Genomic DNA, 111,692 nt, shown 5'->3' on the forward strand with positions numbered 1-111,692 from the left:
GAGACATGGACATCCTTCTGGTTTCCAAACTGCCGTCCTCGTGGTTCCAAGTTTATATGGAAATTCCAACCCAGAAAATCCCGGATGTGGTACTGGGCACCGGAGGACATCTTGTTCAATTCGCTTATAAAGCGCTGCAACTCAGTTTTCCGAGATTGATACTCTCGGAAAGCTTGCTGGTAAGTCGCTACGTCGCTCATTGGCTCTCCTCAAACGAAATCGTTTTCTCACAGCAAACGAAACTGCATATGGGCTAAGAGTTCAATGCCGATCCTTTCCTATTCTCTCCGCACCCACGGCGAAGGCCACCTGCGCTTCTCCAACGGCATTGAGCAACTGGGCAGCACAGAGACGATGCACCGTAAGGTCTATCGCCGCGCCCTGAACAAGGTGGGCGACAAGGCCTATACCCGCGTCATCCGTGCTGTCGGAAAGCAGATGGGCCTCAAGCGGGGGCAGATCATCAAATACGGCGGAGTGGGGAAGGTCCGCGCCAACTTCACGCGGCAAGACTACCAGATCGTCAGCCGAGGCACGGAAGTCCCGCTGCGCGAGTTTGCCGCCAAACAGTTCAGCTATGGTGTCAGGGCCAAGCCCTGGGGCAAGGCAACCCGCTTCACCGGCATGTTCATCCACGCAGGCCGGTGGAACAGCGGCAAGCCCGTCGCCCAAGGCCATGTGTTCCAGCGCGTCACGTCCAGTTCGCTGCCCATCGAGAAGCAGTTCGGGCCGAGCGTCCCCGAAGAGATCGTCAAGAACGAGAGTTCCGACGCCTTCCATGCGGTGGCGGATGAACTCCCGGATCGCATTGCACACGAGATCACGCAGGTGACGCGAGGTGTGGTGGCCTGACCAGGAATGCAGGGCGAAGGCCCGAGTTATCAACAGGGTCAGGCGAGTGTGGCAAAAAGGCAACGTTGGTGCAGAATGCAACACACCCCCCCCCGGTTCAGGGACCGTATCTCTACCCTGAGGCAGGGTCGGTGGCGGGCCAGCCCGAAATATGTCTAGTTTCTGAAATTCCGAAAGGCAGTTGGCATTGACCCAGGGGCAGGACAACCGGCTGGTTAATCAGCGCCAACTCGCTGAAATCTTTGGAGTTACCCGCGAGACGATCCGGAAATGGGCGGATTTGGGGATGCCAACGCGCGGCGGTGATCGTCGGGCGCGGACCTATCTGCCCTCCGAGGTGATCCGTTGGCGTGAAGAACGGGCCGAACGGGCCGCGCTTGATTCTGTTGCGATCACGGACATTGAGGAAGCCAAGCGGCGCAAGCTGGCGGCGGAAGCAGCCCTTGCGGAACTCGAACTGGCGAAGGCCCGTGACGAGGTTGCGGAAATCGAACTGATAGGTGCCGAGGTCGGCAAGGCCTTCGCGCGCTGCCGGGCGCGCTTGCTGGGGATCGGCGCCGCTGTTGTGCCGAGATTGCAGTTGGCAGTGGATGGCGTGGAGATGAAGCGCATCGTGGATGACGAGGTGCATCTGGCGCTCGGGGAATTGAGCAATGGGGCACTTGAACTCGCGTCCGGTGCAGACGAAGCGGATCAGGAGGACGATCTACCGGCAGATGGCGGCGATGTTGGCGCCGCCTCCGGTCCAGACGCTGAGTGAATGGGCTGACGAAAACCGGGTTTTGAGTTCGGAATCCTCCGCCGAGCAGGGGAAATGGCGCACATCAAGGACCGAATACCTTCGCGGCATCATGGATGCGTTGGCTGATCCGGCCGTTCAGGTCGTGTCGGTGATGAAACCGGCCCAGGTGGGATGGACGGAGGTCATCAATAACGCAGTCGGCTACTACATCGACCGGGATCCTTCTTCGATCCTGACTATCCAGCCGACTGTGAAGATGGCGGAGAACTGGTCGAAGAAGCGTCTCACGCCGATGCTGCGGGACACGCCTGTGCTGCGGGGTAAGATTAAGGACGCGAAGTCGCGTGACAGCGACAACACCATCTTGGAGAAAGGCTTTCCTGGCGGCTACCTCGCCATCGTTGGGGCGAATACGCCGAACGACCTAGCATCGCGTCCGGTGCGGATCGTCCTGGCCGATGAGGTGGACAAGTATCCGCCGAGCGCTGGGGACTTCGGTGATCCGATATCGCTGGCGTTATCGCGGCAGAACACGTTCTGGAACCGCAAGACGCTGATCGGTTCGACGCCGGGGCACGGGCAATCTTCGACTGTCTTGGCTTGGTATAAACAAGGGGACCAGCGGAAATTCCACGTTCCTTGCCCGCACTGCGACACCGAGCAGGTGATGCGCTGGGAAAGGATTGTCTGGGACAAGGACGAGACAGGGCACAAGCCGGAAACGGCCCGCTATCTTTGCGATGACTGTGGCTGCCTCTGGACCGATGCCGAACGGATGCGCGCCGTCGAGCAGGGCAGGTGGATTGCCACGGCGCCCTTCAACGGGATCGCCAGCTTTCACATCACCATCGGCCTGTCGCCGTGGGTGAGTATGGAGCAGATCGTCAGGAAGTTTCTCGCGGCTAAGGACTTCGCGCCTCGGCTGCGGCAATGGGTCAACGAGGTCAAGGGTGATCCCTGGGAGGAGCGGGGCGAAGCTTCCTCGCCCGACGAACTGGCAGCACGCGCCGAAGCCTACGACGACCAGAGCCTGCCCGAGGCGGTGCGGTTCATCACGGCAGGGGTCGATACACAGGACGACCGGCTTGAATATTCGCTGATCGGTTGGGGCGATGGAGAGGAAGCCTGGGTCATTCGGCATGAGGTGCTGACCGGCGATCCCGGTAAGCTGGCTGTCTGGTCCGAACTGGACGCGGCCTTGAAGGACACGGTTTGCGTTACGGAAGATGGTCGAAGCCTGCGGGTGCGGTCGGCCTGCGTGGATAGTGGCGGGCATTTCGGGTCGATGGTGCTTTCCTTCGCCCGAGCGCGGACCAGCCGCAAGATTTATGCCACCAAGGGTATCGGGAACGACCATCGCGGGTCCAAGCCCATCTGGGGTAAGGCGATGCTACGGACGAAAAACGCCGGAGATCGCCTCTGGGCGGTCGGGGTGGACACAGCCAAGGACGGTTTGCAGGCCCGGCTGCGGATCGTGCCTGGGGAAGAACGGACACCGAAGGCTGTCCACTTCCCGATGACGGGCTTGTCGGCTGACTATTTCCAGCAACTGACCTCGGAAATGGTGGTCACGGAATTGACCCGAGAGGGCCGGTTGCAGCGGAAATGGAAGATGAAGCCGGGCCACAAGCGCAACGAGGCGCTGGACTGCTTCATCCTGGCCGAGGCGGCGATGCTGTCTCTGCCGACGCGCCTGATGCGCACCAGTTATACGGGCGTGCCGGTGGCTGACCCCGATCCTGATGTCGCGGACGACGATCCGCAGAACGATCCGATACCGCCGGTCCCGGTGGTGAAGCAGAAACGCAACCGTCAGAGATGGGGGGGCTACAGTTGACGACCAAGACCCCCGCGACCCGCAAGTCTCGCGTCAAGAAGCCTGCCGCCCGCATGGAATACATGGGCCACGACCGCGTTGGCATCATCAACATGCGCCGGGCGGTGACGCGGGATGTGAAGCACGACGTTCTGCGGGCTGCGGATCGGGCTTTCGCCCTGGCGTTCGACTTCATGCAGAACAGTGGCTGGATTTCCGGGGCTGCGGATCAGATCATCGCCGACATGATCGGCACGGAGTTGAAGCTGAACGCCCGCCCCGATCTGGCCCGGCTTGGCTATGACGATGCCGAACGGGCTGCTTGGTGCCGTCTGGTGGAGAATGAATGGCGCCGCTGGTCCTGGACGCCGCGCGAATGCGACATCGAGGGCCGGGCTACGGTGCAAGAGATGCTGGACGGCGCGGCTCGGTATTACCTTGCCGGTGGCGAAGCCATTTCGGTGCTGGACTACATGCCCGCGTCGATGCGGCAGCGGTATGGCGCCAGGTCTGGGGTGAAGGCCCGGCTGGTCAGTCCGCACCGGCTGTCCCGCTATACCTCGCTGGTCGAGGGCTGGGACCAGGGCATCTACAACGACGAAAACGGGCGTCCCACGCATTATCGGTTCCGTGTCTGCGAAGCAGGGATTGAGCGGGATCTTGACCTGCCGGTGATGGCGGGGGCGATCCAAAGGATCATCCACACGATGGACCGGGGCACGACCCCGAACAGCCCGCGCGGCATTTCCCCGATGACCCCGGCCTTCAAGGTCATCGCACAGTCGGACCAACTGGCCGATGCGACACTGACCACGGCGCTTCTGCAAACGGCATTCGCGGCCACGATCACCAGTCCGGAACCGTCCGATGGCGCTTTTCAGGCGCTGCAAGCCGTGGCCGAACTCGATGGGGATGAAGCCTTTGAAGGTGCGCAGGAACTGGCGTCGGACCTTATGGCCGTCTGGCAGCAGCGGATCGAGAGCCTGAAATCCAAGCGCCTGTCGATTGGTGGGGACGCCAGCCAGGTCAACCACCTCGGGCCGGGCGAGAAGCTGGAACTGCACACTGCCAATGCGGGTGGGCCGCAGTATGAGGCATTTCAGCGCAATCTGCTGCGGGAAGTCGCCCGCTGCCTGGGGGTGACGGTCGAGAGCCTGACCATGGATCATTCCTCGGCCAGCTATTCATCGACCCGTATGGCGGTTGCTTCGGTCTGGCCGACGATCATCCGCCGCCGGGAACGGATCGTGGCCCCCATCGCGCAGGGCATCTACGAGGCGTGGCTGGATGAGGCCATCGCAGAGGGCCGGATCCCGTTCAAGGGCGGATACAGAGCCTTCGCGTCCAACCGGGATCTGGTCATTGACGCGGAATGGCGCGGTCCCCCGCGACCGAGCGCTGATCCTTACAAGGATGCGCTTGCGGAAAAGGTCCGGCTGGAAACAGGCAGCATGACGATCCAGGAAATCTGGGCAGAACGCGGCCTCGATTGGGAAGAAGGTCTGGACCAGATCGCCCGAGAACATGCCCGGTTTGAGGATATGGGTGTCAAATCCCCGTTCGGTCGCACCACGGGCGGCGGGGCGGGGCCGCTTGGATCGGCGGCGGAAGGCACAAGGGAGCAATCCAATGCCGGATGAAACCGCCTGCGCCCGGCTGGCGCGGCTGAGGAAGGTCCGCGAGGAACTGATCACCGGCAAGGCGGTCAGCGAAGTGGCCTTTGGTGAGGACCGCGTTCGCTACACCCGCGCCGACATGACTGCACTGGACCGTGAAATCGCGGCTGCCGAGGTGCTGTGTCAGCAAGAACAGGGTTTGCCGCAGACGCGCACCCGCTACGCCATTGGCGTGCGCGTCCGGCCCTACTGATACGAGGAAAAGCGATGGCTTGCATTCTGGACGGCTCGAAGCTCACGCTTTCGGGCTATGTCGGTGATCTTTATGAGGGCATCGACCACTTCTCCTATCCTGATGTCGTCCTTGCCTTGGCCCAAGTTGACGATGCATCCGGCCTGACCGTCCATCTTTTGTCGGACGGAGGCTATGCGTCCGAGGGCGCTGCGATCTACGCCCTTCTGGTGAGCCGCTCTGGTCGGACTGATGTCGTCGTGGAAGGAATTGCGGCATCTGCTGCGTCTCTGATCGCCATGGCGGGTGAAACCGTCAGCATGGCCGAAGGAAGCGTCATGATGATCCACGATCCTATGGGGTTCACCCAAGGAAACAGCGCGGATCATGCCAAGCAGATTGAAAGCTTGGAGGCCTTGGCCACCGCCTATGCCCGCATATACGCCGCCAAGTCCGGCAAGTCTGTTGAGGACTGCCGGGAAGTCATGAAAGCAGAGCGGTGGTATACTGCGGAGGAAGCGATTGCCGAGGGCTTCGCCGACAGTGCCGTGGAGCGTCTCTCCGCGCCGATCACCGCCTTCATGAACATCCAGCATTACGCCCACGCGCCGAAAACGCTGCGCGCGCAGGCCCGCAATTGGCTCAAGGCCAATCCACAGGCGGCACAGTCCGCCGCCCCCGGTCAAAAGGAGATCACCATGACCGACAAGACCAAGGCGGACGGCAAGCCCGCCGAACAGATCGACGTGGCAAAGGCGCAGGCCGATGCCGTCAAAGCCGACCGTGAGCGCCGCGCAGCGATCATGGCCCTGCCTGAGCGGGAAGGGCGCGATGCGCTGGCAGAATACATCTGCCAAAGCACCGACCTGACCCCTGAGGAGGCAAAGCTGATGCTGGCCGCAGCCCCGGCGCCGGATGCCCCCAAACCCGAAGCTGCCGCGCTGGCGACTGCGGGTCTGGGCGGGAAGCCCGAAGCGAAGACCCCGCTCAGCAAGACGGCGCTTTCGGATGCCGTCACCAAGTTCAACAGCAAGCGCCGCTAAGGAGGGCCTGACATGGCTGTTTTTGAGCAAAGCCGGGCCACTACGGCCCACTACATCGTGTCGGAAGCGGCCAATATCTATCGGTCGCGCGAACAAGTCATCATTGCCAGCGGCTCCGGTGTTCTGAAGGCGGGCGCAGTTCTTGGCAAGGTGACGGCATCGGGCAAGTATGCTCCTCTCGATCCTGCCGCCAGCAACGGCGCGCAGACCGCCGCTGCCATCTTGTTCGAGGGCTGCGATGCGACTTCCGAGGATGTCCGCCGCACCATCACCGCGCGCGACACCGAAGTTCATGCAGATGTCCTGAATTGGAAAGAAGGCGTGACCGACAACCAGAAAACCACTGCCATGGGCCAGCTCGCAGAGCGCGGCATCATCGGTCGCTAAAAGGAGCAAGCCAATGGCACTCGTAACTGATGTCTTCAACGCGAATGCGTGGGGAATGGTCGATTTTCAGGAGGAAGTTGTCGAGCGGATCGATCACCGGCCCGATCTTCTGGGGCGCCTGAACCTTTTCGAGCCGATCTATTCGCGCTCGAAGTATATCGCCATTGCGGATCGCAACCGCACCCTGACGCTGATTCCGACCTCGGAAACCGGCGCCCCCCCGGAAGAACTCATCCCGCAGGGCGCGAAGGTTCGGGTTTTCCCGGCTAACCGCCTCGCAAAGGGTTCGACCATCTATGCCGCCGAACTTGCCAGCACCGCGGCGCTGCCGTTTGATGTGCAGACCCGCGATGTGACGCAGGAAGTCACCGAGCGCACGGGTCAGATCCTGAACGACATGGAACTGACCTGGGAGCACATGCGCTTTGGCGCTGTGCAGGGTAAGGTTCTGGACGCGGATGGATCGGTCCTGGTGGACTGGTATCAGGAATGGGGCATCTCCCAGCCTGCGGAGATCAACTTCGCTCTGAGCACGGCCACCACGGACATTCGCAAGAAGTGCCGTGATGTGAAGCGCGCCATGATGGATGCCGCCAAGGGCATCTGGACCCCCAGCACCCGCGTTGCCGCTCTGACCGGCGACACGTTCTTCGATGATTTGGTGAACCACCCGCAGATCAAAGAAACCAAGCTGGGCACCGAAGGCGCGGCGATGCTGGAGGATATCGAAGGGTATTCGTCCATCGAAACCGAAGGCATCACCTTCATCAACTATCGCGGCACTGATGACAAATCGACCATCGCTGTCGGCACCGATAAGGCGCAGTTCTTCCCGGTCGGCGCGCGCGGCGCGTTCAAGGTCGGCTGGGCGCCTGCCGATGAGTTCAAGCCCTATTTGGGCCAACGTGGGCGGGAATATGTCGGTATGGTGCTGGCCGATCCGTCCGGTCGTGACGCATGGGACCGCGTGGAGCTTTACAGCTACCCGCTGTTCATTGCGACTCGCCCCGAGATGCTGCTGCGTGCACGAGGGCGTTGATCATGGGCGAGCGCGTAACCGAAAGCGGCTTCTACAACGGCAAGTTCGTGAAGTCGGGGCAGGGCAAGCCTGAGGTCGAAGGTAAGCCAGAAGCGAAGGCATCCGACGACAAGCACAAGGCGAAAGCCAAGGACTAAGGATCCCGACATGGCGACGTTCCAGCAAATTCAGGCGGATGCGATCCGTGCTGTCGATGCCGTCATGTCGGAAACCCTGCGACATTTCCCCCTTGCCGCAGGGAAAGCCGATGCGACCCGCACGCAATCCGATATTCGGGGCGTGCTGCGGGTCGGACGGAACAAGGAAGTCAGCGTCACGGGCGGGGCGGCGGCGAGCTGGTCTCAGCGGATCGCGGCAGGGAAAGCTGAATTGCACCTTGACCGCACTGGCCTGCCGGACGTGCGCAAGGGCGACAAGCTGCGCGCCACGGAACGTCCTGGATCACCTTGGTTCGAGGTCTTGAGCATGACGGAAAGCGCCCACGGGCGCCTGGTCTTGGATCTGGGAGCCGCTTGATGTCCCTTTGCCGTCTCGCCCTGCGCCATTGCGCTGTCAAAGCCTTGGCTGGGCAGACCATCGTCGGCGCCAACGTGGCTGACAGCGACTTCGGCGCGCTGGACCTGACCCCTGACGGCCAGCTTTTGACTGATCGGGACCGGCCTTTCGTGCTGGTCTATACCGACGAAAGCCGGACCACTGATACCGATCTGCGCAGCCTGCGCCAGAATGGCGAACTGGATTTCGTGATTGAATATGGCGTGGCCTCGGCCATGACCGAGATCGACCCTGAAACCGGCGAGTCTGTCATTGCCGGGGTGAACATCCCTGCGACGGACGCCAATTTCGAGGTTGCGCTAGACTTGATGGACCGTCAGGTGATGGCGATCCTGTCTGGCGCCGATGGCTGGGCTGAACTGTGGCGCGGTCTGATCCACGCCGTGACCAAGATCGAGCGCCGCCGCCGGGCATCGGCCGATGAAGGCCTGCGCATCGCGGCAAGGCAGACCCGCATCACCGTCAGCGCACTACCGGACCCCGCTCCGGGGCAGGCGCTGGCCCAAGGGTCAATCTGGGCGCGGTTCCTGGCTGCTGTGGATGGTGATCCGGTGGAGGACGTGGTGCGCGGGATGCTTGGCACGGCGCAGCCTGAGTGGAAATCCATTGTCGCCGGGCGCGGCATGACCGCTGGCGAAGCAAAGGCCCTTGGCTTTCCGCAGAACGCCACCATCCAAGGATACGGCATTGGCTGATCTGCCGCGCATCCTGTCTGACGTGTTCCGGCGGCTGTCCGATCTGGAACGCCGCTCGCGGGGGCAGGGGATGGAGGGGCGGGTATCGGACGCCGATCCAGCCAAGGGGCTTTACCGCGTCGAACTGGCGGATGGGTTCAAGACAGGCTGGATACCGGTCAGAAGCGCATCATCCGGCGCCCTGAAAATCCAAGCCGAGCCGACCGTGGGCCAGATGGTCATGGTCCGTTCGGAAAGTGGTGACCTGACGGACGCAGCCATCGAAGGCTCCGGCTTTGCGGGGGATCGTCCCCACGACAAGAACGGTGAACTGTTTGCCTCTCTTGGCGCGGCCAGCTTTCTGATGACCGAGGACAGTATCGTTCTGGTTGTTGGCGGATCGTCCCTGACCATCACGGCGGGCGGCATCGCCATCAGCGGCCCGGCAGTTACCCATGACGGCAAGAACATCGGCAAGACCCATACCCATGGCGGGGTGGACCGAGGCAACGGCAACACCGACGCGCCCAACTGAAAGGCACCATCATGAAAACACAAGATTACACGGTCCTGGAGGACGGCTTTATCCACGGCCTTTGGACTGAAAAAGGCGCCAAGATCGCTCTGACCACCGCGCAGGCCGGAATGTTCCTGGACCACGGGAGAGTTGCCTTGGTGGTGGAGCAACCCGAGAAGAAAGACCCGGCCAAGAAGGCCTGATCCATGCTGGACCGCGAGACGATGCGTCCCATCAGCGAATGGGAGCATGTGCTTCAATCCATCGGGATGATCCTGACGACGCCGCTACGGTCTCGAGTCATGCGGCGTGAATTCGGTTCTGAACTGTCCGACCTGATCGGGCGCCCGATGACGCCGCAGATCATCCTCGCCGTCTACGCCGCTTCCGCCTTGGCAATCGCACAGTGGGAGCCGCGCTTCGCTCTGACAGGAGTGGAAATGGGTCAACCCACGGCAGAGGGGCGGCTGTCGCTGACGGTATACGGCATTTTCCAAGGCGACCAGGTAAGCGGAAGGGTTGTTCTATGAGCCGCTATGTCGCCATCGATCTGAACCAGCTTCCGTTCCCGGAGATCATCGGCCCACTGGCCTACGAAGATATCCTCGCGCAGTTGAAGGCTGACGCGATTGCGCTGGCGCCGTCATTGGCCCCCGCCTTGGCTGTCGAGGGTGATCCGGTTCAGGCTGTCCTACAGGCTATCGCGTATCGCGCCTTGGTTCACGAGGCTCGTTTCAATGATATTGCGCGGTCGGCCTATCTCTCAACCGCGACCGGAGCCGATCTGGACAACCTCGTCGCGGAGTATGGCGTGCAGCGGATGGTGATCGAGCCTGCTGATCCGGACGCCGTTCCGCCGATCCTCGCGGTGATGGAAACGGATGCCGAACTGCGTAACCGCGCCCAAATCGCGCTTGAGTCGTTTTCGACAGCAGGCCCCCGTGGGGCCTACGAATACCATGCCCTGAGTGCAGATGCCCAAGTGCTGGATGCGGGGGTGACATCCCCGGCTCCTGGTCAGGTTCAGGTCGTTGTGCTGGGTCGTTCGGGCGTTCCCGCCAGCGCCGTGACCGATGCCGTCTCCAATGCCCTGAACGCGGAAGAAGTTCGCCCCCTTTGTGATACGGTGATCGTTCTGCCGGCCGAACTGGTCAGCTATGACGTGAACGCCGTCTTGACGTTTCAATCCGGTCCCGGTTCCGAGGCAACCCTTCTGGACGCGGCGGCGGCGGTGCAGGAATACACCGAGCGCCAGCGGAAGATCGGGGCCACGATCCATCGCAGCGCGCTGTTCGCGGCACTGCATCGCCCTGGCGTGGAAGCAGTCAGCCTGACCTCTCCGGCTGCGGACGTGACGACCACCAACCTGCAAGCGCCCTGGGCAGGCGAAATCGAAATCACGGCAGCATGATCCATGGATAGTTTGCTGCCCTACAACGCGACCGAGGCAGAGCGGGCGCTGGAAAGCGCTGGGACTGCGGCAATCGGCCTGCCCATGCCTGATGGTCTGCGCGATCCTTGGAGGGTTCCTGCGGCCCTTCTGCCGTGGTTGGCATGGTCCCGTTCTGTCGATGAATGGGACCCTTTCTGGTCTGAGGATGCGAAACGGGAAACCATCGCTGCCAGCATCGAGGTTCATCGCCGGAAGGGGACGGTTTGGGCCATGCGCCGGGCGCTGCAAGCCGCAGGGCTTGGGGATGCCGAAATCCAGGAAGGCTGGTCCGCCAGCCAGCATGATGCCGGGTTTGCCTATAACGGCACCCGTAATCATGCGCCGTCAGATCACTGGGCCGAATATCGAGTCAAGTTGTCACGGCCCATGTCCATCCGCCAGGCAGCACTGGCACGCGCGATCCTCACATCAGCCGCACCGGCACGCTGCCACCTCAAGCTGATGACCTTCGAGGAAGCATCAAATCTCTACAACAGGGCCATCACCTATGACGGCCACTTCACGCACGGGGTAGTCTAAGATGGCGAATTTGCCAGAATCTAATGAATATCCCGCCGGGATTTATCAGATCGAGACAACCGATCCTGTTCTGGGCGGTCCTCCTAGCGAAGCCACGAAAGCTGGCTTAACCAATATCCCGGCGATGCAGCTTGCGAAGCGCACGAACTGGTTGAAATTTCGGGTCGATCAGCTTTTAGCAAAGGCCATTGCTGCGACTACGGCTGTGGCGGGTCTTGTCCGCCTCTCCAATGCGGTCAACAGCACGTCGGAAACTGAGGCTGCTACTTCGAGAGCCGTCAAGACTGTCAACGACAATGCCAATACGCGTGTGCCAAGCACCAGGTCCATTGCTGCGACTGGTCTTGCAACCGGAGGCGGTGATCTGGGGGCGGATATCGGCATTGACGTGCGTATCGCCACGCAGCTGGAGGCCGAAACTGGCGTCTTGAACAACCGCGCGATGACGCCCCTTAGGGTCGCGCAATACGTATCGGCGCTTTTCAGGCGCTCCATCGGCGGGAGCGGTTACATCATTCTGCCAGGGGGGCTGATCGTCCAGTGGCTGTCCGTTGCCGTCACAGGCACTAACCTATCCGTCACCGCATCCCTGCCGACTACCTTCCCCAACGCTGCGGCAGGCGCATTATCCACACGCCGGTCGGCAACGCCGATTACAGCGAACGACGCCAGCGCGACTGACTTGGCATTGGGTCAGGTCACAGTCCGGCGCGCGGTTTCGCCCGACACTTCTGCAACATACTTCGTCGTCGCTATCGGGTGGTAAAATGAGCCTCTACATCAAGTTCAACGATGGCCGCGCCGAATTCTTCGACAGCCGCTTGATGCCGCCCCCGGAGGGTGCAGCGCCGATTTCCGCAAAGGACCACGCGGCGCTTATGGCTGCGCAAGGTTCGGGGAAGGTCATCATAGCGGATGCGCATGGCAATCCGATGATCGCCGATCAGGCATCTGTATCACCGCCTGTCCCCGACGTGGTAAGTCGGTTCCAGGCCCGCATGGCCCTGCGTAACGCAGGGCACTTCGATGCAGCCGAGGCGGCGATCCGATCCAGCGGTAATGACCTGCTGATTGAAGCGTGGGACAGCGCGGTGGAGTTCCGCCGCATGTCACCGTCGATCCTGACACTTGGGACCGCACTGGGCCTGTCGAAAGCCGATATCGACAATCTGTTCCGCGCGGCTGCGCAGATCACCGCCTGACGGCGGCTCACTCGCTCACAACACAGGAGGCACAGATGCCACTAGAGCGTTACCACGGCGTCCGCGTGACGCAGAGCGCGGACGAGCTGGTCGTCGCGCGCCCCAAATCCACGAGTGTGATGGGCATGTTGATGTCTATTCCCACCGCCGATCTGCCTGCTGGCGTGGCGTTCAACCGGCCGATTGCCATTCGCAAGGCATCTGATGCGGCGGATCTGCCTGAGTCCGTTCAGGGCGAGATCGACACGGCACTGGATAATGGCGCCAGCACGATCATCGTGGTGCTCACCGATGCCGGTGATGAGGATGCGGAGCGCACTGCCAACGCGGTCGGCAACGCCACGACCAAGACGGGCGTCCATGCCTTCAAATCGGCTGCTATGCTGGGCTTGCCGAGGCCGAAGCTGCTTGTTCTGCCGGGCTTTCGTGCCGCCTCTGAGGCGCCTGCCAATGCGGTCATCGCTGAGGCTATCGTCGTTGCGAACGATCTGCGCGCGCAGCTTTACGTTGATGGCCCCGGCACGACCATCGCGGCGGCCAAACTCGCGGTGCCTCTGATCGGGGCGCAGAAGCGGGTTTGCATCTCCGATGGACCGATCCTGAAATCCGACGATGGCGTGACCGTGGCGCACCCGTCCAGCACGGCTTTCGCCGCCGTGCAGTCCATGCTGGACCAGCAACGCAGCCCGGCCTGGGCACATACCAATGTCCTGCTGGAAGGCATCGTTGGAGTGTCGTTGCCGGTCGAATATGGAACCGAGGCCAGCGAACTGAACGAGGCCGGGGTCAACACGATCATCAACCGGGGGGACGGCTTCCGCACCTGGGGTCCGATGACCGCTGCTGTCGGCACGATCTGGGAATTCGTGAACGTGGTCCGGGTGACGGATATGGTTCACGAAAGCCTTGAGGACGCCTTCATCGCCTATATCGGGCGTCCGATGACCAAGGATAACTTGGACCTGATGTCGATGACGGGCCGGGGGCTGCTGAAACAGCTTGAGGTCGAGGGTGTGCTGCTGCCCGGTTCGCAGTTCGGCCTGTCTACCGACAACCTGCCGGAAACCGGCGTGCAGGGCATCGTCAAGTTCGCGATGGCTTTCGAGGTTCCGGCGCCGATCTATGACCTGCGTATTCAGGCACATCGCCAGATCAACGTCGCCTATACGGCCCTGTTCAATTCCGTCACCGGTCGGTTCGAAACCGACGACGCCCTGTAAGGAGGGGTCATCATGGCAAAGCTGCCAGCCTATATCCTCAAGGACTGCACGATTGTGGCGAACGACCGCAATCGTATCGGCCAGGCCAACGAGATCACCATCCCGGTGCTGGAAAAGACCACCGAGGAAATGCGCAACGCGGGCATGATCAAGCCCCGCGAGGTGTTCATGGGCTACGAGGCCACCCGCGCCAGCTTCAAGGAAACGGCCTTCGACCCGGCGATGATCGAACTGCTTGGCGTCGGCAAGAACGACAAGTTCATTGCCAGGGGCTACCTGCAATCCGAGGACGGCACGGAACATGCAGCCCGCTTCGAATTCTTCGGCGATGTGCTGAAAATGGACGCGGGAAGCTGGGAGCCTGGCGGGCGGGCCGAGACGGAATACGAGATCACTGTCCACAGCGGCACTCTGTTCGTCGACGTGAACGGGACGGAGCAGGAGATCTTTGCGTTCGATGACTTCTCGGTGCGGGTCATGGGTAGGGAGCAGATGCCCGGCCGCCGCCGTGCGCTGGGGATGATCTGATGACCGATATCGTGGAATTCCGGCTTGACTGGCCGGTCGAGTTCAAGGGCGAGAAGATCGAGGCTCTGACCTTCCGCCGCCGCAAGGCCAAGGATCTTGTGGCGATGGATGCCGTCAAGGGCGACATGGCAAAGACCATGGCGATGTATGCCAGCATGTGCGGTAAGCCCCTGCCGGTGATCGAGGACATGGACGCCGACGACTTCGAGCGGATGGTGGAAGCCACCTTGCCGCTGATGGGAAAGACGGCGGCGGCGATGGTGGAACGTCAGGCGAAGGGGCCGGTTTCGCACTGATGGTCGCCGCCTGCGGCCGGTATCTGCACCAGCCCATCAATGACGTGATGGACTGGGACACGGACCTGTTCTTCCTGATGTTCGACCAGATAAGCCCGCTCTTGAAGGGGGAGGGGAGCTAGGTCACTCGGCAGGGTGGCGGTGATGCTTATGATCGTCAGGCTTATCTGTCGCCTTGACGATCAACGCTATGACGACAGCGACGGTCAGGGCGGCGGCAGGGACGATTATGTCGAACGCAGTCATGGTTCAATCCTTCCGCAGGAAGCCTAGAATATACTGTGCAACGCCGTGAATTGCGAGTCCGATCCCGGTCCAGCCTGCAAGCGCCGTGTAGGAAGGTGATCCGGTCTCAATGACCGGCCGCAAGATCGCGATGCCGATCAGGCCGATGCTGATGGCGTTGAGGAAGTTGGCGGCAAGCTTTAGGCGCTCGTTGCGGATCAGGGGCATGTGGAGGGTTACTTCTTCTTGGCGCGGTATGCCGAGGAGCGGGGATTAGTTTCGTCCGCGTCCGCTTTCAGGAGAAGCTCTCTTATCTGGGCCTTCAACTCTTGGGATTGCGCGAAGAGGCCCTTCAATTCTTCTGCAATCGCAGCCCGCTCGTCTCCCGGCGGCAAGGTTTCCTGCCGACGAACAAGAGGCTCGATCACAGCCCAGATAGCGGCGTCCTGATCCATAAGTCGGAAGAATTCTTCTCGGAAGCTTGCTTCAGGAGCCGGGAAGGCTTTCTCAAGTGTGGCAACGATTTCTGCATTCATTGATCGACCATTTGCTTCAGCAGCAAGCTTGATCCGGTCGCGGAGACCGTCAGGAAAGCGAACCGTATACTGTTCTGCGCCTCTACCAACTGTTGCCATCAGCCTTGTCCCTCTTTTGACCGCATTACTGTAATGTTTTCTCTTGACCTGCAATCGTATGACGGTAATGTAGGGTTACGGTAACTCTATGAGCGAGGCTATGACAGAAAGGCAGTTGCAACAACCGACCAGTGTTCGCCTACCCGCAGATATGAAGCGGGATTTGCGGATCATGGCGGCGATCCACGAGCAGACGCTTAGCGATGAGATTGTCATCCGCCTGCGTCGGTCTTTGAGTGAGGAGAAACAACAAGAGGCAGCGGGGGGTGAGTTTGGCGACCAAGCCCCCGCTGCCGGGAACGAAAACGCCGCGTTCGAGCGCGGCGCTGTCTGATCACACCGGTTACAAAGGAACCGAGATGACTATCCATGAACGTAACATGAGTGGCGAAAAAATCAACGCCGTGCAGCCCTTCCTGTTTGAGGAGGAGCATTTGGTGCGGGTTGTGGACCAGGACGACAATCCGTGGTTCATCGCTAAAGACATCTGCGCCATTCTGGGCGTCGGCAATGTCAGCAAATCGCTCGAAAAGCTGGATGAAGATGAAAAGGGTGTCACTTCAAGTTATACCCTTGGCGGCAATCAGGAGGTTCTGATTGTCTCCGAAGGTGGTCTCTACACCCTGATCCTGCGTTCGCGCGGTGCAACTACCCCTGGAACCGTGCAGCATCGGTTTCGCAAGTGGGTGACGGGCGAGGTTCTGCCTGCGATCCGCAAGACTGGCTCCTACGGTGTTGCCAAGCCAGAGACGCCGAAGATCGATGAAGCGTCAGACGTGGGCATGAAGATCCGGATGGTGAACGCTTGCCGCCCGATCTTCGGCAATCAGGCTGCGGCGCAACTGTGGTTCTACCTCGACCTGCCGGACATGCCGGCGATGCACCCTGATCCCCGACAGATCAACCTATTCGACTACTCGCAGATCAAGTCAGCGGGAGACGAGGCATGAGAGAACTCTCATCCACGGATCTGAACACGGTCGTGGATGCCTTCCGCGTTATCCAGCTTCTGTCGGAAACGATCTGGCAGGCAGCAGCGGGAAGCGACCGGCTGAATGAGGCAGCAATTCGCCAAGTCGAAGAAGACGCGGCGATCATTGCGGACAGGATGAATGCCGCGATTGGCGTTCTGGACGCACAATATCCCGGACTGAAAGAACTGATTGCGCTTTCTGACAGAAGGGCGGTCAAGCGGGCCGAGGAAATGTTTCAACAGCAGGCGGCTCAACAACCTCGTCACTAAACTGAACGGCCCCCGGCGCGTGTGGAGCGCGACCGGAGGCCTAACCTCAATCTGAAAACGGGAGATCAGATCATGGCTTCTGCCAAATCTAATCGCGCGCCTGCGCAAATCAACCGCCGCCGTCTTCTTTCCGCCATCCCTGCCGTCGCCGTCCTGCCCGCCGTGGCAGCGGTTCCGGCGCTGGCTGAGACTGAAACGCCGGTGCAAGCCTTGTTCCGTCAGTGGCTGGTCTTGGACGAGGAAGAGCGCCGCGCCTGGAACGAAGGCTGGCCTGAGGAAGAGCAAGACGCCGCGACCGACCGCAAGCTGGCGGTTGAGCGGCAGATGCGGGCCGCGCCGAAGCACGACCTGACCGATGTTGCCTTGGCTCTGTTCGCCACCAGCGACTGCGGAGCGTTCAACATCGATACTGACGTGCGCCTGGAATACCGCGCGCAAGCCCGCTCGCTGATGGCGGCATAACGAAACCGGCCCTCGGGTCGTGGCAGGGGCGGGTGATCGCCCCTGTTGGTCATATTAACGGCGCGGCTTCTTTGCAGGCTTCGACTTCTCCGCCCAGAATGCATCGTATTCGCCCGAAGCGATGTCTTTGGTCGTTTGCTCAATGTCGCTGATTGCGCCTTCTATATCTGAATGCGCATCCTCAAGTCCGTCTAAAAGCTTCTGATAGCGGCTATCATCGTCGTTTTCAAAATACAGGCTGTCCAAAATGCGTTCGCACTCGGAAATCATGAATTCGATCTTGGCGAGGGTAATTCTGAGAGCGGACAGATCGGGCGGGGACGCTGGTTTTGCCTTTTTGGCAGACTCTTCATAGGAATGCGCGAGGCGAAGCGCGGCTCTTCCTTGCGACTTGACGCGAGGCAATTCTTCCCGCGCGCCGGAAAACATTGACTCCACTTGTTCACGGGTCCGAGCGTGAAAATCTTCCCCAATCAGTTCGGCGGCGAAAACCAGATGATCCGGTATAGTTCGTTTTGGCTTCGTCGGGGCCGCGCTAGGCGGCAGTTTGGCGGCAGGAAACAAATCGGCCCGGCTAGGGCCTTCACGCCTCTCGCGCTCCAAAGCCGCAGGTGATCGTCGGGGACGCTCCTCTCGCCTCGTGCGAAGCACAAGGTAGATAACGAAAACCACTAATCCGATTACGGCGAATGCTTCCATGCCTAACCGTAGGCAGTGGATGCTTGATTCGCCTAGCGGATCTTTCCGTGCCTGAAAAATTCCGTTCTATCGAGGTGCCGCATGGCTAAAGTCCTCCAGTCTCAACTGATCCTGTCCCTTGTGGACCGCGTGACGGCTCCTGCACGGGGCATTCAGGCGCAGATGGATCGTCTGAATGCGCGAACGAAGGCCGCGAACGACGAAGCCAACCGGATCGGTGGAAAGTTGGCCGTTGCCTCGGCGCAGATGGCTGGTTTCGCCCTAGCCGTTTCCCAGCCGATCAGGGCTGCGATGGACCTTGAGGACAAGATGGCCGATATCGGCAAGGTCTCCGATATGAATGCCGATGAACTCAAAGCATTTGAGGGTTCGCTGCGCCATCTTGCGCGCACAGAAATTCCGATGGCCGTAGAGGAACTGGCGGCACTCGCTGAGTCCGCTGCGGCGTCAGGCATTGCCGACCAAGATCTAGAGAAATTCACACGTCAGGTCGCAAAGTCGGCGGTCGCGTGGGGGGTGTCGGGTGATTACGCGGGGGAGTCGCTCGCCAAGATCAAGTCGGCTCTAGGCATGACGATTGATGAAACGGCGCGATATGCAGATGCCGTCAATTTCTTGGCCGATACGTCAGCATCGGAAGCCCCGGACTTGATCGAGTTTGCCCGCCGTGTAGCTGCTGATGGGAAGATCGCTGGATTTACAAACGAGCAAGTGCTGGCCTTGGGGTCAAGCATGATTGCCATGGGCGCGCAGTCCGATGTGGCTGCCACGTCGCTTCGCAATGCCCAGAAGGCGCTGACGCGCGGTCCAAGCGCCACGAAGCGTCAGGACGCAGCTTTCCGAAAGCTGGGCCTGCATGCAGATGATGTGGCGAAGGCTATGCCGACCGACGCCATGGGTCAATTTCTAGGCGTTCTTGAGCGGATCAATGCCTTGGATCAGCACGAGCGCATCGCTACCATGTCCGACCTGTTCGGCGACGAAGCCCGCGCGCTGATGCCGCTGCTGAGTGAACTGGACAAGGTTCGCGAGACGACGGCTGCCGTTGCTGACGAGACAAATTACTTGGGCAGTGTTCAGAAGGAATTCACGATCCGGTCTAAGACCGGCAGATATGCCTTGCAGCGGTTCAGAAACCAACTGCGCGATGTGGGGATCACCGTCGGCCAGTCGCTGCTGCCCGGCATGAAGGAAATCTTGGACCGGCTGGCCCCCATTATTTTGGCTGTGGGCAAGTGGACCGAAGAAAACGGCAAACTGACCGCGAAGATCATCGCTGTGACCGGCGCTGTTATGGGGCTGCGGGTGGCTTTGCTGGCGCTGCGGTTTGCCGGGCTGACTGGCAAAGCTGGTGTGCTGAACCTATTGGCAGGAGGCATGAACACCGTTGGCCGGGCAGGGTTCGCAGTTTATGACGCGGTTGCCTCTGTCGCCGCCCTCCGCCGATCCTTGCAGGCATTGGAAGCGAGGCGGGCGACCGATGTCTTTGGCAGCATCGCTGTTGGGCTTCAAAAAGTTAGCAATCCAGCGAAGCTATCAGGCATGGAGAGGCTTAGTGCCCTGTTGCGCGGTTTAGCGGGCGTGACCGGACTGACCGCCGTAGCCAAGGGTATTGGTGCTATCGGGGTCGTGATGGCGACCATCAGTGCACCGGTTTGGATCGCCGCTGCGGCGGCAGTTACTGCTGTTGGATTGGCTTGGCAGTTCTGGGATCGGATCAGTGCCATCGTCTCGGGTGTAGCGTCTGCAATAGGAGAGCGGCTTCGGCCCGAAATGGAAAGAATTCGGGAATGGATGAAACCGCTTGAGCCAGTTTTAAAATGGTTCGGCGAGACGTGGGATACTATTGCCTCGGCAGTGGGCAAAGCCGTTGAGGCGGTCAAGGGCTTCGCTGGCAGCCTATTTTCCCGTGAAATTCTGACGGACGGGGAAGTCGCTGACATCAGTGCGAGAGCCGCGCAGATAACGACCAACATCATCGCAAAGTTGGATGCCATCACCGCCGCTGTTTACGAGACCGCTGGACGCCTTCTGACCCTCGGCGGTGAGATGATCCAATCTCTCTGGGACGGCATGAAGGCGAAGCTGCCTGAACTGATCGAATGGGCCAAGTCGATCCCTGACCAACTGGAAGCAGCAATCGGCGGCACATGGATGGGTATCCTGTCGGGCGGTCGCAGCGGGCAGCCTGACTTGGGCACCTACAATCCCGCGACCGGAGCGTTCGAGCAGGCCAAAGCCATGGGTGGTCATATGCGCGCCCGCGTTCCCACGCTTGTGGGTGAGCGAGGCCCAGAGGCCATCTATCCGTCGCGTGCTGGCTGGGTGGCCCATGCGAACAAGGTCAAGGCGCTGTCAGAAATGTCACGCCGTATCCGGCCCGCGCCGATGCCGCGCCCGGTCCAGTCCGGTGGCGGGTCGCGTCCAGTCAACGTGACCTTCGGCAACATCGTCGTTCAAGGCGGAGCGAACGCAAGCGCCCGCGACATTTCCCGCGAAATCGGCCGAGAAGTGCAGGCTGAACTGCGCGGCACATTCACGGATCCTTACTGATGGCCGGTCCTGTCGTCATGTCGCTGGGCTTCTTCCAGTTCCAGGCACGGGGCTTCTCGTTCGACGGCCGCCGCCGGGATCAGGACACGGGCTGGGTCTCTACCCCCGTAGCCGGCGGCTTTGACCGCCTGCAATGGACCGGGGGCAGGGGGCGCACGGAAACTATCAGCGGCGCGCTGTTCGATGAGTTCGGCGGCGACTGGTCCCTTGAGGGGATCAAGCTGGCGGCAAAGCAGGGCCAGCCTCTCACGCTGGTCAGCCTGGGCGGTGCGCCCTTCAATGCATTCGGTGTCTTTGTGGTAGAGCGTATCTCAGAGGACCACGGCTTCATCGACCAGAACGGGCGCCCGATGAAGAACGCCTACACCATCGACTTGCGGGGCTATGAAGGGGAAATGAACCTGATGACCGCCGCAGTCGGAACCGTGCTGCAGTTGCTATGACAACCGTAGTCAGCATCGCGGGCGAAACCGTAGATCTGATCTGCCGCCGTCACTACGGCGATGAGAGCGGCTTTGCCGAGGCGGTCTATGACGCCAACCGGGGCCTCGCCGCGATGGGCGCGATCCTTCCGGCCGGGGTGGTGATCGTGCTGCCCGAGGTTGTGGCGGCTGTGCAGAGCGATCCTGTCATCCGGCTCTGGGACTGACCGATGAAGCCGCAATGTGTTGTGACCGTGAACGGCAAGGCCGTCACCGGGGATTTTCTGCGCCGTCTCTCGGAATGCGAGATCACCGATAGGGATGGGGTTTCGTCGGATGGGGTGCGGCTGCGGCTGGACGACAATCCGCCTGCTGAAATGCCGCAGCCCGGCGCACGGATCGAAGTGTCCATGGGCTATGAAGGCAACCTCATTCAAATGGGCAGCTATGTGGCCGAGGAAATCGAAGTCGAGTGCCTTCCCTATGCCATCACCATCCACGGCAAGGCAGCCGAGATGGGCGGGCCGGTCAAGGAAATGCGGCGGCGGCACTGGGATCAGGTCAGCCTTTCCGATGTGATTGCCGATATTGCCGGTGAGATCGGTGTGCAGCCGGTCGTGGATGCGGCTCTGGGCGGCTTCCACTACGACTGGCTCGGGCAGATTGCCGAAAGCAATGCGGCCTTCCTGGAGCGACTGGCCGAACGGCACGGGGCCTTATTCTCGATCAAGGGCGGGCGTCTGGTCTTTGCCAAGCGCGGGGCAGGGCAATCAGCATCGGGCAAGGCGCTGACAGGGCTGGTCATTACGCCTGCAAAGCTGGTGACGGGATCATGCCGGATCACCTTCTCCACCCGGTCTGTCTATCGTACGGTCAAGGCAAGCTGGATGGACCGGACCACGGGCCGAAAGAGAAGCGTGACAGTCCAGGGCGACAAGGACTCGGACGCGGAATTCGAGATCGGCCAGCCCTTTGCCAATCAGGATGAGGCCAAGGCCGCAGCCAAGGCAAAGGCCGGATCGCTGGGACGGAAAAAACTGGAATTCACTGCTTCCCTGCTTGGCGACCCCACAGTTCGCGCAGGAGCGCCCTGCCAGTTTTTAGGCGTCCGTCCCGGCGTGGATGGCGTGCCTCTCCTGATCGAAGAAGCCATCCACCGATACAGTAAATCTGGCGGCTACACGACCGATATCACCGGGTCGATAAAGGACTAACCTCATGGCATTGGATGAAAAACTGCTGCGGGCCGCTGGCCTGCCGACTTCGCTTATCTCATTGCTGGTCAGCATCACAAAGGCTGCCGAAAGGGCTATGGCTGCTGCAAATACAGCGTCGGTTGCCAATGGGCTGGAGCCGCAAATCGCAGCTGCTATGCAGGTGCTTAATGACCTGCAAGTGGCCCCCCGATTGGCCGAGATTACAGACCGACTTGTGGTAGTGGAGGGCAAAGCCGCGACAATACCCGCTGCCTATGATGATACCGATGTCAAAGCACGACTAGAGGCGGTTGAAGGTGCGCCAAGACTGATTTCGTTGATCAATCGCGATGGTGCGCTTGTGGCTCTGCTGTCCGATGGCACTGAAATTATTGGGCCGGAATTTGGAGAAGATGCTGAGCCTATCGATCCGCCCACGGTGATTGGGAGTATCGCGGATCGAATTTATACCATCGACCAGAGCGTTCCGGCGACCGACTTGCGCACGAAATTCGAAAACGCCACCAGCTATGTAATCAACCCCTCCATCGCACAAGCGGTCATCAACGGCTACAATCTGGAATTCAGCACGTTCGCCACGTTAGCCGAGACAACGTTTTTTGTGAGAGGTGTCAACGCTGGAGGTCAGTCCGATCCCGTAACTTTCAGATTAAGGATTAACGCTCAGGCGCCGATACTGAATTCCCCACTGCCCGACAGATCCCTCGTCGTCAGTGATGCCAATATCATGATCCTGTTGGATGATTATTTCAGTGGAGCGGCGTCCTATTCTATCAGCCCGACAGGCCAGGGCGGCTCCATTAGCGGGCGAAGCTTGTTGCTGTCCGCCGCGACCGAGCGCAGCCTGGAAATGACCATTACTGCCACCAACAGCACGGGGCAGACGGTTAGCGACACATTCTTGTTTGTCGTCGCACAACCCCAGCCCACCCTCCAAGCCACCATCACCCCCGACCCGCTGGTGGCGGGCCAGCCCTTCACCGTCAACTTCAACGCCGCCCCGGACGAAGTGACCAGCAGCGTCACCCTGACCGGCACCGGCACCACGCGCACTGGCACTGCACCGGCCAGCGGCATCGTCACCATCGGCGCGACCAAGGCGGGCTATACGGCATATAGCGCCACCTTCGAAGTCGCCCCCGCCGTCCCATCCGCCGCCAAGACCGCCGACAACAAGGTCATCCTCTCTGGCGTCACGCCGCAGTCGGATCCCTTCGGCTTCGGCATCGGCCAGCATCCGACCTATGGCGGGGCAGCTGTCACTGTGGCAAACCCTGCTGACCTTGGCGACGGTCCTGTGTGCCTGATCGCCCCTGTCATCAGCGCCGCCGGGTCGGTCCTGACCGCTCTCCCCGGCCTTTGGGGATCGCTGCACAGCACCGCGACCATCCTCGGGGAATGGTATCGAGGGGGCGTCGAAACGGACGCGACCTCGCTGACCTATAATGTCGGCCCCGCCGATGATGGCGCAGTCATGACCTATCGCGAGATCGCCACGGACGCGGAGGGGGCATCTGATCCGGTGCCCAGCAACGGTATCACTGTCTCCGCGCCACAGCCCGCCTCTTACACCTCGGCGGGCACGGGGTCGGTCTACAATACCGCGTCCCAGACCCAGCACACGATTGCTGCCGTGCCGCTGGGCGCGGCCAGTGCGGATCGCTACATCGAGCTTGACCTCAACGCCTATCTCATCACCGACGGCACCGCCGTCATCACCGGGGTCAGCATCGGGGGCGTGGCCGCGACGCAGCGGGCGGCCCAAGCCAACGGCAACGAACCCCGGCTCCGCACCGGCTTGTGGCGGGCAGCGGTCCCCAGCGGCACGACCGGCGATGTGGTCATCACCCTGGACAAGCCGTCCGCCCTGATCGCGGGGTGCCATGCTTTCAGGGCGATCCGCATGATTTCGGGCACGCCGACCTTCGGCAATATCAGCCCCGGCGCCGGGGCTGTCCTTTCCACCACGGTGGCGACCGCTCCTGGGGACCGGATCATCTTCACAATCGGGTCCAATGGCGGAGCCGCCTCGGGCGGATGGTGGGGTAGCCCTGTCGGGCATACCGAGGTGGTGGATTTTGCCGGTGCGCCGAGCAAAGGCGATGCTGTCAGGACCAACCTCTACATCGGCGTCGCGACAGTCGCGCCCGGCGATACCAGCCCCCGCACCCTGTCCGTCACCTCCCAGGGCGCAGTCCTGACCCGCGCCACCCACATCGTCCGCAAAGTCACGGAGATCGTCTGATGCCCATGTATTTTCACAGCGCGCTGCTTGATGGGGCACCCTTCCAGGTTACGCCGGGTGCCGGGATGACTGGCGGTGCTGTCTCGGTCGATGCGTGGGGGGATGAACCGGAACCCCCGCAGTCCCTGACCGTCCGGGCTGGCAAGATGGACGCCTTGCCCGTCACCCTCGCAAGCGTGACGAATGGGCTGCTGTCCGCCCGCGATGACGGAGGATCGTATCTCAACCTCAACGACCTGCCGGAAGACGTGGCCCGGATCGACGGACTGACGCCCGCTGGCGACCCGGTGGTGATGGAGGTTCTGCCCCGTCGCCAGAAGGCCGGATTTGCGGACGGACGGCACTGGATGCTGCCCATCGACAAGGCCACAGGCCGGATCAAGTTCGAACTGGGTCGCAAGGGCCGGAAGTTCTATGTGACCAAGCGTCCTCGGAACGACCCCAGCGGAAAGGGTGGCTACACCAAGCAGGACATCGCCACGGAAACCGGCTTGCCCCTGGCGACGATCACCGATGCGTGGATCATCGCCAGCACGATCTACGGTCGATCCGCCGACAAACCGTTGGAGATGGACACCGGTTTCGCGGTCTGGGGTGCTGCGACCAACAACATCAGCGGGACGAACTCGTTCAAGGGCGATCAACTGTTCTTGGAACGCGGCTACAACTATCGGGACGGCGCCTGGAGCAACGGGATGAACTACATCTCGCGCGCAGCGTCTGGGGAAGGCCCGCTGCACCCTATTCTCGTTTCGTCCTATGGCGTTGGCGCTGCCCCGGTAATCGACCGTATGGTTGCTAGTTTCCAGAACACCACCAATGCAAACTGGTTTGCGTTCCAGGATGTGGATGTCGATCTGGTGCGCTTTGTTTCACCATTCGAAGTGATCCTTAGCCATGTCGAGGCGCGTGGCCCCGTCGCTTCGGGCGCCTCGGGAACCTTCTCCTTTGAGGGAGGGGGGCATCGGACACTGTATAGATGCAAATCCATCAACGCCTCGACAGAACCGATCCCTGGTGCAACGGTCTGGTCTTCCCCGTCATCGCATGTGGTCGGCATCTATGGCTCTGCTCTTAAATCGTTGCTGGTCCTGGAAACCTTTGTAGAGCAGGCTGGCTGGCGCGACGGCTACAATCCGAATAGCGACAGCACCCAATTCCCGATGCCGCACAACCAAAAATCCCATGGTGCCTATCTGCAAAACGATTTTCATAGCGTGTCTATCCGTCGATCTATGTTCACAAGATCCTCGTCTCTGGGTGTACAGATGCGGGGCGGCGGGACGCTTGAAGACACCCTTCTGCTGGATCAGAACGTGGTGATGAACAGCCTGGGTCGGAGCAAGGTGAACGGTGTCATCGATGTTTCCGGCTCGGGCAACTATCCATTGGTCATGGGCTTGGTCGCGACCTCGGCGGCATACAAACGGTCAGCGGCGATTGAGGGAGGGTTGGATTGGGGTATCGACATGTGGGCGAGCTTCGACGGCTCGATCTTCAACTCGATCCTGATGCACCGCGCGGACCCCAACAACGCCACTGAAATTGCAGCCAAACCGCCAAGTGGCGAACCCGCATTCAAGGTCGAAACAAACGGGCACGACCGGAGCGGGCTGCGCATCCATAACTGGTACGGTCCCCAGAACAATGCTGCCCAGTTCGGCGTGTCTGCCGTGACCCTGGACGCGATCACGATCCAGCGCCACGCCGCGGCGGCCATGGGTGTATCGAGCGCGACCATCGAGCAATATTGCCTGTGGCTGCGAACGCTGACCCCGGCCCAGTTGCAGGACCGCCTGGCAGCGGTTCTGGAATATTTCCGCACCCCTTGGGGCCTGCACATCCCCAGGCGCGTCAACGCCTCAACCTGCGTGTTCAAGCCGGATCCTCGCTGCTCGGGCGTCCTGTGGGCGGAACGGGCGAACTGGTCCACCCACGATACGGCAGGGACCATCGACGGCGACAGCGCCGAACTGCGCGGGGTGGCGGTGCGCTTCGGCGAGTTGACGGTCAGCATGGCGGCGGTAGACGGACAGGGCGGATCACTGGAACTGTCGTCGGGCAAGCTGACAACGGCGAGTCTGTCCAACCTAAGCCAGGTCAAGACGATCCTCGCGGGGCAAATCTGGATCGGCGCGCAGACCGCTGTCGGCAGCTATATCGCTGAAAGCGGGCGGATCGCCTGGACCGGCGGCGCGTCGGGTCACAACCTGACGGTGGACGGCCAGTATCCCGAAGTGCTTCTCGGGCCGAACCATACCATCGCCTCGGGCAAGGTTCTGGACATCCGCTGTGGCGCCCAGGGCGCCGTCGGATGGGACGGCACGGGGACCGCGACCCTGACCATCGCCAGCGGCGGCACGCTGCGGCTGCGGAATTATGCAGGCGCCTATGGCGCGCGGATGTCCAAATTGGAGCGGTTCCGGTCGGGCGCCTTGGGTGACGGCGAGACCGATCCCTCCGTCACCGTGTCGCTGGTCCTGGCGGCTGGATCAATTGTCGAGGTGGACACGACTGGCCTGACTGCGGGCACTTATGATCTGACCGGGTCGGGCATCACTGTCACGAACAACGGGGCATCCCTGCCCGCAGGGGTGACGGTCACAGGCGGCAAGCTGGTGCTGACCGTCAGCTAACGCGGCGGCGCCTTCGCATCAGCGCGAGGGCGCCGATCCCCAGTGGCAAGAGGGCCGCAGTGGCGGGCAAGGGAACAGGGGCGGGGTCCGCGACGACCGTGAAATAAGAGTATTCGTAGTCATAGCCGTAGCTGTATCGGCCGTCATCGGAATACATCGGGAAAGGGAGCGAAGTGGACCAAAGTTCGACCATTAATGTTGACCCGGTTTCGACGCCGCCAGCTACCTGCCACTTGTCGTCCCAGGAAAAGAGGAACTTGGTCGGGTCGATGTAATTGGTTTTGGTGCAGTCCCAGACGCCGAACTGGCAAACCGGCGTGCGGCCGCCGTTCCCGTAATAAGGATCGTCTTCGACGGGCTGGTCAGGGTGAACCATGGTCGCGACAAAATGGATCACCTCACCGACAGGTATTGCGCCAAACAGATAGCTTTTCATGCCGGGCAGCATGTCGTCGGCGGCGAAATCCCCCGTGACAGTTGTGTCGGGATCGCCGGTGGTTTCGTGAAAGGCGCTTGTGAACGCAGTGCCTTCATATCGCAACCACAGGTCATAGCTGACAGTCGTCGCCGCCTCTGCCGCCGACCCCACCCCGACCACCACGGCAGCCGCCGCGCACAATGCCCTGATACCCAATGCAACCTCCTAAATCGCGAATCATCACCGTCGCGTGACCATCGGATCATCGCAGCGCGCTTGAGTCTCGGGGAAAGCGCGGGTGCCGCTGCAACGTGTGGGTGAAAACCGATCCGGAACAGGATGCTGCACCAGGTCGCGTGATCGTCGGCAGGAAGTGTCGCGACAGGCCGAGGTGTGTAGGGGCACTGGTAACAAACACCCGTCGCGACATGGAGACGTTAACCAATGCTGCGGTGCGGCGTCTCGGTGAAACTGTGTGTGACAGTTCCCGCACCGGCTGATTTGACCGGTCAATCAAGCAAATAGCAGGAAAAGATTTATGCAGGATGATCCGAACTGCGGGTGCGCGAATGGACCCGGTTGAAGTCGCCGAGAAGCTGGCAAACGGCAGCGTCGTCACGGTTCTGGCCTTCGCGGTCGTCGCCCTGTCTATTGTCGCCATCGTCCTGTTTCGTCGCATCAACCAACTGCACGATCAGCGTGTGCAGGACATGCGCGAGATGGGTGCCGAGGCCCGGAAGCTGCTGGAACAGACCAACCTTGCTCTCGGCGCGCTGGCGGAGCCGGTGCGAGAGGCGGTGCGCGAGATGAGGGGGCGGAAATGATGGGTCTCATCCGTCAACTGCTCGGGTGCAGCCGCCGCGCCGCGCAGGCCGACGAACTCAAGCGGCAGCACCAGGAAGAATTTCAGAAGGGGGAGCGGCAAGTCCGGGCGAAGGTGATCGTCCTGGAGCGGCTCGTCGCCGAATTGCAGAAGGACACCACCGCATGGCACAGGTAATCGGCGCGCTCGCCATCATCAACACCATCGGCTACCTGGCCGTGATCTGGGCTTTCCGGGCCAGCTTCCGGGAACTGAAATCGGCGACATGGTGGTTTGCGATGGGCTTCGCGATCCTGGCGGGGGCGATTATCGCGCGGGGCCTGTGGTGGGACGTGTCCATGCCCTTGCTGCGGCTCTGGGCACCCGAAGCGGCTGCGTGGTGGACAGAGCATGTCGGCCGCTACATCAACATCCTGTTCAGCCTGATGAAGATGGCGGCGTTCTACTGCGCCCTGAAATGCCGCCAGATGCTGATCCCGGAAGATGAGCGGCATCTGTGGCCCCTCTGGAAAGCCTGGCTGCACCCCACGAAGATCAGGCTGCTGCCGTGGCGCTGACCCATTGGCAGGTGTCCTGCTGGATCAATAGGGCGCTCTGCGGCCGACGCGGTATGCCCCTGTGCGCCAGGGTCTATGCCCGCCCTCCGAGCCTGTGGCGCACGGCATTCCTGCGGCTGATGGGGCTGGCGTTCCGCGACCCCGGACACTGCGAAAGCGTCTGGCGCAGGTGGCGGGCGTTGCAGGTCTATGAGCCTCGGCCAGTGACCGGTAGGACAGGCCCATCGGCAGGGTATTAGGGCAGCAGCCCGAACAGTCCCGTCGCGACAGGCCGGGCGATGAACCACCCCGCAGCCGCCCAACTGGCTGCGAGGAATGCGGCTGCGATGATCGGTTTCAAAATCGGTATCAGGTTTGTCAGCAAGTTGATGAGTTTATTGGACAGAAGTCACCATCAGACTCGCACCTGATCCCTAATATTTGGTTAGCAGACTGCCATCACGCGCAGGATGCTCGCACGACGCTGATAAACAACCGGGCGGCTCAACTCGTTAACCAATCACACACGCCGCCCGGCTGTTGAGGGGTATCAAATCTACTCTGACGTGCGCGTCATCTTGTCCTTTTGGACAGCCATTCGCCCGCCCTGACCGGCGGGCTTTTTCGTGGAGCCATCATGCAACGGATCGTCCTGCATCACACAGCAGGGGGGTTGAAACCCACTGCCTTCGACAAACAGCACTACCACCGGCTGGTGGACGGCGACGGAGAAGTCCAGGCTGGCCTGCACCCTATCAGCGCCAACGCGCCCGGCAGGCAACTTACGGCGGGCCGCTATGCCGCCCATACGCGCGGCCTGAACACAGGCAGCATCGGCGTCAGCATGGCCTGCATGGCGAATGCCCAATGGCACGATCCCCGCGCCTGCAAAGCATTCCCGACACCTGTTCAGGTGGAGGCGATGATTGCCGAGGTCGCCCGCCTCTGCCGGGCCTACAGCATCCCCGTGGACCGGCGCACGGTCCTGTCTCACGCGGAGGTCCAGACAACGCTTGGCATCGCCCAGGCGGGGAAATGGGATTTCGACTACGACCCCTTCGGCATCCTGGACAGCCGCGATCCGGTCAGGATCGGGGACATGCTGCGCGACCGGATCAGCGCGGCCCTCGGCGATGTGGAGCCGCAGGCCCCGCGCGGGCCGATGCCGGTCATCCGCCGGGGCAGCAAGGGCGAGGCAGTTGCCATGGCACAGCGCGCGCTCGGCTTGGCGGCTGACGGCATCTTCGGCCCCGCCACAGAGACGGCGGTGGTCGCATTCCAACGGAAACACGAACTGCTGCCGGATGGGATCGTCGGAAGGGCGACATGGGCGGCACTTAACCTGGAGAACTGACATGCAGACCATCATCACCGCCGCGACTCCCCACCTGCTCGAAATCCTCGGGCTGATCCTGACCGCCATCATCGGCTGGGCAGCGTCCAAGGCCCGCCAGAAATGGGGTCTGGATATCGAGGCCAAGCACCGGGATGCGCTGCACGAGGCGCTGATGACGGCGGCGCGGCTGGCAATCGGCCGGAACCTGACCGGACAGGCAGCTATCTCGCTGATCCTCGACTACGCCAAGCGAAGCGTGCCGGATGCTCTGGACAAACTCAGCCCGCCCGCCGTGGTCATTGAGAACTTGGCGCAGTCCAAGTTGGAAAAGGCAGCAGTCGAGGCAGGCAAGGCGATTGGCAAGGCGATCAAGGCTGGCCGATGATGCTGACCATCACACCCGAGCGCATGTCCGAGGCGCTCATGAAATGGCACTTAGGGCCCGGAAGCACCGGCAACGCGCTTGTGCTGCATCGCTTCACCGGCGAGGATACTGGCTCTCACCACAGCCATCCCTTCGACTGCCGCAGCTATATCTTGCACGGGGGGTATGACGAGGAGGTGCTGCATCCTGACGGGCGGGTTGAATTGCGGCAGCATCAGCCAGGCGATGTGGTCAGTATCCCCCATGACCATGTGCATCGGATCGTTCACCTACCGGAAGGCGAGTGCCTGACGCTCTATGAGGTGCTGGGGCCGAAGGTGCAGGAGCCGGGGTTTTTCCAGTGGCGCGATGGGGTCATGTGGCAGCGCCGCTGGCATGAGTCGGAGTTTTCGCCGATGACCGCGTGAGACTTCGCCCGCGCTATCACCGGCGGCTCTTGCCGAATCGTTCCCTTTCCGTTCCACTGTCGGGATGGAGCAAGCCACTTTCTCTCATATCTACTGCGGGTGCGGCTACAGGGGAATGGTGGGCACGTCTCGGTGGCTGCACCGCGATGAGATGCTGCGGCGATTTCGGTGTGGGAAATGCGGCCAGCGACCGATAGGTGTTTCCTCCATATCGGTGCCGGTGCTGCATCCGCCGCAGATGACTTGGGAGACGGACGTGCGGGGCGTGGCGGTCCATCAGGTGTAATCAGCACTCCGAATAAGCTCCGCAGCTATACCTCGGCCAATCCTGCGCGTGTCCGGCGGCGACCATGGCAGGTGTCCCGCATCCAGATTTTGCGGGTCACTCTGGCTGTCGTTTATTGGCGGCAATGGCTGGGGTGGTAGGCCCGGAGGGACTCGAACCCCCAACCAAGGCGTTATGAGCGCCCTGCTCTGACCATTGAGCTACAGGCCCAGCGGTTTCCGGTTAATCGCGCGCGCCCGCTGGGTCAAGCGCGATCACCGTTGCCCCGGTTGGCGCCATCCGCTATCGGGGGCGCAAATCCAGCCGGGGGCCGCCATGACCAAGAACGGGATCAGCTATCGCGACGCGGGTGTCGATATCGACGCGGGCAATGCGCTTGTCGAACGCATCAAGCCCGCCGCCGCCGCGACCGCGCGTCCCGGCGTGATGGACGCGCTTGGCGGCTTCGGCGCGCTGTTCGATCCGCGCGCGGCGGGATACGACGATCCGGTTCTGGTCGCGGCGACCGACGGCGTCGGCACCAAGCTGCGCATCGCCATCGATACCGGCCATCTGGACGGCATCGGCCAGGATCTGGTCGCCATGTGCGTGAACGATCTGGTCTGCCAGGGGGCGGAACCCTTGTTCTTCCTAGATTATTTCGCCACGGGCAAGCTGTCGATAGACGAAGGCGTCCGCGTCGTCGAAAGCATCGCGCGCGGCTGCAAGGCGGCGGGCTGCGCCCTGATCGGCGGCGAGACGGCCGAGATGCCGGGCATGTATCACGACGGCGACTTCGACCTGGCCGGTTTTGCGGTCGGCGCCATGCAGCGCGGCACGGCGCTGCCCGCCGGCGTGGCCGAGGGAGACGTGCTGCTGGGCCTTGCCTCGGACGGGGTACATTCCAACGGCTATTCGCTGGTGCGCAAGGTGGCCGAGCGCGCGGGCCTTGGCTGGGACGCGGCCTCGCCGTTCAGCGATGGCGATCTGGGCGCGGCGCTGCTGACGCCGACGCGGCTTTACGTGAAACCCGCTTTGGCGGCGATCCGCGCGGGCGGCGTCCATGCCTTGGCCCATATCACCGGCGGCGGCATCACCGAGAACCTGCCGCGTGTCCTGCCGAAAGACCTGGGGGCCGAGATCGACCTGTCCTCCTGGACCCTGCCGCCGGTCTTCGACTGGCTGGCGCAGGCGGGCGGGATCGACCAGGCCGAGATGCTGAAGACCTTCAACAGCGGCATCGGCATGATCCTGGCCGTTGCCGCCGACCGAGCCGATGCGCTGGCCGATCTGTTGGCGGAGCAGGGGGAAACCGTGCGCCGCCTGGGCCGAGTCACGGCGGGGCAGGGCCTGCGCTACAGCGGAGCGCTTGCGTGAAGCGGGTCGCCATCCTGATCTCGGGGGGCGGATCGAACATGGTCCGCCTGGTTCAGGACATGCAGTCAGAGGACCATCCAGCCCAGCCGGTGCTGGTGGCGTCCAACGATCCCACCGCCGCCGGTCTGGCGAAAGCCGCAGCCCTGGGCGTGCCGACCGCCGCCGTGGATCACCGCGCCTTCAAGGGCGACCGCGCCGCGTTCGAGGCCGCGCTGCTGGAACCGCTGCTGGAGTCGCGCCCGGACATCATCTGCCTGGCGGGCTTCATGCGCATCCTGACCCCCGGCTTCATCGACCGCTTCGAAGGCAGGATGCTGAACATCCATCCTTCTCTTTTGCCCAAATACCCAGGCCTGCACACCCATGCCCGCGCCATCGAGGCGGGCGACACCGAGGCAGGGGCCACCGTCCACGAGGTCACGACCGATCTGGATTCAGGTCCGATCCTGGGCCAGGCGCGCGTTCCCGTCGAACCGGGCGACACGCCAGAAACGCTGGCCGCCCGCGTGCTGGAACGCGAACACCAGCTTTACCCGCTGATCCTGCGCCGGTTCGCCACCGGCGCCCGCGAACGTTTCGACATCTAGCCCCACAGGGCTGTCAGCGCCGCGACCGGATCCTCGGCCGACCAGATTTCGGGACCGATGGCGATGAAATCGCTGACCGGCGACAGCTGCTCCAGCAAGGCGCGGGTGATCGCGCCCTCGGCCACGACCGGAACCTCGATCGTCTCGGACCACCACTGGAACACGTCCAGATCCACGGGATCGCCCCGATACAGGGCCGATGCGCCCACCGGGCCGAAGCTGACGTAATCCGCCCCGGCCTCGCCTGCGGTCATGCCGTCGTGGCGCGACGACCCGCAGAAGGCGCCGACGATGGCATCCGCGCCCAGTTCCTTGCGCGCATAGCGCACGGCCTTTGCGCCATCCGTCAGATGCACCCCGTCCAACCCGTGCCGCTGCGCCAGCACCACATGGTCGTCGATCACCACCGCCACGTCGCGGGCATGGGCGATCTCTCGGGCCAGGTCGGCCAGGCGGCCCAGCTCGTCCTCCTCGGCGCCCGCGCGGATGCGCAGGCAGGCCACCGGAAAGGCGTCCATCACCGCCGCAAGCTGCGGTCCCAGGGCCGAGGCCTGGGCACCTGCGGGCGTCATCAGGTAAAGCTGCGGGGCGTCTTGGGCGTCTGGCATGGCGGCACTCCTTTCGCTCGCCCATAGCGCAGCTTGCCGCCCGCCGCCAGACGGACTATCTGGCCACCATGCACAGCAATCGCCAGCCCGTCGTCATCCTCGTCCGCCCGCAGATGGGCGAGAATATCGGCGCCGCCGCCCGCGCCATGCTGAATTTCGGCCTGACCGAGATGCGGCTGGTCGATCCCCGCGACGGCTGGCCGAACCCGCGCGCCATCGCGATGGCGTCCGGCGCGGCGGGGCAGGTTCTGGACCGCGCGCGCATCTATCCGACCCTGGCCGAGGCGATGGAAGGCATCGACTTCGCCTTCGCCACCACCGCGCGGGGACGGGAACTGTCGAAACCCGTCCACACCCCCGCCACCGCGATGCAGATGGCGCGCGACCATGACGGCCGCTGCGCGATCATCTTCGGCCCGGAACGCACGGGGCTGGAAAACGACGACGTGGCCCGTGCCAACGCCATCGTGACGGTGCCGGTGAACCCCGACTTCCCCTCGTTGAACCTGGCGCAGGCGGTGCTGCTGATGGGATATGAATACGGCCGCGATCTGCTGCCCGCCGAGCCGTCCCCCCACCACGCCCGCCCCGAGGCCATCGCCTTGGCCGACCGGCTGGAGATCGAAAAGCTGGGCGATCATTTCGAGGAACGCCTGACCGAGGCAGGCTTCTTCTTCCCCGAGACCAAGGCCGCCTCCATGCGGTTGAACCTGCGCAACATGTGGTCGCGCCTGGCCCTGACGCGGGGCGACGTGCGCATCCTGCACGGGATGCTGCGGCAGTTGACCCGGCGCTGACCCCCACCTACCCTCTGCCCGACCTGAAGGAGCAAGCGATGGCCAAGCGCCCCGTTTTCGAGGAAGTCCTTGACCCCACCGCCAGCAGCCGCCCCGTCGCCCGGACCGGCATGATCGACGCCGCCCGCAATGGCGCCTCTCGCGGCGCGCGGCGCGCGATCCGCATCTGGATGATGGTGCTGTTCGTGATGGTCCTGGCGATGATCGCTCTGGGCGGGGCCACGCGGCTGACCGGATCGGGCCTGTCGATCGTCGAATGGGCGCCGGTGACGGGCACCATCCCGCCGACCACACAGGCGGAATGGCAAGCGGAATTCGAGGCTTACAAGCAGATCCCCCAATATGTCGAGGTCAACCCGGACATGGATCTGGCGGGCTTCAAGCAGATCTACTGGTGGGAATGGTCGCACCGCCTGCTGGGCCGCCTGGTCGGCCTGGTCTGGGCGGCGGGCTTCGTCTTCTTCCTGGCGACCAGGCGCATCCCGACCGGCTGGACGCCGCGCCTTCTGGGCCTTGGCGCACTGGGCGGGCTGCAAGGGGCCATCGGCTGGTGGATGGTCAGTTCCGGCCTGACCGAAGGCATGGTCCGCGTCGCCTCTTATCGCCTGGCCACGCATCTTGGCCTTGCCTTCGTCATCCTGGGCCTGATCGTGTGGTATGTCCTGCTGCTGGGCCGGACCGAGGCCGACCTGCTGCGCGCCCGCCGCGCCGGGGAAGCCAAGCTGTTTTCCATGTCCACCGGCCTGATGCACCTGGCCTTTTGCCAGATCCTGATCGGCGCGTTGGTCGCGGGCATCGACGCCGGTCGCACCTATACCGGCTGGCCGACCATGGGCGGGGAATGGATCCCGTCGCTGATCTGGGATGCCGCGCTTGGCTGGCGCAATCTGTTCGAGAACCCGGCCCTGGTGCAGTTCGTCCATCGCATGGTGGGATATCTGCTGGCGATCTTTGCCGTGGTCGTCTGGCTGCGCGCCCGCCGGTCGCCGCATCCCGTGACGCGAGGGGCCTTTACCGTCATGCTGGTGGCCGTTGCGGTGCAGGTTGGCCTGGGGATCATGAACGTGGTCCATGCCTCGCCCTTGGCCCTCGCGTTGACGCATCAGTTGGGCGCGGTGGCGCTGTTCGCGCTGATCATCCGGGCGCGGCATCACGCGCGTTACCCGCATGAAACTTCGGTCAGGGGGACCATTCGATGACGGCCATCAACGACTTGCTTGCCTTTCAACGCCAGACCGAGGCGCTGTCTTCGATTGCCGAACGGCTGGGCTGGGACCAGGAAACCGTGATGCCGCGCGGCGCGGTCGAACAGCGGGCCGAGGAGATGGCCGCCATCGAAGCGGTGCTGCACGAACGCCGCACCGATCCGCGCATCGGCGAATGGCTGGAGGTCGCCGAGCCGCAGACCGAGGCCGAGTCCCGTTCGGTCGAACTGATCGCCCGCGATTTCGGCCGGGCCAGCCGCATCCCGGCGCGGCTGGCGCAGGAACTGGCGCGGACGACATCGCTGGCGCAAGGCATCTGGGCCGAGGCGCGGGCCAAGGACGCGCCCGAGGATTTCCTGCCGACGCTGGATCAGGTGCTGATGCTGAAGCGCGAGGAAGCGTCCGCCCTGGCCGAGGGCGGCGATTTGTATGACGCGCTGCTGGACGATTACGAACAGGGCATGACGGGCGCGGAAATCGCCGCCCTGTTCGACGCCATGCGCCCGCGTCTGGTCGCGCTGCGCGAACAGGTGTTGGGTGCGGACAGTCAGCCGCAGCCGCTGACCGGCCATTTCCCGCAGGAAACCCAGATCCGGCTGGCCCGCATCTGCGCGACGGCCTTTGGCTATGACTGGACGCGGGGGCGGATGGACATCGCCGTCCATCCTTTCAGCAGCGGCCGCTGGCAGGACAGCCGCATCACCACGCGGGTGGTGGAGACCGATCCCTTCAACTGCCTCTATTCCACCATCCACGAGGTCGGCCATTCCAGCTATGAGCTGGGCATCGACCCGGATTACGCCTTCACGCCGCTGGGCCGGGGCGTGTCGATGGGCGTCCATGAAAGCCAGAGCCGCATCTATGAAAACCAGATGGGCCGGGGCCGGGCCTTCACCGGCTGGCTGTTCCACCGCATGTCCGACGCCTTCGACGGGCTGAACATCGCCGATGCGGATGCCTTCTATGCGACCGTGAACCGCGTCACCCCCGGCTTCATCCGCACCGAGGCCGACGAGGTGCAATACAACCTGCACATCATGATGCGCTTCGACCTGGAACGCGACCTGATCGCCGGGCGCCTGGGCGTGGACGACCTGCCCGAGGCCTGGAACGCCCGTTTCCTGCGCGATTTCGGCGTTGTGGTGGACCGCCCGGCGAATGGCGTCTTGCAGGACGTGCATTGGGCAGTGGGCCTGTTCGGCTATTTCCCGACCTATGCCCTGGGCAACGTCTTTGCGGGCTGCCTGAACCGGGCGATGCGCGATGCGGTGCCGGACCTGGACGCCTCGCTGGCGGCGGGCGATGCCGCGCCCGCCGTCGAATGGCTGCGCGAGACCGTGCAGCGCCATGGCGGGTTGAAGCGCCCGCGCACGCTGATCGAGGAGGCGACCGGCGGAGATGTGACGCCCGAGCCGCTGCTGGCCTATCTGGAACAGAAGTTCGGGCAGATTTACGATTTATGACGACAAAGGCCGGGCACAAGGCCCGGCCTTTCGCCTACCTGTTCCCCCACAGCGGCGCGTGGCGGTTCACGTCTTTATACAGCAAGTATCGGAACGGCCCCGGCCCGCCCGCATAGCAGGCCTGCGGGCAGAAGGCGCGCAGCCACATGTAATCGCCCGGCCCGACTTCGACCCAGTCGCGGTTCAGGCGATAGACGGCCTTGCCCTCCAGCACGAACAGGCCGTGTTCCATCACATGGGTTTCCGCGAAGGGGATCGATCCGCCCGGCTTGAAGGTCACGACGGTGATATGCATGTCGTGGCGCAGGTCGGCCGGGTCCATGAAGCGCGTGGTGCCCCAGGCGCCGTCCGTGTCGGGCATCATGGACGGCGCGATGTCCTGTTCCTGGGCGATGATCGGGTCGGGGCGGCTGACGCCCTCGACCGGCTGCCAGCGCTTGCGCCACCAGTGGAACCCGGTGTTGCCGGGGGTGGTGTTCTTCACGGACCAGACGGTGCCGGGGGGCACATAGGCGAAGCCGCCCGGACGCAGCAGGTGCTCGGCGCCATCGATGGTGACGGACATCTCTCCGCCGGTGACGAACAGGGCATGCTGGATTTCCGGGTCGTCGTCAGGGTTGTCCGATCCGCCGCCCTCGGCCAGTTCGACGATGTACTGGCTGAAGGTTTCCGCGAAGCCCGACAGCGGCCGGGCGATCATCCACATGCGCATCCCCGTCCAGCCGGGCAGATAGCTGGTCACGATATCGCGCATCACGGTGCGGGGGATGACCGCATAGGCTTCGGTAAAGACGGCCGTATCGGTGGTCATCCCGGTCTGCGGCGGCAGGCCGGCGACCGGCCCGGCATAGGGTACGCGGTTGGGGTGGGCGACGGGGACTTCGGCGATGTCGCCGGTCGGGGCGCCGGCGGGGGGAAGATCGTTCATTTCAGGGCCTCTTTCAGGCGAAGCTCGCCGATGCGCGCGACCTGGCGTTCGGCCTCGGCGCGTTCGGTCGGGGTGTCGTTGTCGATGCGGGCCTGCATGGCGCGCATGATGCCCGCCTTGTCGTGGTCGCGCACGGCGATGATGAAGGGAAAGCCGTGCTTGGCGACATAGGCGTCGTTCAGGCGGGTGAAGGTCGCGCGTTCCTCGTCGGTCAGGCTGTCCAGACCGGCGCTGGCCTGTTCGGCGGTGCTGTCGGCCGTCAGGCGCTTGGCCTGCGCCAGCTTGCCCGCCAGATCCGGGTGGGCGTTCAGAACGCCCAGCCGTTCCTCGTCCGAGGCGCTGCGGAACACCTGCGCCATGCGCGCGGCAAGCCCCGCCGCGCTGTCATGGACCGCGCCCATCTCGCCGTCCCAGACGCGTTCGGCGATCCAGGGGGAGTGTTCGTAGATGCCGCCGAATTTCTGGACGAAGCTGTCGCGATCCATCTCGGACGGGCGTTGGCGCGGCTGCCAGGGATGCACCTCGGCCCAGTGGCGCGCGATGTCCAGGCGGCTGGCGAACCAGACGCCCTCATGCGCGCGGCAGTGGTCCAGGAACCGCTGGATCGCCATGGCCCGGCCCGGACGCCCGGCAAGGCGGCAATGCAGGCCGACGCTCATCATCTTGGGCGCGCCCGCCTGGCCTTCCGCATAAAGCACGTCGAAGCTGTCGCGCAGGTAATCGAAGAATTCGACCCCGGTGCCGAAGCCTTGGCCGCTGGAGAACCGCATGTCGTTGGCGTCCATCGTATAGGGCACCATCAGCTGCGGTCGGCCATTGTGGACATGCCAATAGGGCAGGTCGTCGGCGATGGTGTCGGCCAGGTATTCGAAGCCGCCTTCCTCGCAGCCAAGCGCCACCGTGTTCATGGACGTGCGGCCCTGATAGAAGCCGCGCGGGCGTTCGCCGGTGACGGCGGTGTGCAGGGCTATGGCCTGGGCGATGTGGTCGGCCTCGACCTCGCGCGGGATGTCCTTGTAGTCGATCCATTTCAGCCCGTGGGTCGCGATCTCCCATCCGGCGGACTTCATCGCGGCGACCTGTTCGGGGCTGCGTTCCAGCGCGGTGGCGACGCCATACACGGTGACGGGGATGTCCTTCAAAAGCCGGTGCAGCCGCCAGAACCCGGCCCGCGCGCCATAGTCATAGATCGATTCCATGTTCCAGTGCCGCTTGCCCGGCCAGGGCTGGGCGCCGATGATTTCGGACAGGAAGGCCTCGCTGGCGGCGTCGCCATGTTCGATGCTGTTCTCGCCGCCTTCCTCGTAGTTTACGACGATCTGCACCGCGATCCGGGCGCCGCCGGGCCATTGCGGGTCGGGGGTTGTTTCTCCATATCCTCGCAGGTCGCGGCTATAGCGCATCGGGCATCCTTTCCGTGGCGGCATTGCCACAGCAAACCGCGCGACGGCCTGCGCGGCAAGCGGGCAGTGGCACAATTCTGTATCAACGAATCGGAAAAGATCACCTGCGCTTTCAAATGACCATTGAAAGACTTGCGGGCTGGGGCCGATTGTTGCGTCCGTCACGGCCCCCATAAGCTGCGCGCATGGCGGCCGGAGGAAGCCGCGCGGGAGGGAACCCATGGAACGCTACTTCAAGCTGTCGCAGCATGGCAGCACCGTCAGGACCGAGGTGATCGCCGGAATCACCACCTTCCTGACGATGGCCTATATCATCTTCGTCAACCCCGACATCCTGTCGACCACGGGGATGGACCGCAACGCCGTGTTCATCGCCACCTGCCTGGCCGCCGCCATCGGCTCGGCGGTGATGGGGCTGTGGGCCAACTGGCCGATCGGCATGGCGCCGGGCATGGGCCTGAACGCCTTTTTCGCCTTCACCGTGGTGGGCGCCATGGGCTTCACCTGGCAGCAGGCACTGGGCGCGGTCTTCATCAGCGGCATCATCTTCCTGATCCTGTCGGCCACCGGCATCCGCCGCTGGCTGGTGGCGGGGATCCCGCTGTCGATGCGCAGCGGGGTCGCCGCCGGGATCGGCATGTTCCTGGGCATCATCGCGCTGAAATCTTCGGGCATCGTGGTCGGCAGCGAGGCGACGCTGGTCGCCCTGGGCGACCTGACCAACGCCGGCACCCTGCTGGCGATCCTGGGCTTCTTCATCATCGTGGCGCTGGACGCGCTGCGGGTGACGGGGGCGATCCTGATCGGCATCCTGGTGGTCACGGTCGCGTCGATCCTGCTGGGCGTCAGCCAGTTCGGGGGCGTGATGTCGATGCCGCCCTCCATCGCGCCGACTCTGCTGCAACTGGATATCGTGGGGGCGCTGCATTACGGCATCTTCCACGTCATCCTGGTCATGGTCCTGGTCGAGGTCTTCGACGCCACCGGCACGCTGATCGGCGTCGCCAAGCGCGCGGGCCTGCTGAAGGAAGGCCCGGCCCATACCAATCCCGGCCTGTCGCGCGCGCTGATGGCGGATTCGACCGCGATCACCGTCGGCTCGATGCTGGGCACGTCGTCGACCACCGCCTATGTCGAAAGCGCGTCGGGCGTGCAGGCGGGCGGGCGCACCGGCCTGACGGCCCTGGTCGTGGCGCTGCTGTTCCTGCTGGCGATGTTCTTCGCGCCGCTGGCCGGATCGGTGCCCGCCTATGCCACCGCGCCCGCGCTGCTGTATGTGGCGACCCTGATGGTCCGCGAACTGGCCGAGATCGCCTGGGAGGACGTGACCGAGGCCGCCCCCGCCGTCCTGACCGCCCTGGCGATGCCCTTTACCTATTCCATCGCCAACGGCCTGGCCTTCGGCTTCATCAGCTATGCGGTGATCAAGCTGCTGACCGGCAAGGCGTCGCAGGTGCACCTGGCGACCTGGATCGTGGCGGCGCTGTTCGTGATCAAGTTCGCGTTCTTCGGGGGGCATTGATAGACAGCTTCGGCAGACAGGTCCGGGCGGGAAACGGAAACGCATGCGTTTCCCGCCGCTTCCCGACATTGCCCCAAAGACGGTGCCGCCCCATGACCACGGAAGGCCGACGCCCGTCCAGGCGGGGCGGGCGACGGGCCGGCCTGTGAGGCCCATGCCCGGCGGTTCAGGTGGATATGGCGCGCCATGGCGAAGGCGGCGGCGGAATCTGGTCCCTCTGAAGCTCAGCCCCCCATCGCCGCAGACAGTTCCGCCGCCGCCGCCGCCACGACCGCACCCAGCGTCTTGACGTGTTCGTGCCCGATCCGGTGGGTCGGGCCGCTGACGCTGACGCCTGCGATCGCCTCTCCGGTCAGGTCGAAGACCGGGGCGGCGATGCAGCGCATTCCGCGCGATTTTTCCTCGTCGTCGAAGGAAAAGCCGCGGGCGCGGATGCGGGCCATGTCCTCGGACAGGGCATCGGGCGTGGTCAGCGTCCGGTCGGTGAACCGTGTCAGGCCGGGACCGTCCAGATAGCCGCGCAGAATCTCGGGGCGGCCGAAGGCCAGCAGCGCCTTGCCGATGCCGGACGCGTGCAGGGGCGACCGGGTGCCGGGCGGAAAGAAGGCGCGGATGGTTTCCTGCGTTTCGGCCTGGCTGACGAACAGCACCGCGTCGCCGTTCAGGATCCCCAGGTTCGCGGTTTCGCCGGTATGTTTCATCAGGGCTTGCAGGATCGGGCGGGCGCGTTCGACGATGCCCGACCGGCGCATGAAGGCAGACCCCAGCCGGAAGGTCGCGGGGCCGATGTTCCAGGCCTGCGTGGCCGGGTCGCTTTCCACCATGCCGCGCGCCGCCAGCGAATGCAGCAGGCGATGCACGGTCGAGGGCGACTGCTCCATCCGCTCGGCGACCTCGCTCAGCGTCAGGCCGGGATGGGCGGCCAGCAGATCCAGCATGTCCAGCGCGCGGTCCAGCACCTGCACCGTGCCGCCTGTGTCCTTGGCACTGCGGGGGCGGCCCCTGCGGCGAGTGGGTTCTGACATTTTCGTCCCTTCCTAAAGAATACATATCCGAAAGCGCGAAAATCGTGGCGGCACCTTTGAAAAATGCCAAGTCCCTGAACTGCGCCGCTATTTCGGCTTTTATCGCCAAAATGGAAATGTTTTCCAGAAAAATTGTGGCATCTGGCCGCAGGGGGTATCCTGCGCTTATCAGAGGAGGAACAGCCATGACCAGCCAGAATCCCGTGTTCATTCCCGGCCCGACCAATATCCCAGAAGTGCTGCGCAAGGCCGTGGACATGCCCACGATCGACCATCGCAGCCCGGTCTTCGGGCGGATCCTGCATCCCGCGCTGGAGGGTGTGAAGAAGGTGTTGAAGACCACGCAGGGGCAGGTCTTCGTTTTCCCTTCGACCGGGACCGGCGGGTGGGAAACCGCGATCACCAACACCCTGTCGCCCGGCGACAAGGTTCTGGCGACCCGCAACGGCATGTTCAGCCACCGCTGGATCGACATGTGCCAGCGCCACGGGCTGGACGTTCAGGTCGTCGCCCAGGAATGGGGCGAGGGCGTTCCCGCCGACCGTTTCGAGGAAATCCTGACCGTCGACAAGTCGCATGAAATCAAAGTCGTCCTAGCCACCCATAATGAGACTGCGACCGGCGTGCGCAGCGACATCGCCGCCGTCCGCCGCGCCCTGGATGCGGCGGACCACCCGGCGCTGCTGTTCGTGGACGGGGTTTCGTCGATTGCGTGCTATGATTTCCGCATGGACGAATGGGGCGTCGATATTGCCGTGACCGGCAGCCAGAAGGGCTTCATGCTGCCCCCTGGCCTCGCCATCGTCGGCTTCTCGCCCAAGGCCATGGCGGCGGTCGAGACCGCGACGCTGCCGCGCACCTTCTTTGACATCCGCGACATGGCCAAGGGCTATGCCGCTAACGGCTATCCCTATACGCCGCCGGTCGGGCTGCTGAACGGGCTGAACGTCGCCTGCGACATGCTGCTGGACGAGGGGCTGGAGAACGTCTTCGCCCGCCACCACCGCATCGCCGAGGGCGTGCGCCGCGCGGTCGGGGCCTGGGGGATGCAGCTTTGCGCCAAGCGCCCGGAGCTTTATTCCGACAGCGTGAGCGCGATCCACACGCCGGAAGGGTTCGACGCCAACAAGATCGTCAGCCACGCGCTGAACGCCTATGGCGTGGCCTTCGGGACCGGGCTTGGCAATGTCGCGGGCAAGGTGTTCCGCATCGGCCATCTGGGCAGCCTGACCGATGTCATGGCTCTGTCGGGCATCGCCACGGCGGAAATGGTCATGGCCGATCTGGGCCTGCCCGTGACGCTGGGCAGCGGTGTGGCCGCCGCGCAGGACCATTACCGCCACAGCGCCGCCGCCCTGCAAAAGGCCGCGTGATGAGGGACGCCATGGATATTCCCACTTACGAGGACATGCTGGCCGCGCATGACCGCATCCAGCCCTATATCCGCCGCACGCCGGTCCGCGTGTCGGATTACCTGAACGACCTGACCGGCGCGCAGCTGTTCTTCAAATGCGAGAACTTCCAAGAGCCGGGGGCCTTCAAGGTCCGCGGCGCCGCCAACGCGGTCTTCGGCCTGGACGAGGCGCAGGCGGCCAAGGGCGTTGCCACGCACAGTTCGGGCAACCACGCCTCCTGCCTGTCCTATGCCGCGATGCGCCGGGGGATCCCCTGCAACGTCGTCATGCCGCGCACCGCGCCGCAGGCCAAGAAGGACACGGTGCGCCGCTATGGCGGGGTCATCACCGAATGCGAACCGTCCACGTCTTCGCGCGAGGCGACCTTCGCCCAGGTTCAGGCGGCGACCGGCGGCGATTTCGTCCACCCCTATAACGATCCGCGCGTGATCGCGGGGCAGGGCACCTGCGCGCGCGAGTTCATGGAGCAGACCGACGGGCTGGACATGGTTGTGGCGCCCATTGGCGGCGGCGGCATGATCTCGGGCACCTGCCTGACGCTTTCGACGCTGGCGCCCGAGGTGAAGGTGATCGCGGCGGAACCAGAACAAGCCGACGACGCCTATCGCAGCTTCAAGGCGGGCCACATCATCGCCGACGACGCGCCCAAGACCATCGCGGACGGGTTGCTGGTGCCGCTGAAGGATCTGACCTGGCATTTCGTCAGCAACCACGTGTCCGAGATCTACACCGCATCCGACGCGGAAATCATCGACGCGATGAAGCTGATCTGGAAGCACCTGCGCGTCGTGATGGAGCCCAGCAGCGCCGTGCCGCTGGCGACCATCCTGAAGAACAAGGACGCATTCGCCGGCAAGCGCGTCGGCATCATCATCACCGGCGGCAATGTCGATCTCGACAAGCTGCCCTGGATCTAAGGAGCGCCACCATGAACGCACCCGTGAACTTCGACAATCTGGAAGTCGGCTTCGACGTGCCCGCGCTGCCGGGCATGGATGAGGCGGATATCCAGACGCCCTGCCTGATCCTGGATCTGGACGCGCTGGAGCGGAACATCAAGAAGATGGGCGATTACGCCAAGGCGCATAACATGCGCCACCGCAGCCATGGCAAGATGCACAAGTCGGTGGACGTGCAGAAATTGCAGGAATCCCTCGGCGGCGCCGTGGGTGTCTGCTGCCAGAAGGTCAGCGAGGCCGAGGTCTTTGCCCGTGGGGGCATCAAGGACATCCTGGTCAGCAACCAGGTCCGCGATGCGGCCAAGATCGACCGTCTGGCGCGGATGCCCAAGCTGGGCGCGACCGTGACCGTCTGCGTCGATGACGTGGCGAACGTGGCCGATCTGTCGGCGGCGGCGCAAAAGCACGGCACCGAACTGGGCGTCTTCGTGGAGATCGACTGCGGCGCGGGCCGCTGCGGCGTCAAGACCACGCCCGAGGTGGTCGAGATCGCCAAGGCCGTCGCCGCCGCGCCGAACCTGACTTTCAAGGGCATCCAGGCCTATCAGGGCGCGATGCAGCACATGGACAGCTATGACGACCGCAAGGCCAAGCTGGATGCGGCCATCGCCCAGGTCAGCGATGCCGTCGAGGCGCTGAAGGCCGAGGGGCTGGAGCCGCAGTTCGTATCCGGCGGCGGCACCGGCAGCTATTATTTCGAAAGCAATTCGGGCGTTTACAACGAATTGCAATGCGGCAGCTATGCCTTCATGGACGCCGACTATGGCCGCATCCACGACAAGGACGGCCGCCGCATCGACCAGGGCGAATGGGAAAATGCGCTGTTCATTCTGACCTCGGTCATGTCCCACGCCAAGCCGCATCTGGCGGTGGTGGACGCGGGCCTCAAGGCGCAGTCGGTCGATAGCGGGCTGCCCTTCGTCTATGGCCGCACGGATGTGAAATACATCAAGTGCAGCGACGAACATGGCGTGGTCGAGGATCCGAACGGCGTTCTCAAGGTCAACGACAAGCTGCGGCTGGTGCCGGGCCATTGCGATCCGACCTGCAACGTCCATGACTGGTATGTGGGCGTCCGCAACGGCAAGGTGGAAACGCTGTGGCCGGTTTCGGCGCGTGGGAAGGCCTATTGATGTGGGTCGTTCCTGAATCCGAGATCGCCGGGCTGATGACCCCCGAGGCCGCGTTCGACGCGGTCGAGGCGGTCTTTGCCGCCATGGCGCGGGGCGATGCCCGGAACTTTCCGGTGGTGCGCGAGGCCATCGGGCACGAGGATGCCCTTTACGGCTTCAAGGGTGGCTTCGACGGGGCGGGCATGACGCTGGGGTTGAAGGCCGGGGGATATTGGCCGAACAACGCGGGTCACGGGCTGATCAACCACCAGTCCACCGTGTTCCTGTTCGACCCGGATACGGGACGCGTGTCGGCAGCGGTCGGAGGGAACCTGCTGACCGCCCTGCGCACGGCGGCGGCAAGCGCGGTCTCCAGCANCCAAGGTGCTGGGCATGATCGGGGCGGGCCACCAGTCCGCCTTCCAGATGCGCGCCGCCGTGCGCTTCGGCAATTTCGAGAAGGTCATCGGCTGGAACCCGCATCCCGACATGCTGACCCGCCTGGCCGACACCGCCGCCGAACTGGGTCTGCCGTTTCAGGCCGTGGACCTGCCGACGCTCGGCGAACAGGCGGACGTGATCGTCAGCATCACCTCGGCCTTCGAGCCGCTTCTGCTGGACGGTCACGTCAAGGGTCCGACCCATATCGCGGCCATGGGCACCGACACCAAGGGCAAGCAGGAACTGGATCCCGCCCTTGTCGCCCGCGCGCGCCTGTTCACCGACGAAGTTGCCCAATCCGTCAGCATCGGTGAATTCCAGCACGCGGCGGCGCAGAAACTGATTTCCGAAAGCGATGTCATCCCCTTGGGTCGGGTCATTACCGGCCAGAACGAGGGACGCGGCAATGCAGAGATCACCATCTTCGACGGCACCGGCGTGGGCTTGCAGGATCTGGCCGTCGCGAGGGCCGTGGTCGAACTGGCGAAAGAACAGGGAAAGGCCACCAAGGTCGAGATCTGAACAAAACAAGGCAGCCGTGGAAAGGGAGGTCCGCAATGTCTGATGCAACCTATCAGGGGGGCGTTCATCCGGTGGATGAACTGCTGCCCGCGCCCAAGCTGCTGACGCTTGGGTTCCAGCATGTGCTGGTCATGTATGCGGGCGCCATCGCGGTGCCGCTGATCGTGGGCCGCGCGCTGAACCTGCCGCCCGAGGAGGTGGCGTTCCTGATTTCCGCCGACCTGTTCGTCTGCGGCATCGTGTCCATCATCCAGAGCCTGGGCGCGACCCAGTGGTTCGGCATCAAGCTGCCGGTGATGATGGGCGTGACCTTCGCCTCGGTCGGGCCGATGGTGGCGGTCGCCACCTCGACGCCGGGGCATGAAGGCGCGCGGGCGCTGTTCGGCGCCATCATCGCGGCGGGCGTGATCGGCATCGTCATCGCGCCGTTCATATCGAAAATGCTACGGTTCTTTCCGCCGGTGGTGACGGGCACGCTGATTCTGACCATCGGCATCAGCCTGATGCCCATCGGCATCAACTGGATCTTCGGCCTGCAAGCCGGTCCGACCGCTCCCAAGATCGTCGACCCCGAAGCCGCCGCCTGGCTGGACGCGGCCCGCGCGGCGGGCAATGTCCCCGCCAGCGTGACCCTGGCGCCGACGGTGCAGAACCCGCTTTATGCCGCAGGCCAGAACATCCTGATCGCGGTGCTGGTGCTGGGCACGATCCTGCTGGTGTCGAAATTCGCGCGCGGTTTTCTGTCGAACATCGCCGTGCTGGTGGGCATCGTCGTGGGCGGCGTGGTCGCGGCGGCCCTGGGCATGATGAGCTTCGACAAGGTGGGCGCGGCGGAATGGTTCGCGGTCATCAAGCCGTTCCATTTCGGGATGCCGACCTTCGACCCGATCATGATCGCCACGATGGTGCTGGTCATGCTGGTCACGCTGATCGAATCCACGGGCATGTTTCTGGCGCTGTCCGACATCTGCAAGAAGCCGCTGGAGCAGAAATCCCTGGCCGCCGGTCTGCGCGCGGATGGTCTGGGCACGGTGATCGGCGGGATCTTCAACACCTTCCCCTATACCTCCTTCAGCCAGAACGTCGGCCTTGTCGGCGTGACCGGCATCCGGTCACGCTTCGTCTGCGTGGCGGGGGGCGCGATCATGATCGTGCTGGGGCTGATCCCGAAGATGGGGGCGTTGGTGGAAAGCTTGCCGACCACGGTTCTGGGCGGCGCGGGGCTGGTGATGTTCGGCATGGTCGCGGCGACCGGCGTGCGGATCCTGGCGCGGGTCGATTTCGCGACCAACCGGCACAACCTGTTCATCGTCGCGATCTCGGTGGGCATGGGGATGATCCCGCTGGTGGCGCCGAACTTCAACCAGTGGATGCCGCATGCGATCCACCCGCTGATCCATTCCGGCATCCTGCTGGCGGCGATCACGGCGGTGATCCTCAACTGGTTCTATAACGGCGCGGCCCATGTGGACGAAGCCGCGATCCGCGAGGCGGGCCATGTCGCGGACCACTAGGACGCTGATCCGGGGGGCCGAGGTCGTCGTCACCATGGACGACGCCCGGCGCGAGATCCGGGGCGGCGATGTCCTGATCGAGAACGGAAGGATCGTCGCGGCGGGTGAGAACCTGCCGCACGACGGCGCCGAGGTGGTCGATGCCTCGGGCTGCGTGGTCACGCCGGGGCTGGTCAACACCCACCACCACCTGTTCCAGACCCTGACGCGCGCCGTGCCTGCCGCCCAGGACGCGGCGCTGTTCGGCTGGCTGCGGACGCTTTATCCGATCTGGGCGCGGATGACGCCCGACGACATCCGCCTGTCGGCCGAAGTGGGGCTGGCGGAACTGGCCCTGTCGGGCTGCACCTGTTCGTCAGACCACCTGTATCTTTATCCCAATGGGTCGCGCCTGGACGACAGCATCGAGGCCGCGCAAAAGATCGGCATCCGCTTCACCGCCACGCGCGGAGCCATGTCGATCGGCGAAAGCAAGGGCGGGTTGCCGCCCGACGCCTTGGTCGAGGACGAGGCCGCGATCCTGCGCGACAGCGAACGGGTCGTGGACGCCTTCCACGAGCCGGGCGAGGGCGCGATGGTGCAGGTCGGCCTGGCACCCTGTTCGCCCTTTTCGGTCAGCCGCGAGCTGATGCGCGACGCGGCGATCCTGGCGCGGGAAAAGGGCGTCCGCCTGCACACCCACCTGGCCGAGAATGACGAGGACATCCGCTATTCCCTGGACAATTTCGGGATGCTGCCGGGCGATTACGCGGAAAGCCTGGGCTGGACCGGCGACGATGTGTGGCACGCCCATTGTGTGAAGCTGTCCCCGCCGGAAATCGACCTGTTCGCCCGCACCGGCACTGGGGTCGCGCATTGCCCCTGTTCCAACGCGCGGCTGGCCAGCGGCATCGCCCCGGTCCGGGCGATGCGGGACGCGGGGGTGCCGGTCGGCCTTGGCGTGGACGGATCGGCCAGCAACGATTGCAGCCATCTGGGGCTGGAGGCACGGCAGGCCATGCTGGTCGCGCGGCTGCGCGACGGTCCCGCCGCGATGGGCGCGCGCGAGGTGCTGGAAATCGCGACGCTGGGCGGAACGCGGGTGCTGGGGCGGACTGATATCGGGGCGTTGAAGCCGGGGATGCAGGCGGATCTGGTGCTGTGGGACGTGTCGGACCTGCCGCTGGCGGGGCAATGGGATCCGGTCGCGGCGCTGGTCTTCTGCGCGCCGGTGCGGCCGCGCGCGGTCTATGTCGCGGGTCGGGCGGTGGTTGACGATCACCAGCTGCTGACGGCCGACCCGCGCGATCTGCGGGCGCGCGCCGAACAGGCCGTGGCGCGTCTGGCGGGGTAGCAGGGGGGCTGTCTGCCCCCCACGCACCTTGCGCGTTCCCCCCGAAGATATTTGTCCAAGGCAAAGGGCATTTTCTACGGAATCTTGAGACTACCTTGCTTATGGTCCCTCTCGTGCGCGCATAAGGGGATCGGTTATCAGGAAAACCACGATAATGAGGGGAGGGCGATGATGCCAGGATACCTGACCACCCATGTGCTGGACACGGCACGCGGCAAGCCTGCCGAAGGGATGGAGGTAGTGCTGTTCCGTCTGGACAACGGGCAGCGGACCGAGCTTGCGCGGCTGCGCACCAACCACGACGGACGCACCGACAGCCAGATCCTGCCGCAGGCGGATTTCGCGACCGGCACCTATGAGCTGGAATTCCACGCCGGGGCCTGGATGGACGCAACCGGGGTGGAGCCGGAAAGCCCGCGATTCCTCGACGTGATCCCAATCCGCTTCGGCATGTCGCAGGACGATCATTACCACGTCCCGCTGCTGGTCTCGCCCTTCGGCTATTCGACCTATCGGGGAAGCTGAGCGATGCTGCACCTGATCCCCGACCATATCGTCATCTGGGAATGGCTGGCCTTCGCCATCCGCTGGACCCATGTCATCACCGCCATCGCCTGGATCGGATCGTCCTTCTATTTCGTGGCGCTCGACCTGGGCCTGACCAAGGCGCCGGGCCTGCCCAAGGGGGCCCATGGCGAGGAATGGCAGGTCCATGGCGGCGGCTTCTACCACATCAACAAGTACCTGGTCGCCCCGGAACGGATGCCCGAGCATCTGACCTGGTTCAAATGGGAAAGCTACATGACCTGGATCAGCGGCGCGGCGCTGCTGATGGTCACCTATTGGGCCGGGGCAAACCTGTATCTGATCGACACGGCCAAGGCGGATCTGGCGACCTGGCAGGCGATCCTGATTTCGGCCGGGTCGCTGGCGCTTGGCTGGCTGATCTATGACACGCTGTGCAAGTCCAAGCTGGGCGAGACGCCCACGGTGCTGATGCTGCTTTTGTTCGTGGCGCTTGTGGTGATGGGTTGGGGCTATACGCAGGTCTTCACGGGCCGCGCGGCGCTGCTGCATCTGGGGGCGTTTACCGCGACGATCATGACCGCCAACGTGTTCTTCATCATCATGCCGAACCAGCGGATCGTCGTGGCGGATCTGAAGGCCGGGCGCGCGCCGGATCCGAAATACGGCAAAATCGCCAAGCTGCGGTCGACGCATAACAACTATCTGACGCTGCCGGTCATCTTCCTGATGCTGTCGAACCACTATCCGCTGGCCTTCGCCAGCCAGTACAACTGGCTGATTGCGGCGCTGATCTTCCTGATGGGGGTCACGATCCGACATTTCTTCAACACCATGCACGCCCGCAAGGGGATGCTGTGGTGGACCTGGGCGGTGACGGTCGTGCTGTTCATCATGGTGATGTGGCTGTCCTCGGCCGGGTTGAACCAGGACACCCTGGAACAGGCCGAGGCGCGTCCTCTGACCCCGGTCGAAACCCGTTTCGCCGAGGCCGAGGGCTTCCAGCAGGTCAGCGACATCGTGCTGGGCCGCTGTTCCATGTGCCACGCGCGCGAGCCGGGATACGAAGGGATCCTGCACGCGCCGAAGGGCGTGTTCCTGGAAACCCCCGCCGACATCGCCAAACACGCGCGCGAAATCTATGTCCAGGCGGGGCTGACCGATGCCATGCCGCCCGCCAATGTCAGCTTCATGGAACCGCAGGAACGGGCGCAGGTTATCCGCTGGTTCCGGTCGGCGGGTGGGGCCAGCCTGGCGGGGCTGTAGCGGACCGGAATGAACCATGGCCTCCGCGAGGGGCCGTTTTCATCAGAACACCTTTTTCAGTTCCCGCACCGCGAAATCCGCGAACATCCTGACCTTGGGATCCTGCAACCGCCGGTGCGGGGTCAGGCAGCCGAACTGGGCGGGCAGGGGGCGGTTCCGGGGCAGAACCTCGATCAGCCGGCCTGCCTGAAGGTCCGCCGCGACCTCGTACAGCGGGCGGTTGGCGATGCCTTCGCCGCCAAGCGCCCAGGCGGTCAGCACGTCGCCGTCGTCGGTGTCGAAGCGCCCGCCGACCATCATCTTGCGCGGCCCGTCCTCGTCCTGAAGCACCCAGAAATATTCCGGGCTGCGCGGATAGCGCAGCAGCAGGCAGTTGTGGCCCGCCAGATCCTCTGGCACCTGCGGGGTGCCGCGCTGCGCCAGGTAATCGGGCGAGGCCACCAGGACGCGCGGGCAATCGGCGATCTTGCGCCATTTCAGCGCCGAATCGGTGGGTTCACCCAGAAAGAAGGCCAGGTCGATGGCGTCTTCCACGATATTGACATTGCGGTCCGACAGCCGCAGCCGGAAATCCACGCCAGGGTTTTCGGCGCAGAAGGGCGGGATCAGCGGCGCGATCAGCCGCCGCCCCAGCCCCAGCGGCGCGGTCAGGCGGATCACCCCCTGCGGACGGCCCGAGAAACTGGACACAAGCGCCTCGGCCTCGTCCAGCGTGTCGATCACGCGCCGGGCGTTGTCGTAGAAGGCGCGGCCGATCTCGGTCGGGGTCAGCTTGCGGGTGGTGCGGTTCAGCAGCCTGACGCCGAAGCGGTTTTCCAGATCCTTGATGCGATTCGAGGCAACTGCCGGGGAAAGCCGCAGATCGCGCCCGCCCGCGGTGATCGACCCCAGTTCGACTACACGGACGAACACGCGCAGGCTTTCAAGATAGGACATGGGTGATAGGCCGCTTTCAAGGATTCGTGTAAAGTCTTCCGGGTCGGCACGGATTTCGCAACATTTATTTTCGCCATACCTTTCCTACGGGTCCACAGCCACAAAGGAACGCCATGACACCCGCGCTGCGCTTTTTGCTGAACGGCCGCCCGGTCGAACTGACCGCAGTCGGGGCGTCCGACACGCTGCTGGATTTCCTGCGCATCGACCGCCGCCTGACCGGCACCAAGGAAGGCTGCGCCGAGGGCGATTGCGGCGCCTGCACGGTGCTGGTGGGGCGGCTGGCCGACAACGGGCTGGTCTATGAGCCGGTGAACGCCTGCATCCGGTTCCTGGCGTCGCTGCACGGCTGCCATGTGGTGACGGTGGAACATCTGCGTGGCCCCGATGGCGGGCTGCATCCGATCCAGGCGGCGATGGTGGAATATCACGGCAGCCAGTGCGGCTTCTGCACGCCGGGGATCGTGATGGCACTGTACGGGCTGTGGATGTCGAACCCCGACGCGGGCGTGACCGAGATCGAAACGGCGCTTCAGGGCAACATCTGTCGCTGCACGGGGTATGAACCGATCATCAAGGCCGCCCTGGCCGCAGGCCGCGCGGGCGGGCAGGCGGCGGATGCCCTGGCGGTCGAACGCGAGGCGGTGGCCGCAACGCTGCGCGACATGACGGGCGAACGGATCGAACTGTCCAAGGGCGGCGAACGCGCCATCATCCCCGCTGACGCCGACGATCTGGCGGCGGTGCTGGAGGCGGAGCCCAAGGCCACGATCATCGCGGGCGCGACCGATGTGGGCCTGTGGGTCACGAAGTTCATGCGCGACATTTCCCCCGCCGTATTCATCGGACATCTGATGAAGGGCAAGCGCGTCGAGGATGGCGAAATCCGCCTGGGCGCGGGCGTGACCTACAGCGAGGCCGCGCCCCTGATCCGCCAGCATATTCCCGCCGCATACGATTACTGGCTGCGCATCGGCGGCTGGCAGGTGCGCAACATGGGCACGATCGGCGCGAACATCGCCAACGGATCCCCCATCGGCGACACGCCGCCGCTGCTGATCGCGCTGGCTGCGCGGATCGTGCTGCGCAAGGGCGCGGCGCGGCGCGAGGTGGCCTTGCAGGATTACTTCATCGAATACGGGCGTCAGGACCGCGCGCCCGGCGAATTCGTGGAGGAAGTCGTCATCCCGATCCGCCCGGACGCCCGGATCGCCGCCTACAAGATCAGCAAGCGCCGCGACAGCGACATCACCGCCGTCGCCGCCGGTTTTTGCCTGACGGTTGAAAATGGCACCATTACGGATGCCCGCGTGGCCTTCGGCGGCATGGCGGGCATCCCCAAGCGCGCCGCCGGGGCCGAGGCCGCGCTGACCGGCCAGCCGTTCGCGGCGGAAACCTTTGAAGCTGCCGCCCGTGCCGTGGCCGACGACTTCCAGCCGCTGTCCGACTGGCGCGCCAGCGCCGATTACCGCCGCACCGTGGCCGCCAACCTGTTCCGCCGCTTCTGGCTGGAGCAATCCGAACCGGGCCTGCCCGTCCGCCTGACCCAGGCCGTAGGAGCGTGACATGAAAGACGACACCACCATCCGCGGACAGGCGCATCAGGACACCATCCACGACAGCGCCATCAAGCACGTAACCGGCCGCGCCGACTATACCGACGACCTGGCCGAGCCCTATGGCTTGCTGCACGCCTATCTGGGCCTGTCGCAATGCGCCCATGGCAAGATCACGGGCATGGATTTCAGCGAAACCCTGGCGATGCCCGGCGTGGTCGGCGTCCTGACCGCCAAGGACATTCCCGGCGTCAACGACGTGTCGCCGAACGGCAAGAACGACGACCCGATCTTTGCCGAGGACGAGGTGCTGTTCTGGGGCCAGCCGGTCTTTGCCGTGATCGCGGAAACCCGCGACCAGGCGCGGCGCGCGGCGCACAAGGCGCGCATCAGCTATGACGTGCTGCCCCATGCGCTTGACCCGATGGCCGCGCGCGATGCGGGGATGGGCTATGTGACCGATCCCCTGACGCTGAAACGCGGCGATGCCGATGCGGGCATGGCCGCCGCGCCGCATGTCATCAAGGGCCGCTTCAATATCGGCGGGCAGGACCACTTCTACCTGGAAGGCCAGATCGCCATGGCCATTCCGGGCGAGGACGAGGACGTGACGATCAACGTCTCGACCCAGCACCCGTCCGAGGTGCAGCACATGGTGGCCCATGTCCTCGGCTGCCGGAACAACGCGGTGGTGGTGAACGTGCGGCGGATGGGGGGCGGCTTCGGCGGCAAGGAAACGCAGATGAACCTGTTTTCCTGCGTCGCGGCCATCGCCGCGAAACGCTGGAACCGCGCCGTCAAGATCCGCCCCGACCGCGACGACGACATGACCGCCACCGGCAAGCGCCACGATTTCGTCGTGGATTACGAGGTGGGCTTCGACGACGACGGCCGCATCCGCGCCGTCCAGGGAGACTGGTATGCCCGCTGCGGCTTTTCGGCGGATCTGTCCGGCCCGGTGACGGATCGCGCGCTGTTCCATTGCGACAACGCCTATTACTATCCCGATGTGCGCGTCAGCAGCCATCCGATGAAGACCCACACCGTCAGCAACACCGCCTTCCGGGGCTTCGGCGGGCCGCAAGGCGTGATCGTGGCCGAACGCATGGTCGAGGAGATCGCCTATGCCCTGGGCCTTGATCCGCTGGAGGTGCGCAAGCGCAACCTCTATAAGAACGGCCAACTGACCCCCTATCACCAAGAGGTCAACGACCAGATCCTGCCCCGCATCTTCCAGGAGCTTGATGAGAGCAGCGATTACCATGCCCGTCGCCGGGCCGTGCTGGACTGGAACGCAAAGGGCGGCGTGATCCGCAAGGGCATCGCGCTGACCCCGGTGAAGTTCGGCATCAGCTTCACCGCGACCTGGTTCAACCAGGCGGGCGCGCTGATCCATGTCTATAACGACGGGTCCATCGCGCTGAACCATGGCGGCTGCGAGATGGGGCAGGGCCTGAACACCAAGGTTGCCCAGGTCGTGGCCGAGGCCTTCCAGTGCGACATCGGCCAGATCAAGATCACCCGGACGACCACCGAAAAGGTGCCGAATACCTCGGCTACGGCGGCGTCCTCGGGGACCGACCTGAACGGCATGGCGGCGCTGGACGCGGCGGAACAGATCAAGGCGCGGCTGGTCGACTTCGTGGCAGAACGCTGGCAGCAGCCCAGGGACGCAATCCGCTTCGTGCCGGGCCATATCCGCGCGGGCGATCACGAAATCCCCTTCACCGAGGTGATCGCGGCGGCCTATATGGCGCGGATCCACCTGTCGGCGGCGGGCTTCTACAAGACCCCCAAGATCCACTGGGACCGGGCGACCGGACGGGGACGGCCCTTCTATTACTACGCCTATGGCGCGGCGGTGTCCGAGGTTTCGGTCGACACGCTGACAGGGGAATATGTGATCGACCGCACCGACGTGATCCACGACGTGGGCCGGTCGCTGAACCCCGCCATCGACAAGGGCCAGGTCGAGGGCGCCTTCGTCCAGGGCGCGGGCTGGCTGACCACCGAGGAATTGTGGTGGGACGACAAGGGGCGTCTGCGCACCCATGCGCCGTCCACCTACAAGGTGCCGCTGGCATCGGACCGGCCGCGCGTCTTCAACGTCAAGCTGGCCGACTGGTCGGAAAACAGCGAATGCAGCATCAAGCGGTCCAAGGCCGTGGGCGAGCCGCCCTTCATGCTGGGCATCAGCGTGTTCGAGGCGATCAACATGGCCGTGGCCTCGTTCAGCGATTACCGCGAACACCCCCGGCTGGACGCCCCGGCCACGCCTGAACGCGTGCTGATGGCGATCGAGGCGCTGCGCGGATGATCCGTGTCCGGGTCATATCGGCCCGCGGGTCCACCCCGCGCGACGCCGGGGCCGAGATGATCGTCGGCCCTGACAGCGTGAATGGCACCATCGGCGGCGGTCAGCTGGAATACATGGCCATCGACCGCGCGCGGCAGATGCTGGCCGCCGGAGAGGCCGAGGCCGGGATGGACATCCCCCTGGGGCCGGAGATCGGCCAATGCTGCGGCGGCCGGGTGGTCCTGCATCTGGATCGCCAGGGGCCGACGCCCGAAGATCGCTCCGACGTGCTGGTGTTCGGCGCGGGCCATGTCGGGCGCGCCTTGGCGCTCGCGCTGCACCCTTTGCCGGTCAACGCCACCCTGATCGACCCGCGTCCCGAGGAACTGGCCCGGGCCGCCCCCGGCATCTCTACAAAGTTGACCCCCTTGCCCGAGGCCGAGATCCGCGCCGCCCGCACCGGCAGCGCCGTTGTGATCCTGACCCATGACCATGCGCTGGATTTCCTGCTCGCGGCCGAGGCGCTGTCGCGGGGCGACCTGTCCTATGTCGGCATGATCGGCAGCGCCACGAAGCGGGCCCAGTTCACCCGCTTCGCCAGGGCCAAGGGCATCGACCCCGCGCCGCTGGTCTGCCCCATCGGCGCGGGCTTCACCCATGACAAACGCCCGGCGGTCATCGCCGCCTTCACCGCCGCCGAACTGATCACGCGACTGACCGCAGCTTCTTCTTTGAAAAAATACCCATGCAACAGTTGATCCGGGGCCGCGTCCTCGACTTCCACGCCGACCCCCATGATACCGCCGACAACCACCGCTATCTGGAAGACGGCGCCATCCTGGTCGCGGACGGCCGCATCCTGGCCGTGGACGACTACGCCGCGCTGGCCCGCGATGGCGTGGAGGAACTCGACCACCGCCCGCACCTGATCCTGCCGGGCTTCATCGACACGCATATCCATTTCCCGCAGGTCCAGGTGATCGCCAGCTGGGGCGCCCAGCTTCTGGACTGGCTGAACACCTATACCTTCCCCGAGGAAGCGCGCTTCAACCAGCAGGGCCACGCCCCCGCCATGGCCGATGCCTTCCTGAACCTTCTGACGGGTCACGGCACCACCACTGCCGTCGCCTTCTGTTCGGTCCACCCGGATTCGGCCGAGGCGCTGTTTTCCGCCGCCCATGCGCGGAACATGGCCATGGTCGCGGGCAAGGTGATGATGGACCGCAACGCGCCGCCGGAAGTGCTGGACACCCCGCAGCGGGGCTATGACGACAGCAAGGCGCTGATCGTCCGCTGGCATGGCACCGGACGGCAGCGTTATGCGATCACGCCGCGCTTCGCGATCACCTCGACGCCAGAGCAGATGGCTATGGCGGGGCAACTGGTCCGCGAGCATCCCGATTGCCACGTCCAGACCCATCTGTCGGAAAACCTGGAGGAAATCGACTTCACGCTGAGCCTCTATCCCCAGGCGCGCGACTATCTGGACATCTACGAAACCCACGGCCTGCTGTCCGACAGGCTGCTGCTGGGCCACTCCATCCACCTGCGCCCGCGAGAGATCGCGCGCATGGCGGAAACCGGCAGCCGGGCGGTGTTCTGCCCGACCTCGAACCTGTTCCTGGGATCGGGGCTGTTCGACGAAGGCGGGCTGCGCGCGGCGGGCGTGGTCAGCGGCATCGCCACCGATGTGGGCGGCGGCACCAGCTATTCGATGCTGCAAACCCTGAACGAGGGCTACAAGATCCTGCAACTGCGCGGCCAGAAGCTGACGCCGCTGTCGGCTTTTCACTGGATCACGCGTGGCAATGCCCGTGCCTTGGGAATGGAGGACCGGATCGGCACCCTGGCGCCCGGCAGCATGGCCGATCTGGTGGTTCTGGACAGCCGCGCAACCCCGGCGATGGCGCTGCGGATGGAACGGGCCGAGACGTTGGAGCAGGAACTGTTCGTCCTCCAGATCATGGGCGATGATCGGTCCGTCGCGCAGACCTATGTGGCGGGACAGGCGATGAAAACCGCGGCTTGAGCGCCGCGCGGGCTTTTCCGGCGCGCGCGGGCAGGCTATCCCTTGGCGCAAATCAGCCTTCGAGGGACAGCCTTCCATGACCAAGATCACCCCCGTCCTGATGGCAGGCGGTTCGGGCACCCGGCTGTGGCCGGTATCGCGCAAAAGCTTTCCCAAGCAATTCGCGCCTCTGGTGGGGGACCGGACGCTGTTCCAGGCCTCGGCGCTGCGGCTGGCGGGACCGGATTTCGCCGATCCGGTGGTGATGACGAATGCCGATTTCCGCTTCATCGTGGCCGAGCAGCTGGACCAGGCGGGCATCCAGCCCGGCGCCATCGTGATCGAGCCTTCGGGGCGCAACACGGCGCCTGCGATCCTGGTGGCGGCGCTGATGGTCGCCTCGAAAGACCCCGAGGGGCTGCTGCTGGTCGCGCCGTCCGATCACGTCATCCCGGATGCCGCCGCCTTTGCCCGCGCCGTCCGTCAGGGCGTCGAACCGGCCGCCGAAGGCCGGATCGTCACCTTCGGCATCACCCCCGACCGGCCCGAAACCGGATACGGCTATCTGGAACTGGCCGGGCAGGGCGACGGCCCGCAGCCGCTGGCGCGCTTCGTGGAAAAGCCCGACACCGCGACGGCGGCGCAGATGCTGGCGCAGGGAAATTTCCTGTGGAACGCGGGCATTTTCCTGTTCAAGGCCGGGGTGATGATCGACGCGTTCCGCGCCCATGCCTCCGAATACCTGTCCCCCGTCCTGGCCGCCCTGGACGAGGCCAAGGACGACATCGGCTTTCTGCGGCTGGCCAAGGGTCCGTGGGACAGCCTGCCGGACCAGTCCATCGACTATGCGGTGATGGAAAAGGCCGACAACCTGACCGTTGTGCGCTTCTCGGAACGCTGGTCGGATCTGGGCGGCTGGGACGCCGTGTGGCGCGAGGCGCTGCTGGAGGCGCCCTCGGACAACGGCGTGGTGACGGACGCCCATTCCACCGCCATCGACTGCCATGACGTGCTGCTGCGGTCGGACAGCGAGGATCTGGAGGTGGTGGGCATCGGGCTGACCGACGTGATGGTGGTCGCCACCGCCGACGCGGTGCTGGTCGCCGACAAATCCCGCGCCCAGGACGTGCGCCACGCCGTCAGCGCGCTGAAGGACAAGGGCCGCAAGCAGGCAACGGCCTTTCCGCGCGACCACCGCCCCTGGGGCTGGTTCGAGACGCTGGCCCTGGCCGACCGATTCCAGGTCAAGCGCATCGTCGTGAAGCCCGGCGCGGCCTTGTCGCTGCAAAGCCATGTGCATCGGTCCGAACACTGGATCGTGGTGTCGGGGACGGCCAAGGTCACGGTGGACGACAAGGTGACTCTGGTCACGGAAAACCAGTCGATCTATGTGCCCTTGGGCGCCGTCCACCGGATGGAGAATCCCGGCAAGGTGCCGATGGTCCTGATCGAGGTGCAGACCGGCAGCTATCTGGGCGAGGACGACATCATCCGATACGAGGATGTCTATGCCCGCAGCAGCGCGGATTGACCGGCAAGCCGGGGCGCTTCGCCCCCCTCGGGCCTGCCGGCCCCTTCCTCGCTGAAAAAGGTCCACCGGACCTTTTTCCGGGCGCTCGGAAGCCCAGAGGATATTTGGACCAAGGCAAAGGACATGCCTCGCATTCATAATCTTCTGTAGGATTATGAATTTGTCGTTGCGGGCGGGGCGCGCTATATCTGCGCCTTCTGGCAAGGATGACATGATGACCGGCAGACTGACCCCGTCCCCCGCCTTCGAGGCGCTGAACCGGCTGGCCGCCGAACGGATCCTGATCCTGGACGGGGCGATGGGCACGCAGATCCAGCAGCTTCGGCTGGGCGAGGACGATTATACCGGCCACGGGTCGGGCCATGCCTGCCGCCATCGCTCGGACCATCCCCAGCAGGGCAACAACGACCTGCTGATCCTGACCCAGCCCGAGGCGGTCAAGGAGATCCACTACCGCTATGCGATGGCGGGCGCGGACATTGTGGAAACCAACACCTTTTCCGCCACCACCATCGCCCAGGCCGATTACGGGATGCAGGCGGCGGTGCGCGACCTGAATGTCGAAGGCGCGCGCATCGTCCGCCGCGCCCTGGACCGCGCCACCGCCCAGGACGGCAGGCCGCGTTTCGTCGCGGGCGCGATCGGGCCGACGAACCGGACCGCCTCGATCAGCCCGGACGTGAACAATCCCGGCTATCGCGCCGTCACCTTCGAGGATCTGCGCAGCGCCTATCACGAACAGGCGCAGGCGCTGATCGAGGGCGGCGCCGACATCCTGCTGATCGAGACGATCTTCGACACGCTGAACGCCAAGGCCGCGATCTTCGCCTGCATCCAGGCGATGGAGGCGCATGGCCGGGCGCTGCCGCTGATGATCTCGGGCACCATCACGGACGCCTCGGGGCGCACGCTGTCGGGACAGACGCCGACCGCCTTCTGGCATTCGGTGCGCCATGCCCGGCCCTGGTCGGTGGGGCTGAACTGCGCGCTTGGCGCCTCGGCCATGCGCCCGCATCTGGCGGAACTGTCGGCGGTGGCCGACACCCATATCTGCGCCTATCCGAACGCGGGCCTGCCCAACGCCTTCGGGCAATATGACGAAGGCCCCCAGGATACCGCCGTGCAGGTTGCCGATTTCGCGCGAGAGGGGCTGGTGAACGTCGTCGGCGGCTGCTGCGGCACCACGCCCGACCATATCCGCGCCATTGCCGAGGCCGTGGCCCAATACAGCCCCCGGAAGGTTCCCGAATATGCTTGAACGCCAGTTGCGCCTGTCGGGCCTGGAACCCTTTGTCCTGACCCCCGACATTCCCTTCGTGAATATCGGCGAACGCACCAATGTCACCGGCTCCGCCCGTTTCCGCAAGCTGATCACCAACCGCGACTATGCGGCGGCGCTGGAGGTCGCGCGCGACCAGGTGGAGAACGGCGCCCAGATCATCGACATCAACATGGACGAGGGGCTGATCGACTCGCGCGCCGCGATGGTCGAGTTCCTGAACCTGCTGGCCGCCGAACCCGACATCGCCCGCGTCCCGGTGATGATCGACAGTTCGAAATGGGAGGTGATCGAGGCCGGGCTGCAATGCGTGCAGGGCAAGCCGGTCGTGAACTCGATCAGCATGAAGGAGGGCGAGGAGCAGTTCCGCCAGCAGGCGCGCCTGTGCCTGGCCTATGGCGCGGCGGTCGTGGTCATGGCCTTCGACGAACAGGGCCAGGCCGACACCTGCGCCCGCAAGATCGAGATCTGCGCCCGCGCCTATCGCATCCTGACCGAGGAGGTCGGCTTCCCGCCCGAGGACATCATCTTCGACCCCAACATCTTCGCCGTGGCGACGGGGATCGAGGAGCACAACAACTATGGTGTGGACTTCATCGAGGCCACCCGCTGGATCCGCCAGAACCTGCCCCATGCCCATGTCTCGGGCGGGGTGTCGAACCTGTCCTTCAGCTTCCGCGGCAACGAACCCGTGCGCGAGGCCATGCACGCCGTGTTCCTGTACCACGCCATTCAGGCGGGGATGGACATGGGCATCGTCAACGCAGGGCAGCTTGCCGTTTATGACCAGATCGACCCCGATCTGCGCGAGGCCTGCGAGGACGTGGTGCTGAACCGCCGCCCCGACGCCACCGAGCGCCTGCTGGAGATCGCCGAGCGCTTCAAGGGCGACGGCGGCGCGCAAAAGCGCGAAAAGGATCTGTCCTGGCGCGAATGGCCGGTCGAGAAGCGGCTGGAACACGCACTGGTCAACGGCATCACGGAATATATCGAGGCCGATACCGAGGAAGCGCGGCTTGCCGCCGAACGCCCGCTGCATGTCATCGAAGGTCCGCTGATGGCGGGGATGAATGTGGTGGGCGACCTGTTCGGCGCGGGCAAGATGTTCCTGCCGCAGGTGGTGAAATCCGCCCGCGTGATGAAGCAGGCCGTGGCCGTCCTGCTGCCCTACATGGAGGCCGAGAAGGCCGCCAACGGGGGCAGCGACCGGCAGGCGGCGGGCAAGATCCTGATGGCGACGGTCAAGGGCGATGTCCACGACATCGGCAAGAACATCGTCGGCGTCGTGCTGGCCTGCAACAATTACGAGGTCATCGACCTGGGCGTGATGGTTCCCGCGCAGAAGATCCTGGAGGTCGCGCGCGAACAGCAGGTGGACGTGATCGGCCTGTCCGGCCTGATCACCCCATCCCTGGACGAAATGGTGCATGTCGCCTCAGAGATGGAGCGCGAGGGCTTTCAGGTGCCTCTGCTGATCGGCGGGGCCACGACTTCGAAGATCCACACGGCGGTCAAGATCGCGCCGCGCTATCACAAGGGCGCCGCGGTCTATGTCACCGATGCCAGCCGGGCGGTGGGGGTGGTGTCGTCGCTGCTGTCGCCCTCGCAGCAGGCGGCCTATGTCGACAATATTCGCGCCGAATATCTGGACGTGGCCGAGCGCCACGAACGCGCAGAGGCCGCCAAGCAGCGCCTGCCGCTGGCCGCTGCGCGGGCCAATGCGTTGAAGGTGGACTGGTCCGGCTATCAGGCGACCAGGCCGCAATTCCTGGGCCCCCGTATCATCGACGATTGGGACCTGGCGGACATCGCGCGCTATATCGATTGGACGCCGTTCTTCCAGACATGGGAGCTGAAGGGCGTCTATCCCCGGATTCTCGACGACGAAAAGCAGGGCGAGGCCGCGCGCAACCTGTTCCGCGACGCGCAGGACATGCTGGCCCGGATCGTCGACGGCCAATGGTTCAGGCCGCGCGCAGTGGTGGGCTTCTGGCCCGCCAACGCGGTGGGCGACGACATCCGCCTGTTCACCGACGACAGCCGCGCGACGCCGCTGGACACGCTGCACACCCTGCGCCAGCAGGTGACCAAGCGCGGCGACCGCCCCAACGTGGCGCTGTCCGATTTCGTCGCGCCCGAGGGTCGGCCCGATTACGTCGGCGGCTTCGTGGTGACGGCGGGACCGGAGGAATCCGAGATCGCCGCGCGCTATGAACGCGCGAATGACGATTACGCGGCGATCATGGTCAAGGCGCTTGCCGACCGCATCGCCGAGGCCATGGCCGAGATGCTGCACGAACGGGTCCGCAAGGATCTGTGGGGCTATGCGTCCGGCGAAACCTTCACTCCGCAGGACCTGGTCGCGGAACCCTACAAGGGGATCCGCCCCGCGCCCGGCTATCCCGCCCAGCCGGATCATACCGAAAAGCTGACCCTGTTCCGGCTGCTGGACGCGGAAAACGCGACCGGCGTGCGGCTGACCGAAAGCATGGCGATGTGGCCGGGCTCCTCCGTGTCCGGCCTCTATATCGGACATCCCGACAGCTACTATTTCGGCGTGGCGAAGATCGAGGAGGACCAGGCCCGCGACTATGCCGCGCGCAAGGGCATGGATCTGGCCGAGGTCGAACGCTGGCTGGCGCCGATCCTGAACTACACCCCACGGAAAAAGGACGAGGCTGCGTAGGCCTCGCCCTTTCACTTTTGCTTAAATATCCCACAGGGGGTCCGGGGGACGTGAAGTCCCCCGGCGTTCGCCACTCAGAACCCCGCCTTGATCTTCTCGAACTCGGCCAACTGCTTCTCGCGCTGCGCCGGATCGTTGGGCGTCTGCGCCAGGACCGGGGCGTCGATCTGGGCCAGGCCCATGGCGACGGCGGGTTCATCGGCAATGGTTGCCATCGCCTCGGTCGAGGTATGGCCATAGCCGATCGTGTCCAGCAGCCCCTTGGCCGCTGACGGTTCCAGCCAGGCGTTGATGAAGTCATAGGCCTTGTCTTCGTTGCCCGGCCCGCCCTTCAGGTTCACATAGCCGCAGAAGAAGGTCGACGATCCTTCGGTTGCCTCGCGCTGGAAGCCGACCGGATAGCCCTCGGCCTGCAACAGCGACAGGACATCGTTCCAGGACCAGGTGACATCCACCGCGCCCGACGCCATCAGCTGCGCCTGTTCCGAGGGATCGGCCCAATAGGCGGCGACGTTCTGGTGCGCCTGGCGCAGCCAGTCGGCGGCCGCCTGGAACTGTTCGTCGGTCACGTCGGTCCAGTCGGTCGTGCCGGTCGCCAGATAGGCCAGCGCCCACACGTCGTCCGACGAATCCGGCAGCGAGGTGCGGCCCTGGTATTTCGGATTGGTAAAGACCTGAAGCGTCGCCACATCCTCGGCCGGGACGGTCTCGGTGTTATAGGCGATGGCCGCCGCGCCCCAGTCGGTCGGGATGAACCAGACGCCGCCGTCATCCTTGAAGACCGGCGAATCCAGGAAGCGCGGGTCGATCTTGTCGAAATTCGGAATTTTCGCGGTGTCCCACGGCTCGATCAGGCCCGCGTCGCGGTATTTGCTGACCATCTGGCTGCACGGATGGGCCACGTCGGCCTTGAAGCCCGAGGCGACCTTCTGGAACGCCTCGTCGTCGTCGCCGTAAAAGGCATAGGTCGGGCTGTCGCCGTGCTTGTCGATATAGGCCTGGAAGATCGACGGTTCCTCGAACCCTGCCCAGTCGAAGACTGTCAGTTCCTTGTCCGCCGCAAAGGCGGGCAGGGCGATCAGGGTGGCGATGGCGGTGGTGGTCAGCAAGCGCATGAAATCGGGCCTTCCTGTTGGGCGGTTCGACCCGAACGCTAGCGGCGGCCAAACCCTGGCGCAAGGGCATCGCGCGGCGCTGACGGGCCGTTGATCACCGCATCCGCAACGCGCCGTCCAGGCGGATCACCTCGCCGTTCAGATAGGCGTTTTCGACGATATGGCCGGCCATGCGGGCGAATTCCTGCGGATCGCCCAGGCGGGGCGGGAAGGTGACTTCCGCCGCCAGCCCGTCCTGCACGTCCTGGGGCAGCCCGCGCAGCATGGGCGTGGCGAAGATGCCGGGCGCGATGGCGCAGACGCGGATGCCCAGTCCGGCCAGATCGCGCGCCAAGGGCAGGGTCATGCCCGCGATCCCGGCCTTGGACGCGGCATAGGCCGCCTGTCCCCTCTGCCCGTCGAAGGCCGCAACGGACGCGGTGTTGACGATCACGCCGTTTTCGGTCCGACCGTTCCTGGCCATCTCGGCCGCCGCCAGCCGCAGCGTGTTGAAGCTGCCGATCAGGTTCACCTCGACCACGCGGCGAAAGGCGTCCAGGTCGTGCGGCCCGTTCCGGCCCACGGTCTTTTCGCCGATCACGATGCCCGCGCAGTTCACGCAGATGTCGATGCCGCCCATCAGCTCGACGGCCCGCGCGATGGCCGCCGCCGCGCTGTCGGCCGAGGTCACGTCGGCCTGCACATGGTCGGGCCGGTCGCCCGCCTCGCGGTCCAGGATCACCACCCTGGCCCCCTGCGCCCGGAACCAGTCGGCGGTGGCGGCCCCCAGGCCCGAGGCGCCCCCGGTGACGATGGCGCGGCTGTTCTTCAGGTCCATCGCGTGCCCCTTATCGGTCCAGCAGGTCCGGCCCGCCGGTGACGGCCGGGTCGGGTGTGCCGATGGCGGCGGCGTCCTTGCCCGCGAAATCGACCGCGTTCAGGATCGTCTGGATGGCAGCGATCCGCGCGCGCCGCTTGTCGTCGGACCGGATCACCGTCCAGGGCGCGATGGGCGAATGCGACAGGTTCAGCGTGTCGTGGATCGCCTGGGTATAGTCGTCCCATTTCGCCAGCCCCTCGACATCGATGCGCGACAGCTTCCATTGCTTCAGGGGATCGGCCTCGCGGTCCAGGAAGCGGCGCAACTGTTCGGCGCGGCCTACGTTCAGCCACAGCTTGACCAGGATGATGCCGTCATCGACCAGGGTCCGTTCGAAGCCCGGCAACTGCCGGAAGAACGCGTTGCGCTGCTGTTCGGTGGAAAAGCCGAAGACGCGTTCGACGATGCCGCGGTTGTACCAGCTTCGGTCGAACAGCGCGATTTCCCCGGCGGCGGGCAGCCAGTCGACGTAACGCTGGAAATACCATTGCCCGGCCTCGCGTTCCGTAGGGGTGGGCAGGGCGACGATATAAGCCGACCGAGGGTTCAGGTTCTCGCGGGTGCGTTCGATGGTGCCGCCCTTGCCGGCCGCGTCGCGTCCCTCGAACAGCACGACCAGCCGCTTGCCGGTCGCCACCACGTCATGCATCATCCGCACCAGTTGCAGCTGCAACTGGCCCATCCGCGCCTCGTAGGTCTTGCGGTCCAGCCCTGCGCGATAGGGATAGGTGGGGTCCAGGATGTCGTCCTTGCCCGCGCCGTCCAGAACCTTCCTGATGTCCTTGGGCGCGTCCTTCAGCGCCTGGGTGATCTTGCCCACCAGGGGCAGAAGAGGCGCGTCGGGCATGTCCTATCCCTTTCCGATGCGGTTCAGGTCGTATTCCGTCGTCTGATAGATCTCGTTGATCCAGTTACCGTAAAGCAGATGGGCATGGCTGCGCCAGCGGTTCGACGGCGTGCGGGTGGGATCGTCGTCGGGATAATAGTTCGACGGCACGTTGATCGGCCTGCCCGAGGCCACGTCGCGGTCGTATTCCTCTTTCAAGGTCGTGCTGTCGTATTCGAAGTGGTTGAAGACATACAGCGCGCGATGGCCCGGATCCTCCAGCAGGCAGGGGCCGCACTGGTCGCTGGCCAGCAGCGTGCGCAGGGCCGGGCGGGCGTCCACATCAGGCTGGCGCACCTCGGTCCAGCGGCTGACGGGGACCAGCACGTCGTCGGAAAAGCCGCGCAGATAGGGGCTGGCGGGGGCCTGGTTGTGGTGGCGGAAGCAGCCGAAGGCCTTGTGGTCCAGCAGGTGCTTGTCCAGGCGGTGGAAATGCCAGGCCATCGCCATGCCGCCCCAGCAGACGCCGAAGGTCGAATGGACATGGCTTTGCGTCCAGTCGAAGACGCGGGTCAGTTCCGGCCAATAGGTCACATCCTCGAAGGGCAGTTGCTCGACCGGGGCGCCGGTGATGATGAGGCCGTCGAACTTCTCTCCGGTGGCCTCGACATCGCGGAAGGGGCGATAGAAGCTGGCCATGTGGTCGGCTGCGGTGTTGCGGCTTTCGTGGTCGGACATGCGGATCAGCTGAAAGTCGATCTGCAAGGGGGTCGCGCCGATCAGCCGGGCGAACTGGTTTTCGGTCTGGATCTTCTTGGGCATCAGGTTCAGCAGCCCGATGCGAAGCGGCCGGATGTCCTGGGTCGCGGCCCGGCCCGGAGACATCACCATCACGCCTTCGTCCGACAGGATGCGATAGGCGGGCAGGTTCTCGTTCAGGGTGATGGGCATTGTCTTATTCCTTGCGGTCGATGGCGCGGGCGATCAGGGCGTCGAAATCCGCAGGACTGCGGACCTCGGCCACCTCCTCGGCCAGGACGGTGACGCCGCGCCGCGCCATCGCCTGATAGCGCGGCTGGCGGTGGGCCAGGGCGCGCGCGTAAGTCCAGCGGATGAAGTCGTCGGGATTGACCTGCGCCGCCTCCAGCCCCTTTTCGACGCGATAGGCGACCCAGGCCTTTTCCAGGAATTCCGGCTGGTAATACATGGGCTTGGGCGCCTTGTCGAAGCGGCGGACCAGTTCGGCGGTATGGGCGTCGGACCCCTTGATCCAGACCATCAACAGATCGCGTTCCAGTGCCGACAGCACCGGATCGGCCGGATCGTCGGGATCCACCACCTCGCAGATCGAGCCGCCCGAATCGCAGACGAAATGCGGGATGGCATAGATGTCGCGGGCGCGGTCCATGAAGTGGCGCGTGTCCAGCAGGGCCGCGATCTCGGCCCGGCGGTGCTGGTTCTGGCGCAGGCAGTATTCGTCGAAGGGCAGGCCGCCGCGCGACGGGCTGCCGGGCTTGCCCAGATAGGTCGACAGCGGCGCCAGGTTGTCGAAGGTGATGTTGCTGGCGATATAGACGCTGTCGGACAGCAGCAGGTCGCGCAGGAAGGGAACCTTCATCGCCTCGCGCTTGAAGTTATCGGCGATGAATTCGCCCATGTAGCGGGTGCCGATGCGGTAATCGACCGAGTAGTGGAACCAGTCGCCCGCCTCGCGCAGCATGTTGGCCAGATAGGTCTTGCCCAGGCCCGACATCCCGAACAGCACGACGCGTTTTGCGCCCGATCCCAACCATTCGCCGCCGCTGCCATAGATCATCGGGTGCCCCTTCGCCTTGCGCCGCATAGGTAATCCGCGCCCGGCCAAAAGCAAAGGCCCCGCCGGAACGGGGCCTTGCCGGGATCGCGGTGGCAGGGGGTCAGAAGCTGTAGCCGATGCGGACGCCCACGCCCCAGACATCGCCGTCGTCGGTCGTGGCGACCGTCCGCTTGTTGCCGGTCTCTCCCACGGCCAGGTCGGAACCGCCGACGCGGGAATAGTTGATCCCCGTAGTGATCTTGATGTTGTCCATCGTATAGATCGCCGCCAGCGTGATCGCCTTGCGCCCGTTGGTCGGCGCAAGGGGCGAGATGATGTCGCCCTTGCTGGGTTCGTAGAGGAACGAGACCGAGCCGGACCAGCTCTCGGTGAACTTGCGGCCAACGCCGATGGTATAGGTGGTGGTATTCTCAAGCTCGACCAGCGGAATTCCGTTGCCGACCGGAATGGGGAAGACCGCGTTGTCGACCAGGAACTCGGACCATTTGACCCAGCGGATCGACCCGAACAGAAGCGTGTCCGCCGCGATGCCGGTCTGACCCTCCAGCGTCCAGCTGCGCGGCGTCTTGACGGTGTAGTTGCCGGTGATGGTATCGGTCAGCCCGCCCGTCGCCGCAAGGATGGCCGAGCCGCTTTCGGTCATGTCGAAGTCGTGGTCGATCGGAGAGTTGTAGGTCAGCGAGACTCGCGCGGCGATGTCCGGGATCTCGTAGGCGGCGCCGATGACATATCCGACCCCCGTTTCGCGGGCGATGTCCAGATTATACGGAACCGGGCCGAGGCTGGAATAGGCCTGCCCCTGCAACCGGACCTGGCCATCGGCCTGCGACCCGCGGATGCCGCCATGGATCGAGAAATTGTTGTCGAAGCGATACCGCGCCAGCGCGGTAAAAGTGGTGGAATCGATCTGGACGCGGGTGCCCCCCAGCACCGGCGATCCGCCGGATCCAGTCGGGTACAGCAGATCCGCCCCGAACGGCTGTTCCATGATGAAGGCGGCCGACAGGTTGTCGTTGAACTGGTGCTTGTAGGCCAGCCCCACGAAGCCATAGCCTTGCGTCACGTCGCCGGTCTTGAAAGAGGCGATATCCCTGCCTTCCACCGTGGGATCGACCCCGCCAAAGCTCAGTTCGGCGTAATTCCCCTGTTCGAACAGCACGGACAGAGACTGCGGCGCCCGTTCGATCCCGCCCGCGACGATCGGGGACGCAGAGATCAGCAGAACCGCGCCGCCAGTCATGATTTTTTTCATAGTTCCCTCCCTTGGCAGCCATGCGGCCGCTGGATTCGAGCTTTACCGCCGATGTTCTACGAATCAATTAATGGTGCAATATGACGCGGCGTCGATGTCCAATGCGCGTGCCCCGCGTGTCTTTGCAGCAACTTTCGGTTGTCCCGGAGCGGGGAATTATCCGAAACAAAAACGCCTCGCCGCACTGGACAAACATCCCGGCCCGTGAAAGGGGAAACTGCCAAACGAACTTGCCGCAAGGACACCCCATGCAGATTCGTGAGGCGCTTACCTTTGACGATGTGCTTCTGGTCCCCGCCGCATCCACGGTCATGCCCTCGACCGCCGATGTGACGACGCGCGTGACGCGCGCCATCGCCATGAACATCCCGCTGCTGTCATCCGCCATGGATACGGTCACCGAAAGCCGCATGGCCATCGCCATGGCCCAGGCGGGGGGCATGGGCGTGATCCACCGCAACCTGACCGCCGAACAGCAGGCTGACGAGGTCCGCCGCGTCAAGCGGTTCGAATCGGGCATCGTCTACAATCCGATCACCTTGCGCGCCGATCAGACCGTGGGCGACGCCAAGGCGTTCCAGGAACGCTTCAACGTCACCGGCTTTCCGGTCGTGGACGACCAAGGCCGTGTCGTGGGCATCGTCACCAACCGCGACATGCGCTTTGCCAGCGACGACCGGACGCCGGTGCGGGCGGTCATGACCTCGGACAACCTGGCGATGCTGACCGAACCGGCCGACCGCCAGCAGGCCATCGGTCTGATGAAGGAACGCCGCATCGAAAAGCTGCTGGTCACCGACGGGCAAGGCAAGCTGACGGGCCTTCTGACGCTGAAGGATACTGAAAAGTCGGTCCTGAACCCCTTGGCCTGCAAGGACGATCTGGGCCGCCTGCGCGTCGCCGCCGCATCGACCGTGGGCGACGAGGGTTATGAGCGCAGCCAGGCCCTGATCGACGCGGGCGTGGACATGGTGGTGATCGACACCGCCCATGGCCATTCCGCAGGGGTCGCCAAGGCGGTCGAGCGGGTGAAGATGTTCTCGAACGAGGTGCAGGTGGTGGCCGGTAACGTCGCCACGGCCGAGGGGACGCGCGCGCTGATCGACGCCGGGGCCGATGCGGTCAAGGTCGGCATCGGGCCGGGCTCGATCTGCACCACGCGGATCGTCGCGGGCGTGGGCGTGCCGCAGCTGACGGCGATCATGGATGCGGCGTCCGCTGCGGGCGAGGTGCCGATCATCGCCGACGGGGGCATCAAGTTCTCGGGCGATTTCGCCAAGGCCATCGCGGCGGGCGCCAGCTGCGCCATGGTCGGCAGCGCCATCGCCGGCACCGACGAATCCCCCGGCGAGGTGATCCTGTACCAGGGCCGGTCCTTCAAATCCTATCGCGGCATGGGCAGCCTGGGCGCCATGGCGCGCGGCTCGGCCGACCGTTATTTCCAGAAGGACGCGGCGACCGACAAGCTGGTCCCCGAGGGGATCGAGGGTCAGGTGCCCTACAAGGGTTCCGCCAGCGCGGTGATCCACCAGTTGGTCGGCGGCCTGCGCGCCGCGATGGGCTATACCGGCTGCGCCACGGTCGAGGAGATGCGCAAGAACTGCCAGTTCGTGCGCATCACCGGGGCTGGGCTGAAGGAAAGCCACGTCCACGACGTGCAGATCACGCGGGAAAGCCCGAACTATCGGCTGGGCTGACCCCGCAAAAGAACAAAGGCCGGTCTGGGACCGGCCTTTTTCGGATCAATCGTCGTCGTTTTCCGGGACATCGGCGATTTCGTCCAGCGACACGTCGCCGTCGTCGTCGTCCTCCTCCAGCAGATCGTCGTCCAACTCGCCTGCGTCGTCGCCCAGATCCTCGTCGTCGTCGACCAGGTCGTCGTCTTCACGGGCGGCGGTCTTTTCGGTGACCAGCGTCTTGCCGCGCGAGTCCGTCAGGCTTTCCAGCGTGAAGGTGTTCCCGCAGGCGGGGCAGGTCATCGGATTGGCGCGCAGGTCGTAAAAGCGCGTCGCGCAGTGCGGGCACAGGCGTTTCGTGCCCCATTCCTCTTTGGGCATGGCATTCTCCTTCCGCCGCGTTTAGGGAATTTCGGTGGTCCCCCTGCCACAGGCATACGGGGGTGTCAAAGGCTTTCGACAGCAACCGGCGGACGGGGCAAGGGCAGGCGCGGGATGGCCGAGGCGTTCACGATCGGCAACGGGATGCGGATCACCTGGCGGCGCTCGGCCCGCGCGCGGCGCATGACGCTGCGGGTGCCGCGCGACGGCGGGCCGGTGGTGCTGACGCTGCCCGTGGGCGCCCCTCTGTCCGATGGCGCCGCATTCGCCGAATCGAAGGCGGCTTGGCTGTTGCAGGCGGCCCAGCGGCGGCCCGCGCCCAGCATCGTGCAGCACGGCGCGGCGGTGCCGGTGGCGGGGATGCCGCTTGTGCTGACCCCGGCCTCGGTGCGCGCCGCGTCGGTCGAGGGCGAGGCGCTGCTGCTGCCCGCGGGCCGTCCGGCGGGGCCGGTGGTGCAGGCGTTCCTGAAGCACCGGGCGATGGCGCACCTGCGCGCGGCCTGCGACGGTTATTCCGTGGCGCTTGGTCGCAGCTATCGGGCCATCGCCCTGCGCGACACGCGGTCCCGCTGGGGCAGTTGCACGGCGGACGGGCGGCTGATGTTCTCCTGGCGGCTGGCGATGGCCCCGCCCGTGGTGCTGGATTATGTCGCCGCCCACGAGGTCGCGCATCTGCGCCACATGGATCATTCGCCGCGCTTCTGGGCGGCAGTGGCGGGGCTGATGCCCGACTATGCGCGCCATCGCGACTGGCTGCGGCGGCACGGGCCGGACCTGATGGTCTGGCAGTTCCGCGATCCCACGGGGGATTGACGGGCGCGCAGTTTGTGATCACAAACGCACCATGAACGCCCCAGCCCGCCCCGCCGATCCTTCCGCCCACGAGAAGCTGTACCGCAACCTGCGCAGCCGGATCATGCTGGGCGAGTTGCCCCCCGGCAAGCCGCTGACCCTGCGCGGCATCGCCCGCGAATACCACCTGTCCATGACCCCCGCGCGCGAGGCCGTGCGCCGCCTGGTGGCCGAGGGGGCGCTGACGCTGTCCGCGTCAGGGCGCGTCACCACGCCCGCGCTGTCGGACGACCGGATCGAGGAACTGGCGGCCCTGCGTGCGCTGATCGAACCCGAACTCGCCGCCCGCGCCCTGCCGCGCGCGCATTTCGCGCTGATCGACCGGCTGGCGCAGATGAACGCGCGCATCGCCGACGCGGTCGAGAACCACGACGCCGTGGGCTATATCCGCTGCAACCTGGAATTCCACCGGATGCTGTATCTGCGCGCGCAGGCCCCGGCGATGCTGGCGATGCTGGAAACGATCTGGCTGCAACTGGGACCGACGATGCGGGCGCTTTACGGACGGGTGAAGCGGAACGAGCCGCCCCGCCATCACCGCATGATCCTGGCCGCGCTGCGGGCGGGCGACGAACCCGCCCTGCGGCTGGCCGTGCGCGCCGATGTCACGCACGGATTGCGGCACCTGACCTCGGGTTAGCGGCGGCCCATTTGCGGCAGGCCCATGCCGCCGAAGCCCAGCGTCGGGATTTCGGAGGGGATGATGCGGGTGTATTTCGTGCCCTCGATTGACGCGCCCGCCATCAGCCCGGCCTGGCCGAAGATCATCGCCACGACCGGCAGCTGCGCGGTGATCGTGTCGGCGCCCAGCGCCATGCCGCCCTGGGGGATCGCATAGAAGGCATTGGCCCCCGCCAGCCAGCCCGGCGAGGCGCGGAAGGACGCAAGCGCGGCATCGGTCTGGAAGATCAGCACATGCGCGTATTGCTGCGCGCCCGCCTGGAAACCCACAGTGGCGCGGGTGGCGGAATAATAGTCCACCGTCGCCCCGCCGATCCTCAGCGCGCCCTGGCCATAGGCGCCGCCGAAGCCAAGCGCGGCCTCGGTCATCAGGGGCATGTAGAGGACGCCCTTGGCGTTCTGCACCAAAGCCTGCGCCGAAGGGTAGTTCTGGACCAGATACTGATGCGTCGCATCGACCCGCGCATCCAGTTCCGCCCCGGCATTGGTGCCCACGGCATTGCTGCACCCGGCAACCGCCAGCGCGGCGGCGCCTCCGGCCAGGACGCCGCGCCGGGTGATCCGGTTTCCATCGTTCATTCTGTCGCCCTCATCTCTGCATGCGCATGGCGCTATCGCCCGAGACCTAGGAGATTTTTCCGGGCCTGTCACCTGCCGGTGATGCGCCATAGCGGCAAGTCGCCCACACACCCCCGCGCCTTCAATTTCGCCCAATAATAAATATAAAACTAATATTTACCCGTAGTGGTTGAAGTTCATCGCTATTTCGTTTTATTTTGACTCGGTTTTTGCTCGTGTTATTCTTTTTATTGGGAATGCGGATATCAGCGGTCAATCCGCATTTTTTTTCTGATGAGTTTCATCGACTGCGTGTGGGAGCAAGTGAGGCATGTTGAAGACGATTTTAACGGCGACCGCCGTATTGCTTGCGGGGTCCATCGGCGCCGCTGCGCATACGGTGACGTTCGGCTGGACCGACAATGGAAACGGCACGATCACCCTGTGGAACGAACATTGGCACGGAGATCAGGTCTTTCCCTGCAGCGAAGGCATCCTGTGTTCGGATAACGGCGGCCTGACCATATCCGGGAACGGCACGAATGATCCCGCTGCCTACGGATTGAATCCTTATACGATCCAATGGGCCGGGACCGTGAATAACCGCGACCGCGACGCGATGATCGCGGACAAGACCTTGACCGGCTACACCGACGATCCCGACAATGAAACCGGGGTCCGTTACAACGACTGGCTTTATACCCAGCCGCTGACGCTGGGCGACGGCTTCTGGTATTTCTTCACCGGCACCAATTGCTGCATCGACACCATGTCCCACCCTGTCCTGGTGGAACTGAAGGGGATCGGCAGCGTGGATCCCGGAACCGGGCCGGGGCCTGTGGATCCCTCGGCGGTTCCCCTGCCGGCGACGCTGCCGCTGGTCGCGGTGGGCCCGGTGTTTCTTGCGGTTCTGCGCCGCCGCCGCAAAAGCGGAAAGCCGCTGGCGGCATGACACATCTGCACGGCTGCGGATTTCGCAGCCGTGCTCCTGTCTCGGGCAGGATGAATTCCCCAGAGCGTTTCGCCCAGGGCCGGATGCGGTCTTTGGATCAGCCTTTGGACGCCTCGGCCACCAGCGGCGCGAAATAGGTCAGGATGCCGTCGCAGCCCGCCCGGCGGAAGCACAGCAGGCTTTCGAACATGGCGTCCCGCGACAGCCAGCCGTTGCGGATCGCGCCTTCCAGCATCGCGTATTCGCCGCTGACCTGATAGGCGAAGGTCGGTGCGCCGAACTGGTCCTTCACGGCGCGGCAGATGTCCAGATAGGGCATTCCCGGCTTCACCATCACCATGTCCGCGCCCTCGGCCAGGTCGCGGGCGACGCAGCGGATCGCCTCGCCCCGGTTGGCGGGGTTGACCTGATAGGTCTTCTTGTCGCCCACCAGCCGCCCGCATGCGCCCACCGCGTCCCGGAACGGGCCATAGAAGCTGGAGGCGAATTTCGCCGCATAGGACAGGATCGCCACATGCTTGTGGCCCGCCTGTTCCAGTGCGCCGCGCAGCGCGCCGATGCGGCCGTCCATCATGTCGCTTGGCCCCAGGATGTCGGCGCCGCTTTCCGCCTGGGCCAGGGCCATGCGCACCAGGGCCTCGACCGTCTCGTCATTCAGGATCTCTCCGTTCACGACGATGCCGTCATGGCCGTTGGCGTTATAGGGATCCAGCGCGATGTCCGTCATCACCGCCAGGTCGGGCACGGTTTCCTTGACGGCGCGGATCGCCTGGTTGCCGATATTGTCGGGATCCCAGGCCCGTTCGCAAGTTTCTGTCTTAAGATCCTGATCTGAATGGGGAAAGATGCAGATCGCCGGGATGCCCAGCGTCGCGGCCCGTTCCGCCGCCCGGCGCGCGCCGTCCAGAGTCAGCCGCTCGACTCCGGGCATCGAGGCGATCTCGCCCTCGGCCCCCGACACCTCGGTCACGAAGATCGGCCAGATCAGGTTGGCGGGCGTCACGTCGCATTCCGATACCATCGCGCGGATCGCGGGGGTGCGGCGCAGCCGGCGCAGCCGGGCGGCGGGGAAGGGGGCGATGATCGGCGTCGGCATGGCGGGTTTCCTTCTTCGGGGCGGCTTTTCCTTTGGCAACTGCCGTTCTAAGGTCGCCCGCGACCAAGGACAAGGAAGCCCGCGTGCCCCAATTCAACAGTCTGATCGGGTTTCTGGACAGCCGGTCGTTCGGCACGGTCTGGTATTGGCTGGTCGTGATCGGCACCTGGTCGCTGACGGGCCGCAGCGTGATCGGCGTCCCGGTCGAGATCCTGTCCCGCGCCCGCGCCGCCCTGGCCGAGGGCAAGGGCGATGCCCCGGTGGTCCTGCACCTGCTGGACTGGCTGTCGCTGGTGCTGCCCCGCTGGCGGCTGGGCAGGCGAGAGGGGGCGTGCTTCCTGGCCGCGACCGGCTTCGCGCTGTCGTCCTTGGCGATCATGGGCATCGGCTATGACCTGGAACTGGCGCTGGCGTCCTTTCTGCTGCTGATGCCGCTGGCGGCGCTGTTCTGGATGCGGATCGCGCTGGCGCGCCGTCTTGTCCCGCTGCTGGAGGCGGCCGAGCAGGGCGCCCAGCCCATCCCCGAGGCGGCTTCGCAGGCGGTCAGGCGGATGGTGATCCACCGGCGGCTGGTCACGGTCCTGTCCATGGCGGCGGTGGCGGTCACGGCGCTGTGGGGCGCGCTGTGGTCGGTGATCCATCCCTATGGGTTCTGACCTTGACTCCGCCGCGCGGCGCTTTACCTCACGCCCATGGCCGAACACCTGATCCTTTCCGGCGCGCCCGAAGGCTATGACGCCGCCCTGATCGCGCGCGAGGCCGCGCGCGGTTCCCCCGTGATCCACATCGCCCGCGACGACCGCCGCATGGCCGCGATGCGCGCCGCCCTGGCGTTCCTGGCGCCCGATCTGGCGGTGCTGGATTTCCCGGCCTGGGACACGACGCCCTATGACCGCGTTTCGCCCTCGCCCGATATCCAGGCGGCGCGGATGGCAACCCTTGCGGGGCTGGCGCAGGGGGCGATCCAGGGGCCGTTCGTGCTGCTGACGACGCTGAACGCGGTGCTGCAACGGGTGCCCGCGCGCGACCTTGTGTCCGGCGCCAGCTTCACCGCCCGCGTCGGCGACCGCATCGACGAGGCCGCGCTGCGCGATTTCCTGGTGCGCATGGGTTTCGCGCAATCGCCCACCGTGACCGAACCCGGCGACTATGCCGTGCGCGGCGGCATCATCGACATCTTCCCGCCCGGCGAATCCGGCCCCGTGCGGCTGGATCTGTTCGGCGACGTTCTGGACGGCGCCCGCCGGTTCGATGCGGAAACGCAGCGCACCACCGAAAAGCTGTCGCGGATCGAGCTTGCGCCCATGTCCGAGGTGATCCTGGACGAGGACGCGATCACCCGCTTCCGCCAGAACTATCGCACGGAATACGGCGGCGGCACCAACGATCCCTTGTATGAAAGCGTCAGCGCGGGCCGCAAGACGGCGGGGATGGAACACTGGCTGCCCTGGTTCCACGACCGGATGGAGAGCCTGTTCGACTATCTGCCCGGCGCCTCGGTGGTGCTGGACGACCATATCGTCCAGGTGATCGACGGCCGGCGCGGCATGATCCGAGAACAGTTCGAGGCGCGGAAGGCCGCGATGGCCGCCAAGGGCCGCAGCGACACGGTCTATAAACCCGTGCCACCCGAGGCGATGTTCCCCTCGGACGACGAGTGGACGGCCTGGCTGGCGGCGCATCGGCTGCTGCGGCTGGCGGTGCTGCCGCAGCCGCCGGGGCCGGGGGTGCTGGATGCGGGCGGCCGCGCGGGGCGCAACTTCGCGCCGGAACGTCAGGCGGAAAGCATCAACCTGTTCAAGGCACTGGCCGATCATGTGAAGGCGCTTTCCCAGGACCATAGGGTCATTGTCGCCAGCTTCTCGGACGGCGCCCGCGACCGTCTGTCGGGCCTTCTGGCCGATGAGGGTCTCGCTGGGGCCAAGCACATCGGCGATATCCGCGACATGCCCGACAAGCCGGGCACGGTCGGTCTTGCGGTCTGGCCCCTGGACGAGGGCTTTGTTGCCGAGGGACAGGCGCTTGGCCGTCTTGCGGTGATCTCGGAACAGGACGTGCTGGGCGACCGGCTGATCCGGGGCGCGAAGAAGCGCCGTCGGGCCGACAATTTCCTGCGCGACACCACCAGCCTGACGCCGGGCGATCTGGTCGTCCATGTCGAACACGGCATTGGGCGCTATACGGGTCTTGAGACGATCAAGGCCGCCGGTGTGCCGCATGACTGCGTGGCGTTGGAATATGCGGGCGGCGACCGGCTTTACCTGCCGGTCGAGAATATCGAGCTGCTGTCGCGCTATGGCCACGAGGAAGGCCTGCTGGACAAGCTGGGCGGCGGCGCCTGGCAGGCGCGCAAGGCGCGGCTCAAGGAACGCATCAAGCTGATCGCCGACAAGCTGATGCGGGTGGCCGCCGAGCGCCTGCTGCGCCCCGCCCCGGTGCTGGAGCCCGAGGACCATGACTGGCAGGCCTTCGCCGCCCGCTTTCCCTATTCCGAAACCGAGGACCAGTTGTCCGCCATCGACGACGTGGCCGAGGATCTGGCGGCGGGCCGGCCCATGGACCGGCTGATCGTCGGCGACGTGGGCTTCGGCAAGACCGAGGTGGCGATGCGCGCGGCTTTCATCGCCGCGTCGCAGGGGATGCAGGTGGCGGTGGTGGCGCCCACCACGCTGCTGGCCCGCCAGCACTTCAAGACCTTCGCCGAACGCTTTCGCGGCACCGCCATCGCCGTGCGGCCCTTGTCGCGCTTCGTCAGTGCCAAGGACGCGGCGGCGACGCGCACCGGGCTGTCGGACGGCAGCGTGGATATCGTCGTCGGCACCCATGCGGTGCTGGCCAAGGGCGTGCGCTTCAAGAACCTCGGCCTGCTGATCATCGACGAGGAACAGCATTTCGGCGTCGCCCACAAGGAACGGCTCAAGGAATTGCGCAGCGACATCCACGTCCTGACCCTGACCGCCACGCCGATCCCGCGCACGCTGCAACTGTCGCTGACCGGCGTGCGCGACCTGTCGGTGATCGGCACGCCGCCGGTGGACCGGCTGTCGATCCGCACCTATGTCAGCGAATTCGACAGCGTGACGATCCGCGAGGCCCTGCTGCGCGAGAAATATCGCGGCGGGCAAAGCTTCTTCGTCGTCCCGCGCCTGTCCGACCTGCCCGATGTCGAACACTGGCTGCGCGAAAACATGCCGGAAATCAATTACCTGGTGGCGCATGGACAGCTTGCGGCGGGCGATCTGGACCAGCGGATGAACGCCTTTTACGACGGCAGCCACGACGTGCTGCTGGCGACCACCATCGTCGAAAGCGGCTTGGACATCCCCACCGCGAACACCATGATCGTCTGGCGCGCCGACATGTTCGGCCTGGCGCAGCTTTACCAGATCCGGGGCAGGGTGGGCCGGTCCAAGACGCGCGCCTATTGCTATCTGACCACCAAGCCCCGCCAGCCGCTGACCCCGCAGGCGATGCGGCGGCTGAAATTCCTGGGGTCCATCGACGGGTTGGGGGCGGGCTTCAACCTCGCCAGCCAAGACCTTGACCTGCGCGGAGCCGGCAACCTGCTGGGAGAGGAGCAGTCGGGCCATATCAAGGAAGTCGGCTTCGAACTCTACCAGCAGATGTTGGAGGAAACCATCGCCAAGCTGAAATCGGGCGAGATCGAGGGCACGCCCGAGGACGAATGGGCGCCGCAACTGAACCTCGGCGTGCCGGTCACGATCCCGGAAAGCTATATACCCGATCTGGACGTTCGGCTGGGCCTTTACCGCCGCCTGTCCGGCCTGACCACCAAGGTCGAGCTGGAGGGTTTCGCGGCCGAACTGATCGACCGCTTCGGTCCCCTTCCGCGAGAGGTGAACACGCTTCTGCTGGTGATCCGCATCAAGGCGATGGCGAAGCGCGCGAATATCTCGCGCCTGGATGCCGGGCCGAAGGGGGCCACGGTGCAGTTCCACGGCGACAAGTTCGCCAATCCGGCGGGGCTGGTCGAGTTCCTGACCGATCAGCGCGGCGACGCGAAAGTGGACGGCAACAAGATCTTCGTGCGCCGCGATTGGGCGACGGATGCCGACCGCATCAAGGGCGCCTTCGCCATCGCCCGCGACCTGGCGGCCAAGGCCAAGGCCGCCAAGTGAGCCAGGTCCGCTTCGACCACGGCCACCTTCCCGGCGGCACGCTGTTTGCCGCGCCGCAAACGGTGATCCGCGCCGATACCGCCGCGGGCGTCGGCCCGGCCCTGGCCGCGATCGAGGCCGCGCGGGCGCGTGGGCTGTGGCTGGCGGGCTATCTGTCCTATGAGTTGGGCTACGCGCTGACCCCCAAGCTGGCGCCGCTGATGCCTTCGGATCGCGAGGCGCCGCTGATCCTGATGGGGGTTTTCGACGCGCCGCGCGCCGCCCCGCCCTTGCCCGATCCGGCTGGCGTCGCGATCGGCGCGCCGCAGCCGCTGTGGGGCCGCACGCGATACGACGCTGCCGTGCGGGCGGTGCGCACCTATATCGCCGCGGGCGACTGTTACCAGGTGAACCTGACCTTTCCGATGCAGGCGCGAGTCTCGGGCGATCCGCTGGCGATCCATGCCGCCCTGGCCGCGCGTCAGCCGGTGGGCGAGGGCGCCTTCGTCGATCTGGGCGGTCCGATCGTCCTGTCGCGCAGCCCCGAACTGTTCTTTGCCGTCGACGGTGCCGGCCGGATCGAGACGCGGCCGATGAAGGGCACCGCGCCGCGCGGCGCCGACGCGGCCCAGGATAGGGCGCTGGCTGCGGCCCTGTCGGCCTCGGACAAGGACCGGGCCGAGAATCTGATGATCGTCGATCTGTTGCGCAACGATCTGTCGCGGGTGTGTATGCCCGGCAGCGTCCGGGTGCCGTCGCTGTTTCAGGTGGAAACCTATGCGACCGTCCACCAGATGACCTCGACCGTGACCGGGCAACTGGCGGGGGGCGTCGGTCTGGCGGCGATCCTGGCGGCGCTGTTTCCCTGCGGATCCATCACCGGGGCGCCGAAGATCCGGGCGATGCAGATCATCGCGGAACTGGAACAGGCGCCGCGCGGGGTCTATTGCGGGGCCATCGGCTGGATCGACCCGGCCGGGCCGATGCGCTTTTCGGTGGCGATCCGGACGCCCGTCCTGGAGGCCCCCGACCGCTTGCGGCTGAATGTCGGCGGCGGCATCACCCATGACAGCCGCGCCGGATCGGAATGGCAGGAGGCATTGTGCAAGGCCGCATTTCTGAACCTCTCCCCGCAGACCTGACCGTCATCGAGACGATGCGGGCCGAGCCCGATGGCAGGGTCCGGCTGTGGCCGCTGCATCTGGACCGGCTGCGGCGGGACTGCGCGGCGGTGGGCTTTCCGCTGGACGAGGGGCGGGTCTCGGCGGTGCTGGCCGGGCTGCCGCGCGGGCAGGTTCTGCGGGCGCGGCTGACGGTGGATGCGGCGGGGGCGGTGGCGCTGACGCATCAGCCGCTGGCCGCGAATCCACCCCTGTGGCGGTTGCGGATTGCCGATGTCCGCCTGTCCAGCGGCGATCCCTGGCTGCGGATCAAGACCTCGCACCGGCCCGGCTATGACGCGGCCCGCGCCGCCCTGTCTGGGGCGGTGGACGAGGCGCTGCTGCTGAACGAACGCGGCGAGATTTGCGAAGGGACGATCACCACCCTGTTTCTGGAGCGCGAGGGTCGGCTGCTGACGCCTGCACTGGATTGCGGGCTGCTGCCGGGAGTGTTGCGGGCGTCGCTGCTGGCCTCGGGGCGGGCACGGGAAGCGGTGCTGCGACCCGACGATCTGGAGGACGGGCGCATCCTGATGGGCAATGCCTTGCGCGGACTGATCCCGGCGCGGCTGTCCTGATCCCAAGGCACCCCGCCCCGGAGTGACGCGCGTGCGGCAGCAAAAAGCCCCGCCGCGAGGTGGCGCGGCGGGGCCTGGGTAGCGGGGCGCGGGGTTTATTCCGCGGTCAGCAGCGGCGTCTTGGACTTGCCGATGCGCGGGGCGTCGGGGCCGGTGATGTCGAAGACCGGCTTGTCGTCCTCGATCTTCACGCGGACCACGCCGCCCTTGGTCAGCCGGCCGAACAGCAGTTCCTCGGCCAGCGGCTTCTTGATGTTTTCCTGGATCACGCGGCCCAGGGGACGGGCGCCCATCTTGTCGTCATAACCCTTTTCGGCCAGCCAGTCGGCGGCTTCCGGGGTCAGTTCGATATGGACGTTGCGGTCCATCAGCTGCGCTTCCAGTTGCAGCACGAACTTCTCGACCACATGGACCACCACGTCGCGGGACAGGGCCGCAAAGCTGATGACGGCGTCCAGGCGGTTGCGGAATTCAGGCGTGAAGGTCCGCTCGATGGCGGCGGTATCCTCGCCCTCGCGCTTGTCGCGGCCGAAGCCGATCGCCGCCTTCTGCATGTCCGACGCGCCCGCGTTCGAGGTCATGATCAGGATCACGTTGCGGAAATCCACCTGCCGCCCGTTGTGGTCGGTCAGCTTGCCGTGGTCCATCACCTGCAACAGGATGTTGTAGACATCCGGGTGCGCCTTCTCGATCTCGTCCAGCAGCAGCACGCAATGCGGATGCTGGTCCACCCCATCGGTCAGCATCCCGCCCTGGTCGAAGCCGACATAGCCCGGAGGCGCGCCGATCAGGCGGCTGACCGCGTGCTTCTCCATGTATTCCGACATGTCGAAGCGCAGCAGTTCGACGCCCAGCGTGCTGGCAAGCTGCTTGGCGACCTCGGTCTTGCCGACGCCCGTGGGTCCGGCGAACAGATAGTTGCCGATGGGCTTTTCGGGCTCGCGCAGGCCGGCCCGCGCCAGCTTGATCGCCGAGGACAGCGCCGTGATCGCCGCGTCCTGTCCGAACACCACGCGCTTGAGCGAGGCTTCCAGGTCGCGCAGCACCTCGGCATCGTCCTTGCTGACGTTCTTCGGCGGGATCCGGGCGATCTTCGCCACCACGGCCTCGATCTCCTTGGGGGTGATCATCTTGCGGCGCTTGCTTTCGCTGACCAGATGCTGCGCCGCGCCCGCCTCGTCGATCACGTCGATGGCGCTGTCGGGCAGCTTGCGGTCGTTGATATAGCGGCTTGCCAGCTCCACCGCCGACTTGATCGCCTCGTTCGTGTAGCGCAGGTCGTGGTGCTTTTCGAAGCTGGGTTTCAGGCCCATCAGGATCTTGACCGTGTCGGGGACCGAGGGTTCGTTCACGTCGATCTTCTGGAACCGGCGCGACAGGGCGCGGTCCTTTTCGAAATGCTGCCGGAACTCCTTGTAGGTGGTCGATCCCATGCAGCGCAGCTTGCCGCCCGACAGCGCAGGCTTCAGCAGGTTCGAGGCATCCATCGCCCCGCCCGAGGTCGCCCCCGCGCCGATGACGGTGTGAATCTCATCGATGAACAGGATCGCGTCGGGGTGGTTCTCCAACTCTTTGACGACTGCTTTCAGCCGTTCCTCGAAATCGCCGCGATAGCGGGTGCCCGCCAGCAGCGCGCCCATGTCCAGCGAGAAGATCGTGGCGCCCGCCAGCACATCCGGGGTTTCCCCGCGCGTGATCTTGAGCGCCAGCCCTTCGGCGATGGCGGTCTTGCCCACGCCCGGATCACCCACCAGCAGCGGGTTGTTCTTGCGACGGCGGCACAGAACCTGGACCGCCCGCTCCACCTCGGCCTCGCGGCCGATCAGAGGGTCGATGTCGCCTTTCTTGGACTTGGCGTTCAGGTCCACGCAGTATTTGCCAAGCGCGGTTTCGTCCTTGGCCTCGGGCGCGGCCTCGGCCTGCTTCTGTTCGGGTTCGTCGGACCCGACCACCTTGCGGCTTTCGTTGAAGGACGGGTTTTTCGCCACGCCATGCGCGATGAAGTTGACCGCGTCGTAACGGGTCATGTCCATTTCCTGAAGGAAGAAAGCCGCGTTCGATTCGCGTTCGGCGAAGATCGCGACCAGAACGTTCGCGCCCGTCACCTCTTGCCGGCCCGAGCTTTGGACATGTATCGCGGCGCGCTGAATCACCCGCTGGAAGGCGGCAGTCGGCACGGCCTCGGACCCTTCCACATCGGTGATCAGGGTGGACAGGTCGTCTTCGATGAAATCGACAAGCAGCTTGCGCAACTCGTCCAGGTCGACATTGCAGGCCCGCATCACCTTGACCGCGTCCGGTTCCTCGGTCAGGGCCAGCAGCAGGTGTTCGAGCGTGGCAAGCTCGTGTCGGTGTTCGTTCGCCAGCGCAAGCGCCTGGTGAATGGCCTGTTCCAGGGGGGTCGAGAAACTTGGCACGGTCTTCTCCTGTCAGTCGGCTGGCGGTATGGGCATATCTTGTGCCCACCTGCCCAGACTGTCACGATACAGTTAAGATTTGGTGGAATTCAGTCGGCATCAAGTGCTTTTTCACCGGGACGCCACGATTTTCCCACGGTTGAGGCAGATGTGATGCGTCGCCGCGCGGATTTCAAGCGCGGCCCCGATGACGGCGATTTCGCCTGGCGTTCAGAACGCGTCCTTCATGGCGCGCAGCCGGGCGAAGACCTGGGCGTCCGGGGCGTCCTCCATCCCCAGGCCCGGCCGCAGGGCCGCCACCCGCAGGAACGGATTCGTCTCGCGCTCTTGTGCCAGGGTCACGGGGGCGCAGGGCTGTTCCGCCTGCTGCACCGCGTCCAGCCGGTCGCGCAGGGCCTGGTTGTCGGGATCGACCGACAGCGCGAAGGCGCCGTTGCCCGCGCAATAGTCATGGCCCGAACAGATCAGCGTGTCGGCGGGCAGGGCGTTCAGGCGCGACAGGCTGTCCCACATCATCTCGGCCGTGCCCTCGAACAGGCGGCCGCAACCCATCGCCATCAGGCTGTCGGCGGTGAAGGCATAGCCGGATTGGGGAAAATGGAAGGCGACATGGCCGACGGTATGGCCCGGCACGTCGATGATCTGGACGGGTTCGCCCAGAACCTCCAGCGGCTCGCCCGGCGTAATGCGCAGGTCCAGCGGCGGCAGGCGGTGGGCGTCGGCGGCGGCGCCGATCACCATGGCGCCGGTTGTCTGCACGATCTCGGCCACGCCATCCACATGGTCAGAGTGGTGATGGGTCAGCAGGATCGCCGACAGGGACCAGCCGCGCGCCGCCAGTTCGCGCAGGATCGGCGCTGCCTCGGGGGCGTCGATCAGGACCGTGCCCTCGTCGCCATGCAGCAGATAGGCATAGTTGTCCTTCAGGCAGCGCAGCGTGACCAGTTCCAGCGGCATTGGCAAATCCCCTTGCGTGTGATGAGGTCGAGCCTGTCAAAAGCCGGGCCGGGGCGCAATGCACCACGATATCGCCGACCTTCGCCAGTTCTATTACCAGCGGTCGCTGGGCCGTGTGGTGCAGCGCATCCTGCGCGACCGGCTGGTGTCGCGCTGGCAGCCGGGGGGATGCACGGGAATGACGGTCGCGGGCTTCGGCTTCGCCGCGCCGATGCTGCGGCCCTATCTGGCGGTGGCGCGGCGGGTCACGGCGCTGATGCCTGGCCCGCAGGGGGTGATGGCCTGGCCCGCCGGGATGCCCAACCACAGCGTCCTGTGCGACGAGATCGCCTGGCCGCTGGAAACCGGCAGCGTCGACCGGCTGGTGATCCTGCACGGGCTGGAGACCAGCGACGATCCCTCGGCCCTGCTGGCCGAGGCCTGGCGGGTGCTGGGTCCGGGCGGGCGGATGATGGCGATGGTGCCGAACCGTGCCGGGCTGTGGGCGGCCTCGGACCGCACGCCCTTCGGCCTGGGCCGCAGCTATACCACCGGCCAGATCGAGACCCAGGCCCGACGGGCGGGTTTCGTGCCGGAATGGCACGGGTCGGCGGTCTATATCCCGCCCTCGGACCGGCGGTTCTGGCTGGGCAGCGCGCAGATGTGGGAACGGGCGGGCGCGCGCATCAGCCGCGTCCTGATCGCCGGAGTGGTGCTGATCGAACTGTCCAAGCAGATGCGCGCCCCGATAGGCTCCGGATCGCGGGTCCATGTCCCCAGCCCGCTGGAGATCCTGGACGGGGTCGTGGGGCCGCGTCCCGCGCGCGCCCCGACAGCCGGAAATTTGCAGCATATGCAGAAAAAATGACCGTTAACGCCCGCGAATCGCGCAAGACCTGTCCATAAGGTGAACTGCCGCAGCGCAGCATTATGTCCTATAGGAATGCTGTAACTGGTGACCTGCTGTTAACAAGTCGTCCTGCCCTGCCAGCCCGTCATGGCAAGGGTGACTGCCCGTTTTGTAGATGTTGTCAGTGACGCCCGGCATGGGGTGACGGCCCCAGGGTAACCGCCCCATGCCGGGTTGTTTCCATGCCTTTCTGCGGCAGGCGCGAGGGCCGCCACGCGCCCCTGTCAGCGGCTTTCTCCGACCCGTTCCGGCATATGGAGATCCGAAGGTGGCAATCCCTCACATTTCCGCGTTCTAGCCGGTTGCCCGAGCCGTTTTCACCTGCTAGAGACGCCGCAGATTTCCGAACGGCCCTCCATAAGCCGTGCGACTGCGACCCGCACCCCGCGACAGACCGGCACCCGCCGGCCCGCCAGTGGGGCTTGCGCAAACCGTAAAGGATGACCGTGGCCAACTCTGTTTCCATGTCCCAGAGCATCGCCGGGCGCTATGCGCAGGCCGTCTTCGACATCGCCAAGGAAGACGGGGGCCTGGACGCCCTGGCCCGGCAGACCGAGGATCTGGGCGCGGCGCTGTCGGACAGCGCCGATTTGCACGACCTGATCAGCTCTCCGATCTATACCCGCGACGATCAGGCCCGCGCCATCGGCGCGCTGGCGCAGAAGATGGGCTTTTCGCCGGTGCTGGCCAACACGCTGCAACTGATGGCCAGGAACCGCCGCCTGTTCGTGCTGCCGCAACTGGTGCGCCAGTTGCAGGCGCTGATCGCGGCCGAGCGCGGCGAGGTCACCGCCGAGGTGACAAGCGCCGTCGCGCTGACCGACGACCAGCAGACCCGCCTGCGCGACACCCTGGCGCAGAAGTCCGGCAAGAAGGTCAAACTGAACACCCGCGTCGATGAGGCCCTCATCGGCGGCATGATTGTCAAGCTTGGTTCGCAGATGATCGACAGCTCGATCCGCTCGAAGCTCGCTTCCCTCCAGAATGCTATGAAAGAGGTCGGATAATGGGAATCCAGGCAGCCGAGATCTCGGCCATCCTCAAGGATCAGATCAGGAATTTCGGCCAAGAGGCCGAGGTGGCCGAGGTCGGGCAGGTGCTGTCCGTCGGTGACGGCATCGCCCGCGTCTATGGCCTGGACAAGGTGCAGGCCGGCGAGATGGTCGAGTTCCCCGGCGGCATCCGCGGGATGGTGCTGAACCTTGAAACCGACAACGTCGGGATCGTGATCTTCGGCGACGACCGTTCGATCAAGGAAGGCGACACCGTCAAGCGCACCCGGTCCATCGTGGACGTGCCGGTCGGCAAGGCGCTGCTGGGCCGCGTCGTGGACGGCCTGGGCAACCCCATCGACGGCAAGGGCCCGATCGAGGCGACCGAACGCCGCATCGCCGACGTGAAGGCGCCGGGCATCATGCCGCGCAAATCGGTGCATGAGCCGATGGCCACCGGCCTGAAGGCCGTGGACGCGATGATCCCGGTCGGCCGCGGCCAGCGGGAACTGATCATCGGCGACCGCCAGACCGGCAAGACCGCCATCGCGCTGGACACCATCCTGAACCAGCTGAACTACAACGGCCGCGAAAACGACGGCATGAAGACGCTGCATTGCGTCTATGTCGCCGTGGGCCAGAAGCGTTCGACCGTGGCCCAGCTTGTCAAGAAGCTGGAAGAAACCGGCGCCATGGCCTATACGACCGTCGTCGCCGCGACCGCCTCGGACCCCGCGCCGATGCAGTTCCTGGCGCCCTATTCGGGCACCGCGATCGGCGAATACTTCCGCGACAACGGCATGGACGCGCTGATCATCTATGACGACCTGTCCAAGCAGGCCGTGGCCTACCGCCAGATGTCGCTGCTGCTGCGCCGTCCGCCCGGCCGTGAAGCCTATCCGGGCGACGTGTTCTATCTGCATTCCCGCCTGCTGGAGCGTTCGGCCAAGCTGAACGAGGCCAACGGAGCCGGGTCGCTGACCGCGCTGCCGATCATCGAAACCCAGGCGGGCGACGTGTCGGCCTATATCCCGACCAACGTGATCTCGATCACCGACGGCCAGATCTTCCTGGAAACCGAGCTGTTCTTCCAGGGCATTCGCCCGGCCGTGAACACCGGTCTGTCAGTGTCGCGCGTGGGCTCGGCCGCCCAGACCAAGGCGATGAAGTCGGTCGCCGGCCCGGTCAAGCTGGAACTGGCCCAGTATCGCGAGATGGCGGCCTTCGCGCAGTTCGGGTCCGACCTGGATGCCGCGACGCAGCGCCTGCTGAACCGCGGTTCGCGCCTGACCGAGCTGATGAAGCAGCCTCAATATCGCCCGCTGACCAACGCGGAAATCGTGATCGTGATCTATGCCGGGACCAAGGGCTATATCGACAACGTTCCGGTCAAGGATGTCGTCGCCTGGGAAGAAGGGTTGATCCAGTTCCTGCGCAACCAGAAGTCGGACCTGCTGGACGACATGACCCGCAACGACCGCAAGGTCTCGGGCGAACTGGAAGAAGCTATCAAGGCGGCTTTGGACGCGTACAACAAGACCCGCGCCTGAGAGGGGGAATAGATGCCCAGTCTCAAGGATCTCAAGAACCGGATCGGAAGCGTCAAGAACACGCGGAAGATCACCAAGGCGATGCAGATGGTCGCCGCCGCGAAACTGCGCCGCGCGCAGGAAGCGGCGGAAGCCGCGCGTCCCTATGCCGACCGGATGGCGGCGGTGATGGCAGGGCTGACCGCGAATGCGGCCGGTTCCGCGTCCGCGCCGCGCCTGCTGGCCGGGACCGGCGCCGACCGCAAGCATCTGCTGGTCGTGATGACCTCGGAACGCGGCCTGGCGGGGGGCTTCAACAGCACCATCGTCAAGCTGGCCCGGCAATATGCCGACCGGCTGCGGGGTGAAGGGAAAGAGGTCGCGATCCTGACCGTCGGCAAGAAGGGCCGCGAGCAGCTGAAGCGCGAATACGGCAGCCTGTTCGTCAGCCATGTCGACATGTCCGAGGTGAAGCGCGTGGGTTACGACAATGCCCGCGCCATCGCCGACGACGTGCTGGATCGCTTCGAGGCGGGCGATTTCGACGTGGCGACGCTGTTCTACAACCGCTTCGAATCGGTGATCAGCCAGGTTCCGACCGCCCGCCAGATCATCCCGGCCGAACTGCCCGAGGGCGGAGCGACCGGCGGTGCCTCGGCGCTGTACGACTACGAGCCCGGAGAGGAGGCCATCCTGGCCGACCTGTTGCCGCGTTCGGTCGCGACGCAGGTCTTCGCGGCGCTTCTGGAAAATGCGGCGTCCGAACAGGGCGCGCGGATGACGGCCATGGACAACGCCACGCGCAACGCGGGCGACATGATCGACCGTCTGACGACCGAGTACAACCGCTCGCGTCAGGCCGCGATCACCAAGGAACTCATCGAAATCATCTCGGGCGCCGAGGCGCTCTGACACGTAGGGGTAAGACATGGCAGAGGCCACTGGTAAAATCACGCAGGTGATCGGCGCCGTCGTTGACGTGCAGTTCGACAGCCACCTGCCGGCGATTCTGAACGCGCTGGAAACGCATAACAACGGCAAGAAGCTGATCCTGGAAGTGGCGCAGCATCTGGGCGAGAACACTGTCCGCACCATCGCCATGGATTCGACCGAAGGTCTGGTCCGCGGCGAGCCGGTCAGCGACACCGGCGGCCCGATCACGGTTCCGGTCGGCGACGTGACGCTGGGCCGCATCCTGAACGTCGTGGGCGAGCCGGTCGACGAGGGCGAACCCCTGAACGTCAGCGAACGCCGCGCGATCCACCAGCCCGCGCCGGAATTCGCGCAGCAGGCGACCTCGTCCGAGATCCTCGTCACCGGCATCAAGGTCATCGACCTGCTGGCGCCTTACTCCAAGGGCGGCAAGATCGGCCTGTTCGGCGGCGCCGGCGTGGGCAAGACGGTTCTGATCATGGAACTGATCAACAACATCGCCAAAGTGCATTCGGGCTATTCCGTGTTCGCGGGCGTGGGCGAACGTACCCGTGAAGGCAACGACCTGTATCACGAGATGGTGGAATCGGGCGTCATCAAGCCGGACAACCTGGCCGAGTCGCAAGTGGCCCTGGTTTACGGCCAGATGAACGAGCCTCCGGGGGCGCGGATGCGCGTGGCGCTGACCGGCCTGACCGTGGCCGAACAGTTCCGCGACGCCACCGGAACCGACGTTCTGTTCTTCGTGGACAACATCTTCCGCTTCACGCAGGCCGGTTCGGAAGTGTCGGCCCTGCTGGGCCGGATCCCGTCCGCCGTGGGCTATCAACCGACGCTGGCCACCGACATGGGCGCGATGCAGGAACGCATCACCTCGACCAAGAACGGCTCGATCACCTCGATCCAGGCCGTCTATGTTCCGGCCGACGACCTGACCGACCCGGCGCCCGCCACGACCTTCGCCCACCTGGACGCCACGACCGTGCTGTCGCGCGCGATCTCGGAACTGGGCATCTATCCGGCCGTGGACCCGCTGGATTCGAACAGCCGTATCCTCGACCCCGCCGTCGTGGGTGAAGAGCATTATCAGGTCGCCCGCGACGTGCAGGGCATCCTGCAAAAGTACAAGTCGCTTCAGGACATCATCGCCATCCTGGGGATGGACGAACTGTCCGAAGAGGACAAGCTGACCGTGGCCCGCGCCCGCAAGATCCAGCGCTTCCTGTCGCAGCCCTTCGACGTGGCCAAGGTCTTTACCGGGTCCGACGGCGTTCAGGTGCCGCTGGAAAAGACCATCGCGTCCTTCAAGGCCGTGGTTGCCGGTGAATACGACCACCTGCCGGAATCGGCCTTCTACATGGTCGGCGACATCGAGGACGTGAAGGCGAAGGCCCAGCGTCTCGCGGCAGAAGCCGCGTAAGGGGGCGAAATGGCCGATACCATGCAGTTCGACCTCGTGTCGCCGGAACGGAGCCTTGTCTCGGTCCCGGTGCGCGAGGTGCGCCTGCCGGGCACGGACGGCGACCTGACCGCCATGCCCGGCCATGCGCCCACCATCGTCACGCTGCGGCCGGGTCTGGTCACGGCGATCGGCGCCGACGGATCGCAGACGGAGTTCGCCGTGACCGGCGGCTTTGTCGAGATCGGTCCCGATTCGGTCAGCCTGCTGGCAGAACGCGGCCATCCGCGCGAGGAAGTGACCCAGGCCGTCTTCAACGAGATGATGACCGAGGCGCATCGCACTCGCCGCAATCTGGAAAGCAAGCGCGACGCGGTGGGCGATGATGTCGTCACCGCCGCCGTCAAGCTGCTGGCGGATATGGAGGCCCTGGGCACCCATATCGGCCTGGATCCGAACCAATCGACCGTGCCCGACTAAGGGCTGGTCCGTGGTGACTGAAAGACCCCGGTGCGGATCCCGCTCCGGGGTTTTTTCATGCCTGCGGCGGCGCCCCCGTCCCGCGTTCGCGGTAAGGCGTGCCGCCATACAGCGCCCGGTAGCATTTGGAAAAATGCGACGGGCTGGAAAAGCCCGAGGCGAGGGCGACCTCGATGATCGACATGTCGGTCTGCATCAGCAGGTTGCGGGCGCGGGCCAAGCGCGTTTCCATGTAATACCGCTTGGGGCTGCGGTTCAGGTAACGGCGAAACAGCCGCTCCAGCTGGCGGGTGGACATGCCCGCATCCGCGGCAAGCTGGGCCGGGCTGATCGGGTCTTCCAGGTTGCCCTCCATCCGCGCGATGACGGCAGCCAGCTTGGGGTGGCGGACGCCGATCCGGGTGGGGATCGACAGCCGCTGGCGGTCCTGGTTGGTGCGGATGGTGGTGTGCAGCATCTGGTCCGCGACCTCGGTCGCCAAGGCCTCGCCATACGCCTCGGCGATCAGGTGCAGCATCATGTCGATCGAGGACGTGCCCCCTGCCGCCGTCAGCCGGTTGCCGTCCTTGACGAAGACCGACCGATACAGGTCGACCTGCGGAAAGGCCTCGGCGAAGCCGTCGTGGTTTTCCCAGTGGATCGTGGCCTTGCGCGCGTCCAGCAGCCCCGCCTCGGCCAGGATCCAGGCGCCCGTGCAGACTGCCCCCATCGTCGCGCCGCCGCGCGCCTGCTTGCGCAGCCAGGTCAGCACGGGCCGGGTCGCCTCGCGCGCGATCTCGGTGCCGCCGCAGACGATGATCGTGTCGTCGCGTTCGGCCGTCGTGTCGTCCAGTCCCCCGTCCAGGGCGACCCTGGCGCCGTTCGAGCAGGTGGCCCAGTCCTTGCCTGTCCCGACCAGCCGCCAGGCATAGAGGTTCCGCCCGGCGGCGCGGTTGGCCAGCCGCAGCGGCTCGACGGCTGCGGTGAAGGGCAGCATGGTGAACCGTTCCAGCAGAAGGAAGGTGAACCGGCGGGGCTTTTCGGATGGCATGGGGCTGTCTTCGCGCGTGTTCGCGCCACATCATCAGGGTTTTCCCGCTGCCGCAAGAGGATCCGCCACCTTCCCCTTGCTGCCGTTCGCGTCTATATCAACACGATCATTTCCAAGGAGTGCGTGCCATGACGCAGGAGAACCGCAAGACCGCCACCCAAACCTGGGACAAGGCCGGCTGGCGCGCCTATCCCCGCGTCCAGATGCCTGACTATACCGACCCCGCTGCGTTGCAGGCGGCCGAGGCGCAGCTGCGCCGTTATCCCCCCCTGGTCTTTGCCGGAGAGGCGCGGCGCCTGAAGGCCCAGCTTGCCTTGGCCGCCGAGGGCCGGGCCTTCCTGCTGCAAGGCGGCGACTGCGCCGAAAGCTTTGCCGAATTCAGCGCCGACAATATCCGCGACACCTTCAAGCTGCTGTTGCAGATGGCGGTCGTGCTGACCTGGGGCGCCCAGATGCCGGTCATCAAGGTCGGTCGGATGGCGGGGCAGTTCGCCAAGCCCCGCAGCGCCCCGACCGAGGTCGTCGATGGCGTGGAACTGCCCAGCTATCGCGGCGACATCGTCAACGGCTTCGACTTCACGGCCGAGGCGCGGATCCCCGATCCGCAGCGGATGCTGGCGGCCTACACCCAGGCGGCGGCCTCGTTGAACCTGCTGCGGGCGTTCTCGACCGGCGGTTTCGCGGACATGCACCGCGTGCAAAGCTGGATCGCCGATTTCGTCGGCGGCCCCGAGGCTGCGAAATACCGCGACATCGCGAACCGCATCAGCGACGCGATGGCCTTCATGCAGGCCGCCGGGGTCAATTCCGACACCGCGCATCAGCTGTCCAAGGTCGATTTCTATACCAGCCACGAAGCCCTGCTGCTCGAATACGAAGAAGCCCTAGCCCGCGTCGATTCGACCACTGGCCTGCCGGTGGCGGGGTCGGGCCACATGATCTGGATCGGCGACCGCACCCGCCAGGTGGACGGCGCGCATGTCGAATTCTGCCGGGGCGTGCAGAACCCCATCGGGTTGAAATGCGGCCCGACGACCACGGCGGACGACCTGAAGGCGCTGATGGCCAAGCTGAACCCCGAAAACGAGGCGGGGCGGCTGACGCTGATCGCGCGGTTCGGGGCGGGAAAGGTGGGCGACCACCTGCCGCGCCTGATCCAGACGGTGCAGTCCGAGGGTGCGAACGTGGTCTGGTCCTGCGACCCGATGCACGGCAACGTCATCAAGTCCTCGACCGGCTACAAGACGCGGGCCTTCGATTCGATCCTGCGCGAGGTGCGCGAGTTCTTCGCCGTCCACAAGGCCTGCGGCACGATCCCCGGCGGCGTGCATTTCGAGATGACCGGCAAGGACGTGACCGAATGCACCGGCGGCGTCCGCGCCGTGACAGACGAGGATCTGTCAGACCGTTATCACACCGCCTGCGACCCTCGCCTGAACGCCAGTCAGTCGCTGGAACTCGCCTTCCTGGTGGCCGAGGAACTGCGCAACCGCCGCGAGGCCGCGATCCGGCCCCGGCCCGACGCCGTGGCCGTCTGACCTGCCGGCGGCCGCCCCCTTGCCGGGCGGCTGTCCTCATCTGCGCCGCGGTCAGCAGGGAGCACAGGTCCGGGCGGCAGGATCCGCATTCGTGCCCGCGCCAAGCGCGGCCGATCGCCTCGACCGTTATCGGCTTCTTGCGGCGACTCCTTCCAAGCCGGGGCTCACGCCACCCCCCAGGCAGGCACAGACCACGGTCCCTTTGTCGGACCGCCTGGGCGGTCGGGTTCTGCCGCGACGAACAGCGCCCCCGACATCCTGCCGTTTTCGACAAAGGCCAGGCGCAGGATGCCCCGGCGCTGGTCGCGTATGGCCAGCGGATCGCCCTCGCGCCCAGCATCGCGCGGGCTTCATGGGTCCATTCTGCGGCTGGGCCAGCCCCGCAAGTTTGGCCTGCTGGCCCGAGAGCAGGGGCGCGCCCAGTATTCGCAATCGGCGTGATCGTGCGGGTCGAGACGGCAAAGGTTCCTTTTCCGGACCCTCAATCTCATCGATCACGAGCCACAGGCCATGAGGTTCAGGTTCGTCGAGGAACAGCGAGAGGCCTTCCCGATCGACCGGCTGTGTCGGGTGATGAATGTCAGCCCGCGCGGGTTGCGGGCTTTTTGCCGCCGTCCGACCAGCCGCAGGCAGCGCATCGATGCGGTGGTTTTCAAAGGCAAAAGGGCCGTCAGGGCAGCAAGGCTGCGCGGGCGGCCTTTTTGATGGCTTCGGTCAGCGGCGCCAAGGCCGGTCCGGTGAGGCGGCTGAACTGCCAGTAGAGCGGCACGTCCAGCGGCAGGTCCGGGGCCAAGTCCACAAGGCGGCCCTGGTCCAGATCGTCGCGGATCATCAGTTCCGGGTTCATGCCCCAGCCAAGGCCCAGCCGCGCCGCGTCGGCAAAGGCTTGCGAGGCGGGAATGCGGTGCATCGGCAGCGCCAGCCGTGCGCCCGTCAGCGCCTGCGCCCAGCGGCTTTGCAGCGCGTCCTTGGCATTGAAGCACAGCGATGGCGCCTGGGCCAGGCTGGCGGCGGTCGCGCCGACCGGGAAATGCCGGGCGGCGAAGTCGGGGCTTGCCGTGGCGCGATAGCGCATGGCCCCCAGCCGCAGGCAGTCGCAGCCCGGAACCGGGCGGCTGTTGCTGGTGATCGCGGCCGCCACCAGCCCGCCGCGCAGCCAGTCCAGCGCATGGTCCTGGTCGTCGATGGTCAGGTCCACCAGCCCCGGCACGGCGGCCAAGGCGGGCATGACCCAGGTTGCGAGGCTGTCGGCGTTGACGGCCAGCGGCAGCACGGGGCGCTCTGGCGCGGCCATGCTCAGACCGGCTTCCAGCAGCCGCACCTGATCCAGATGCGCGGCAAGGCGCAGCCCTGGGGCAGTCGCACGGACCGGCGGCCCCCGGTCGATCAGGACGGTCCCCATCCGATCCTCGAGCGTGCGGATGCGTTGGGAGACGGCCGAGGGCGTGACGCGCAAGGCCAGGGCGGCGGCCTCGAAGGATCCGCGGCGGATGACCTCGGCCAAGGCGGCAAGGGCGGGATAGTCCAGCATAAGCGACGCTTCATCAGCATAAGGCGAATTCATTGTAACTGATTGTCCGCCTATGCGACAGGGCGGGCAGGAGGTGCCGTCGATGATGTCCTATGCTGCCGGGCTTGGAACCGGGTTGTCGCTGATTGTGGCCATCGGCGCGCAGAACGCCTTTGTGCTGAAGCAGGGGCTGATGCGGCAGCATGTGTTCCGGGTTTGCCTGTTCTGCGCGCTGTCGGACGCCGTCCTGATCCTGCTGGGCGTCACGGGCATGGCCCGCATCGTCGCCGCCGCGCCCTTGCTGGCCGATGTGATGCGGTGGGCTGGGGTGACGTTCCTGATCTGGTACGGAGCCCGGTCCTTTCGCGCCGCCTGGCAGGGGGGCGAGGCGCTGCGGCCGCAGGGCGGCGGCGCGACGCTGGGCCGGACGCTGGCGGTAATCGCGGCGCTGACCTGGCTGAACCCGCATGTCTGGCTGGACACCGTGGTGCTGCTGGGCGCGGTGTCGGCGCAATGGCCCGATCCGCTGGTCTTCGGGCTGGGGGCGATAACGGGATCGGTCCTGTTCTTCTTCGCGCTTGGCTTCGGCGCGCGGCTGCTGGCGCCGGTCTTTGCCCGGCCCCGCGCCTGGCAGGTGCTGGAGGCGGGGATCGGCGTCGTGATGTGGTCCATCGCGCTGAGCCTGATCGCCGAATGAGCCTTGCGCAGCCGCCGCAAAGCGGTCCAACTGCACGTCATGCAAATGGACATGCAGACGCGCCGGGATCTGGCGGGAATTGGCTGGATGCTGGCGACCGGGCTGTGCTTTGTCGCCGTGAACGGCATCGTGCGATGGCTGGGCGGCGCGGTGCCCGCCCCTCAGGCCGCGTTCATCCGGTTTCTGTTCGGGCTGGTGTTTCTGGGACCAGTGCTGATCCCGGCGCTGCGGGCGGGGTTTCCGCCGCAGGTCTGGCGGATGCTGACGCTGCGGGGCGCGCTGCATGTCCTGGCGGTGATCGCATGGTTCTATGCCATGTCGCGCATCACCGTGGCCGAGGCGACGGCCATCGGCTTCCTGAATCCCATCGTCGTCACCGTGGGCGCCGCCCTGATCATGGGCGAGCGGCTGGCCCTGCGGCGCATCGCTGCGGTCTGCGTGGCGCTGATGGGGGCGCTGATCGTGCTGCGGCCGGGGCTGCGGGAACTGGATCCGGGGCATCTGTCGCAGGTCGCGGCCTCGTTGGCCTTTGGATCGTCCTATCTGGTCGCCAAGCGCATCACCGACCATGTTCCCGCCGCCATCGTCGTCGCCATGCTGTCTCTGACGGTGACGATCGGCCTGGCGCCGGTGGCCTGGGCGGTCTGGGTGCCGCCGACTTGGGCGCAGATCGGCTGGCTGGGGCTGGTCGCGGTCTTTGCCACGGCGGGGCATTACACGATGACGCGCGCCTTCGCCGCGGCGCCCCTGACGGTGACGCAGCCGGTCGTCTTTCTGCAACTGATCTGGGCCAGCCTGCTGGGAGTCCTGGTCTTTCACGAACCCATGGACGAATGGGTGATCCTGGGCGGTGCGATGATGATCGGGGCGATCAGCTATATCACCTGGCGAGAGGCGCGGCTGCGGTCTGCCGCCATCGTGCCCGCCGCCGAGCAGCCATGAAAAACCCCGCCGCGAGGGACGCGGCGGGGTGGTCTTCGGATCAGCGCATCACATCCCGGCGTAAAGCGGGAAGCGGGCGCAAAGCTGGGCCACCTCGGACTTCACCTTGGCCTCGACCTCGGCATTGCCTTCCTCGCCATTCGCGGCCAGTCCGTCCACGACCTCGACGATACAGCGGGCGATCTGGCGGAATTCATCCTCGCCGAAGCCGCGCGTGGTGCCGGCCGGGGTGCCCAGGCGGATGCCGCTGGTGACGAAGGGCTTTTCAGGATCGAACGGCACGCCGTTCTTGTTGCAGGTGATGTGGGCACGGCCCAGGGCAGCCTCGGTCGCCTTGCCGGTGACGCCTTTCGGACGCAGGTCGGCCAGGCACAGGTGGTTGTCGGTGCCGCCCGACACGATGTCGATGCCGCCCTTCATCAGCTCGTCCGCCATGGCCTGCGCGTTCCTCACGACCTGCGCGGCATAGGCCTTGAACGAGGGTTGCAGCGCCTCGCCGAAGGCCACGGCCTTGGCGGCGATCACATGCATCAGCGGGCCGCCCTGAAGGCCGGGGAACACGGCGCTGTTGATCTTCTTGGCGATGTCGGCGTCGTTGGTCAGCACCATGCCGCCGCGCGGCCCGCGCAGGGATTTGTGCGTGGTGGTGGTCACGACATGCGCGTGGGGCAGGGGCGAGGGGTGCTGCCCGCCCGCGACCAGGCCCGCGATATGGGCCATGTCCACCATCAGATAGGCGCCTACCTCGTCCGCGATCTTGCGGAAGGCGGCCCAGTCCCAGACGCGGCTGTATGCGGTGCCGCCCGCGACGATCAGCTTCGGCTTGTTTTCCAGGGCCTTCTGGCGGACATCGTCCATGTCCAGAAGCTGATCCTGCTGGCGCACGCCATAGCTGACGACGTTGAACCACTTGCCCGACATGTTGACGGGCGAACCGTGGGTCAGGTGCCCGCCGGAATTCAAGTCCAGGCCCATGAAGGTGTCGCCCGGCTGCAACAGCGCCAGGAACACCGCCTGGTTCATCTGGCTGCCGCTGTTCGGCTGGACGTTGGCGAATTCGCAGTCGAACAGCGTCTTGGCGCGTTCGATGGCCAGCGTCTCGACGATATCGACATACTGGCAGCCGCCGTAATAGCGCTTGCCCGGATAGCCCTCGGCGTATTTGTTCGTCAGGACCGAACCCTGCGCCTCCAGCACGGCCTTGGACACGATGTTCTCGGACGCGATCAGTTCGATCTCGTCCCGCTGGCGACCCAGTTCCTGGGTGATCGCCTTCGCGACTTCGGGATCGCTGCTGGCCAGCGTTTCGGTGAAGAATCCGGTTTCGCGGGTAGGTGCGTTCATGGGCTCGCGTCCTTATCGTTGGGCCAAGGGGCGGTGGTTTGGCGCCTTCTATCCCAGGGTTGACGGTGCGGAAAGGCACAAATGCGGCAGAATCCGGGATAGGGGCGACAGGGCTTGCATTGCCGGGGCCTGCGTCGGATGCTGCCCGCGCCAAACAGAGGCCGACATGACCGCGACGATCCATTTCACCGCCAGCGAATCCGAGATCGCGCAAAAGGCCCTTGCGGTGCTGACCGACCGCTATGGCGCGGCGGATCTGGATCGGGCGCACGTCGTGGTGGCGCTTGGCGGCGACGGGTTCATGCTGCAAACCCTGCACGCGCTGACCGACCGCGATCTGCCGGTCTATGGCATGAACCGGGGAACCGTGGGGTTCCTGATGAACGGCTATTCCGAAAGCGGGCTGCTGGAACGCCTGGCCGCCGCCGAGGAAACCGTCATCAACCCCCTGCGGATGCGGGCGATCCGCGCCGACGGATCCGTCCACGAGGCGCTGGCCATCAACGAGGTCAGCATGTTGCGCGAAGGCCCCCAGGCCGCCAAGCTGCGCATCCATGTCGACGGCAAGATGCGGATGGCCGAGCTGGTCTGCGACGGTGCGCTGATCGCCACGCCCGCCGGGTCCACGGCCTATAACTATTCCGCGCATGGCCCGATCCTGCCGATCAATTCCGAGGTTCTGGCCCTGACCGCGATCGCCCCCTTCCGCCCCCGCCGCTGGCGCGGCGCGCTGCTGCCCAAGGGCGCCGAGGTCGAGGTCGAGGTGCTGAACCCCGAGCGCCGCCCGGTCATGGCGGATGCGGATTCCCGGTCGGTCCGCCATGTCGTGCGCGTCCAGATCCGCAGCGCGCAGGACGTGCGCCACCGGCTGCTGTTCGACAACGGCCACGGGCTTGAGGAACGGCTGCTGCGCGAACAGTTCGTCTGAACGGGCTGGAAGCGCGGGCCGATTTCTGCTTGAAGATGCGCGACCATCACAGGACGCCCGCCATGACCCTGCATATCGACCTGCACGCCATCGTCGCCAACTGGACCGCGCTGGCCGCCAAGGCCCCCGGCGCCCGGCCGGGTGCGGTGGTCAAGGCCGATGCCTATGGCCTGGGCGCGGCCAGGGTCGCCCCGGCCCTCTATGCCGCAGGCGCGCGGGATTTTTTCGTGGCGATCGCCAGCGAAGGCCGGGCGCTGCGCCCGCATCTGCCCGACGACGCCCGCATCAATATCCTGTCCGGCCATATGGAGGGCGCGGATCTGACCGGCCTGGTCCCCGTCCTCAACAGCCCCGAACAGTTCTTCCGCGACCGGACCATGCGGCCCGGCAAGCCTTTCGCGATCCAGCTTGACACCGGCATGAACCGGCTGGGGCTGGAACCGGGCGAATGGTCCGCGATCCGGGCCGAGGCCTTGGCGGCAGGCCCCGACTTCATCATGTCCCACCTGGCCTGCGCGGACGAACCCGGCCACCCCGCCAATGCCGCGCAGCTTGCCGCCTTCCGGGCCATGACCGATGGCTGCGGCGTGCCGCGTTCGCTGGCGGCGACGGGCGGGATCCTGCTGGGGCCGGATTATCATTTCGACCTGATCCGCCCCGGCATCGGGCTTTACGGCGCGCTGCCCTTTGCCGAGGCGCAGCCGGTCGTTCGCCTGTCCCTGCCGGTGATCCAGACGCGAATGGTGCAGCCGGGCGAATTCGTGGGCTACAGCGCCACCTGGACGGCGGACGCGCCGCGCCGCATCGCCACGGTGGCTGCGGGCTATGCCGACGGGATCCTGCGCTCGATCTCGTCCAAGGGGGCCAGCCTTTATGCGGGCGGCACCGCCTGTCCCCTCGTCGGGCGGGTGTCGATGGACCTGATCACCGCCGATGTGACCGGCCTTGACGATGTGCCGGGGGAACTGGACCTGATCTGTCCCGCCCAGCCGGTCGACCGGGTGGCGGATTTCGCGGGTACCATCGGGTACGAAATCCTGACCTCTCTGGGCCATCGCTACGACCGGATCTATCGGTGAACCCAATCCGGCTGATCGGCCGCGCGGCACTGTCGCTGACGCGCGGGATCGGCGCCGTGGCGCTGTTCACCGTCCGCGGGCTGTTCCGGCTGCGGCCCTTTTACGGCCGCGCCTTCGCCGCGCAACTGGTCCAGATCGGCTGGCTGTCGCTGCCGGTCGTGGGGCTGACCGCGCTGTTCACCGGGGCGGCGCTTGCCTTGCAGATCCATTCCGGCGGCGCGCGCTTCCAGGCCAGCGACGTGGTGCCCGCCATCGTCGCCATCGGCATGGTGCGAGAGCTTGGCCCGGTGCTGGGCGGCCTGATGGTGGCCGCCCGCGTCGCAAGCTCCATCGCCGCCGAAATCGGCACGATGAAGGTCACGGAACAGATCGACGCGCTTGTCACCCTGTCCACCGACCCGATGCGCTGGCTGGTCACGCCGCGCCTGTGGGCGGCCATGCTGACCGTGCCCGTGCTGGTGGGCGTGGGCGACATCATCGGCATCCTGGGCGGCTGGCTGGTCGGCACGCAGTCGCTGGGCTTCAACTCCACCGCCTATCTTGCCAATTCGGCGGCCTATCTGGAACGCTGGGATGTGGTGTCGGGCCTGCTGAAGGGCGCGGTCTTCGGCCTGATCGTCGCAGTCTGCGGATGCTGGTTCGGCATCCGGTCGGGGCGCGGCGCGGCGGGCGTAGGGCGGGCCACGAAATCCGCCGTGGTCGCCGCCGCCGTGGGCATCCTGGCCGCGAATTTCGTGCTGACGGGGCTGTTCTTCGAATGATCCAGGTCCAGGGACTGCACAAATCCTTTGGCGGCAAGCCGGTGCTGGCGGGCGTCGATCTGGCGGTGGGGCAGGGCGAAAGCCTGTGCGTCATCGGCCAGTCGGGCACCGGCAAGTCGGTGCTGCTGAAATGCGTCCTGGGCCTGATCGCGCCGGATGGCGGGCAGATCCTGTGGCGGGGCCGTCCGCTGGAAGGCGGGGCGCGGCCGGCCTTCCTGGCCCGCTTCGGGATGCTGTTCCAGGGGGCGGCGCTGTTCGACAGCCTGACCGTCTGGCAGAACGTGGCCTTCCGTCTGCGCCAGCGGATGCCGGATGCCCAAGCCCGCGCCATCGCCGTGGAAAAGCTGGCCCGCGTCGGGCTTGGCCCGGAAACCGCCGGCCTGATGCCTGCCGAACTGTCGGGCGGCATGGCCAAGCGGGTCGGGCTGGCCCGCGCCATCGCCGACGACCCGGAGGTGATCTTTTTCGACGAGCCGACGACCGGGCTGGACCCGATCCGGGCGCGGCGGATCAACGCGCTGATCCGGGGAATCGTCACCGAAACCGGGGCTACCGCCATCACCATCACCCATGACATGGAGTCGGTCCGCGCCATCGGCGACCGGGTGGCATTGTTGCAGGACGGGCGCATCGCATGGGACGGTCCGATTTCCGGGATGGATCACGCCGCGCCGCTGGCGGGGTTTCTTGGCAACACCCCGCCACTATGACCTTGTGCGAATCCCCCCGGATTGCCACCATGAATGGCAAGACCTGAGCAGGAGAGAAATTTGGGCCTTACGCCTACGCCCCCCGTCGCGACCCCTTCGACCGAAACCCTGCTGGAATTCCCCGACAACCGGCTGCTGATCGACCTGTGCGGCGTGAACGACCGCCACCTCGCCCGGATCGAGGAGGCGCTTGGCGTCCATATCCTGCGGCGCGGCAACCAACTGGCCGTGGTCGGCACCCCCGAGGCGCAGGCCGAGGCCGCGCTGCTGCTGCGCGGCCTTTACGCGCGGCTGGAACAAGGCCGCCCGGTGTCGCTGGCCGAGATCGAGGCCGCCTTGCGCATGGGCGTGGACGACAGCGCTCCCGCGACGCCCGCCGAACAGATGGAGATGTTCGCGGCGGGCGATTACGAATTGCGCACCCGCAAGAAATCCATCGAACCGCGCACCGATGCGCAAAAGGCCTATGTCCGGTCGCTGTTCCAGAACGAACTGGCCTTCGGCATCGGCCCGGCGGGCACCGGCAAGACCTATCTGGCCGTCGCCGTGGGCGTCACCATGCTGATCGGCGGCCATGTGGACCGCATCATCCTGTCGCGCCCGGCGGTCGAGGCCGGGGAACGCCTGGGCTTCCTTCCCGGCGACATGAAGGAGAAGGTCGACCCCTACATGCAGCCGCTTTACGACGCGCTGAACGATTTCCTGCCCGCCAAGCAGATGCAGAAGCTGATGGAGGAAAAGCGCATCGAGATCGCGCCCCTGGCCTTCATGCGCGGCCGCACGCTGTCCAATGCCTTCGTCGTTCTGGACGAGGCGCAGAACGCCACCACCATGCAGATGAAGATGTTCCTGACCCGCCTGGGCGAGGGATCGCGGATGGTCGTGACCGGCGACCGCACCCAGATCGACCTGCCGCGCGGGATGCAGTCGGGGCTTGTCGATGCCGAACGCATCCTGGACGGGGTCAAGGGGATCAGCTTCAACTACTTCACCGCCAAGGACGTTGTGCGCCACCCGCTTGTCGCGCGCATCATCACCGCGTATGACGCAGACGATGCCGCCGCCCTGGCGCGTGGCGAATCAGAGGGACCGCGCGGACAATACGCACCCCGCCGGGCAATGCGAGGCGATGCCTGACGACATCTCCACCGATTGCGTCATCGAGGATGACCGATGGACGTCGCTGGGGCTTGAGGCCCTGGCAGAACGCGCGGTGAGTGCCGCGCTGACCTGGCACGGCATCGGCGGAGAGGTCGTGGTGATGGGCTGTGACGACGCCCGCATCGCCGCGCTCAACGCCGATTTCCGCGGCAAGCCCCGCGCAACCAATGTGCTGTCCTGGCCCTCGGTCGAGCATGTGCCCCATGAACCCGGCGCCGCCCCCGATCTGCCGGACGAAGACGAGCTGGGCGACATCGCCATCGCCTATGACACCTGCCTGGCCGAAGCCGAGTCGCAGGGCAAGCCGGCGGCCGATCACGTCACCCACCTGCTGGTCCACGCGACCCTGCATCTGCTGGGCTATGACCACCAGAACGACGCCGATGCGGAAACAATGGAAGCCGCCGAGCGTTCGATCCTGGCGGGCCTGAATATTCCCGATCCCTATCACGAGAAGGTCTGATGAACTCCGAGTCTCGATTACCCGGCCATCCCCTTGGTGCCGATGCCGCCTCCGAGGCGGACGGTGTCGGAGGAGAGGGACGGGATCTTCCCAGTTCGCGCGGTTTCCTGGGGCGGTTCTTCGACGCCCTGAAAGGCGCCGAGGATGAGGCGGACGGCGACGACAGGCGCGCCCAGATCGCGCCCGGCATGGTCAACCTGCGGCGGATGCGCGTCGACGATGTGGCCGTGCCCAAGGCCGAGATCATCGCCGCCGCTGAGACCAGCAGCCTGGACGATCTGGTCGCGCTGTTCCGCGAACACGGGTTTTCCCGCCTGCCGGTCTATGCCGAGACATTGGACAGCCCCTTGGGGATGATCCACCTGAAGGATCTGGCGCTGAAGCACGGTTTCGGCGCGAACGGAGAATTCCATCTGCGGCCGATGCTGCGGCCCTTGCTGTATGTGCCGCCCTCGATGTCGATCGGCGTGCTGTTGCAGCAGATGCAGCAGAAGCGCATCCACATGGCCCTGGTCATCGACGAATATGGCGGCGTGGACGGGCTTGTGACCATCGAGGATCTGATCGAACAGGTCATCGGAGAGATCGAGGACGAGCATGACGATGCCGAGGGCAGCCTGTGGGTGCTGGAAAAGCCCGGCCAGTGGCTGATCCAGGCCCGCGCGCCCGTCAGCGATGTCGAGGCCGAAACCGGCCTGCCCCTGATCGGCGAGGACGAGGGCGAGGATATCGACACGCTGGGCGGACTGGTCTTTGCCTTGGCGGGCCATCTTCCCGCGCAGGGAGAGGTGATCCCCCACGCCTCGGGCGCGGAGTTCGAGGTGGTCGATGCCGACCCCCGCCGAATCAAGCGGGTGCGGCTGCGCCTTCCGGCGGCGATGGCGGCGGACAAGGTCCGCCCGCATCACATCCCCCAGCCGGATCCGGGCCAGGACGGTTAGCGCGCGGACTGGAACAGGTCCAGCGCCGCCGACAGGAAGGCGGCGCGGCGGTCGGGAGTGCACATCATCACCTCGTGCCGCGCGCCTTCGACCGTCATCAGCGATGCCGAGGGCCAGCGGGAGACCCTGTCGCGGATCGCCGCTGACGACACGATCCTTTCCCGGCTGCCCAGGCTGACCACGGCCGGAATATCGGGCGAGGGCAGGCGCGACAGGCGCAGGCATTCGTTCAGCGCCTTGCCCACCCAGTCGAAGCTGGCCCCGCCCAGGGTCATGTCGGGCCAGGCCGCCGCCTGGCGGACCATGCGGCACCATTCGTCGGCATCCTCGGTCAGCAGGTTGGCGCTGAAGCTTTCGTCCAGCACATAGGTGCCCAGGGTGCCGCCCCCGCTGCCTGGGGCCAGGCGCGCGCCGCGCCCCAGCCGTCCCGCCAGATAGGTCATGCCCACCGCCAGCCCGTGCGGCATGGGCCGCAGGCTGATGCCCCACATGGGCGCCGAAAATGCGGCCGAGGCGACCGGCAGATCCTGGTGCAGCGCCGCAAGGCCGATGCAGCCGCCCATCGAATGGGCCAGCAGGTGCCAGGGCCGGGGCAGGGCCAGTTCGGTCGCGGCGACGATCACTTCCACCACGTCGCGCTGATAATCCGCGAACTGCCCGACATGGCCCAGCCGAACATCCGGCAGCAGCCGGTCGGACAGCCCCTGGCCGCGCCAGTCGATCGCCAGCACGTCATATCCCGCCACCGTCAGTTCGGAAGCGATGCCCGAGTATTTCTCGATATATTCGGTGCGGCCGGGAAACAGCAGCACGGTGCCCAGGCTGTCGGTCGCGGCGGGCCAATGGGCCAGCCGCAGGGTCACGCCGTCGTCGGCCTGCGTCCAGAAGGCCCGCGCCGGGGGCCGGGAATCGCCGGGCAATTGCCTGAACGGAGCGGGCCGGCCGGGCATGGGGATCAGGACAGCGCCTGGCCCAGTTGCATGGCGACACCCATCGACCCGTCGATCCTCAGCTTGCCCATCATGAAGGCGGTGGCCGGGTTGACGCTGCCGTTCAGGATGCCTTCGAAGGTGTCGCGGCTGGCGAACAGCGTCACCTCGGCCTCTTCGTCGCCTGCGCGAACGCCGTTCTGGTCGATCATGATCGCGCCTTCATCCTCGATCACGAATTTGGCGGTCGATCCGAACGTGCCGATCTTTTCGTTCAGCTTCTCGACGGCCGCATTCACAACATTGCTCATCTTTTTTCCAGGTCTTTCGTTTCGGGTGGGCTGGCGCCCGGCAAGCGGGCTGGATAACATCATTCATATGCGTCCCGTCCGCCACATTATCCATAATGTCGTCGCGGCATTCCGCCACGGAATAATTACCTTTTTCGTCATTTCCGCAACCGCTTTGGCGGCCGGGGCCCAGGATCGCCCCGATATGGACGATCTTTTCCGCCGCCTGGCCGAACCTCAGGGCGAATCCTGGCGCATCGCCGAATCGGACATCCTGCGCGAATGGTCGAAATCGGGATCCGCCGCGATGGACCTGCTGTTGCAGCGGGGCGAGGAAGCCCTGGACCAGGGCGATACCCAGGCTGCCATCGGCCATCTGACCGCGCTGACCGACCACGCCCCGGATTTTCCGGCGGGCTTCTATACCCGCGCCGCCGCCTATGCCGCCGCCGGGCAGTTCGGCCCCGCCTTCCAGGATCTGTCCCGGACCCTGCAACTGGAGCCGCGCCATTTTCCCGCGCTGACCCAACTGGCCATCATGCTTGAGGAAACCGGCGATACCGAACGCGCCCTGGCCGCCTTCCGCGAAAGCCTGGCCATCCATCCCCACCAGCAAGAGGCGATCGATGGCGTGGCGCGTCTGGAACGGCAGCAGGACGGCACCGATATCTAGGCCATGACAATTCATGAACGCGGCCGCGTCACGGCCATCCTTGGGCCGACCAATACCGGCAAGACGCATTACGCGATCGAGCGGATGCTGGCGCACCGCACCGGCGTCATCGGCCTGCCCCTGCGCCTGCTGGCGCGCGAGGTCTATGACCGCATCGTCAAGGCGCGCGGCCCATCGGTCGTGGCCCTGGTCACGGGCGAAGAACGCATCGTCCCCGACCGTGTGCAATACTGGGTGGCCACGACCGAGGCGATGCCCGACATCGCCGCCGATTTCGTCGCCATCGACGAAATCCAGCTTTGCGCCGATCCCGAACGCGGCCATGTGTTCACCGACCGCCTGCTGAAGATGCGCGGCCTGCACGAAACGCTGTTTCTGGGCAGCGACACGATGCGCCCGGCCATCGCCGCGTTGATCCCCGGCGTGCAGTTCCAGCGGCGCGACCGGCTGTCGCGGCTGTCCTGGTCGGGGTCCAAGAAGCTGTCGCGGATGCCAGCGCGGTCCGCCATCGTCGGCTTCAGCGTCGATGACGTCTATGCCATGGCCGAGCTGATCCGGCGGCAGAAGGGCGGCTGTGCGGTCGTCATGGGCGCGCTGTCGCCCCGCACGCGCAATGCCCAGGTCGCTATGTATCAGGCCGGAGAGGTCGATTACCTGGTCGCCACGGATGCCATCGGCATGGGCCTGAATCTGGACATCCGGCATGTGGCCTTTTCCGCCACGCACAAGTTCGACGGCCGCCGCGTCCGCCCGCTGTTCCCGCACGAGATGGGCCAGATCGCCGGCCGGGCGGGGCGGCACATCGAATCCGGCACCTTCGGCGTGACCGGAGAGGCCGCGATTCTGGACGAAGGCCTGATCGACGCCATCGAGAACCACCGCTTCGCGCCGATTCAGCGGCTGACCTGGCGCAACTCGGACCTGCAATTCGGCACCATGGACCGCCTGGTGGACAGTCTGGAATCGCCGTCGGGCCACGCGCTGCTGGGCCGGGGCCGGGACGCGGACGACGTGCAGGCGCTGAAATCGCTGCGCGACATCCCGGAAATCCGCGACCGCGTGCAGGGCGGGCAGGATGTGCGGCTTTTATGGGACGTGTGCCGCGTGCCGGATTTTCGCGGGATCTCGCCTGTCGAACATACCAGCCTGCTGGCGCGAATCTTCGGCTTCCTGCAAGATGGGGCCATTCCGTCGGACTGGCTGGCCGCCGCGATCCGGCGGATCGACCGGACCCATGGCGATATCGACGCGCTGTCCAAGCGGCTGGCCTATATCCGCACCTGGACCTATGTCGCGCAGAGATCCGGCTGGGTGCAGGACGAAAGCCATTGGCGCGGCGAGACTCGCGCGGTAGAAGACCGCTTGTCGGACGCGTTGCACGCGGCGCTGACCCAACGATTTGTGGACCGGCGCACCTCGGTGCTGCTGCGCCGGCTCAAGCAGAAGGAGAGCCTTGTGGCCGAAGTGAACGATAAGGGCGAAGTGACGGTCGAGGGCGAATTCGCCGGCCGTCTGGAAGGCTTCCGCTTCCGCCCCGACCAGACCGCGACGGCGGACGAGGCCCGGATGCTGAACCGCGCCAGCTACGAGGCGCTGCGCCCGGAATTCCACCTGCGCGCCGACCGCTTCTACAACGCACCGGATACCGAACTGGATTACACGGAACAGGGCGGGCTGATGTGGGGCACCGCCGCCATCGGCAAGCTGGTGCGCGGGGCCGACGCCCTGCATCCCGGCGTCGAGGTCTTCGTGGACGAGGAAGCGGGCCCCGAGATCGCCGAGAAGGTCAAGCGCCGCCTCCAGCACTTCATCGACCGCAAGGTGGCGGCCTTGTTCGAGCCTCTGCTGACCCTGCAAAAGGACGAGGCGCTGACCGGGCTTGCGCGCGGCTTCGCCTTCCGGCTGGTGGAATCGCTGGGCATCCTGCCGCGCGACGGCGTGGCGCATGAGGTCAAGGAACTGGACCAGGAAGCCCGCGGCGCGCTGCGCAAGCACGGCGTCCGCTTCGGCCAGTTCACGATCTTCATGCCCGCTCTGCTGAAACCCGCGCCGACCCGGCTGCGGCTGGTGCTGTGGTCGCTGGCCGAAGGGCTGGACACCTTCCCGGAAAGCCCGCCGCCCGGCCTGGTCACGATCCCGCATATCGCCGAGGTGCCCGAACAGCACTATACGCTGTCGGGATACCGTCCGGCTGGCGAACGGGCGATCCGCATCGACATGCTGGAACGGCTGGCCGATCTGCTGCGCACCCAGGACACGCGCAGCGGGTTCGAGGCCAATCCCGACATGCTGTCGATCACCGGCATGACGCTGGAGCAGTTCTCGAAGCTGATGGAAGGCCTGGGCTATGCCGCCGAGCGTGGCGAGCGAGCCAAGGTCAAGACGGCCGAGGTTCCGGTCGCAATGCCCGCGCCGGAAGGCGAGGCGTCCGACGCCCCGCTGACCGAGGAGGAAAGCGTCCTCGCCGCCGAGACCCGCGCGAAATGGGAGGCCGAGCAGGCCGAGAAACGCCGCGCCGAGGCCGAAGCATCGGGCGAGGTGATCGAGGAAGCCGAGCCCGAGATGGAGGTATTCTATACCTTCCGCTGGGCGCCGAAGCCGCGCCCGAACCGCCGTCCGCAGGGCGATGGGCAGGGACGCCGGGGCGGCCCGCGCCGCGACGGCGCAGGTCAGGACGGCGCCGCAGCCGACCGTCCGGAACGGGGCGACCGCTCCGCCCATCAGGGCGACCGGCAGGATCGTCCCGAAGGCGGGCGCCCGAACCGCGAACGCCGCGACAAGCGCGATCACGGCGAGGGCGGCGGCAAACCGCGCGGCAAGGACAACTTCAAGAAGGGCGGCAAGCCGCAGCACAACAAGCCCGCGACCTTCTCGTCCCGGCCTGAAAAGAAGGCCGATCCCGATAGCCCCTTCGCCATCCTCGCGGCGCTGAAGGACAAGAAGTGACGGACAGTCCCGACGGGCTGCGACTGGACAAGTGGCTGTTTTTCGCGCGGGTCTTCAAGTCCCGCGCGATTGCCGTCGAACGGATCGAGGGCGGGGGCGTCCGCGTGAACGACCAGCCCTGTAACAAGCCGGGCAAGCTGGTCCGGCCGGGCGACCGGGTCGTGGTGTCGGCCTTTGGCCAGGTGCGCGCGTTGGAAATCACCGCGCTTGGCCAGCGGCGCGGCCCCGCGACCGAGGCCCAGGCTCTGTATCACGACCTGGACGAACCCGCCTGACGGATCCCGTTCGGATGCGCCCGGCCCGCCGGGAACGGCGTTTTCCGCTTGCGCGCTTTCACGAAACGGCAGTCTTTTCCAAAGCTGCGGCCTTGAATGATCGGACACCGGGGCGTAACTAGCCCTCGGAAGGAATGGAGCCTCTGATGACCTATGTCGTGACCGATAATTGCATCATGTGCAAATACACCGACTGCGTCGAGGTCTGCCCCGTGGACTGCTTTTATGAGGGTGAAAACACCCTGGTAATCCATCCCGACGAATGCATCGACTGCGGCGTTTGCGAGCCGGAATGCCCCGCCGATGCGATCCGCCCGGATACCGAACCGGCCATGGAGGAATGGGTCGAGTTCAACCGCAAATATTCGGAACTGTGGCCGGTCATCACCCAGAAAAAGGATCCGCTGCCCACCGCCGCCGAGATGGACGGCGTTCCGGGCAAGTTGGAGAAGTATTTTTCCGAAGCGCCGGGCGAGGGCGACTGACCGTCGCGATTCGCTGGCTGCCGCCGCGTCAATTTTTCGGCATTCCTGCCTTAAGTAATTGAACTTTAATAAATTTAAGGCGGAACGCCAGCCGGGGAACAATCCCCACAGGATGCTTTTTTTAGCGTCTTATTTATGCTATATTCAGGAAACATTCGCATCTGATGGGAGTCAGAGGCCCAAAGGATGTGCGCCCCGAACTGCCGATTTCCTGCTTTCTGCCGAGCAGGGATGACATCACGATCAAAAAACGCACCGAAGGTGGCTTGCGCCGCTTTCGGTTCTTTGTGTCCTTCTCAAGGCACTACCAAGAGGAAGCCAGATGTCCAAGACCAAGAAAAACGAATTCCGCCCCGATGATTTCGTCGTCTATCCGGCCCATGGCGTCGGCCGCATCGTCTCGATCGACGAACAGGAAGTCGCGGGCCTGCGGCTGGAGATGTTCGTCATCTCTTTCGAGAAGGACAAGATGACCCTGCGCGTTCCGACCGCCCGTGCCTCGGAAATCGGGATGCGCAGCCTGTCGACCCCCGACCTGATCGACCGCGCCCTGGAGACACTGAAAGGCAAGGCCCGCGTCAAGCGCGCGATGTGGTCGCGCCGGGCGCAGGAATACGACCAGAAGATCAACTCCGGCGACCTGATGTCCATTGCCGAGGTGGTGCGCGACCTGCACCGCAATGACGATCAGCGCGAACAGTCCTATTCCGAACGCCAGCTGTACGAAGCTGCCCTGGACCGGCTGACCCGCGAAGTCGCGGCGGTCAAAGGTCTGGACGAGGGTGCAGCCCAGAAGAGCGTCGAGGAAGTGCTGCTGTCCCGCGCCGCCTGATTTCAGAACTATTGTCAGGGGCGGCCCGCGCGGCCGCCCTTTTGCTGTCCGCCTTCCCAGGGGCCGCCCGTGACGGAAACGCTGTCCTTTGCCGCCGAATCGCCGCTGGCCGACGACCTGGCCCTGCTGTTCCAGCGCCACACTGCGGACATGCACGCCGATACGCCGCCCGAATCCATCCACATGATGCCGCGCGAGACGCTGGTTTCGCCGCAGATCGACTTTTTCGTGCTGCGCCGCGCCGGTGCCCCTGTGGGCATGGCGGCGCTGAAGCGCCTGGATCTCCGGCATGGAGAGATCAAGTCCATGCACATCCTGGCCGAAGCACGGGGCGGGGGCCTGTCGCGGCTGATGCTGGACCGGCTGATCGACCATGCGCGCCGGGTCGGGCTGACGCGGTTGTCGCTGGAAACCGGCGCGCAGCCCGGCTTTGCCGCCGCGCGGGGTCTGTATGCGCGCGGCGGTTTCGTCGAATGCCCGCCTTTCGGGGCCTATCGTCCCGATCCGAACAGCGTCTTCATGACCCGCACGCTGTGACTTGCGCATCGGCCTGCGATCCCGCAAAACATCGGCCTGACGGTCCCGTAGCTCAACTGGATAGAGCAGCCGACTTCTAATCGGCAGGTTGAGGGTTCGATTCCTTCCGGGATCGCCAGTCTTTCCGCCCTAGTTGCGCGGCGAATCCCCGTGATGTTCGCGCATCGATTCGATGTCGCCCAGGCTGCCGGGATGGGGCTTGTGGCGCGCCCGGTTCCAGATCCAGGTCGCGGCCCACAGCACCACGCCCAACCCCAGCAGCCAGCCTGCGATGCGGTACTGGTCCATCTGCGCCGCGCTGCGCGCCCAGGGCCCGGCCAGGAAGGCGCAGGTCACGGCGCCGATCCAGGGCGTGACCGCCGGCGCCCGGAAATGGTCGTGCCCCGCAGGCTGGCGCCGCAGCACGATCAGCGAGATGTTGACCACGGTGAACACGCACAGCAGCAGCAGAGAGGTCGTTCCCCCCAGCAGGCTAACCGCCGGAAGGTTCGACCGGGTGACGACGAAATAGATCAGCCCGAAGGCCAGGGCCGTGGTGAACAGGATCGCCACCCAGGGCGTGCGGCGCGTGTGATGGACCAGGTCCAGCCCGTGCGGCAGCACCCCCTGGCGG

Annotated in this window: 115 protein-coding genes, 2 tRNA genes and 2 pseudogenes (2 of these 119 only partly in view); 90 read left to right on the forward strand and 29 right to left on the reverse strand. The window is 65.3% G+C overall.

Going from position 1 to position 111,692, the window contains the following annotated elements; all coding sequences use genetic code 11:
- Positions 1-200, reverse strand: the 5' portion of a protein-coding gene (locus tag ACTJI6_RS02725; RefSeq protein WP_440797608.1) for a hypothetical protein. 160 nt of this gene lie to the left of the window's left edge; the window shows 200 of its 360 coding nt (coding positions 1-200); it begins with the start codon at positions 198-200; the stop codon falls past the left edge of the window.
- Between the two features lie 64 nt (positions 201-264).
- Between ACTJI6_RS02725 and ACTJI6_RS02730 the strand changes: the two genes are divergently transcribed.
- The 21 genes from ACTJI6_RS02730 to ACTJI6_RS02830 all read left to right on the forward strand — a co-directional run bounded on the left by ACTJI6_RS02730 (position 265) and on the right by ACTJI6_RS02830 (position 14,691).
- The gene (locus tag ACTJI6_RS02730) at positions 265-852 is read left to right on the forward strand and encodes a hypothetical protein (RefSeq protein WP_440797610.1); all 588 of its coding nucleotides are present in this window, start codon (positions 265-267) and stop codon (positions 850-852) included.
- A gap of 187 nt (positions 853-1,039) precedes the next feature.
- Complete coding sequence (locus ACTJI6_RS02735; RefSeq protein WP_440797612.1) at positions 1,040-1,612, forward strand: hypothetical protein; 573 nt, start codon at positions 1,040-1,042, stop codon at positions 1,610-1,612.
- Positions 1,569-3,431, forward strand: coding sequence for a phage terminase large subunit family protein (locus ACTJI6_RS02740; protein WP_440797614.1), 1,863 nt, complete (start codon positions 1,569-1,571; stop codon positions 3,429-3,431). Before ACTJI6_RS02735 ends, ACTJI6_RS02740 begins: the two co-directional genes overlap by 44 nt.
- Positions 3,428-5,050: a phage portal protein gene (locus ACTJI6_RS02745; protein ID WP_440797616.1), complete on the forward strand. Its 1,623-nt coding sequence runs from the start codon at positions 3,428-3,430 to the stop codon at positions 5,048-5,050. The genes ACTJI6_RS02740 and ACTJI6_RS02745 overlap by 4 nt, the downstream gene beginning before the upstream one ends.
- Positions 5,040-5,279: a gpW family head-tail joining protein gene (gene gpW / locus ACTJI6_RS02750; RefSeq protein WP_440797618.1), complete on the forward strand. Its 240-nt coding sequence runs from the start codon at positions 5,040-5,042 to the stop codon at positions 5,277-5,279. The genes ACTJI6_RS02745 and gpW overlap by 11 nt, the downstream gene beginning before the upstream one ends.
- Before the next feature lie 14 nt (positions 5,280-5,293).
- Positions 5,294-6,301, forward strand: a complete 1,008-nt coding sequence (locus ACTJI6_RS02755; RefSeq protein WP_440797620.1) for a head maturation protease, ClpP-related — start codon at positions 5,294-5,296, stop codon at positions 6,299-6,301.
- A gap of 12 nt (positions 6,302-6,313) precedes the next feature.
- On the forward strand, positions 6,314-6,688 hold the full coding sequence (locus tag ACTJI6_RS02760; RefSeq protein ID WP_440797622.1) for a head decoration protein: 375 nt from the start codon (positions 6,314-6,316) through the stop codon (positions 6,686-6,688).
- A gap of 13 nt (positions 6,689-6,701) precedes the next feature.
- Entirely contained in the window at positions 6,702-7,727 is a 1,026-nt protein-coding gene (locus ACTJI6_RS02765; RefSeq protein WP_440797624.1) for a major capsid protein, read from the forward strand.
- Between the two features lie 2 nt (positions 7,728-7,729).
- Positions 7,730-7,864, forward strand: coding sequence for a hypothetical protein (locus tag ACTJI6_RS02770; RefSeq protein WP_440797626.1), 135 nt, complete (start codon positions 7,730-7,732; stop codon positions 7,862-7,864).
- Between the two features lie 10 nt (positions 7,865-7,874).
- Entirely contained in the window at positions 7,875-8,243 is a 369-nt protein-coding gene (locus tag ACTJI6_RS02775) for a hypothetical protein (protein ID WP_440797628.1), read from the forward strand.
- Positions 8,243-8,977 (forward strand): hypothetical protein, encoded by a 735-nt coding sequence (locus ACTJI6_RS02780; protein ID WP_440797630.1) that lies wholly within the window; start codon positions 8,243-8,245, stop codon positions 8,975-8,977. Before ACTJI6_RS02775 ends, ACTJI6_RS02780 begins: the two co-directional genes overlap by 1 nt.
- The gene (locus tag ACTJI6_RS02785; protein WP_440797632.1) at positions 8,970-9,491 is read left to right on the forward strand and encodes a phage baseplate assembly protein V; all 522 of its coding nucleotides are present in this window, start codon (positions 8,970-8,972) and stop codon (positions 9,489-9,491) included. The genes ACTJI6_RS02780 and ACTJI6_RS02785 overlap by 8 nt, the downstream gene beginning before the upstream one ends.
- 11 nt (positions 9,492-9,502) lie before the next feature.
- Complete coding sequence (locus tag ACTJI6_RS02790; RefSeq protein ID WP_440797634.1) at positions 9,503-9,676, forward strand: hypothetical protein; 174 nt, start codon at positions 9,503-9,505, stop codon at positions 9,674-9,676.
- Between the two features lie 3 nt (positions 9,677-9,679).
- Positions 9,680-10,003, forward strand: a complete 324-nt coding sequence (locus ACTJI6_RS02795) for a GPW/gp25 family protein (protein WP_440797636.1) — start codon at positions 9,680-9,682, stop codon at positions 10,001-10,003.
- The gene (locus ACTJI6_RS02800) at positions 10,000-10,884 is read left to right on the forward strand and encodes a baseplate assembly protein (protein ID WP_440797638.1); all 885 of its coding nucleotides are present in this window, start codon (positions 10,000-10,002) and stop codon (positions 10,882-10,884) included. The genes ACTJI6_RS02795 and ACTJI6_RS02800 overlap by 4 nt, the downstream gene beginning before the upstream one ends.
- A 3-nt stretch (positions 10,885-10,887) precedes the next feature.
- The gene (locus ACTJI6_RS02805; RefSeq protein ID WP_440797639.1) at positions 10,888-11,445 is read left to right on the forward strand and encodes a phage tail protein I; all 558 of its coding nucleotides are present in this window, start codon (positions 10,888-10,890) and stop codon (positions 11,443-11,445) included.
- Position 11,446: 1 nt separating this feature from the next.
- Positions 11,447-12,211, forward strand: coding sequence for a phage tail protein (locus ACTJI6_RS02810; RefSeq protein WP_440797641.1), 765 nt, complete (start codon positions 11,447-11,449; stop codon positions 12,209-12,211).
- A 1-nt stretch (position 12,212) separates the two neighbouring features.
- Positions 12,213-12,647: a hypothetical protein gene (locus ACTJI6_RS02815; protein ID WP_440797643.1), complete on the forward strand. Its 435-nt coding sequence runs from the start codon at positions 12,213-12,215 to the stop codon at positions 12,645-12,647.
- A gap of 131 nt (positions 12,648-12,778) precedes the next feature.
- Entirely contained in the window at positions 12,779-13,867 is a 1,089-nt protein-coding gene (locus ACTJI6_RS02820) for a phage tail sheath subtilisin-like domain-containing protein (RefSeq protein ID WP_440798018.1), read from the forward strand.
- A gap of 12 nt (positions 13,868-13,879) precedes the next feature.
- On the forward strand, positions 13,880-14,395 hold the full coding sequence (locus ACTJI6_RS02825) for a phage major tail tube protein (RefSeq protein WP_440797645.1): 516 nt from the start codon (positions 13,880-13,882) through the stop codon (positions 14,393-14,395).
- On the forward strand, positions 14,395-14,691 hold the full coding sequence (locus tag ACTJI6_RS02830; protein ID WP_440797647.1) for a phage tail assembly protein: 297 nt from the start codon (positions 14,395-14,397) through the stop codon (positions 14,689-14,691). Before ACTJI6_RS02825 ends, ACTJI6_RS02830 begins: the two co-directional genes overlap by 1 nt.
- Positions 14,692-14,814: 123 nt before the next feature.
- Here the strand turns inward: ACTJI6_RS02830 and ACTJI6_RS02835 are convergent, their stop codons facing one another.
- Genes ACTJI6_RS02835 through ACTJI6_RS02845 form a run of 3 tightly spaced genes read right to left on the reverse strand, consistent with a single transcriptional unit; the run spans position 14,815 to position 15,551 of the window.
- Positions 14,815-14,937, reverse strand: a complete 123-nt coding sequence (locus ACTJI6_RS02835; protein ID WP_440797649.1) for a hypothetical protein — start codon at positions 14,935-14,937, stop codon at positions 14,815-14,817.
- Positions 14,938-14,940: 3 nt separating this feature from the next.
- Positions 14,941-15,144 (reverse strand): hypothetical protein, encoded by a 204-nt coding sequence (locus tag ACTJI6_RS02840; protein ID WP_440797651.1) that lies wholly within the window; start codon positions 15,142-15,144, stop codon positions 14,941-14,943.
- Between the two features lie 8 nt (positions 15,145-15,152).
- Positions 15,153-15,551: an Arc family DNA-binding protein gene (locus ACTJI6_RS02845; protein WP_440797653.1), complete on the reverse strand. Its 399-nt coding sequence runs from the start codon at positions 15,549-15,551 to the stop codon at positions 15,153-15,155.
- An 88-nt stretch (positions 15,552-15,639) separates the two neighbouring features.
- Between ACTJI6_RS02845 and ACTJI6_RS02850 the strand changes: the two genes are divergently transcribed.
- The 4 genes from ACTJI6_RS02850 (at position 15,640) to ACTJI6_RS02865 (ending at position 17,256) form a co-directional block, all read left to right on the forward strand.
- A complete protein-coding gene (locus ACTJI6_RS02850) occupies positions 15,640-15,885 on the forward strand; it encodes a hypothetical protein (protein ID WP_440797655.1) in 246 nt (81 codons plus the stop codon).
- A gap of 25 nt (positions 15,886-15,910) precedes the next feature.
- Positions 15,911-16,501 carry a BRO-N domain-containing protein gene (locus tag ACTJI6_RS02855; protein WP_440797657.1) on the forward strand — a complete coding sequence of 197 codons (591 nt, stop codon included), beginning with the start codon at positions 15,911-15,913 and terminating at the stop codon, positions 16,499-16,501.
- Positions 16,498-16,794 carry a hypothetical protein gene (locus ACTJI6_RS02860; RefSeq protein WP_440797659.1) on the forward strand — a complete coding sequence of 99 codons (297 nt, stop codon included), beginning with the start codon at positions 16,498-16,500 and terminating at the stop codon, positions 16,792-16,794. Before ACTJI6_RS02855 ends, ACTJI6_RS02860 begins: the two co-directional genes overlap by 4 nt.
- Positions 16,795-16,866: 72 nt before the next feature.
- Complete coding sequence (locus ACTJI6_RS02865) at positions 16,867-17,256, forward strand: hypothetical protein (RefSeq protein WP_440797661.1); 390 nt, start codon at positions 16,867-16,869, stop codon at positions 17,254-17,256.
- Between the two features lie 54 nt (positions 17,257-17,310).
- Here ACTJI6_RS02865 and ACTJI6_RS02870 read toward each other — a convergent pair whose 3' ends face one another.
- A complete protein-coding gene (locus tag ACTJI6_RS02870) occupies positions 17,311-17,955 on the reverse strand; it encodes a hypothetical protein (protein WP_440797663.1) in 645 nt (214 codons plus the stop codon).
- A gap of 81 nt (positions 17,956-18,036) precedes the next feature.
- On the opposite strand from ACTJI6_RS02870, the gene ACTJI6_RS02875 reads away from it, so the two are divergent.
- The 6 genes from ACTJI6_RS02875 to ACTJI6_RS02900 all read left to right on the forward strand — a co-directional run bounded on the left by ACTJI6_RS02875 (position 18,037) and on the right by ACTJI6_RS02900 (position 27,028).
- The gene (locus ACTJI6_RS02875) at positions 18,037-20,508 is read left to right on the forward strand and encodes a phage tail tape measure protein (protein ID WP_440797665.1); all 2,472 of its coding nucleotides are present in this window, start codon (positions 18,037-18,039) and stop codon (positions 20,506-20,508) included.
- Positions 20,508-20,951: a phage tail protein gene (locus ACTJI6_RS02880; protein ID WP_440797667.1), complete on the forward strand. Its 444-nt coding sequence runs from the start codon at positions 20,508-20,510 to the stop codon at positions 20,949-20,951. The genes ACTJI6_RS02875 and ACTJI6_RS02880 overlap by 1 nt, the downstream gene beginning before the upstream one ends.
- A complete protein-coding gene (locus ACTJI6_RS02885; RefSeq protein WP_440797669.1) occupies positions 20,948-21,157 on the forward strand; it encodes a tail protein X in 210 nt (69 codons plus the stop codon). The genes ACTJI6_RS02880 and ACTJI6_RS02885 overlap by 4 nt, the downstream gene beginning before the upstream one ends.
- A 27-nt stretch (positions 21,158-21,184) precedes the next feature.
- On the forward strand, positions 21,185-22,144 hold the full coding sequence (locus tag ACTJI6_RS02890; RefSeq protein ID WP_440797671.1) for a phage late control D family protein: 960 nt from the start codon (positions 21,185-21,187) through the stop codon (positions 22,142-22,144).
- A 4-nt stretch (positions 22,145-22,148) separates the two neighbouring features.
- Complete coding sequence (locus ACTJI6_RS02895; RefSeq protein ID WP_440797673.1) at positions 22,149-24,392, forward strand: hypothetical protein; 2,244 nt, start codon at positions 22,149-22,151, stop codon at positions 24,390-24,392.
- A 248-nt stretch (positions 24,393-24,640) separates the two neighbouring features.
- Positions 24,641-27,028 carry a hypothetical protein gene (locus tag ACTJI6_RS02900; RefSeq protein WP_440797675.1) on the forward strand — a complete coding sequence of 796 codons (2,388 nt, stop codon included), beginning with the start codon at positions 24,641-24,643 and terminating at the stop codon, positions 27,026-27,028.
- Here the strand turns inward: ACTJI6_RS02900 and ACTJI6_RS02905 are convergent.
- Positions 27,021-27,662, reverse strand: a complete 642-nt coding sequence (locus ACTJI6_RS02905) for a VPLPA-CTERM sorting domain-containing protein (protein WP_440797677.1) — start codon at positions 27,660-27,662, stop codon at positions 27,021-27,023. The two genes, ACTJI6_RS02900 and ACTJI6_RS02905, sit on opposite strands and share 8 nt — an antisense overlap.
- A 353-nt stretch (positions 27,663-28,015) precedes the next feature.
- Between ACTJI6_RS02905 and ACTJI6_RS02910 the strand changes: the two genes are divergently transcribed.
- The 6 genes from ACTJI6_RS02910 to ACTJI6_RS02935 all read left to right on the forward strand — a co-directional run bounded on the left by ACTJI6_RS02910 (position 28,016) and on the right by ACTJI6_RS02935 (position 30,933).
- Positions 28,016-28,270, forward strand: coding sequence for a hypothetical protein (locus ACTJI6_RS02910; protein ID WP_440797679.1), 255 nt, complete (start codon positions 28,016-28,018; stop codon positions 28,268-28,270).
- Positions 28,267-28,446: a hypothetical protein gene (locus ACTJI6_RS02915; protein ID WP_440797681.1), complete on the forward strand. Its 180-nt coding sequence runs from the start codon at positions 28,267-28,269 to the stop codon at positions 28,444-28,446. Before ACTJI6_RS02910 ends, ACTJI6_RS02915 begins: the two co-directional genes overlap by 4 nt.
- The gene (locus ACTJI6_RS02920) at positions 28,434-28,826 is read left to right on the forward strand and encodes a hypothetical protein (protein ID WP_440797683.1); all 393 of its coding nucleotides are present in this window, start codon (positions 28,434-28,436) and stop codon (positions 28,824-28,826) included. Before ACTJI6_RS02915 ends, ACTJI6_RS02920 begins: the two co-directional genes overlap by 13 nt.
- 616 nt (positions 28,827-29,442) lie before the next feature.
- On the forward strand, positions 29,443-30,159 hold the full coding sequence (locus tag ACTJI6_RS02925) for a peptidoglycan recognition protein family protein (protein WP_440797685.1): 717 nt from the start codon (positions 29,443-29,445) through the stop codon (positions 30,157-30,159).
- A 1-nt stretch (position 30,160) separates the two neighbouring features.
- Positions 30,161-30,526, forward strand: coding sequence for a hypothetical protein (locus ACTJI6_RS02930; protein ID WP_440797687.1), 366 nt, complete (start codon positions 30,161-30,163; stop codon positions 30,524-30,526).
- Complete coding sequence (locus ACTJI6_RS02935; RefSeq protein ID WP_440797689.1) at positions 30,523-30,933, forward strand: hypothetical protein; 411 nt, start codon at positions 30,523-30,525, stop codon at positions 30,931-30,933. Before ACTJI6_RS02930 ends, ACTJI6_RS02935 begins: the two co-directional genes overlap by 4 nt.
- Positions 30,934-31,353: 420 nt before the next feature.
- Here the strand turns inward: ACTJI6_RS02935 and ACTJI6_RS02940 are convergent.
- Positions 31,354-31,429 (reverse strand) — tRNA-Ile (locus ACTJI6_RS02940).
- Positions 31,430-31,534: 105 nt separating this feature from the next.
- Here ACTJI6_RS02940 and purM point away from each other — a divergent pair.
- Complete coding sequence (gene purM / locus ACTJI6_RS02945) at positions 31,535-32,575, forward strand: phosphoribosylformylglycinamidine cyclo-ligase (RefSeq protein ID WP_440797691.1); 1,041 nt, start codon at positions 31,535-31,537, stop codon at positions 32,573-32,575.
- Complete coding sequence (gene purN / locus ACTJI6_RS02950) at positions 32,572-33,162, forward strand: phosphoribosylglycinamide formyltransferase (RefSeq protein WP_440797693.1); 591 nt, start codon at positions 32,572-32,574, stop codon at positions 33,160-33,162. The genes purM and purN overlap by 4 nt, the downstream gene beginning before the upstream one ends.
- Here purN and ACTJI6_RS02955 read toward each other — a convergent pair.
- On the reverse strand, positions 33,159-33,770 hold the full coding sequence (locus tag ACTJI6_RS02955) for a thiamine phosphate synthase (protein WP_440797694.1): 612 nt from the start codon (positions 33,768-33,770) through the stop codon (positions 33,159-33,161). The genes purN and ACTJI6_RS02955 overlap by 4 nt on opposite strands.
- Positions 33,771-33,838: 68 nt before the next feature.
- On the opposite strand from ACTJI6_RS02955, the gene ACTJI6_RS02960 reads away from it, so the two are divergent.
- The 3 genes from ACTJI6_RS02960 to ACTJI6_RS02970 are packed head-to-tail and all read left to right on the forward strand — an operon-like array spanning position 33,839 to position 37,235.
- Complete coding sequence (locus ACTJI6_RS02960; RefSeq protein WP_440797696.1) at positions 33,839-34,567, forward strand: RNA methyltransferase; 729 nt, start codon at positions 33,839-33,841, stop codon at positions 34,565-34,567.
- 38 nt (positions 34,568-34,605) lie between these two features.
- The gene (gene ctaA / locus ACTJI6_RS02965; protein WP_440797698.1) at positions 34,606-35,766 is read left to right on the forward strand and encodes a heme A synthase; all 1,161 of its coding nucleotides are present in this window, start codon (positions 34,606-34,608) and stop codon (positions 35,764-35,766) included.
- Entirely contained in the window at positions 35,763-37,235 is a 1,473-nt protein-coding gene (locus ACTJI6_RS02970; RefSeq protein ID WP_440797700.1) for a carboxypeptidase M32, read from the forward strand. Before ctaA ends, ACTJI6_RS02970 begins: the two co-directional genes overlap by 4 nt.
- Before the next feature lie 34 nt (positions 37,236-37,269).
- Here ACTJI6_RS02970 and ACTJI6_RS02975 read toward each other — a convergent pair whose 3' ends face one another.
- Both ACTJI6_RS02975 and puuE read right to left on the reverse strand, forming a co-directional pair.
- A complete protein-coding gene (locus ACTJI6_RS02975; RefSeq protein WP_440797702.1) occupies positions 37,270-38,163 on the reverse strand; it encodes a bifunctional allantoicase/(S)-ureidoglycine aminohydrolase in 894 nt (297 codons plus the stop codon).
- Complete coding sequence (gene puuE, locus ACTJI6_RS02980) at positions 38,160-39,566, reverse strand: allantoinase PuuE (protein ID WP_440797704.1); 1,407 nt, start codon at positions 39,564-39,566, stop codon at positions 38,160-38,162. Before puuE ends, ACTJI6_RS02975 begins: the two co-directional genes overlap by 4 nt.
- 220 nt (positions 39,567-39,786) lie before the next feature.
- Here puuE and ACTJI6_RS02985 point away from each other — a divergent pair, with 220 nt between their 5' ends.
- Positions 39,787-41,088: an NCS2 family permease gene (locus ACTJI6_RS02985; protein WP_440797706.1), complete on the forward strand. Its 1,302-nt coding sequence runs from the start codon at positions 39,787-39,789 to the stop codon at positions 41,086-41,088.
- A 224-nt stretch (positions 41,089-41,312) separates the two neighbouring features.
- Here the strand turns inward: ACTJI6_RS02985 and bhcR are convergent, their stop codons facing one another.
- Positions 41,313-42,113, reverse strand: coding sequence for an HTH-type transcriptional regulator BhcR (gene bhcR / locus ACTJI6_RS02990; RefSeq protein ID WP_440797708.1), 801 nt, complete (start codon positions 42,111-42,113; stop codon positions 41,313-41,315).
- Positions 42,114-42,298: 185 nt separating this feature from the next.
- Here bhcR and bhcA point away from each other — a divergent pair, with 185 nt between their 5' ends.
- From bhcA to ACTJI6_RS03030, 8 genes and pseudogenes are all read left to right on the forward strand, one after another.
- Positions 42,299-43,486 carry an L-aspartate--glyoxylate aminotransferase BhcA gene (gene bhcA, locus ACTJI6_RS02995; RefSeq protein WP_440797710.1) on the forward strand — a complete coding sequence of 396 codons (1,188 nt, stop codon included), beginning with the start codon at positions 42,299-42,301 and terminating at the stop codon, positions 43,484-43,486.
- Positions 43,486-44,445 carry a beta-hydroxyaspartate dehydratase BhcB gene (bhcB, locus tag ACTJI6_RS03000; RefSeq protein ID WP_126154593.1) on the forward strand — a complete coding sequence of 320 codons (960 nt, stop codon included), beginning with the start codon at positions 43,486-43,488 and terminating at the stop codon, positions 44,443-44,445. The genes bhcA and bhcB overlap by 1 nt, the downstream gene beginning before the upstream one ends.
- Before the next feature lie 11 nt (positions 44,446-44,456).
- Positions 44,457-45,620, forward strand: coding sequence for a 3-hydroxy-D-aspartate aldolase BhcC (gene bhcC, locus ACTJI6_RS03005; protein WP_440797712.1), 1,164 nt, complete (start codon positions 44,457-44,459; stop codon positions 45,618-45,620).
- Positions 45,620-46,562, forward strand: a pseudogene (gene bhcD, locus ACTJI6_RS03010) (iminosuccinate reductase BhcD). The gene bhcC and the pseudogene bhcD overlap by 1 nt, the downstream one beginning before the upstream one ends.
- 35 nt (positions 46,563-46,597) lie before the next feature.
- Complete coding sequence (locus ACTJI6_RS03015; RefSeq protein ID WP_440797714.1) at positions 46,598-48,076, forward strand: nucleobase:cation symporter-2 family protein; 1,479 nt, start codon at positions 46,598-46,600, stop codon at positions 48,074-48,076.
- A complete protein-coding gene (locus ACTJI6_RS03020; protein WP_440797716.1) occupies positions 48,060-49,409 on the forward strand; it encodes an 8-oxoguanine deaminase in 1,350 nt (449 codons plus the stop codon). The genes ACTJI6_RS03015 and ACTJI6_RS03020 overlap by 17 nt, the downstream gene beginning before the upstream one ends.
- A gap of 171 nt (positions 49,410-49,580) precedes the next feature.
- The gene (gene uraH / locus ACTJI6_RS03025; RefSeq protein WP_440798020.1) at positions 49,581-49,934 is read left to right on the forward strand and encodes a hydroxyisourate hydrolase; all 354 of its coding nucleotides are present in this window, start codon (positions 49,581-49,583) and stop codon (positions 49,932-49,934) included.
- A 3-nt stretch (positions 49,935-49,937) separates the two neighbouring features.
- The gene (locus ACTJI6_RS03030) at positions 49,938-51,200 is read left to right on the forward strand and encodes a urate hydroxylase PuuD (protein ID WP_440797718.1); all 1,263 of its coding nucleotides are present in this window, start codon (positions 49,938-49,940) and stop codon (positions 51,198-51,200) included.
- Positions 51,201-51,242: 42 nt separating this feature from the next.
- On the opposite strand, the gene ACTJI6_RS03035 is transcribed toward ACTJI6_RS03030, so the two are convergent.
- Entirely contained in the window at positions 51,243-52,136 is an 894-nt protein-coding gene (locus tag ACTJI6_RS03035; RefSeq protein ID WP_126154588.1) for a LysR family transcriptional regulator, read from the reverse strand.
- A 113-nt stretch (positions 52,137-52,249) separates the two neighbouring features.
- On the opposite strand from ACTJI6_RS03035, the gene xdhA reads away from it, so the two are divergent.
- From xdhA to metH, 7 genes are all read left to right on the forward strand, one after another.
- Positions 52,250-53,701: a xanthine dehydrogenase small subunit gene (xdhA, locus tag ACTJI6_RS03040; protein WP_440797721.1), complete on the forward strand. Its 1,452-nt coding sequence runs from the start codon at positions 52,250-52,252 to the stop codon at positions 53,699-53,701.
- 1 nt (position 53,702) lies between these two features.
- Positions 53,703-56,009, forward strand: coding sequence for a xanthine dehydrogenase molybdopterin binding subunit (gene xdhB, locus ACTJI6_RS03045; RefSeq protein WP_440797723.1), 2,307 nt, complete (start codon positions 53,703-53,705; stop codon positions 56,007-56,009).
- Positions 56,006-56,746, forward strand: a complete 741-nt coding sequence (gene xdhC / locus ACTJI6_RS03050; RefSeq protein ID WP_440797725.1) for a xanthine dehydrogenase accessory protein XdhC — start codon at positions 56,006-56,008, stop codon at positions 56,744-56,746. Before xdhB ends, xdhC begins: the two co-directional genes overlap by 4 nt.
- Positions 56,734-58,017, forward strand: coding sequence for a guanine deaminase (gene guaD / locus ACTJI6_RS03055; protein ID WP_440797727.1), 1,284 nt, complete (start codon positions 56,734-56,736; stop codon positions 58,015-58,017). Before xdhC ends, guaD begins: the two co-directional genes overlap by 13 nt.
- A gap of 76 nt (positions 58,018-58,093) precedes the next feature.
- Entirely contained in the window at positions 58,094-59,527 is a 1,434-nt protein-coding gene (locus ACTJI6_RS03060) for a mannose-1-phosphate guanylyltransferase/mannose-6-phosphate isomerase (RefSeq protein WP_440797729.1), read from the forward strand.
- A 211-nt stretch (positions 59,528-59,738) separates the two neighbouring features.
- The gene (locus ACTJI6_RS03065; protein WP_440797730.1) at positions 59,739-60,785 is read left to right on the forward strand and encodes a homocysteine S-methyltransferase family protein; all 1,047 of its coding nucleotides are present in this window, start codon (positions 59,739-59,741) and stop codon (positions 60,783-60,785) included.
- Positions 60,778-63,492, forward strand: coding sequence for a methionine synthase (metH, locus tag ACTJI6_RS03070; protein ID WP_440797732.1), 2,715 nt, complete (start codon positions 60,778-60,780; stop codon positions 63,490-63,492). The genes ACTJI6_RS03065 and metH overlap by 8 nt, the downstream gene beginning before the upstream one ends.
- Before the next feature lie 74 nt (positions 63,493-63,566).
- Here the strand turns inward: metH and ACTJI6_RS03075 are convergent, their stop codons facing one another.
- From ACTJI6_RS03075 to ACTJI6_RS03100, 6 genes are all read right to left on the reverse strand, one after another.
- Positions 63,567-64,607, reverse strand: coding sequence for an ABC transporter substrate-binding protein (locus ACTJI6_RS03075; RefSeq protein ID WP_440797734.1), 1,041 nt, complete (start codon positions 64,605-64,607; stop codon positions 63,567-63,569).
- Between the two features lie 94 nt (positions 64,608-64,701).
- On the reverse strand, positions 64,702-65,424 hold the full coding sequence (locus tag ACTJI6_RS03080; RefSeq protein WP_440797736.1) for an SDR family NAD(P)-dependent oxidoreductase: 723 nt from the start codon (positions 65,422-65,424) through the stop codon (positions 64,702-64,704).
- 10 nt (positions 65,425-65,434) lie between these two features.
- Positions 65,435-66,313: a polyphosphate kinase 2 gene (gene ppk2, locus ACTJI6_RS03085; protein WP_440797738.1), complete on the reverse strand. Its 879-nt coding sequence runs from the start codon at positions 66,311-66,313 to the stop codon at positions 65,435-65,437.
- A gap of 3 nt (positions 66,314-66,316) precedes the next feature.
- A complete protein-coding gene (locus tag ACTJI6_RS03090; protein WP_126154578.1) occupies positions 66,317-67,243 on the reverse strand; it encodes a homoserine O-succinyltransferase in 927 nt (308 codons plus the stop codon).
- Positions 67,244-67,247: 4 nt separating this feature from the next.
- Positions 67,248-68,108 (reverse strand): ATPase, encoded by an 861-nt coding sequence (locus ACTJI6_RS03095; protein WP_440797741.1) that lies wholly within the window; start codon positions 68,106-68,108, stop codon positions 67,248-67,250.
- 100 nt (positions 68,109-68,208) lie between these two features.
- Positions 68,209-69,360 carry an OmpP1/FadL family transporter gene (locus tag ACTJI6_RS03100; protein WP_440797743.1) on the reverse strand — a complete coding sequence of 384 codons (1,152 nt, stop codon included), beginning with the start codon at positions 69,358-69,360 and terminating at the stop codon, positions 68,209-68,211.
- A gap of 248 nt (positions 69,361-69,608) precedes the next feature.
- Between ACTJI6_RS03100 and guaB the strand changes: the two genes are divergently transcribed.
- Positions 69,609-71,057 (forward strand): IMP dehydrogenase, encoded by a 1,449-nt coding sequence (gene guaB, locus ACTJI6_RS03105; protein ID WP_440797745.1) that lies wholly within the window; start codon positions 69,609-69,611, stop codon positions 71,055-71,057.
- A gap of 45 nt (positions 71,058-71,102) precedes the next feature.
- Here guaB and ACTJI6_RS03110 read toward each other — a convergent pair whose 3' ends face one another.
- The gene (locus ACTJI6_RS03110) at positions 71,103-71,417 is read right to left on the reverse strand and encodes a TIGR02300 family protein (RefSeq protein WP_126154574.1); all 315 of its coding nucleotides are present in this window, start codon (positions 71,415-71,417) and stop codon (positions 71,103-71,105) included.
- Positions 71,418-71,531: 114 nt separating this feature from the next.
- Here ACTJI6_RS03110 and ACTJI6_RS03115 point away from each other — a divergent pair, with 114 nt between their 5' ends.
- Entirely contained in the window at positions 71,532-72,230 is a 699-nt protein-coding gene (locus ACTJI6_RS03115; protein WP_440797747.1) for a M48 family metallopeptidase, read from the forward strand.
- Between the two features lie 31 nt (positions 72,231-72,261).
- Positions 72,262-72,909: a GntR family transcriptional regulator gene (locus tag ACTJI6_RS03120; RefSeq protein ID WP_126154572.1), complete on the forward strand. Its 648-nt coding sequence runs from the start codon at positions 72,262-72,264 to the stop codon at positions 72,907-72,909.
- Here the strand turns inward: ACTJI6_RS03120 and ACTJI6_RS03125 are convergent.
- A complete protein-coding gene (locus tag ACTJI6_RS03125; protein WP_440797750.1) occupies positions 72,906-73,529 on the reverse strand; it encodes a YSC84-related protein in 624 nt (207 codons plus the stop codon). The two genes, ACTJI6_RS03120 and ACTJI6_RS03125, sit on opposite strands and share 4 nt — an antisense overlap.
- 313 nt (positions 73,530-73,842) lie before the next feature.
- Here ACTJI6_RS03125 and ACTJI6_RS03130 point away from each other — a divergent pair, with 313 nt between their 5' ends.
- Positions 73,843-74,460 carry a hypothetical protein gene (locus ACTJI6_RS03130; protein ID WP_440797752.1) on the forward strand — a complete coding sequence of 206 codons (618 nt, stop codon included), beginning with the start codon at positions 73,843-73,845 and terminating at the stop codon, positions 74,458-74,460.
- Positions 74,461-74,557: 97 nt separating this feature from the next.
- Here ACTJI6_RS03130 and hemB read toward each other — a convergent pair whose 3' ends face one another.
- A complete protein-coding gene (hemB, locus tag ACTJI6_RS03135) occupies positions 74,558-75,556 on the reverse strand; it encodes a porphobilinogen synthase (RefSeq protein WP_440797754.1) in 999 nt (332 codons plus the stop codon).
- Between the two features lie 83 nt (positions 75,557-75,639).
- Between hemB and ACTJI6_RS03140 the strand changes: the two genes are divergently transcribed.
- Genes ACTJI6_RS03140 through ACTJI6_RS03155 form a run of 4 tightly spaced genes read left to right on the forward strand, consistent with a single transcriptional unit; the run spans position 75,640 to position 81,412 of the window.
- The gene (locus ACTJI6_RS03140) at positions 75,640-76,212 is read left to right on the forward strand and encodes a hypothetical protein (RefSeq protein ID WP_440797756.1); all 573 of its coding nucleotides are present in this window, start codon (positions 75,640-75,642) and stop codon (positions 76,210-76,212) included.
- Positions 76,213-76,248: 36 nt separating this feature from the next.
- The gene (gene mfd / locus ACTJI6_RS03145) at positions 76,249-79,695 is read left to right on the forward strand and encodes a transcription-repair coupling factor (protein WP_440797758.1); all 3,447 of its coding nucleotides are present in this window, start codon (positions 76,249-76,251) and stop codon (positions 79,693-79,695) included.
- Entirely contained in the window at positions 79,692-80,816 is a 1,125-nt protein-coding gene (locus ACTJI6_RS03150) for an aminodeoxychorismate synthase component I (protein WP_440797760.1), read from the forward strand. The genes mfd and ACTJI6_RS03150 overlap by 4 nt, the downstream gene beginning before the upstream one ends.
- Positions 80,777-81,412: an aminotransferase class IV family protein gene (locus ACTJI6_RS03155; RefSeq protein ID WP_440797762.1), complete on the forward strand. Its 636-nt coding sequence runs from the start codon at positions 80,777-80,779 to the stop codon at positions 81,410-81,412. Before ACTJI6_RS03150 ends, ACTJI6_RS03155 begins: the two co-directional genes overlap by 40 nt.
- Before the next feature lie 95 nt (positions 81,413-81,507).
- Here the strand turns inward: ACTJI6_RS03155 and clpA are convergent, their stop codons facing one another.
- Positions 81,508-83,829 carry an ATP-dependent Clp protease ATP-binding subunit ClpA gene (clpA, locus tag ACTJI6_RS03160; protein WP_440797764.1) on the reverse strand — a complete coding sequence of 774 codons (2,322 nt, stop codon included), beginning with the start codon at positions 83,827-83,829 and terminating at the stop codon, positions 81,508-81,510.
- Between the two features lie 210 nt (positions 83,830-84,039).
- Complete coding sequence (gloB, locus tag ACTJI6_RS03165) at positions 84,040-84,786, reverse strand: hydroxyacylglutathione hydrolase (protein WP_440797766.1); 747 nt, start codon at positions 84,784-84,786, stop codon at positions 84,040-84,042.
- Positions 84,787-84,844: 58 nt separating this feature from the next.
- Here gloB and ACTJI6_RS03170 point away from each other — a divergent pair, with 58 nt between their 5' ends.
- The 6 genes from ACTJI6_RS03170 to ACTJI6_RS03195 all read left to right on the forward strand — a co-directional run bounded on the left by ACTJI6_RS03170 (position 84,845) and on the right by ACTJI6_RS03195 (position 91,008).
- Positions 84,845-85,633, forward strand: a complete 789-nt coding sequence (locus ACTJI6_RS03170; RefSeq protein WP_440797768.1) for a methyltransferase domain-containing protein — start codon at positions 84,845-84,847, stop codon at positions 85,631-85,633.
- Positions 85,634-86,121: 488 nt separating this feature from the next.
- Positions 86,122-86,682 carry a F0F1 ATP synthase subunit delta gene (locus ACTJI6_RS03175; protein WP_440797770.1) on the forward strand — a complete coding sequence of 187 codons (561 nt, stop codon included), beginning with the start codon at positions 86,122-86,124 and terminating at the stop codon, positions 86,680-86,682.
- Positions 86,682-88,217 carry a F0F1 ATP synthase subunit alpha gene (gene atpA / locus ACTJI6_RS03180; protein WP_440797772.1) on the forward strand — a complete coding sequence of 512 codons (1,536 nt, stop codon included), beginning with the start codon at positions 86,682-86,684 and terminating at the stop codon, positions 88,215-88,217. Before ACTJI6_RS03175 ends, atpA begins: the two co-directional genes overlap by 1 nt.
- A 12-nt stretch (positions 88,218-88,229) precedes the next feature.
- A complete protein-coding gene (locus tag ACTJI6_RS03185; protein ID WP_126154561.1) occupies positions 88,230-89,108 on the forward strand; it encodes a F0F1 ATP synthase subunit gamma in 879 nt (292 codons plus the stop codon).
- A 16-nt stretch (positions 89,109-89,124) separates the two neighbouring features.
- On the forward strand, positions 89,125-90,549 hold the full coding sequence (atpD, locus tag ACTJI6_RS03190) for a F0F1 ATP synthase subunit beta (RefSeq protein ID WP_126154560.1): 1,425 nt from the start codon (positions 89,125-89,127) through the stop codon (positions 90,547-90,549).
- Positions 90,550-90,558: 9 nt separating this feature from the next.
- On the forward strand, positions 90,559-91,008 hold the full coding sequence (locus tag ACTJI6_RS03195; protein ID WP_126154559.1) for a F0F1 ATP synthase subunit epsilon: 450 nt from the start codon (positions 90,559-90,561) through the stop codon (positions 91,006-91,008).
- A 55-nt stretch (positions 91,009-91,063) separates the two neighbouring features.
- Here ACTJI6_RS03195 and ACTJI6_RS03200 read toward each other — a convergent pair whose 3' ends face one another.
- On the reverse strand, positions 91,064-92,038 hold the full coding sequence (locus ACTJI6_RS03200; RefSeq protein WP_440797775.1) for a GlxA family transcriptional regulator: 975 nt from the start codon (positions 92,036-92,038) through the stop codon (positions 91,064-91,066).
- A 128-nt stretch (positions 92,039-92,166) separates the two neighbouring features.
- On the opposite strand from ACTJI6_RS03200, the gene ACTJI6_RS03205 reads away from it, so the two are divergent.
- Positions 92,167-93,576, forward strand: coding sequence for a class II 3-deoxy-7-phosphoheptulonate synthase (locus tag ACTJI6_RS03205; RefSeq protein WP_440797777.1), 1,410 nt, complete (start codon positions 92,167-92,169; stop codon positions 93,574-93,576).
- Positions 93,577-94,074: 498 nt separating this feature from the next.
- Positions 94,075-94,224, forward strand: a pseudogene (locus ACTJI6_RS03210) (IS3 family transposase); the annotation flags it as partial.
- 22 nt (positions 94,225-94,246) lie between these two features.
- Here the strand turns inward: ACTJI6_RS03210 and ACTJI6_RS03215 are convergent.
- Positions 94,247-95,107 carry a LysR family transcriptional regulator ArgP gene (locus tag ACTJI6_RS03215; RefSeq protein WP_440797779.1) on the reverse strand — a complete coding sequence of 287 codons (861 nt, stop codon included), beginning with the start codon at positions 95,105-95,107 and terminating at the stop codon, positions 94,247-94,249.
- 82 nt (positions 95,108-95,189) lie between these two features.
- Here ACTJI6_RS03215 and ACTJI6_RS03220 point away from each other — a divergent pair, with 82 nt between their 5' ends.
- Both ACTJI6_RS03220 and ACTJI6_RS03225 read left to right on the forward strand, forming a co-directional pair.
- Complete coding sequence (locus ACTJI6_RS03220; RefSeq protein ID WP_440797781.1) at positions 95,190-95,783, forward strand: LysE/ArgO family amino acid transporter; 594 nt, start codon at positions 95,190-95,192, stop codon at positions 95,781-95,783.
- A 51-nt stretch (positions 95,784-95,834) separates the two neighbouring features.
- Complete coding sequence (locus tag ACTJI6_RS03225) at positions 95,835-96,725, forward strand: DMT family transporter (RefSeq protein WP_440797783.1); 891 nt, start codon at positions 95,835-95,837, stop codon at positions 96,723-96,725.
- Positions 96,726-96,773: 48 nt separating this feature from the next.
- Here ACTJI6_RS03225 and glyA read toward each other — a convergent pair whose 3' ends face one another.
- Positions 96,774-98,069 carry a serine hydroxymethyltransferase gene (gene glyA / locus ACTJI6_RS03230; RefSeq protein ID WP_440797785.1) on the reverse strand — a complete coding sequence of 432 codons (1,296 nt, stop codon included), beginning with the start codon at positions 98,067-98,069 and terminating at the stop codon, positions 96,774-96,776.
- A gap of 166 nt (positions 98,070-98,235) precedes the next feature.
- Here glyA and ACTJI6_RS03235 point away from each other — a divergent pair, with 166 nt between their 5' ends.
- The 7 genes from ACTJI6_RS03235 (at position 98,236) to ACTJI6_RS03265 (ending at position 104,112) form a co-directional block, all read left to right on the forward strand.
- A complete protein-coding gene (locus tag ACTJI6_RS03235) occupies positions 98,236-98,997 on the forward strand; it encodes an NAD kinase (RefSeq protein ID WP_440797786.1) in 762 nt (253 codons plus the stop codon).
- Between the two features lie 62 nt (positions 98,998-99,059).
- A complete protein-coding gene (alr, locus tag ACTJI6_RS03240) occupies positions 99,060-100,076 on the forward strand; it encodes an alanine racemase (protein ID WP_440797788.1) in 1,017 nt (338 codons plus the stop codon).
- Complete coding sequence (locus ACTJI6_RS03245; RefSeq protein WP_440797790.1) at positions 100,073-100,837, forward strand: MlaE family ABC transporter permease; 765 nt, start codon at positions 100,073-100,075, stop codon at positions 100,835-100,837. Before alr ends, ACTJI6_RS03245 begins: the two co-directional genes overlap by 4 nt.
- Positions 100,834-101,547, forward strand: coding sequence for an ABC transporter ATP-binding protein (locus ACTJI6_RS03250; RefSeq protein WP_440797792.1), 714 nt, complete (start codon positions 100,834-100,836; stop codon positions 101,545-101,547). The genes ACTJI6_RS03245 and ACTJI6_RS03250 overlap by 4 nt, the downstream gene beginning before the upstream one ends.
- 60 nt (positions 101,548-101,607) lie before the next feature.
- Positions 101,608-102,684, forward strand: coding sequence for a PhoH family protein (locus tag ACTJI6_RS03255; protein ID WP_440797794.1), 1,077 nt, complete (start codon positions 101,608-101,610; stop codon positions 102,682-102,684).
- Positions 102,677-103,171: an rRNA maturation RNase YbeY gene (gene ybeY / locus ACTJI6_RS03260; RefSeq protein WP_440797796.1), complete on the forward strand. Its 495-nt coding sequence runs from the start codon at positions 102,677-102,679 to the stop codon at positions 103,169-103,171. The genes ACTJI6_RS03255 and ybeY overlap by 8 nt, the downstream gene beginning before the upstream one ends.
- Positions 103,171-104,112, forward strand: a complete 942-nt coding sequence (locus ACTJI6_RS03265) for a hemolysin family protein (protein WP_440797798.1) — start codon at positions 103,171-103,173, stop codon at positions 104,110-104,112. Before ybeY ends, ACTJI6_RS03265 begins: the two co-directional genes overlap by 1 nt.
- Here ACTJI6_RS03265 and ACTJI6_RS03270 read toward each other — a convergent pair.
- Both ACTJI6_RS03270 and ACTJI6_RS03275 read right to left on the reverse strand, forming a co-directional pair.
- Complete coding sequence (locus tag ACTJI6_RS03270) at positions 104,109-105,032, reverse strand: alpha/beta fold hydrolase (RefSeq protein WP_440797800.1); 924 nt, start codon at positions 105,030-105,032, stop codon at positions 104,109-104,111. The genes ACTJI6_RS03265 and ACTJI6_RS03270 overlap by 4 nt on opposite strands.
- Before the next feature lie 35 nt (positions 105,033-105,067).
- Positions 105,068-105,352 carry an SCP2 sterol-binding domain-containing protein gene (locus ACTJI6_RS03275; protein WP_126154545.1) on the reverse strand — a complete coding sequence of 95 codons (285 nt, stop codon included), beginning with the start codon at positions 105,350-105,352 and terminating at the stop codon, positions 105,068-105,070.
- A 184-nt stretch (positions 105,353-105,536) separates the two neighbouring features.
- On the opposite strand from ACTJI6_RS03275, the gene ACTJI6_RS03280 reads away from it, so the two are divergent.
- The 7 genes from ACTJI6_RS03280 (at position 105,537) to ACTJI6_RS03310 (ending at position 111,197) form a co-directional block, all read left to right on the forward strand.
- Positions 105,537-106,004, forward strand: a complete 468-nt coding sequence (locus ACTJI6_RS03280; RefSeq protein ID WP_241232767.1) for a tetratricopeptide repeat protein — start codon at positions 105,537-105,539, stop codon at positions 106,002-106,004.
- A gap of 3 nt (positions 106,005-106,007) precedes the next feature.
- The gene (locus ACTJI6_RS03285; RefSeq protein ID WP_440797803.1) at positions 106,008-108,950 is read left to right on the forward strand and encodes a helicase-related protein; all 2,943 of its coding nucleotides are present in this window, start codon (positions 106,008-106,010) and stop codon (positions 108,948-108,950) included.
- Entirely contained in the window at positions 108,947-109,225 is a 279-nt protein-coding gene (locus ACTJI6_RS03290; RefSeq protein ID WP_440797805.1) for an RNA-binding S4 domain-containing protein, read from the forward strand. Before ACTJI6_RS03285 ends, ACTJI6_RS03290 begins: the two co-directional genes overlap by 4 nt.
- Before the next feature lie 146 nt (positions 109,226-109,371).
- Positions 109,372-109,710, forward strand: a complete 339-nt coding sequence (gene fdxA, locus ACTJI6_RS03295) for a ferredoxin FdxA (protein WP_126154543.1) — start codon at positions 109,372-109,374, stop codon at positions 109,708-109,710.
- Between the two features lie 322 nt (positions 109,711-110,032).
- Positions 110,033-110,542 carry a CarD family transcriptional regulator gene (locus ACTJI6_RS03300; protein WP_275106210.1) on the forward strand — a complete coding sequence of 170 codons (510 nt, stop codon included), beginning with the start codon at positions 110,033-110,035 and terminating at the stop codon, positions 110,540-110,542.
- Positions 110,543-110,611: 69 nt separating this feature from the next.
- Positions 110,612-111,079: a GNAT family N-acetyltransferase gene (locus ACTJI6_RS03305; protein WP_241232765.1), complete on the forward strand. Its 468-nt coding sequence runs from the start codon at positions 110,612-110,614 to the stop codon at positions 111,077-111,079.
- Between the two features lie 41 nt (positions 111,080-111,120).
- Positions 111,121-111,197, forward strand: a tRNA-Arg gene (locus ACTJI6_RS03310).
- 11 nt (positions 111,198-111,208) lie between these two features.
- Here ACTJI6_RS03310 and ACTJI6_RS03315 read toward each other — a convergent pair.
- Positions 111,209-111,692, reverse strand: the 3' end of a protein-coding gene (locus tag ACTJI6_RS03315) for an APC family permease (RefSeq protein ID WP_440797808.1). 986 nt of this gene lie beyond the right edge of the window; 484 of the gene's 1,470 nt are visible here — the last part of the coding sequence; its start codon lies off the right edge, out of view; the stop codon is at positions 111,209-111,211.

This window comes from Paracoccus sp. 22332 (assembly GCF_052045125.1).
Taxonomy (GTDB): Bacteria; Pseudomonadota; Alphaproteobacteria; order Rhodobacterales; family Rhodobacteraceae; genus Paracoccus; species Paracoccus haematequi_A.

Bases quoted from the DNA above. Each gene is read 5' to 3' on its own strand.
- ACTJI6_RS02730 (WP_440797610.1), top strand. From the start codon at position 265: ATGCCGATCCTTTCCTATTCTCTCCGCACCCACGGCGAAGGCCACCTG.
- ACTJI6_RS02740 (WP_440797614.1), top strand. From the start codon at position 1,569: ATGGCGGCGATGTTGGCGCCGCCTCCGGTCCAGACGCTGAGTGAATGG.
- gpW (WP_440797618.1), top strand. From the start codon at position 5,040: ATGCCGGATGAAACCGCCTGCGCCCGGCTGGCGCGGCTGAGGAAGGTC.
- ACTJI6_RS02755 (WP_440797620.1), top strand. From the start codon at position 5,294: ATGGCTTGCATTCTGGACGGCTCGAAGCTCACGCTTTCGGGCTATGTC.
- ACTJI6_RS02760 (WP_440797622.1), top strand. From the start codon at position 6,314: ATGGCTGTTTTTGAGCAAAGCCGGGCCACTACGGCCCACTACATCGTG.
- ACTJI6_RS02765 (WP_440797624.1), top strand. From the start codon at position 6,702: ATGGCACTCGTAACTGATGTCTTCAACGCGAATGCGTGGGGAATGGTC.
- ACTJI6_RS02770 (WP_440797626.1), top strand. From the start codon at position 7,730: ATGGGCGAGCGCGTAACCGAAAGCGGCTTCTACAACGGCAAGTTCGTG.
- ACTJI6_RS02775 (WP_440797628.1), top strand. From the start codon at position 7,875: ATGGCGACGTTCCAGCAAATTCAGGCGGATGCGATCCGTGCTGTCGAT.
- ACTJI6_RS02780 (WP_440797630.1), top strand. From the start codon at position 8,243: ATGTCCCTTTGCCGTCTCGCCCTGCGCCATTGCGCTGTCAAAGCCTTG.
- ACTJI6_RS02790 (WP_440797634.1), top strand. From the start codon at position 9,503: ATGAAAACACAAGATTACACGGTCCTGGAGGACGGCTTTATCCACGGC.
- ACTJI6_RS02795 (WP_440797636.1), top strand. From the start codon at position 9,680: ATGCTGGACCGCGAGACGATGCGTCCCATCAGCGAATGGGAGCATGTG.
- ACTJI6_RS02800 (WP_440797638.1), top strand. From the start codon at position 10,000: ATGAGCCGCTATGTCGCCATCGATCTGAACCAGCTTCCGTTCCCGGAG.
- ACTJI6_RS02805 (WP_440797639.1), top strand. From the start codon at position 10,888: ATGGATAGTTTGCTGCCCTACAACGCGACCGAGGCAGAGCGGGCGCTG.
- ACTJI6_RS02810 (WP_440797641.1), top strand. From the start codon at position 11,447: ATGGCGAATTTGCCAGAATCTAATGAATATCCCGCCGGGATTTATCAG.
- ACTJI6_RS02815 (WP_440797643.1), top strand. From the start codon at position 12,213: ATGAGCCTCTACATCAAGTTCAACGATGGCCGCGCCGAATTCTTCGAC.
- ACTJI6_RS02820 (WP_440798018.1), top strand. From the start codon at position 12,779: ATGTCTATTCCCACCGCCGATCTGCCTGCTGGCGTGGCGTTCAACCGG.
- ACTJI6_RS02825 (WP_440797645.1), top strand. From the start codon at position 13,880: ATGGCAAAGCTGCCAGCCTATATCCTCAAGGACTGCACGATTGTGGCG.
- ACTJI6_RS02830 (WP_440797647.1), top strand. From the start codon at position 14,395: ATGACCGATATCGTGGAATTCCGGCTTGACTGGCCGGTCGAGTTCAAG.
- ACTJI6_RS02835 (WP_440797649.1), bottom strand. From the start codon at position 14,937: ATGACTGCGTTCGACATAATCGTCCCTGCCGCCGCCCTGACCGTCGCT.
- ACTJI6_RS02840 (WP_440797651.1), bottom strand. From the start codon at position 15,144: ATGCCCCTGATCCGCAACGAGCGCCTAAAGCTTGCCGCCAACTTCCTC.
- ACTJI6_RS02845 (WP_440797653.1), bottom strand. From the start codon at position 15,551: ATGGCAACAGTTGGTAGAGGCGCAGAACAGTATACGGTTCGCTTTCCT.
- ACTJI6_RS02850 (WP_440797655.1), top strand. From the start codon at position 15,640: ATGAGCGAGGCTATGACAGAAAGGCAGTTGCAACAACCGACCAGTGTT.
- ACTJI6_RS02855 (WP_440797657.1), top strand. From the start codon at position 15,911: ATGACTATCCATGAACGTAACATGAGTGGCGAAAAAATCAACGCCGTG.
- ACTJI6_RS02860 (WP_440797659.1), top strand. From the start codon at position 16,498: ATGAGAGAACTCTCATCCACGGATCTGAACACGGTCGTGGATGCCTTC.
- ACTJI6_RS02865 (WP_440797661.1), top strand. From the start codon at position 16,867: ATGGCTTCTGCCAAATCTAATCGCGCGCCTGCGCAAATCAACCGCCGC.
- ACTJI6_RS02870 (WP_440797663.1), bottom strand. From the start codon at position 17,955: ATGGAAGCATTCGCCGTAATCGGATTAGTGGTTTTCGTTATCTACCTT.
- ACTJI6_RS02875 (WP_440797665.1), top strand. From the start codon at position 18,037: ATGGCTAAAGTCCTCCAGTCTCAACTGATCCTGTCCCTTGTGGACCGC.
- ACTJI6_RS02880 (WP_440797667.1), top strand. From the start codon at position 20,508: ATGGCCGGTCCTGTCGTCATGTCGCTGGGCTTCTTCCAGTTCCAGGCA.
- ACTJI6_RS02885 (WP_440797669.1), top strand. From the start codon at position 20,948: ATGACAACCGTAGTCAGCATCGCGGGCGAAACCGTAGATCTGATCTGC.
- ACTJI6_RS02895 (WP_440797673.1), top strand. From the start codon at position 22,149: ATGGCATTGGATGAAAAACTGCTGCGGGCCGCTGGCCTGCCGACTTCG.
- ACTJI6_RS02910 (WP_440797679.1), top strand. From the start codon at position 28,016: ATGGACCCGGTTGAAGTCGCCGAGAAGCTGGCAAACGGCAGCGTCGTC.
- ACTJI6_RS02915 (WP_440797681.1), top strand. From the start codon at position 28,267: ATGATGGGTCTCATCCGTCAACTGCTCGGGTGCAGCCGCCGCGCCGCG.
- ACTJI6_RS02920 (WP_440797683.1), top strand. From the start codon at position 28,434: ATGGCACAGGTAATCGGCGCGCTCGCCATCATCAACACCATCGGCTAC.
- ACTJI6_RS02925 (WP_440797685.1), top strand. From the start codon at position 29,443: ATGCAACGGATCGTCCTGCATCACACAGCAGGGGGGTTGAAACCCACT.
- ACTJI6_RS02930 (WP_440797687.1), top strand. From the start codon at position 30,161: ATGCAGACCATCATCACCGCCGCGACTCCCCACCTGCTCGAAATCCTC.
- ACTJI6_RS02935 (WP_440797689.1), top strand. From the start codon at position 30,523: ATGATGCTGACCATCACACCCGAGCGCATGTCCGAGGCGCTCATGAAA.
- purM (WP_440797691.1), top strand. From the start codon at position 31,535: ATGACCAAGAACGGGATCAGCTATCGCGACGCGGGTGTCGATATCGAC.
- ACTJI6_RS02955 (WP_440797694.1), bottom strand. From the start codon at position 33,770: ATGCCAGACGCCCAAGACGCCCCGCAGCTTTACCTGATGACGCCCGCA.
- ACTJI6_RS02960 (WP_440797696.1), top strand. From the start codon at position 33,839: ATGCACAGCAATCGCCAGCCCGTCGTCATCCTCGTCCGCCCGCAGATG.
- ctaA (WP_440797698.1), top strand. From the start codon at position 34,606: ATGGCCAAGCGCCCCGTTTTCGAGGAAGTCCTTGACCCCACCGCCAGC.
- ACTJI6_RS02970 (WP_440797700.1), top strand. From the start codon at position 35,763: ATGACGGCCATCAACGACTTGCTTGCCTTTCAACGCCAGACCGAGGCG.
- ACTJI6_RS02975 (WP_440797702.1), bottom strand. From the start codon at position 38,163: ATGAACGATCTTCCCCCCGCCGGCGCCCCGACCGGCGACATCGCCGAA.
- puuE (WP_440797704.1), bottom strand. From the start codon at position 39,566: ATGCGCTATAGCCGCGACCTGCGAGGATATGGAGAAACAACCCCCGAC.
- ACTJI6_RS02985 (WP_440797706.1), top strand. From the start codon at position 39,787: ATGGAACGCTACTTCAAGCTGTCGCAGCATGGCAGCACCGTCAGGACC.
- bhcR (WP_440797708.1), bottom strand. From the start codon at position 42,113: ATGTCAGAACCCACTCGCCGCAGGGGCCGCCCCCGCAGTGCCAAGGAC.
- bhcA (WP_440797710.1), top strand. From the start codon at position 42,299: ATGACCAGCCAGAATCCCGTGTTCATTCCCGGCCCGACCAATATCCCA.
- bhcB (WP_126154593.1), top strand. From the start codon at position 43,486: ATGAGGGACGCCATGGATATTCCCACTTACGAGGACATGCTGGCCGCG.
- bhcC (WP_440797712.1), top strand. From the start codon at position 44,457: ATGAACGCACCCGTGAACTTCGACAATCTGGAAGTCGGCTTCGACGTG.
- ACTJI6_RS03015 (WP_440797714.1), top strand. From the start codon at position 46,598: ATGTCTGATGCAACCTATCAGGGGGGCGTTCATCCGGTGGATGAACTG.
- ACTJI6_RS03020 (WP_440797716.1), top strand. From the start codon at position 48,060: ATGTCGCGGACCACTAGGACGCTGATCCGGGGGGCCGAGGTCGTCGTC.
- uraH (WP_440798020.1), top strand. From the start codon at position 49,581: ATGCCAGGATACCTGACCACCCATGTGCTGGACACGGCACGCGGCAAG.
- ACTJI6_RS03030 (WP_440797718.1), top strand. From the start codon at position 49,938: ATGCTGCACCTGATCCCCGACCATATCGTCATCTGGGAATGGCTGGCC.
- ACTJI6_RS03035 (WP_126154588.1), bottom strand. From the start codon at position 52,136: ATGTCCTATCTTGAAAGCCTGCGCGTGTTCGTCCGTGTAGTCGAACTG.
- xdhA (WP_440797721.1), top strand. From the start codon at position 52,250: ATGACACCCGCGCTGCGCTTTTTGCTGAACGGCCGCCCGGTCGAACTG.
- xdhB (WP_440797723.1), top strand. From the start codon at position 53,703: ATGAAAGACGACACCACCATCCGCGGACAGGCGCATCAGGACACCATC.
- xdhC (WP_440797725.1), top strand. From the start codon at position 56,006: ATGATCCGTGTCCGGGTCATATCGGCCCGCGGGTCCACCCCGCGCGAC.
- guaD (WP_440797727.1), top strand. From the start codon at position 56,734: ATGCAACAGTTGATCCGGGGCCGCGTCCTCGACTTCCACGCCGACCCC.
- ACTJI6_RS03060 (WP_440797729.1), top strand. From the start codon at position 58,094: ATGACCAAGATCACCCCCGTCCTGATGGCAGGCGGTTCGGGCACCCGG.
- ACTJI6_RS03065 (WP_440797730.1), top strand. From the start codon at position 59,739: ATGATGACCGGCAGACTGACCCCGTCCCCCGCCTTCGAGGCGCTGAAC.
- metH (WP_440797732.1), top strand. From the start codon at position 60,778: ATGCTTGAACGCCAGTTGCGCCTGTCGGGCCTGGAACCCTTTGTCCTG.
- ACTJI6_RS03075 (WP_440797734.1), bottom strand. From the start codon at position 64,607: ATGCGCTTGCTGACCACCACCGCCATCGCCACCCTGATCGCCCTGCCC.
- ACTJI6_RS03080 (WP_440797736.1), bottom strand. From the start codon at position 65,424: ATGGACCTGAAGAACAGCCGCGCCATCGTCACCGGGGGCGCCTCGGGC.
- ppk2 (WP_440797738.1), bottom strand. From the start codon at position 66,313: ATGCCCGACGCGCCTCTTCTGCCCCTGGTGGGCAAGATCACCCAGGCG.
- ACTJI6_RS03090 (WP_126154578.1), bottom strand. From the start codon at position 67,243: ATGCCCATCACCCTGAACGAGAACCTGCCCGCCTATCGCATCCTGTCG.
- ACTJI6_RS03095 (WP_440797741.1), bottom strand. From the start codon at position 68,108: ATGATCTATGGCAGCGGCGGCGAATGGTTGGGATCGGGCGCAAAACGC.
- ACTJI6_RS03100 (WP_440797743.1), bottom strand. From the start codon at position 69,360: ATGAAAAAAATCATGACTGGCGGCGCGGTTCTGCTGATCTCTGCGTCC.
- guaB (WP_440797745.1), top strand. From the start codon at position 69,609: ATGCAGATTCGTGAGGCGCTTACCTTTGACGATGTGCTTCTGGTCCCC.
- ACTJI6_RS03110 (WP_126154574.1), bottom strand. From the start codon at position 71,417: ATGCCCAAAGAGGAATGGGGCACGAAACGCCTGTGCCCGCACTGCGCG.
- ACTJI6_RS03115 (WP_440797747.1), top strand. From the start codon at position 71,532: ATGGCCGAGGCGTTCACGATCGGCAACGGGATGCGGATCACCTGGCGG.
- ACTJI6_RS03120 (WP_126154572.1), top strand. From the start codon at position 72,262: ATGAACGCCCCAGCCCGCCCCGCCGATCCTTCCGCCCACGAGAAGCTG.
- ACTJI6_RS03125 (WP_440797750.1), bottom strand. From the start codon at position 73,529: ATGAACGATGGAAACCGGATCACCCGGCGCGGCGTCCTGGCCGGAGGC.
- hemB (WP_440797754.1), bottom strand. From the start codon at position 75,556: ATGCCGACGCCGATCATCGCCCCCTTCCCCGCCGCCCGGCTGCGCCGG.
- mfd (WP_440797758.1), top strand. From the start codon at position 76,249: ATGGCCGAACACCTGATCCTTTCCGGCGCGCCCGAAGGCTATGACGCC.
- gloB (WP_440797766.1), bottom strand. From the start codon at position 84,786: ATGCCGCTGGAACTGGTCACGCTGCGCTGCCTGAAGGACAACTATGCC.
- ACTJI6_RS03170 (WP_440797768.1), top strand. From the start codon at position 84,845: ATGCACCACGATATCGCCGACCTTCGCCAGTTCTATTACCAGCGGTCG.
- atpA (WP_440797772.1), top strand. From the start codon at position 86,682: ATGGGAATCCAGGCAGCCGAGATCTCGGCCATCCTCAAGGATCAGATC.
- ACTJI6_RS03185 (WP_126154561.1), top strand. From the start codon at position 88,230: ATGCCCAGTCTCAAGGATCTCAAGAACCGGATCGGAAGCGTCAAGAAC.
- atpD (WP_126154560.1), top strand. From the start codon at position 89,125: ATGGCAGAGGCCACTGGTAAAATCACGCAGGTGATCGGCGCCGTCGTT.
- ACTJI6_RS03195 (WP_126154559.1), top strand. From the start codon at position 90,559: ATGGCCGATACCATGCAGTTCGACCTCGTGTCGCCGGAACGGAGCCTT.
- ACTJI6_RS03200 (WP_440797775.1), bottom strand. From the start codon at position 92,038: ATGCCATCCGAAAAGCCCCGCCGGTTCACCTTCCTTCTGCTGGAACGG.
- ACTJI6_RS03205 (WP_440797777.1), top strand. From the start codon at position 92,167: ATGACGCAGGAGAACCGCAAGACCGCCACCCAAACCTGGGACAAGGCC.
- ACTJI6_RS03215 (WP_440797779.1), bottom strand. From the start codon at position 95,107: ATGCTGGACTATCCCGCCCTTGCCGCCTTGGCCGAGGTCATCCGCCGC.
- ACTJI6_RS03220 (WP_440797781.1), top strand. From the start codon at position 95,190: ATGATGTCCTATGCTGCCGGGCTTGGAACCGGGTTGTCGCTGATTGTG.
- ACTJI6_RS03225 (WP_440797783.1), top strand. From the start codon at position 95,835: ATGCAGACGCGCCGGGATCTGGCGGGAATTGGCTGGATGCTGGCGACC.
- glyA (WP_440797785.1), bottom strand. From the start codon at position 98,069: ATGAACGCACCTACCCGCGAAACCGGATTCTTCACCGAAACGCTGGCC.
- ACTJI6_RS03235 (WP_440797786.1), top strand. From the start codon at position 98,236: ATGACCGCGACGATCCATTTCACCGCCAGCGAATCCGAGATCGCGCAA.
- alr (WP_440797788.1), top strand. From the start codon at position 99,060: ATGACCCTGCATATCGACCTGCACGCCATCGTCGCCAACTGGACCGCG.
- ACTJI6_RS03250 (WP_440797792.1), top strand. From the start codon at position 100,834: ATGATCCAGGTCCAGGGACTGCACAAATCCTTTGGCGGCAAGCCGGTG.
- ybeY (WP_440797796.1), top strand. From the start codon at position 102,677: ATGCCTGACGACATCTCCACCGATTGCGTCATCGAGGATGACCGATGG.
- ACTJI6_RS03265 (WP_440797798.1), top strand. From the start codon at position 103,171: ATGAACTCCGAGTCTCGATTACCCGGCCATCCCCTTGGTGCCGATGCC.
- ACTJI6_RS03275 (WP_126154545.1), bottom strand. From the start codon at position 105,352: ATGAGCAATGTTGTGAATGCGGCCGTCGAGAAGCTGAACGAAAAGATC.
- ACTJI6_RS03280 (WP_241232767.1), top strand. From the start codon at position 105,537: ATGGACGATCTTTTCCGCCGCCTGGCCGAACCTCAGGGCGAATCCTGG.
- ACTJI6_RS03285 (WP_440797803.1), top strand. From the start codon at position 106,008: ATGACAATTCATGAACGCGGCCGCGTCACGGCCATCCTTGGGCCGACC.
- fdxA (WP_126154543.1), top strand. From the start codon at position 109,372: ATGACCTATGTCGTGACCGATAATTGCATCATGTGCAAATACACCGAC.
- ACTJI6_RS03300 (WP_275106210.1), top strand. From the start codon at position 110,033: ATGTCCAAGACCAAGAAAAACGAATTCCGCCCCGATGATTTCGTCGTC.